Below are 115343 nucleotides of genomic sequence, written 5' to 3' on the forward strand. Positions count from 1 at the left end.
TTGTATATTATACCACAAAATAGGAGAGCCTGCATTCTTCTATAAAATTTTCTTTTTTTACCATCAAAAAATCAGGAACAAGTCCTGATTTTAGTGTTCTGCACTGGTAAAATCATAAAAGAAGGCATTGAGTTTTTCAACCAGCTCAAGCGATGAGAGACTACTTGTACAAATAAATGGTTTTTTCTTTAATTCAGGCATCATAAAGTTGGCCACCACCACATCTGCATCCGAAGCTTCAATATCATCTACTGTCAGATTGTACTTGATCATCTGCGTAAATTCAAAGTTATCCGTACAGTAGAAATCAAGGAAATCGATCATGGATTTGGCATGGTGATCGTCAAAACGACTGATAATCAAGACCTTAATGGACTTCCGACGGCGCAATAACTGCGGTAAGAGACGTTCCCAGTGAGTATAGACCGTATAGATCATGTGCTTGATGATCTCATCATTCAGATCATGCTTCATGGTCTTCATATAAGTGATGATATGCTCCTTCAAATCATCATAGAAGGCTGGGAAGATGCTCATGAAATCTTCGTTGGTATTGGTCTTGGTATCAAACAAGAGAAACTCAGAGAATAATTCCTTCCGATCGAGATGAGACGTGTTATGGACATGCATCAACATCTCATCAAGATTTTCAATGTCTAAATCATAGGTATAGCATAGATCCTTGAACATATCTTTGATGAGTCTAGTCGATTCTTTGGCATAAGGATCCGTTTCTGCAGCTTCGATCAAGCTTTCTGGACTGAAATAGAAATTCTCTTGAATAAAGATAATAAAGAACTGTTCCAGCACTTTTTCATTCAACTCGACACCCAACTGCAAGCTAAAGTAGCGCAACATCTCCTCGACATTGGTCACCCCTTGATACTGGTCCTTATACACATCATAGTTCGTTGGCATGTCGATGAAGTAACCTTGCTTAATCCGTGACAAGTAGACTGTCAAGAGAACTTTATAAGACCTGAGTACAGAGAAGGTCAATGGATAGCCATAGAGCTTGAAGAAGAAGGTGATCAAATCGGTCACGGCCTCTTCCTTAAATTCTGGGAAAGGCCACTCCATATAGTAATAACGTTCCGCAAAATACTGGGCATAGAAGAAACGAACATCCACTTCATCCCCGACAAGATTCAAGGGTTTCAAATCAATCTTTACATTGTATTTTGTTTGAAGCTTCTGATTAATCGTCCGAATCAAGCGGTAGAAAGACTGGTAACTCAGATCAAACTTTCTGCAAATATATTCATTGGAAACATCCTTGTGGAAGAAGAGGTATTCAATCAAGGCGAAGGCTTGTGATTCTTTAAAAAAGTGATGGTAAATCACCTCAAGCCCAACCGAATCCTCATAACTGATCTTGATCCCATTGGTAGAGGATTCAATTAAAAAGTCATCAAATGTACTACGAAGATTAGACAAATCTTCTTTTAACGAACGTTCTGTACAATCCAAACGCTTGGCCAACTCTTTCAAGTGGAACCATCTTTTTTCCTTAATCAAGATTTCCAACAATTGCAATTGACGTCTTTGTTTTTTCGATAAGAGCAGTCTCATCTTTCCCTACCTAATTTCATATTTTCTTTCAAAATCACTTATATTTTAACACATTTCATAGCACTTGTTGACTTTTTTCCAGCATTTTTCAAAAAAATGTACAAAAAAGACTCCAAGGCCCATATAGGCGCTAGAGTCTAAGATTTATTAATGATGCCAAATTCTTCTTTTTTCTTCTGTTCCTTAGCAGCACGATGGTTATCATAAAGATTCACCAAGAATTTTACAATTTCTTTTCCAATCGAATAGACTGGAATCGCGACGACCATTCCGATAATTCCGTAAATATTACTTGAGAGCAATAAGAGAACCATAATGGTAATCGGGTGAACCTTCATCACGCCTCCAACGATACGCGGATAAAGAATATTGCCATCGATCTGCTGGATAATCAACATGTAAATGACTGCTTTGATCATCATATCCATATCGGTAAAAGCATAAGTGATGATCATCGGAATCAAACCGATGGTTGGTCCTACATAGGGAATCAAGTTAGCCAGCCCAGAAAAGATGGCAAAGACCAAAGCGTACTTCAATCCAATAAAACTATAGCCAATGTAGGCTAGTGTCCCAATGATCAAGGCATCGATTGAAATACCACTAATATAGCGGGAGACCGTTTCATTCAAACTAATCAAGAGGCTTGAGATATGGAGTTTGTCATTGCGTAAAATGGTCCGCTCTAGCATGGGCAATAACTTCTTCCCATCGATCAAGAAATAAACCAAGAAGACGGGGGTCATGATCAAAATAAAGACCGTATTGACAATGGTGTTAACCACACTTCCCAAACTGTTGGTCACACTATTTAAGAGATTTTGTAGGATATCCATATAAGAGAGATTCAACTGTTGAATCGTAGATTGGATATTTACATTCTGGAACAAAGGATTGGCCGAAAGTTTTCGAACCAAACTTTGGACTTCCCAGTATAGTCCTTGAGTTGAATTAATCAAGCTGGTTAACTGATTGATTAAGATTGGGAGCAGATAAAAGATCCCTAGACCAATGATCCCAAACAATAGTACTAAGGTGATCAAAATCCCAAACACACGCTTGATTTTTAAGTGTTTTTCTAACAATTCAACAATCGGGTTGGTGATATAGTATAAAAAACCTGCAATTAAAAATGGTAAGAGGATGGTATTCAGAACAGATACAAATGGAGAAATTAAAGTCCCCATTGATTTCCAAATATAGAAAATCACCGTCAATAATAAAATTTCACATGTCCAGAATAACAATTTACTATTTCGAAACATTCCTTACCTCCTGTTTTCTATTCTACCATATTTTATGATAGAATAAAGGAGATTTTAATCAAAAGGATGAAGTTATGAATAATTTGATTGAACTACAAGACGTCAATTTGATCCGCAATGGAAAAGCCCTTTTAAAAGAGATTAACTGGCAAGTGAAAGAAAATGAATGCTGGGCGATTTTAGGCCTCAATGGAGCAGGAAAATCGACCCTCCTCAAACTGTTGATGTCTGAATACTGGGCTAGTTCAGGACAGGTTACGGTCCTTGGAACTCGCTTTGGAGAAGGTGGGATTCCTGAGTTACGGAAGCGTATTGGGATCGTTAGCTCCTTTATTTCAGAAAGACTACCAGAACATCTTTTGACAGAACAAATTGTCCTAACCGGTCAATACAAGAGTAGTATTTTATATGCTGCATACGGGGAGGAAGAACTAAACTGGGCACGGGATATGCTGACTTCGATTGGAGCTAGCTCTTTGATCGGTCGCAAATACCGGGAGCTCTCCCAGGGAGAAAAGCAGACGGTCCTCATTGCACGAAGCCTCATGGACCAGCCAGATCTGATCATCTTTGACGAAGCTTCAAGTGGATTGGATCTCTTTGCCAGAGAAAAGCTCCTCCGTCAGATCCATCACATCAAACAACTGGATCACGCGCCAACCATGATCTACGTCACCCACCATGCAGAAGAAATTACAAAAGATATGACCCATGTGCTCCTGCTCAAACATGGCCAAGTGGTCGAACAAGGGCCAAAGGAAAACATCCTAACTCCTCATGTCCTTAGCCAGTTTTACGAAGCACCAGTATCCCTTATTGATCTAGGCGATGAGCGACTCTTTGTCAAACCAGAAATCGCACACTGAAAAGAAAATGAATAAAGCAAAAAGAGAGTGGGACAGAAATCGGTCATTCGTTAGAATTCGATCTCGTCGTCCCACCTCCGCACAGTTGAGTAGGGCTGTAAAAGCTGATGAAATCAGCGTAGTAGAGCCCACTCAACCACTGCGTCTTGATCGACAATCCAAAAATAATTGAGAGGCTAGGACTTTTGTCCCAGCCTCTTTTACTCTTATCTCAACGATTCCGTGCATACTCGATTAAATCGTATGGAAGAGTGTTGGCACTTTCTCTTAGGGAGTAGCTTTCTAATTCATTGACATTTTGACGCATGCGACGCGCTTGCTTGGCGGTAATCAGGTATTGCGCTTCGTATTCAAAAATAATCTTACGCTCCAAATAATAGCCTCTCAACATTTCATCGATATTATTTGGTTTTACCCGGTTAATAACCCGCTCCACAAAGGCTCCACTAGTAATAATAGCCGTCTCTCTCAGACGAGATTCTTGCAGGTAAGAGATCAAACTGCTCCGATAAACCCCTTTGAGGTCTTCCAAACTTTCAATGATGATTTCCGTATTGGCCAAATAAAGGGCCGCAATCTGGTCATAATCAATGGCTTCTAACTTTCTATCTTCTCGGTTCCACCAAGTTCGAAAGCCAGAACCTAGTGTTAGGATTTCATGGACCAGCAAACGCAAGATGCGGAAAGAAACCAAGAGGTAGTATGTTAGACGAGACGAAAGGTTGCGATTGACCCGTTGCTCCATATTACGAAGATAGCGTTGGTAGACACGGTAGCCCCGCTCGCGCATCTTTCCTTCTTCGTAGGCTTGTTCCAAGCCGTCACTTTCAATACTCAAAATCAAGAGCTTCAGCTGTTCCCAGTCCTTTTGAATGAGCTTATTTTCTTGGCTTAGAATCAAATTTTCAATCCGACCATGATAGTTATCAATCGCCGCATACAAGGGCCCCTTGTGCTTACTATTCTTTAGGTCTGCTTCTAATTCCATGACGACATCATTTAAAATCGCGATCTGCATCAGGTAGTTATTGGTTTCTTCCTTATCTTCTGATAATTTTGGAAGCACCACTAAGCCAGCAATAAAGCTGACAAGGGTAACTCCTGCCACTAAAAAGAGTAGGACGGGGTATTCTTTTTCGATTTTGGTTGGAATCAAAAGGATCGTCGCAATCGAAACTGTTCCCTTCACACCCGAAAAGGTCAGCAATAAGGCATCTTTCAGATAATTTCTCAATGATTTTTTTAGTCGAACCGTTCGGAACCAATAAAAGAGGTAAACCATGACAAAACGAATTAAAAAGAGCAAGGTAGTCAAAAGAAAGACAGAAAGAACTAAAAGAAGATTGTTGTAAATGGGACTACTTAAGATGGGCTTGGCGATCATTTCTAGTTCCATTCCCAAAATCACAAAGACCGACCCATTTAAGATAAAGTTGACCGTATTCCAGACGGTATGGCTCACAGTATCCACCCGGGCTTCAAGAAGGGTAATGTGCTTAAAGCGACTAGCTTTTAGGATCCCTGACACGACCACAGCGATGATACCAGACACATGGAGTTCTTCTGCTAAGAAAAAAGTCAATAACGGGAGACTCAATTCTAATAACAATTCACTGGCAATATCACTAGCGCGAACACTCAAGAGTAAGGTTTGCAGCCAACGGTTCACAAAGGCCGTCAAGATCCCTACTGCAAATCCTCCTATAATGGAGATTCCTAAGGAAATCCCTGCCTCTCCAAGGGAGAAACTTCCGGTCGCAAGGGCTGCCAAGGCCACTCGAAAGGCAACTAGACCTGAGGCATCATTTAATAACCCTTCTCCTTTTAAGATATTCGAAACCCGCTTTGGAAAGGTAAAGCGCTCAGACAGGGAAGCAAAGGCTACTAAGTCTGTTGGACCTAGAGCTGCCCCTACAGCCATACAGGCTGCTAAAGGAAGGCTCAGCCACAAGGAGTGAGCTGCCCACCCCAAACTAATGGTTGAGATAAAAATCACTGGAAAAATCAAATAAAGAATAATACGCCAGTGCTTTAAGACAGAGGTAATATCTGCTTCTTCCGCCTCTCGAAATAACAGAGGGCCAATGACCAAGGCCAGAAAGAGCTCTGTATCCAGATGAAAATTTTCTTCTGGGACAAAGAGGGCCCAAACGATCCCTAGTAAGATTTGAATCAAAGGCAGAGGAAGGCTCGGCACAAGTTTATTGGTGACATTTGAGACGATCAAGATCATCGAGAAGATCACTGCATAAAGGAGTAATTCCATCTTCCTCCCTCCCTAGCGTCCTTGGCAGCAAGTCTCAAATTGCTGTTTTAACTCCGCAATCTTTTGGTCTGTCTTGGTTACATCCTTGTGCTCAATCTTCTTTTGGCACCGTTCCATCTCAAGCGCAACCAATTTCTTTTTTATTTTGAGCATCTTTTTGGTCATATGGGCTTCATCATAAAAACCGATTGCACGCTCGTGAATGGTTGATTCAACAAAATGGTGTCTCAATCCTTCAATTTTATTTTTTAAATATTCTTTATCCATGACGATAACTTTCTAATTTTTCAATCATGACCAAAAACGGTGGTTGGTTCACTTGATTCAGTGTCCGGTAGATGGTCGCGGTGTAATCTTTTTGAGGGAGCTGACTGACAAAATCTAGCACTGCATCACGCTCGATGTCTCCTCCCTCATGACCATAATAAATCATAATAGCCATTCGACCACCTTTTTCTAGGCGAGCACAGATTTTTTCCATCGCTTCAATAGTGGTAGCTGGAAGAGTAATCACCGATTTATCCGCAGATGGCAGATACCCCAGATTGAAAATAGCTGCTTTGAGGGTCTCCACATATTGGTCCACATGCTGGTGACCATCCAAAATCAACCGGACATGCTGAAGTCCCAACTTTTCCAATCTTTCTTGGGTATTTACAAGGGCCTGTTCTTGAATATCAAAGGCATAGACCTGGCCTGCTAGTTTGGCTAAAAAGGCCGTATCATGTCCATTTCCCATGGTGGCATCTACCACGACATCTTCTTTGGTGATGACTTCTGCTAAAAATTGATGGGCCATTTCAAGCGGTCGTAACATCAGCACTCTCCTTTTCTTCTAGCTTACATCCTTGGGTACTTCCACGACGACGCATTTCAATTTCAATAGCGTTTAGGACTTCCCATTTGTTGAGGCTCCACATAGGGCCAATCAACATATCCCGTGGTGCGTCCCCTGTAATCCGATGGATGACGATATGTTTGGGGATAATCTCCAACTGGTCACAGATGACCTTGACATATTCTTCCTGGCTCATGAGTTGGAGGCGCCCTTCATGATAGTCTCGTTGCATGCGTGTATTGGTCATCAAATGCAAGAGATGCAACTTGATGCCATCAATTTCATTATCGGTCACACAACGGCGAACATTTTCCACCATCATCTCATGTGTTTCCCCTGGAAGGCCATTGATCAAATGAGATACGATCTCAGCCTTAGGCACCTGTTGGCGAATCCGCTTGACTGTTTCAACGTAGAGGTCATAACTATGGGCCCGATTGATTAATTGAGACGTCGCTTCATAAGTCGTCTGAAGCCCCAGCTCAATCGTCACATGCATGCGCTCGGTCAGCTCTGCTAGATAGGCCAAGGTATCATCTGGTAAACAATCCGGACGCGTACCGATGTTGATTCCTACTACTCCTGGTTCATTGATGGCCTGCTCATAACGCTCTCGAATGACGTCCACCTTATCATGGGTATTGGTGAAATTTTGAAAATAGACCAGGTACTTCTTCACATCCGGCCATTTCCGATGCATAAAATCAATCTCTTTGTAAAATTGTTCTCGAATCGGAGCTTCTGGGGCCACAATGGCATCTCCTGAACCTGAGACCGTGCAAAAAGTACAGCCACCATGGGCGACTGTTCCGTCTCGATTGGGACAATCAAAGCCTGCATCAATAGGGACTTTAAAGGTCTTTTCTCCAAATAAGGTTCGATAATAATCATTCAAGGTATTGTAGGATTTCATACCCTTCATTATAGCAAAAAAAGAGTCGAACTCAAAACACGAGTCCAACTCCTAGTTGTTAGTTATTTTTGCTTCCCTGTAAAGCGCCATTGAAACCGCAAGCGATCGTACAAGGGGTACTCAAATTGCAAGACAGCAAGGCCCAAAATCATACTGCCGAGAACGTCTGAAGGATAGTGGACCCCGACATAAATACGGGAGACCACAATGGTCACAATTCCCAGAACCAGCAAGCCTTGAAGACAATAGCGGGCAGTTTTATGTTTTAAATGCTGGTAGATAATAATGATTAAGCTTCCCAAAACAAGGGTAGACGCCAGTGAATGACCACTTGGAAAAGAAAAGCCTTTTTCCTCTACTAGATGAAGAATACTTGGTCTCGGTCTCTGGTAGATATTCTTCAGAAGAAGAACCAAAAGACCGGTCAATACCAGATTGCTCCCCAGAAAGAGGGCTTCGCTGTACCATTTCTTACAGGCAAAGACAGCTAGCAAAAGACCCACCCAGATGACAATGATCTTGGTATCCATGACATGGGTTACCTTGGTAAAGAAGGCTGTCAGTGGTGCAGGCAGATCGCCTCGAATAGTAGATTGAAGAGCGCTATCAAAACCAGTTAATTGTTGCGGGTAGAAACGAATCACATACCCGAGAATGACAAAAATGAGAAGGGCGAAGCTTGCCTTCGCCCAATGTTGTTGTTTATTTTTCATATTTTTTCAAAATCGGTTGCAAAAGAGTGTAGATCAATCCAAATGCGATGGCCCAAATCACTCCTTCGATCAGGTTAAACGGTGCAACCATTGCGGCTAAATAGTGGACAAGCCCTAGTGTTTTCGAAATATCATAGTTCATAAAGCGAGCATACAAAGGGATTGCATAGACATAGTTCACCAATACCATCGTGATACTCAAGCTGATCGTTCCGACAATCGTTGCCAGGACAAATCGGCCATGGGTCCGTTCCTTGTTCCAAATCCATGCAAAAGCAAGGACAAAAACAAGAATTCCAATGATATTGATTGGTAGTCCGATCAAGGTCTCAAGCCCCTTATTATTAAGAGCTAATTTAAGAACAGATCGGATCAAGGTCACCCAAACAGCACTTTTAAAATCCAACAAGACCAAAGCCAACAAAATGGCGATGATACTCAAATCAATTTTGAAGAAATCTATCAAGAAAGAAAATTGATAGAACATCAAAATAAAAGATAATGCGGATAAAACAGCCACTAGGGTCAGTTTACGTGTATTTGTCATAACAGGTTCCTCCAATTTTTTAAAAATTAGAGAAGCTGGAAAGACGTCTACCCCATCATTCTACTCTAAACTATTTAAACAAAGCTTAAACTAGTGAACATTCTAGTCACTTTAGCTGGTCTCCATTGAAAAATACCGCTAGTCAATCATAGCACCTAACGTTTTATTCCTATGCATCAGCTCTAAACAGATCAGAATAGCTGTCAGTCTATTCGTCTCTCGTCTTCTCCCATCCAGACTATACTGTCGGTTGTGGAGTCACACCACATCAGCTTGCGCTCGCGGACTTCTTTTAGAGTATGGAAATGGAGATTTTTCTTTTAAACGATACGACAAGCTGTAGGCATAACTTCTTGTTAAGCAAAGCTTGGCAACAAAGTATAAAAGGAAAAAAACATTTCCTAGTAAAAGTCACCGCCGGTCGGGAATCTCACCCTGCCCTGAAGACTTCTTAATCATAACAAAAAAAACTTGCCAAGGCAAGTTTTTGTAACTTGATAGATTACACCGTTCGTCTTTTAATTTTTCGTTCTTATTTGAGCTTGTCATGCTCATAACGATGGCTCAACTCCAGCCCTTTGAATCCCTGCTGGCGGAGCGCCTCATAAACAATCATGCAGACGGTATTGGAGACATTTAAACTACGAACATGCTCGTCATTCATCGGAATGCGAATAGTCTTCTCCTCGTGCTGGCGCATAAAATCTTCCGGCAATCCTTTGTCCTCGCGTCCAAACAAGAAATAATGGGATTTCCCATCCTGATAAGAAACGTCCGAATAAGTCTGATTTGCAAACTTAGACACCAAGTGCACCTGACCGTCACGCGCTGCTTCCATAAACTCTTCTAAGCTATCATAGAAACGGACATCCAGCTTGTCCCAGTAATCGAGTCCTGCTCGCTTCATCTTGCGATCATCGATCGGAAAAGCCATGGGACGAATAATATGTAAGGGGGAATTGGTTGCCGCACAAGTCCGTGCAATATTGCCCGTATTTTGTGGAATCTGAGGTTGGAACAAGACGATGTGGTTTTGAGCTGCTGACTCTTGGTAGTCTAGTTCTTCAATATTCATACTCGATCTCTTTCTGATAAAAAAATAGCCACACTGCCCGGAGTCAAGCTCAGCAAACAGCGTGGTTACAGCTTCATTAACTTAACTCACAACAGGTTTGAGGTAAATCAACGAAGGTACTTTCTAAGTATAACACTTTTGAAGCTCCTGTCAATAGTTTTTTTAGATTTTTTTAAGAAACTTTACCAAAGTTTTCAATCCCTCCTCGTTCTACTCTTTTGACCATTTTTCCTACTTGTTCTTAGCTTCTCAAAATTCCACCAGAAAATCCTTAAAAAAGATGAATTTTTCTTGAAAATAGAGTATGATAGAAACATACTCTGGAGGTATTCTATGAAAATTATTGTTGTTGGTGGAGGAAAGGTCGGAACGGCCCTTTGTCGTTCTCTCGTTGCTGAAAACCACGATGTTATTTTGATCGAAAAAGACGAATCCGTTCTTAACCATATTACCAAACGGTTTGATATCATTGGAATTTTAGGAAATGGGGCAAACTTCAAGATCTTGGAGCAAGCAGATGTTGAAGACTGCGACATCTTCATTTCCATGACCGAGTACGACGAAGTGAACATGGTCTCTGCTGTTTTGGCTAAAAAAATGGGAGCCAAAGAGACTATCGTTCGGGTGCGGAATCCGGAATATTCCAATTCCTACTTCAAGGAAAAAAATATCTTGGGCTTCTCCCTAGTTGTCAATCCTGAATTGCTGACAGCTCGCTATATTGCCAATATCATTGACTTCCCAAATGCCCTTTCTGTGGAGCATTTTGCCAATGGCCGAGTTGCCTTGATGGAATTTAAAATCAAGCCAGATAGCAATCTCTGCAATATGAGTCTATCCCAATTCCGGAAGAAATACGGAAATGTCATTGTTTGTGCAATCGAGCGTGGCAACGAACTCACCATTCCAAACGGAGACTTTGTCTTGCAACCTCAAGACAAGATTTTCGTAACAGGTAATCGGATCGAGGTCGTTCTCTTCCACAACAATGTTCGCCCTCAGGTCATTAAGAGCATGATGATCATTGGTGCTGGGAAAATTGCCTACTACCTACTCAATATTCTTCAAGATGTGCGTCGCAAGATCGATCTCAAGGTCTTAGAGGTCAATCGCGAACGGGCGGAATTCTTTAGCCAAGAATTTCCTGACCTCTATGTCGTCCATGGAGACGGAACCGCTAAAGACATTCTTTTAGAAGAGAGTGCCAACAACTTCGATGCTGTGGCCACTTTGACAGGAGTCGATGAAGAAAATATCATCACCTCCATGTTCTTGAATTCCGTCGGAGTCAAAAAGAACATTACCAAGGTCAACCGAACCAGTCTGTTGGAGATCATTGGCGATCAGGATATGACCAGTATCGTCACACCAAAGCGCATCGCCGTGGATACCATTATGCACTTTATTCGCGGGCGCTACAATGCACAGTTCTCAAACCTAGAAGCCTTGCACCATGTCGCAAACGGCCGAATTGAAACCTTGCAGTTCCAAATTAAGGAAGACAATAAACTAACCCAATATCCCCTCTCTGAATTGAAATTGAAAAAAGGCGTCTTGATCGCCGCCATTATTCGAGATGGTAAGGCTATTTTCCCTAATGGAGATGACCGTTTAATGGTAGGAGATCGGATTGTCGTGACCACTTTGATTCAAAATGTCACTAAAATCTACGATTTAGTTGAGAGGTAAGTCTGATGAATAGAAGCATGATTCGTTACCTCTTGTCCAAGCTCCTCTTAATCGAGGCAGCTCTCCTGATTGTTCCTTTAGTGGTCGCTGCAATCTATCAGGAACCTGCCAAGGTCTTTGTCTCTATTGGGGCAACCATGGCCATCTTACTTGGGCTGGGGCTACTTGGTAGTTTTCACAAACCAAAGGACTTTCACATTTATGCTAAAGAAGGAGTCCTGATTGTAGCCCTCTGTTGGATCCTCTGGTCCTTCTTTGGCGCCCTTCCCTTTGTCTTTTCGGGACAAATCCCCAACATTATCGACGCCTTCTTTGAAGTCAGCTCTGGCTTTACAACAACAGGAGCAACGATATTAGATGATGTGGGTGTCCTAAGCCACTCTCTTCTCTTTTGGCGCAGTTTCACCCACTTGATTGGTGGGATGGGAGTATTGGTCTTTGCCCTTGCCATTATGGACAATAACAAGAACAGCCACCTCGAAGTCATGAAGGCGGAAGTTCCTGGTCCAGTTTTTGGGAAGGTCGTTTCCAAATTAAAAAACACAGCTCAAATTCTCTACTTCTTGTACTTGGGCTTGTTCTTCCTCTTTGTGGTTCTTTATTTCCTTGCCGGCATGCCCCTTTATGATAGTTTTGTCATCGCCATGGGGACGGCTGGCACTGGGGGCTTTACCGTTTTTAACGACGGAATTTCCCACTACAATAGTAGTTTGATCACCTATTTGGTCAGTATCGGGGTTTTAGTCTTCGGGGTTAACTTTAACCTCTACTACTTCCTCATGATTCGAAAATTCAAGGCCTTCTTTAAAGACGAGGAATTGCGGACCTATATTACGATCGTCCTCGTGTCCAGTGTATTGATCGCTTACAATGTCCTTCATCTCTATGCCAATGTCGCTAAGAGTTTTGAGATTTCCTTCTTCCAAGTTTCCAATATCATCACCACTACCGGTTTTGGTTATGGAACGACAGAAAAATGGCCTCTCTTTTCTCAGTTCATCCTCTTGATGCTGATGGTGGTCGGTGGGTCTGCTGGCTCGACCGCTGGGGGGCTAAAAGTCATTCGGTGCTTGACCTTATGGCGAATCGCAAAAAATCAGGTTCTTTCGACCTTGTCTCCAAATCGAGTTTTGACCTTGCATGTCAACGATACGGTATTGGATAAAGATACCCAGCATCAGATCCTCAAGTACTTTACAATATACAGTTTTATTACGATCGGCTTACTCTTTGTAGTGAGTCTAGACAATAATAGCTTCATGACGGTTGTCAGTGCTGTCTTTAGTTGTTTCAACAATATTGGACCTATGATTGGTACGGGTCAAACCTTCTCCATCTTTAGTCCGATTTCAAAACTGTTACTTTCCTTAGCCATGATTGCCGGACGGCTTGAAATCTATCCAATGATTCTGCTCTTCCTTCCTAAAACATGGTCTAAACGCTGATAAAACGAGAGTGTTATAAAAAAATGAGGCTGGGACAAAAGTCCTAGCCTCTTAATTGTTTTTGGATTTTCGAGCAAGACGCAGTGGTTGAGTGGGCTCTACTACGCTGATTTCATCAGCTTTTACAGCCCTACTCAACTGTGCGGAGGTGGGACAACGAAATCGAATTCTAACGAATTACCGATTTCTGTCCCACTCTCATTTCTGTTTATTTGTGATCGTCCTATTTTGATTCTTCATTTCGTCTCAGACTAAAGTGGTCTGGCAGAGGGTCTGGTCCCGCTTGGGTACCCGGATGGCATCGCAAGATTCTCGCAACCCCCATCAAAACACCTTTCACACCAAAGCGTTCAATCGCTTGGATCATATAATTGGAACAGGTCGGTTGAAAGCGACAAGAAGGTGGAAATATGGGAGAGATCCATTTTTGATAGCCTCTGACCATAGCAATCAGGATTTTTTTCATGATTTTTTAGATTTAGTCACTGCTAGATTGTGCAACTGGCTAACTTCTTTTTTGTTCAAGCGACGGTATTCACCCGGACGAAGTCCTGAGACATCTAGGTTTCCAAACTGGGTTCGGGAGAGTTTGTCCACTAAAAGTCCTACAGCTTCAAACATCTTTTTGACCTGGTGGTTGCGCCCTTCATGAATGGTCAACTGAACCACTGAACGGTTCTTTTCAACATCCACTTTTAAGATCTCGTAAGTCGCTGGCTTGGTTTTCTTGCCATCAATGGTCACCCCTCGTGTTAAGGGACGCAAATTTTCCTTATTGGCAATCCCTTTGACACGCGCCACATAGACCTTATCAATCTCATTACGTGGGTGAATCATCTCATCTGTAAAATCACCATCATTGGTCAAAATCAAGACACCAGATGTATCCCAGTCCAAACGTCCCACTGGGTAGATACGCTCTGGCACTTGAGATAAAAGGTCAACGACTGTTGTCCGCCCTTTATCATCAGATACACTAGAGATGACGCCACGTGGCTTATTTAAAAGATAGTAGACCTTTTCTTCGTTGTAGATTGGAGTGCCTTCTACTTCAACCTGATCACCGGTCTTAATAATAGTCGCTAATTCACGCACAACTTGGCCATTTACTGTAACCAAGCCTTGCTTGATCAGTTCTTCGGCCTTGCGACGACTAGCCACGCCTGCATGGGCAATATATTTGTTAATTCTCATCTAGTTCCTCTGTTCTCTCTGAAAATAATTGACCTTCCTCTGGATCAATGTCCACTTCCTCAACCTTTGGTAATTCCTCCAAATGATTGATTCCCATATAATCCAAAAAATACTCCGTCGTGACATACAAATTGGGACGCCCGAGGACTTCTTTTTTCCCATCCTCTCGGATCAGATCAAATGACAGTAGTTTGGTAATGGCACCGCTGGAATTGACACCCCGAATATCATCGACCTCCACACGGGTGATTGGTTGCTTATAAGCAATGATTGATAAGGTTTCGAGGGCAGCCCGAGACAAACTTTGATTCATGGGCGTTCTAGAATAGTCTCGTAAAACTGAAGCGTAGTCTGCCTTTGTCACCAATTTATAACGGGAAGCTGTCTCCATCAAACACAGACTGGTATCTGTGTCCTCCTGGTATTTTTTGCTTAATTTTTCTAAACTTTGCACCACACCTGTCGGAGGTAAAGAGAGAAGGTCTGCGATTTGTCTGGCAGTAATTCCTTCTTCACCTGCTACAAATAAGAGTGCTTCAATTTCAGCTAATTTGCTCATGTTCAATCCTATTTAAGTAAATTTCTCCAAAAGCCCTATCCTGGATCACCGTTACTTCTTGAATCTTGATCAATTCAAGGGTTGCAAGAAATAGAGTAATGACCTCTTGGAGATCCGTTGCTTCTAGAAACAAGTCCTGCAAGAGAACTTGTGAGCGATCGTGGAATCGGTGACGCAGCTGGTCCATCAGATCCTCAATCTTGTATTCATCCTTTACAATGGTCGTATGGTTCTGACGGAATTCTTCTTTTTTCTTGGTCAATAGTTTTGAGAAAGCCAAGAAAAGATCCACCGTTGTACGATCGTGAAGCAATTCCGTATCGTCGTAGACCAATTCCATCTTGGGTTTTGAATAATAAAGGGCGCGCTCCTCGTGCTGTGAGGCCATCAACTCTCCTAATTGCTTGTAAGTACGGTACTCTTCCAATTGAGAAAGGAGGTCCTGCTCGAGATCCTCTGCTTCATCCATCTCCTCTGCAACCTTAGGAAGAAGTCTTCGACTCTTGATCAAGGTTAGTTGACTAGCCATCAGCATGTATTCCCCTGCTACCTCTAGTTTCATAGCCTGGAGAGTCGCCAGATAAGCCAGATACTGTTCGATCACCTCAATCAAGGGGACCTCATAAATATCCATCTGGTATTTAGAGACCAAGTGGAGCAAGAGGTCCAAAGGCCCTTCAAAATCTTTAATTTTAATATCCATTATTTATATTTTTCTAATGTCACCATGGTTTTTAGGCCCAATTCACGCGCAATACTAAAGAGATCCACACCGAGTTCACGTTGTTTCAAAATATATTGCTCACGAATCGATTGCGCCGAAAGGTCTTGATTCCCTTTTTCGATCAAGAAGGCTTCTAATTGTCGAAATCCCCACTGACGGGAGTAGCATTTTCCTTTATTATCAAAGAGATAAATACCATCTAGGAAGAGTTGCAATTCATCCAGTAACGGCTCTGGAACCTTTAAAACCCGTTTTTGGCCATCTTTGCCCACTCGAATGACGTGAAAGTCCAGCTGAATATCTTCGACCTTGACTTGGAGGATCTCACTTGGCAACAAGCCCATCTCCAGAATCAACAAGGCCATCAAGCGTCCCTGAGGGTTGGTTGATTCTTCCCAAAAATGGGTCAAATCCAACAATTCCCGATCATGGGTCTTGGCCGGTTGAATTTTAGGCAATACCAAACGATGGTATTCAGAAATAAAGCGTTCTTGATACAAATAATATAAAAATTGGTTGACGGCAGATAATTTTCGTTTTTGAACCGCCGGTTTAAAATCTTTAATCGAAGCTTGGTAAATTCTCAAATTTGTCGGTGTCACTTTTCCATGGATCGACTCAATAAACTGGTCCAAATCATAGAAATAGGCTGACTGAGAATTTTCACTTAGTTCTTTTTGATCAATAAAACTTGCAATAAATTCTTTCATTTTGGAATCATCTCGTATTCATTTGAAAAATCATGCATTAGCGAATTGATGGCTTTAAGAATCGATTTCCGTGTAATAATCCCTTGGAAATACCCTTCTTCATCCACCACTGATAAGAAGGAGTCATCCACCAACTTGTGAAGGACTTCTGTCAAATTGAAGTCTAAGCCGATGACCCCGACCCCTTTTTTTGCAACGTCTACGATATCCATCGAAGCAAAAGTCTCCTCAGGAATCTCGTGTTTCAATTGATAAGATAGAATATCCGTTAGGGAGATCGTCCCCACAAACTTGCGTTCATCCGTCACTACCGGAATACGACTATAGCTAATCTGGCTCAACAGCAAGACTGCATGGTCTACATTGTGGTTATCAATCAAGACCGCTAAATTTTTGGCTGGAGTTAAGAACGTCTCTTCCTGCGCCAGCAAGAAACGTTCAAATTCCTTTGCTATCATCTGCTAAACTCCTTTGTCAATTCAGGATACAACTCATGATCTCGCGTATAATACTCTACCTTGAAGTTCGAATCAGTTATCTCTATCTTAGCATACAAACACTCTCGAATCAGACCGCGTGGCTGACTGATCGATCCAGGATTCACAAAGAGGGTTCTTCCTTCCTTCCAAGCATCTGGGATATGAAGGTGGCCGTAAAGACAGATATCTGCTTCCTCCTCTTGAGCCCACAGATCCAATTTTTGAAAACTAAAATTGATCTGGAAGAGATGCCCATGGGTCTGGATGATTCGTGTTGGCCCTAGTTGGGTCACCAAGCGTTCTGGATAGCCATCATAAAAATCCATGTTTCCTTGGACAACGTGAATCCCTTCCCAGACAGGATCATCACTTTTTAGTTCAGAATCCCCATTGTGAAAGATTCCATCGACCTTGCCTAGATATTTTTCTTTAATTGCTTCAACAATGGAGCGGTCTCCATGCGAGTCACTCATCACGATGATTGTTTGCTTTGCCATGATGGAAATACCTCCAATAACTTTTTAACAGCTAAAGCACGATGCGATTGTGTATTTTTTTCTTCAAGTGTTAATTCAGCGGCAGCACGGCCCGTTTCCCCAACTAAGAAGAGTGGATCATAGCCAAACCCATTTTCTCCTTTAGGCTCAAAATTAATATACCCTGGCCAATCAGCTTCCACCACTAGGCTTTCCTTGCCTGGTCTTGCAACCACCAAGGTCGTATGGAACTGGGCTGAACGGTCTTTCAAGTCAAAAACCATAGCCAATTCGTGCAACAATTTCGCATTATTCTCTGCATCTGTCGCACCAACTCCCGCAAAGCGAGCGGACCAAACTCCTGGTAAGCCTCCCAAGATATCTACCTTCAAACCTGAATCATCCGCTAAGACTGTTTTCCCAGTTAGCTCTGCGATGGTTTCAGCTTTTAGGCGGGCATTCTCCTCAAAGGTCATCCCTGTTTCTTCGACTTCTGGAAGCTCTGGATACTGATTGAGGTTTTCCACTTCAAAGCCTAGCTTTTCAAACATATTGCGGAATTCTTTGGTTTTTCCCTCATTTCGAGTCGCAATGAGAATCGTATCTTTGACCTTGTCTTGACCCAAGAAGGCTTCCAAATCCAGCCCATCACTTGGCAAATGCAAATAGAGCAATTTCCCTTTTTCAACCAAGAGCAAGGCTCCTTGACGCTGTACGATCTCAAAAGCTCTTCCCTTGACTTCATTCAAGATTTCAGTCAAAAAGGTTAGGAAACGAAAGGCTGAACCATAGCGCATCACCGATAGATTAAGCGGAAATCCTTCAGGATCCTTGGCAAAGAGAAGTTCCAGCTGGTCTAACAGAGTGGAAGCTTCCGCAGGAACTTGACTAAATTGATTGTAGTCTGCATCTTCTCCCCATTGGGCAATATACCAATCTTGGGAATCTTTGTATTCAAATAGTTTGTCACTCATAAATTTACATGCTCCACATTCACTGAACGTTCTAGCCATTTTTCGGCAATCGCTGCAAAGCTATTGGCATTTGCAGTGGTATAAAAGCGGTGGGTCTGCTCTAAGAGTTCGCGGCTCTTATTGAGCTCAAAATAGTTTAATAAGACGGAAATATCCCGAACACACTCCGCTCCACTATCAATCAATTTGACATCCGGTCCCATCACATTTTGAATAATCGGTTTTAACAGGGGATAATGGGTACATCCCAAGACCAAGGTATCAACCTTTCCAACTAGTGGTTTTAGGGTTTCGTAAACCACCTTTTTGGTCACACTGGATGCCAACTCGTTGGATTCCACTAAAGGAACAAACTTGGGACAAGCTAAACTGGTGACTTTCATATCTGGTGCCAGACTTTGAATCTTCTCTTTATAAATTCCAGAAGAAACTGTCATCGGTGTCCCAATGACCCCAATTTTTTGATGGGTCGTTGATTTAATGGCTGCAGAAGCTCCGGGCAAGATCACTCCCAAAACAGGAATATCAAGTTTTTCCTTTACTTCTTCCCAAACCACTGCCGTCGCTGTATTACAAGCTAAAACAATCATCTTGACATTTTTGGTCAGAAGGAAGTTCACCATCTGCCAAGTATACTCGCGAATTTGGTCTGCTGGTCTAGGACCATAAGGTGCACGTGCTGAATCTCCAATATAGACGACATCTTCGTGAGGAAGCTGACGGAGCAATTCGCGGACAACAGTCAAGCCCCCTACTCCAGAATCTAAAAAACCAATCGGTCGGTTATCCATATCTCTTCCTTCCAAAAGGAGGGACTAAGAAATTCCTCCAAGCCCCTCTCATTTATTATCGTGAGATTGCCCCACTCTTATTTTTTCTTGTTTTTCGCCATTGCTGATTTTTGTTGGGTCACAATTTGGCGATAGACTTGTTGAACTTTTGCTTCGCTTGGACGTTGGCCACTCGCACCTAAAAGTGTGCGGACTGCTTCAACATTCAAACGTGGATTTGATGCAAATTCTTTTTCAAATTGACGACGAAGCAAGAACATTCCTGCAACCATCCCACCAAAGAAAGCCAAAATAATCAACAAAATTCCTAAAAAGAGATTCATACAATTTTCTCCGATCCATTATTTTTACATAACTATCATTATATCAGACAATCGCTTATTTTTCAATGTCAAAGCCGTAGAGTGTCGCAAGATAATCTTCTGGTTTTTCTGCTCGACGAATCAAACGGGCCTGCCCATCTTCTTGAAGCAAAACTTCTGCAGAACGCAATTTGGCATTGTACTGATACCCCATTGAAAATCCATGGGCTCCGGTATCATGGATCACGAGCAAATCTCCAATCTCCGTCACTGGTAATTCACGTTGTTTAGCAAATTTATCGTTATTTTCACAGAGACTTCCCACAACATCGACCACTTCAGTCGGTCCATCTGGACGATCCATATTGGTAATATGGTGATAAGCACCGTACATAGCCGGTCTAAGAAGGTTCACAGCTGAAGCATCGACACCCACATAGGCCCGGTAGGTTTTCTTTTTATGCGTCACTCTGGTTACCAAAAGACCGTGTGAAGCTAGCATAAAGCGACCAAGTTCGGTATAGATTTTCACATGGCCAAGTCCTGCCGGTTTGAGAATCTCATCAAAAACGCGGTGCACGCCTTCCCCAATAATGGCAATATCATTTGGTTCTTGCTCTGGCTTGTAATTGACCCCAACTCCACCAGAGAGGTTGATGAAGCCCAAATGGACACCTGTTTTCTCGACGACTTCCACTGCCAATTCAAAAAGTTGACGCGCTAGCTCTGGATAGTAATCGTTGGATACTGTATTAGAAGCTAACAAGGCGTGAATGCCAAACTCTTCCACACCCAGTTCTTTCAACTCGATAAAGGCTTGAATCAATTGCTCCTTGGTCATTCCAAACTTGGCTTCTTCCGGATTGTCCATAATATCGGTTCCCAGTTCAAAGACTCCACCAGGATTATAGCGACATGAAATAACCTTGGGGATGCTGGTCACAGATTTCAAGAAAGCAATGTCTTCATAGGCATCCAGATTGATGGTTGCCCCTAATTCACGAGCATAGACAAATTCATCGGCTGGCGTGTTGTTAGAAGAAAACATGATCTCTTTTCCACTAAAACCAAGTTTATCTGCCATTAACAATTCGACGTAGCTGGCAGTGTCAACTCCACAGCCCTCTTCTTGCAAAATTTTTAGGATCGATGGGTTCGGAGTCGCCTTAATGGCAAAGTATTCTTTAAAACCTTCATTCCAAGCAAAAGCTTGATGGAGGGCACGAGCCGTTTCACGAATTCCTGCTTCATCATAGAGATGGAAAGGGGTCGGAAATTCTTGGGTCAAGCTTTCTAATTGTTCACGGGTTACAAAAGGTGTTTTCATAAGCGCTCATTTCTATTCTTTAGTCACTATTAGTATAGCACAAGTCGAAAGACAAAAAAAGCCGAGGCAACTGCCCCAGCTCAATTTCTCTTTGATTAGTCGTTTCTTCCGAAGATACGAAGAAGGCTGATAAAGAGGTTGATAAAATCAAGATAAAGTTCCAAAGCCATCGCTACTGCCCAACCTGTAGCAGGTTGACCATTTGTTTGATCATAGACATAGCGAATCTTTTGGTTATCCCAAGCTGTCAATCCTGCAAAGAGGAAGACAGAGATAATACTCAAGATATAGTCCATTCCAGAACTTCTCAAGAACATGTTCACAACAGAAGCGATAATCACACCGATCAAGACTCCCATCAAGGCACGTCCCATACCTGAAAGGTCTTTTTTCACGACGCGTCCGATAGCTCCCATGACAATAAACATCAAGGCACTGACCAAGAAAGCCTTATAGACAGTCGCTTGCATGTAGCGAGCAATGATAAAGCTCAAGGTAAAGCCATTCAAAGCTGAGTAGATCAAGAAGATCGGAAGAGCAGACGGGCTATTTTTAACAGCCTTCCCACTTGCAACAAAGACCAAGATCAATTCTACAACCACTGCTGCATAGTAAACCATTGGTGCTGTTGTCAAGATTTGAACGAAGAAATCTTGAAAGACTGTCATCATAAGACCAGACACAAGGGCTGAAATCCCTACACCGATCCCCACTAATGAGTAGATTTTGTTATAAAAAGCATTCAATCCACTTTGTTCTTGGATTACTGAATCATTATACATATAAACAAGTTCCTTTCAAATTTGTTTACTACGATTTTAACATTTTTCGATGAAAAAATCTCTTTTTGGCCATCTTTTTACGCCAAGGTTCTGAAGCTTCCTTAACAGCCCAGTATTTATCCACCATCGTCACCACAAAAGATTCTTTGTAGCGAGGCGGGGCAAGAGTAGCTCCCCACATGTGTTTAATAATAATGTCTTCTTCCTTGGCATTGAGATCTGTGATCTTTCGCGCATTTCTTACGGCAATGCGGGGATGGATCCAGGCGTGACTCTTGGTAAACTTGGTCTCGCGCCAATCATAGTAAAAGAGGTCATGCAAGAGGCCACCCCGAGCCGTACTTTTGGCATCCCAACCAAATTTTTTAGCCAGTTTATAACTGGTATAGCTAACATGAATGGAATGTTCCAAACGATTGGAATGAATATGGTGGGGAATGTCGGCTAATTTTTGAACCTTAGGATGCTGGATCAGATGGCCTACATAGGTCATGTATTCTTTGTCACGATGATATTGCATAAGATAACCACCTTTCGTTGATAAGCTCTCCCAATAAGATCTCCATCAACTTCTTCTTACAGGTTAAGTATACTTCTTTTTCTCAAAATTTCCTTAAAGAAAACATCAAAATTCCTGCTGCCACTGCAACATTTAAACTCTCTGCCCGACCTGGCATGGGAATATGAACCAGCTGGTCTGCTTGTGCCGCCATTTCCTGGCTGATGCCATTTCCTTCATTGCCCATCACCAGGATAAACTGATCGGTCTGAGAAAGCTGACGGTAGTCAATGGAAGCTTCTGAAAGCGTCGTTGCGAGAACTGCTAGATGAGATTGCGCAGCTCGCTCCAATAGTTCTTCTCGATCCAGTTTCCAGATAGGAATATGGAAATGACTGCCCTGCATGGATCGAAGGGTCTTGAGACTGTATAGATCAGCGGAGGCTTTCGATAGCATGACACCATCAAAGCCTGCTGCATCTGCTGTTCGAATCATAGTCCCAACATTGCCAGGATCCTGTACATCCTCCAAATAGAGGAAGCGCCCTTGTAGCTGATCCGGAAGCTCTGGCTGCTCTAGAAGAATCTCTGCGACAATCCCTTGAGGAGTCTTCGAATCTGCCAAGAGGCTTAAAATCTCCGGAGTCACGATAGTGACTTTTTGGATGTCCTCCACCCGGTCTAAATAGGCTTCTAAAACAAAGACCTGCCGAATCTTCGCATGATTTTCTACTGCCTCTTCAAACAGATGCCAGCCTTCAATGAGATAAGAATCTGTCCGGTATTTTTTTTGATGTAATTTTTTAGCATTTTTGATTACATTATTGGATTTAGACGTTATAATATTCATAGAACTATTATAGCACAAAGAAAAAGAAGAAATCATGCCTCAGATAGATTTCTTCGAGTCAAGGAGGTCGCACATGCAAAAGGTAAAAATGATTGCCCAAGGACGGGTTCAAGGGGTTGGCTTTCGCTGGGGAGTGTACAGTCTTGCTTTAGAGATTGGTGGGATTACTGGCCGTGTCTGGAATAATGACGACGGAACGGTTGGCATTCTGGCCCAGGCAGAGTCTAGTAGCCAAATGGCCAAATTCATCCAAGAAATTCGTAAAGGTCCTACACCTTTTGCACATGTGACTTATTTAGATGTTACGCTCGCAAACTTTGAAAACTATACAGACTTCAAAATTGCAAATTAAGACTAGAGAACTATTGTGTATTTTCAAAAAAAACAGTAGAATAGAAAGGTAACATTTTAAAAAAGAAGGAACTATTTGTGAAAAAAAATAAACTTGCATTACTTGCATCGATGGGACTAGCTTCGCTTGTCTTCTTGTCAGGATGCGTGAGTGTCGATCGGAAAACTGGAAATCCGACTGGATTGATCTGGAATCTTCTTGGCCGTCCGATGGGCGAAGCCATCAAATTCTTTGCCAACAACCTTGGCTTGGGCTTTGGGATCGGGATTATTATCGTCACCTTGATCGTGCGGTTAATCATCTTGCCACTTGGTTTGTACCAATCATGGAAGGCAACCTACCAATCTGAAAAGATGAACTACTTAAAACCTATCCTTGGGCCAATCCAAGAGCGCATGAAGAATGCTAGCACACAAGAAGAAAAGCTATTGGCGCAACAGGAGTTAATGGCCGCTCAACGTGAAAATGGTGTTAGCATGTTTGGTGGAGTTGGGTGTTTACCACTCTTGATCCAAATGCCATTCTTCTCAGCTCTCTTCTTTGCAGCTCAACACACCAAAGGGGTAGCAGATAGTAGCTTCCTTGGCATTGCTCTTGGAAAACCAAGCTTGCTCTTGACGGCTATCGTTGCGGTTCTTTACTATATCCAAAGTATGCTCTCTCTTCATGGAATTGAAGATGAAACCCAAAAGGAAAGCATGCGCAAAGCATCACTGATGAGTCCGATTATGATCGGTGTCTTCTCATTGATCTCTTCAGCCGGAGTGACTCTTTACTGGGTAGTCGGTGGGGTGATCCAAATTATCCAACAATTTGTCATCAACTACTTGATTCGTCCAAATCTTCGCAAACGGGTCGCTGAGGAATACAAAAACAATCCTCCAAAAGCGACTAGTCACCGCGTGAAAAAAGATGTCACACCCACTGCAACGACACAAATCCAACACAAACCAAAAAACAACCGCAATGCAGGAAAACAACGTAACAGAAAGTAGTACAAACTACTAAATTCTAGCGAAATAAAGCAGCACTTGAACCTAAGATTCAAGTGCTTTTTTGATTGTCAACGAAGAATTTTCACCCTCACAAGGGAATTAAGAGCACAAAAAAACAGGCCCTCTAGGAGAGCCTGCTTTTATATTTACGCTGTTTTTTCTACATTCAAAATTTTCACTTGGTAGCTTCCAGCTGGTGTTTCAACAGTGACAACGTCACCTGTCTTCTTACCAATCAAAGCATGACCGATTGGGCTTTCGTTAGAGATCTTTCCTGCGAAGGCATCTGCCCCTGCTGAACCGACGATGCTGTATACTTCTTCATCTGTTTCGCCAACTTCTTGAACTGTAACGGTTTTTCCGATCGCTACTTCGTCTACTGCAACAGCGTCACTATCGACGATTTCCGCATAACGGATTTTTGTTTCCAAGCTAGAGATTTGACCTTCCACAAAAGCTTGTTCATCTTTTGCTGCTTCGTACTCAGAGTTTTCTGAGAGGTCACCATACGAACGAGCGATCTTAATCCGTTCCACCACTTCAGGTCGACGGACCAATTTCAATTCTTCTAATTCTTGTTCCAATTTTTCTTTTTCTGCTAGGGTCATTGGGTATGTTTTTTCTGCCATTATTCTTCTCTTTCTATTATTTGAATGAAAAAGCTGTGGACGCGCCACATGCTTTTTCTAGTTTGAACTTGCTTGTGTCAATTTACTATTGACGTGTTCTTCAACATTTTTATTGTGTTCTTCGTATGTCTTAGCGAAGAAAACTTCACCATTTTCGACATTTGCGACAAAATACAAGTAATCGGTCTTACTTGGGTTCACCGCCGCTTCGATCGCTGATACTCCAGGGTTATCCACTGGGCCAGGCATCAAGCCGGTATTCTTATAAATATTATAAGGTGAATCCAGCTCTGTATTGATCGTTGCATCTTCTTTTAAGGTCGTCTTTTGACCAAGTTTCCCTTCTGCATAAAGAATTGCAATATTACTTTGCAAAGGCATGTCTTGGTTCAAACGGTTATAGAAGACACTCGCGATATCTTTGCGGTCCTGATCCGTCGCCCCTTCTTTTTCAACCAAGGAAGCAAGAGTCAATACTTCGTTTACATTGATGTTCTTGCTCTCAAGTGTTTCATAGTATGGGCTTAAGTTTTGATCCATTGCCGCAAGCATCTGATCGATCATTTCTTTCACTGTGGTATCTTTCCCATAGTTATAAGTTGCTGGGAAGAGATAACCTTCTAAACGGTAACGAACACCAGAATCCTTACTTGGCAGATTCGCCAAGAGCTTAGGATATTTGGCCACCATCTTCTCAATAAAGGCATCGTCTTGGACAGCCTTCAAGAAATCTTCTTTCTTAAATGGAGTCTTGCCTGCCTTCTTAGTGGAGACATCGGTGGTGATAGCCGTCGCAATCTGATCGATCGTATAGCCTTCTGGAATCGTGACCTTTCCAAGAACTGGAGCCTGAGGAGTTTTGGTTCCCTCTTCTTGCAGTTTTTGGATGATGGTTTCTAGATCCATGCTCTTTTGCAAATTGAAATAACCGGATTTGAAATTGCTATAGTTCTTGAACTTGGTATAGTAGTTAAAGAACTGACCATTTTTCACGAGTCCTTTTTTCTCAAGGATCGCGCCAATCTCACGATTACTTGAACCTGCTGGAATCTCAACCGTTACGAATTCTGTTGCATTTTTATCCATCGGCTTGACAGCTGAATGGATATAGGTCACAGCAAAGATCCCTGTAGCCACGATCACAATCAGCAAAAGGCTGACCACTGTCCGCACAATTCGTTTAGCGATTTTATTTTGTTTCTTTTGTTTTTGTTGGCGCTGGTTACGAGAAGAGCGCGATAAGCTTTCCTCTACCGGTTCCTGACTTGGTTCTTTTTTAGCAGGCTTTGTAAGCTCACTCTTTTCTTCCACAGCAGGAGTCGCCTTTACCGGCTCCACTGGTTCTTCTTTGGGAGCCAACGCAGATTCTTCTACTTTTGGAGGTGGTGTTGCTTCTTCCTCCTCTTTCAGTGAAGAAGGGGTTTCAATGCTTCGATCAGGTAGATCATACTCTTTTTCGATCTTTAGAAGTTGCTCATTGGCCTCTTCTAAGTCTCTGAGGATCTGCTCTTTGAAGCTTAATAACTTCTCACTGTCTTGTGATTTATCAGTCAAATAATTGACCTCCCTCATCATAATCCTTAATATTATATCTTAAAAGATTTAGAAAAGCAATACAAATCACCCTTCTTCTTCAAAATACCTATTTAATCAAGGTTTTCGTTTTCCCAGACCAGATTGTACCAAACTTCACCCGCATATTGGGATTCTGAAAGACCTTCATTAGTAAATCCTTGCTTTTCGTAATAAGGAATCAAATAATCATGACAGGTCAAATTGATCCCTTGACGGCCATCCTTAATCGCAATCTCTTTCATTGCCTCAAGCAAGAGGGTTCCAACCCCTAGCCCTCGGGCTTCTTTAGCAATGGATAGACTCGTAATGGAAATATAGCCCTGTTCTAACTGACTTAGATCTTCAACCTCTGAAAAAGAGGAATCGATCAAATAGCGCTCCGGTCTAACAGGGCCTTCTAAATAGCCTAAAATCTGACCCTGGCACTCTGCTACAAGAAATGTCGTTTGAATCTTTTCGATGTGATCTTTTAAAATCTCACGCGCAATCGCTTCTTCTTCTGAGAAATTCTCAAGCTCAATACGCTCGATGGCATCCAAATCCTGCAGCTCTGCCTGTCTAATGTGAATCTTTTCTTTCATCATTTACCCCTTCTATCGTTCCCAAACCATATGGACACCTCGATCAGACTCAGCTTCATCTCGAAATCCTTGCTGGGAAAAATAAGATAGTAAGTCTTCTGGGCAATCGATCCAAATGGCTTCCTTTTCCTTTTGAACAGCTAGATCCTTTAAAGCAGCGATCAAAATCGAACCATATCCCTGAGCTTGAAAGGCTGGTCTAACTGCCAATCGCAATACGATGAGGTCCCCCTTTACATGCTGATCTTCTGTCGCTAACAAGTAAGCCACAGCATCCCCCGCCTGCTCTGCAAGCAAAGAAATGGCTTCCTTCGAACCTAGCGCTTCCTCAAGAGTGGCCCTGTGCTCCTTTCCTTCATTGCCATGAAGTTCTTCTTCTAGTAACAGCAGCTGTTCTTGATCAGCTGGGGTGATTGATCGAATCATCATCCTGCTTTCCTCATCTCATACTCCTTCATTGGACAGATAAATTTGAGTCTGGAATCAATCGATTCCAGACTCAATCATCTCTTATTGTACACTATGTGTCAAACTAGATAATAAACGCTCAAATGAGTATTCATAGGTTTGAATATCTCCTGCTCCCATAAAGACATAGACTGCATTATCATGGTCAAGAAGAGGAGAAACATTCTCAGCTGTAATAATCGCTGAGCGTTTGACAATTTTTGCTTCCAAATCTTCAACTTTCACATCGCCGTGATCGACTTCCCGTGCAGAACCATAGATCTGTGCCAAGTAAACAGCATCTGCTTGATTCAACGCTTCAGCAAATTCATCCAACAAGGCAATGGTCCGTGTAAAGGTATGTGGTTGGAAAATGGCCACAATCTCTTTACTTGGGTATTTTTGACGGGCCGCATCCAAGGTTGCAATAATTTCCGTTGGATGGTGCGCAAAGTCATCGATGATCACTGTTCCATTGACTACTTTTTCAGTAAAGCGACGTTTCACTCCAGCAAAGGTCTTCAAATGCTCGCGGACTAAATCTAAATCAAATCCTGCAATGTAAAGCAAACCAATGACTGCTGTAGCATTCATGATGTTGTGACGACCAAATGTTGGGATATGGAATTGCCCCAAATCTTCTCCACGGAAATGAACGTTGAAGGTTGAACCTGTCGTTGAGCGAAGCAAGTTGCTTGCCACAAAATCGTTCGTCTCCTTATCAAAACCATAGTAATAAATTGGTGCTGATGAGGTAATCCGACGCAATTCTTTGTCTTCTCCGTAGATGAAGAGGCCCTTACTGATTTGTTTGGCATAATCGTTAAAAGCATTAAAGACATCTTCCAAGCTCGTGAAATAGTCTGGATGGTCGAAGTCAATATTGGTGATGATGCTGTATTCAGGATGGTAAGGCATAAAGTGGCGTTCATACTCATCTGATTCAAAGACAAAGTATTTGGCTGCTGCAGAGCCACGACCTGTCCCGTCACCAATCAAATAACTGGTGTCAGTGATATTTGATAAGACGTGAGAAAGCATCCCTGTTGTCGAGGTTTTTCCGTGTGCTCCGGCAACCCCCATGCTGACGAAGTCACGCATAAATTCACCAAGGAATTCATGGTAGCGTTTATAAGTTAGGCCATGCTCATCTGCATAAGCAATTTCCACATTGTTATCTGGACGGAAAGCATTCCCGGCAATGAGGATCTTGTCGCCTTCCAAATTTTTCACATCAAATGGATAAATTTGAATTCCTACTTGTTCCAAGCCACGTTGCGTAAAGTAATACTTCTCAACATCTGACCCTTGAACCGTATGTCCCATTTGGTGAAGCATGAGGGCTAAAGCACTCATCCCTGCTCCTTTAATTCCAATAAAATGGTATGTATTAGACATGTTTTCTCCTTATTCTTGATCTAGATGGGTTAAATCCAATTCTTGTTTGATTGGCTGTGGTTTCAACTTGTGCTGATCTTTATTGTATATTTGGCTAGTCTTTAAGAAATCATAATTGTTTTTCTTTTCAGTCGGTTCTGCCACTTCTGGTTCTCCTGCAGATTCGAACTCTGCAAGGATCAACTGATCTTGTCGTAATCGTTTGCTATATTTCAATAATTCACCCGGATTTTCCTTTTGGAAGGGAGCCGTTGGCTGACCAGGTTTTCGTTCAGAAATAAATGGTTTTTTCCGTTTACTTGTAGTAGCTGCTGGATCCGTTGTCAGATAGGGAGCTGTGCGTTTCTTTTTCAGATCTTCACGAGCGCGCTCTCTCGCTTTCTCTGCATAACGATTGGCTGGGCTTTTTTTATCAATCGGCTCTTTAAAATCAGGTTTTCTTACTGGCCGTCTTTTCGGTAGGGGCTCTTCTAATGGTTGGTGGTAAGGATGCTTAGGTTTGGTATTTTCAGCAATCGGTTGCCATTCCAAATAATTTTTATCCACATAGTCGCCTGTAATGTTACTAATCAAGTCTGTTTCATCATACAGGTTCATGTGGGGCATCTCTGTTAACATCAACTCATTATCCCCTACTTGAGGAAAATATTTTTCTGTCATGCTTTCTTCCTTTCGACACTCCATTAATTATAAACTATTCACAGAATTTTTCAAGCTATTCTGACTGAATTCCAAGAATCTCACGAATTTCCTCAACCGATAAACTAGATCGTGTTTCCGTTCCGTCTAAAATCGTTGAGACCAAGTGTCTTTTGGAAGCTTGTAGTTCTTGGATTTTTTCTTCGATCGTACCACGAGTAATCATGCGGTAAACTTCAACATTTTGTTCCTGTCCCATTCGATGGGCACGTCCAATAGCCTGGTCTTCCACTGCAGGATTCCACCACAAATCGACTAAGATGACCGTATCGGCACCAGTGAGGTTCAATCCAACCCCTCCAGCCTTCAGAGAAATGAGAAAAGCATGGCGCTCACCTGCATTAAAAGCATTGGTCATTTCTTGTCGATCTTTAGCGGGAGTAGAACCTGTGATTTTAAAGGAGGTCATGCCAAGCTGGTCAATCTCCTGCTCTAGGATATCCAGCATGCCTCTAAATTGAGAGAAGATCAAAACCCGGTGTTCGCCATCCTTGATTTGACCCAAAAGATCTCGAAGGCTCTCCAATTTCCCACTATCTCCCTGATAGTCTTCCATAAAGAGGGCGGGGGTATCACAGATTTGGCGAAGGCGCATGAGACCCGAGAGAATTTCCACCTTACTCCGATTTAGTTCTTCCTCGCTAGAGCTTCGAACCCGATCTTGAATTTGTTTTAATTGAGCCAAATAGATCGTTTTTTGGCTTTCATCCAACTCATTGTGGTAGGTTGTTTCAATCAAGTCCGGTAATTCTTGGAGCACTTCATCTTTTTTCCGTCTCATGACAAAAGGTTTGACAAATCGTGCAATGGTCTCAGGACTCAATTTTTGAAATTCTCTTTTAGCTGGGAAGAGCCCTGGAAGGACAATTTGGAAAATGGACCAGAGTTCACCCACATGATTTTCAATCGGTGTCCCAGATAGGGCAAACACATGCGGAACCTCAAAGCCACGTAAGTGTTGGGCAATCTTGGTTTGGGCATTTTTCATGACCTGGGCTTCATCTAGAATCAAGTACTCATACTGATTCTTCTGGTATTCCTCCACATCTTGACGAAAAGACGCGTAACTAGTGATAACTACCTGTGGATTGGTTGCGATGAGTTCATCTCGGTGCTGCTTGAGACCATAGACGACTGCCACTTCCATCTGAGGAGCGAATTTTGAAAATTCTTGTTTCCAATTGTAGATGAGACTAGATGGAGCTAGAATCAAGATTTTAGTTTCTTTTTTTGCGACACTGGTCAAGAAGGAAATAGTCTGCAGGGTTTTCCCAAGCCCCATATCATCCGCTAAAATACCACCAAAACCATAATGATTTAACATGGAGAACCATTTAACCCCTGTTTCTTGGTAATCCCTTAGGGTCGCTTGGATTGTCATCTGAGGGAGTTGGAAGTCTTCTGGATGAGTCAAATCATGAGCTAAATTTCGAAAGTCTTCTGAAAAATGAACATTGTCTTGATCTGCCAACAAATCAGATAGCTGATAAGCGGCAATCCGGCGGGCTTGTAGTTTCCCACCCTTGCTCATTTTCGCCCGCAGATCTGCTAAGGCTCGACTGATCTTCTTGGTTTCTTCATCAAAGACAAGAACTTTCCCTGTATGGCTGACAAAATAGTCTTTTTGCCCTACTAGAGCTTTGAGGACCTGGTCCACTTCGGCTGGATCCACACTTTCAAAGTCAAAACCGATCTCCAGTAGACTGCCATTGGTTTTAACATCAATTTTTGGACGCTCCACTTGATAAAGATCTAAAAGGCTATCAGAGAGGGTAACCTCTCCTAAGGCTTCAAAAGTCGGGATCTGTTGGTGAAAGAATGGATAGATTTGCTCACTTGATAAAGGACTTCTTTGGGAAGAAAAATCATCCGTAAAACCTGCTGCTAGCATGGTTGAAAAGACTTCTTGCTCCTTATCGAAATCACTAGAATAAGGAAGATTGAGAAGTTCCTCACGCGTGGTCACCACACGATCCTGGTATTGAAAGACAACATCCAGTAATACAGTCTGATCCTGTGCTAGATCAAAATGAAATTCCGGAGTGAAATCGTGGATTAAAAAGCTGGTCGGGGCTGTTATTTGTCCCAGTTTTTTGAACTCTTTTAGACTATAGGAAAGTTTGGTCTGATCCGTTGGATCAAAATGCAGGCGTTTTTTGCGATCCTGATCCATTGGAAGATCTTGGATGGCCTTCCATAGGGTTCGCTGTTGGGGCGTCAGGTGATAGAAGACACCATTTCGAAACAGGTAAACAGCCGACTCGACAACCTTCACTTGTGGCTCCGTAATGATCAATTCGTAAAAATCACCATGGTCTTCCACCTGAAAATGAAAGAGATCTTCCTCCCCATGGACATCCTGAAAATAGACTTCAGAAAAATCATACAAGCTGTATTGCAAGAGGAAAGAATCCAAATTCATCAGTAATTCTACAGCTTCTTCAAAGAGAGTCGGTGGAAAATAAAGATGGCGCCCAGCATTGGGAAAGAAATCTTGCTCTTTCGAGCCACTATCTGTGACCAAGCCTTGTAGGAAATTGATCACATCCTGACTAGGCCCATCAAATTCTAAATAAGAAATGGGTTCATAGTAACTTTTGCCAATTGCAAAGTGGCCTTCTTTTTGAAGGGTCTGCAAAAAAGCTAGCACATCTCTGATCACATAAGAACGCTCGTCTGGCAAGCGACGAATGCGAAGGGTCCACAAGAATTGACCAGAGTATTCATCCTCCTGCCCGACTGCTGATAAGACATAGCGAGTTTCTTTCTTTTCGATTTTTGGAAGGACCTGGTCTAAAAACAAACTTCCAAAAGAGACCTTCTCCTGCGTTTCTTCAGTCGCCGTGGCGTCTTCTTCAAGACTTGCAAGAGCTGCTTTCCCACTGTCATCATTCTTCAAAAAAGCTTCCACAGCTGCTAGATGCGTACAGAATTTTTTCTTTTGAAAGAAAGCACAGCTACAAAAAACGGCATCGTCGTCCAAACTGTACCGCAAGCTTTCTTCTTCCACCCGAAAATACAGGTATTTTTCTTTTACTTCCTGAAGGGAAACTTTCCCAGCTTCATAGAGAAGGCTCCCTTGTGAACGAACCTTCCCAGGAATTAATTTTGCCATGTTTACCACCTTAGATTAATCCCTTTATTATACCATATTTAAGATAAAATTAGAAAAGATAATTTTACTATTAAAAGGATTTTAACTTACTTTTAGAAAAAAACTGAGACAGTCTTGTCCCAGCTTTTCACCTGATTTCGTAATAGAGTTACCTCAATCAGCTATCCATGATTTTTCTCTTTTAACCGTCTGAGCGAACAATAGACAGAATAGCTAAATAGAGAGGAGAAAGATCCCGATAGCCCACAAAAAATACGACCTATTTTTTAATAAATCCCCAACAATAGGATCAAGAGCTCCAAGCTTACGATCGAACCGAGAAACAAGAGATACAGATAGATTTTAAATAATAAGTACACAAACCTAAAGCTCTCATGATCTTCATGAGTTTACTCTTCTCAACCTTAAAAAAAGCTAAGGAATAAAGCATATCCGGACTATGATACTACGCATCTGACTATCCTCCACTTCATTTTACCAGCTTATTAAAAAAAGCAACGCTTATGCGCTACTTTTAGTTGTTTTCATAGTTGGAAGAATGAGCATTTTATCATTTGAAATATCCTTCTCCACTTTGATCCATTTGTCTCGTATTCCCTACTTCCGTTTTCGCGCAATCAAATGGATCGGAGTGCCTTCAAAGACAAAGGCCTTGCGAATTTGGTTTTCTAAGAAACGAAGGTATGAGAAGTGCATCAGTTCTTCTTCGTTAACAAAGACCACAAAAGTTGGCGGCTTGGTTGCCACTTGTGTCGCATAGAAGATCTTGAGGCGTTTTCCTTTATCTGTCGGTGTTGGATTGATAGCAATCGCATCCATAATCACATCGTTCAAGACAGCTGAAGGAATCCGTGTATTTTGACTTTCGCTAATCTGTTTGATCATCTCTGGCAACTTGTGCAAGCGTTGTTTGGTAAGAGCAGAGACAAAGACAATCGGCGCATAAGAAAGGTATTGGAATTGATCGCGAATGTCATCCTCCCACTGCTTCATGGTATGGTTGTCTTTTTCAATGGTATCCCATTTGTTGACAACAATGATCATGCCTTTCCCAGCTTCATGAGCAAAGCCAGCGATCCGCTTGTCATACTCCCGAATCCCTTCTTCGGCATTAATGACCATCAAAACCACATCCGAACGGTCGATGGCACGCATGGCACGCATGACAGAATATTTCTCAGTGTTTTCATAGATTTTACCAGATTTGCGCATACCAGCTGTATCGATCATGGTAAATTCTTGGCCATCTGCATCGGTAAAATGGGTATCGATGGCATCCCGTGTAGTTCCAGCAACAGGGCTTGCGATGACCCGGTCTTCTCCAAGGATCGCATTGATCAAGCTTGATTTTCCAACGTTTGGGCGACCAATCAAGCTAAATTTGATGATATCTGGATTTTCTTCTTCTGTATCATTCGGAAGATTTTCGATGATGGCATCGAGCACATCCCCAGTTCCGATCCCGTGGACAGAGGATACCGGTAGTGGCTCACCCAGTCCCAAGGCATAAAAGTCATAGATATCATTGCGCATCTCTGGGTTATCCACCTTGTTGACTGCAAGAATGACCGGTTTATGGGTCTTATACAAGATACGAGTGACATATTCATCCGCATCCGTGATCCCTTCTTTTCCAGAAACAACAAAGACGATCACATCTGCTTCGTCCATGGCAATTTCTGCCTGATGCTTGATTTGCTCCATAAATGGGGCATCTACGTCATCAATCCCCCCTGTATCAATGATACTAAATTTTCGATTTAACCACTCAGCTGTTGCATAAATGCGGTCACGAGTGACTCCTTCTACATCCTCAACGATGGAAATCCGCTCACCGGCAATCCGGTTAAAGAGTGTAGATTTTCCGACATTGGGACGGCCTACAATCGCAATAGTTGGTAGGGCCATGATTTCCTCTTTTCTAATGAAAGGCGAGATTTCGGTTCAAGAACGCCTCTCTTCATTTCATAATAGTTTGTGTTTTTCTAGTAGTTTTTTGGTCTCTTCTTGTTCAGGTTGACCAAATTGAGCTGCAAGGCGCTCGCTCCAGCTATCTGTTGCACGCGCTCCAGCATAATCTGCCTGAACCTTGTCATAGGCAGTCACAACTGATAGGTCTTGTTCTTGGTATTCTTCTTCAAAAGCAACCTGCTCCAATGGCAAACGTGGTTTCACTGCATGCTGCTGATTAGGTACTCCGAGAGCAATCCCAAAAACAGGATAGGTATAGTCTGGCAGACGGAAGAGTTCTGCGACTTCTTCTGAACAGTAGCGCAACATGCCGATAATCACTCCACCATAGCCGAGACTTTCAGCTGCCAATAGCGTATTTTGAGCTGCTAGAGCCGCATCCACTGAGGTGATCAGTAAGTTGTCCACCCCTTCAGGATGGAAATCCTGCTCATGAAGTTTGACAGCTTTTTCAGCACGGTTTAAATCCCCAACAAAGAGGAGAAAGACGGCTGATTGGCGAATTGCTTCTTGAGGAAGCAAGTCGTATAGAGCTTCTTTCTTTTCCTTGCTTTTGACCACAATCACAGAATAAGACTGAAAGTTTTTCCAACTTGATGCCATCTGCCCAGCTGATAAAATTTCCTTGAGGTCAGCTTCTTTGATGGCTTCTTCCTTAAAACGGCGAACAGAAAAATGAGATTTCATTAAACGGATGGTTTCATTCATCGACGATTGACTCCTTCCAGATGGATTTCCTTGGCTAAAAATTTCACGCGCTCCATGACCCGTTTGGCCTGCCAGGTTTCATCTCCATTGCGCGAAGCCGCAAAATGACGTTCCAACTCTTCAAAATTAAAGTTAGAAGTAAAGAAGGTTGGGAGATTTTCCTGCATTCGGTGCTGCAAAATCACCTGTAAGATTTCATCTCGCACCCAGGCTGACATCTGTTCCGCACCGATATCATCGAGAATTAAAATTTCGGCTTTTTTCACCTGATCGACGGTTTCTTTGACCAAGCCTGAACTGATGGCATTTTTGACATCGATCGCAAAACTTGGGAAATGAAGTAGGGTAGTAGAGGCCTGACGTTTTTCGGATAAATCATGAGCCAAGGCTGCCATCATGTAGCTCTTTCCTACTCCAAAATCACCATAGAGGTAGATCCCCTTTTGATATTCCGGATAGTTGGCTACAAAATTGGCTAATTCTTCAAAGGCCTCAAATCGTCCCTTATCATCGAGCTCTACCTTGGCTAGACTCGCTTCTTTCAAGGTTGAAGGGAGATTGATCAAGTTGAGACGTTGGTTGATCGCAGCTCGTTTTTGGGCTTCGATTAACTCTGGCGTTTCCTCATAAGCGACATCTGCATAGCCTTCATTCATGGTGAGGATGGGCTTATAACCTTTGGCAATATAATCCGGATCTCCCAATAAGAAACGGTTGCGTTCACTAATGTATTGATTAAATTTTGAAATACTCCGTCGAATTTCTTGTTCAGACAAAGACTGGTCCTTGATAAAGGCAGCAACTTCTTGGTCTGCCAAGATCTGTGCGACCAAATCCTCATAGTTAAATTGACGCGCACGGTTCATGTGAGACATAGTTTGACCTACACTTTCCATCTACTCACCTCCTTGATTCAGTTTTTCTAACAGGCGTTGTTTCTCTTTAGCAAGATCCACCTTTTCTGCTTGACTGGTTTGATTTTGATAGTTTGGTTGGCTCCACTTGGGAACATTGCTGTTCTTGCCCTTGGCTGATGTAGGACTCGTCCCCTTGTTTCCTTGAGCCTTAGCTTGTTCCTGGCGTTCTCGAACTTTTAAAATCGCTAGTTCTGCACTGTTGACCCCTTGATAAGAAAAATCATTTCCTACCTTCAAAGCATACTTTTCATTGAGATTAGCAGACTGGGTCTTGTTAAAGGTCAACAATAAGATAATATTGATCACCTCATCTAGTAAGCCTAGATCAGCTAACTTGGATAAAGTCTTGCGTTCGCTCTGCGTAATGGTCGCATTGCGTGCCTTCTTAATCTCCGCTAGAAATTGTAGGCTGGATTTTGCCTTAGCTTCTCTCAGAATGGTTTCTTCCTGACGGCTATAGGACATGCGGGGTTGCTCTTGGTTGGCCTGAGCCAACTTTTGCTTCATTCTCTTTGGAGAGACAATCCGGTCTACAGCCGTTTCTTTTGCTAGGAGATAGGTTTCATACCAGGTCCATTGTTGCTCTTCTGCGATGGCAAAGAGAGCTAGGGTTGCTTCTCCTTCATCCGCAAAACGAAGTCCATCACGCACCATCATTCGCTTAAACATCTCCATATCGAACTGCTGTTTCTTACTTGGAAGAACGGTCGTCTCCCCAGCATCTATTCCAAAGACTTGCGAGAAGGAAACTTGCCGTCTAGTCCCTAAAGAGCGTACTGGGAGCAGATCTTCCACGGCCTTTTCCCCAATCTTTTTTTCAAGCAAGCGTTTGAAAACAGCATTCGAAAAAAATTCTCCTGCCTCAAGAGGAGCATGTAACTGAATGGTGATCCCAACTTCTTCCTCATAGAGATCGATCAACCCCATGGCAATTAACCGGTCAAAAGCCAGTAGCAACTGTGGAAATCCTATATTCAAATGATTGAGGATTTGAGCCAGTAAATATTGTTTTTCACCCTGATCATAAGAGGCCAGCAGATAACGATAAACCGTTACCGTTTCCATCTCCAAAATAGGCAGGTAATACTGCTCCAATGCAGCCCCTGCCGGTGGAAGAAGATTATTTTTTAAAAATGCGAAAGGCGTATTGGGCTTCATCTATTTTTCCTTTTTCTTCTTGGTTCCCTTCGTAATTTGTTTCAAGAGGGTTTCTAACTCACCGACATCCTTGAAACTCCGGTAAACACTAGCAAAACGGACATAGGTGATCTCATCTAGATCTGCTAACTCATCCATGACCAACGAACCAATATATTCACTGTTGATTTCATTATCACTTTGGCTGCGAACCTTTTGCTCGATCCGGTTTACAATTTCTTCGATTTCGTCACTAGAAACAGGCCGTTTTTGAGCTGAGCGGATAATACCATTAAAGATTTTATCACGAGAAAATTGCTCGCGTGTCCCATCCTTTTTGACAACCACTAGGGTCCGCTCTTCCACTCGTTCGTAGGTAGTAAAGCGATAATGGCATTCTTCGCATTCCCTGCGACGACGGATGGTGTTCCCATCTTCAGCTTGTCGACTATCCACCACACTAGACTTACTTCCACCACATTTTGGACAACGCATTTGCTACCTCCTTAAACTGTTTTAACACTTCATTTTACCATAAATTGAATCGTAAAGAAAGCAGAAGAACAGGAGAATCCCCTATGCTTGCTCCTCATTGATCCATAAAAAAGAGTCGAAGGACGATTGAATAAAAACGTTTTCCTTTCGACTCTCCATTTATATTAAAGTGATAATTCAGCTTCTAAGCCATAGTGATCACTGACATGGGGTTTGTTTTGATCATCAAAAATGACATGTAGACGCTGGATGTCCCATTCTGGACTTGCAAAGACGTAATCGATTCGCAATGGAACTTGATTATCCGTCCAGCCATCGATTCCAGGACCTACAGTATAAGTCCCCTTTGTTTCTTTAGCTTCGATAAAGCTGTCTTGAAGCTTAAGGGAACTGGATAGAATCGTCTCATACCCTTCTTGACCGGCAGGATTATTGAAATCACCAGCTAGAATAAAGGGTTTGCCTACTTGGCTGAAGTAGTTCTCAATGCGTGGCCACTCAAATTGGAAACCTTTGTCCCACCAAGAAAGATGGACGCTGGCAACAGCAATCTCTTTGCCATCTACACTTGTATGGGCAACGGCTACTCGACGAGTATGGTAGTCCGTTGGATCATCCATATTGGATACCAAAATCTCATCCGCCTTCAAGGGTTGACGCGAAAGAACGGCCACACCCTCATTGAGGTGATCATAGCCAATATGGTTATAAGCCCAAGTCCAATAATAGTGGAGTCCTTGAGCAGCTAACTCTTCTACCAATACGCGAACAAAGTGATCTTTGTGAATGGCTACAGATGATGGCAAGGCTTGATAATACTCATCTGTTTCGACTGCTTCTGAGCCCATTTCTTGATTGACCTCTTGGAAACAGATCACATCATATTGCGCTTCCAAAATTTGTTCCTTGAGGGTTTCAAATTTTTGCTGAGCATTCTCTTCCATCCAACTATGGGAATTTAATGTTAAAAATTTCATCCCCTGATTTCTCCTTCTCTCCAAATCAAGAAACGGCAAGAGGCCGGGTGCACTGCCCCAACCTCATTTTCTTTGCCGATGTCTTTTATAATTCTACTGTTGCAACTGGCGCATTTGCTGCCAATTTACCAGTATGTTCGACATTAACGGATTTAATCGCATCTGCATTTGTGAAGACAACAATTGTTGAAGTTTCACGACCAGCTTCACGGATCGCATCAAGGTCTGCTTCTACCAAGAGGTCTCCAGCAGCCACTGTTTGACCTTCAGAAACTTTAACCTCAAATGGTTTTCCTTCAAGACTAACAGTATCTAGACCGATGTGAACCAAGACTTCCAAACCATTATCTGTTACCAAACCAAGGGCATGTTTGGTTGGGAAGACACTAGTAACTTTACCAGCAACTGGTGAAACGATGTGGCCATTTTCAGGCTCAACTGCAAATCCGTCTCCCATCATTTTTTGTGAGAATACAGGATCTTTCACATCTTCGATGTTGATCACTTCACCATCTGCAACAGAGTGAACTTCATCAGTTACCCCTTTAAAGGTTGCTTCAGCCTTTTGAACTGCTGTCATTTGGCTAGGAAGTGTTTCAGGAATGACTTCACCTGAATCAAGAACGTCTTGGATATCAGATTTCAATACGTCAGCTTTAGGTCCGTAGATGGCTTGGACCCCTTGTCCTTTCATGACAAGACCCATAGCGCCTTCAGCTTTCCATTGTTCTTCTGTTCCGACTTTTTCAGCGTCCTTAACGGTTACACGAAGACGAGTCATACATGCGTCAACGTCTACGATATTGGCACGTCCACCAAGAAGGTTGATGATGTTAATGACTTGTGAGCTTGCTGAGCTTGTAGCAGCACCTGCTGCTGCACCATCTCCTGCAGGGGCATCATCATTTTGTTCATAGTTACCGTTACGTCCTGGAGTCGCATAATTGAATTTCTTAATCATGAAGTTGGCAATGAAGTACATGATAAATCCAAAGAGGACTGTTACCCATACAAAGTTAAAGATATCTAATGCCAAACCAGCGTTGATGGCCATTGGGGTACGTGTCAAGAATTCGATTGAACCGAATGAGTGAACTCGAAGGTTAACCAAGTCAGCCATTGCAAAGGCAGCCCCTTGAACAAGAGCATAGATGATGTACAATGGTGTAGCAATAAACATGAACATGTATTCAATTGGTTCTGTTACACCTGTCAAGAATGTTGCAAGGGCAGTTGCAAAAAGCATCCCTTTGTATTTTTCTTTTTTATCTGGATCCACATTGCGGTAGATAGCAACCACAATCCCCATCAAAATACCAAATGATCCGATCATTTGACCAACTTTGAAACGAGCTGGTGTGTAAGCATGAAGCAAGTGTTGGTATTGGCTAGGATCAGCTTTCTTCAAGTTAACAAGGTCTGTTACCCAAGCCAACCAAAGTGGATCTTGTCCAAATACAGTTGTTCCTTTGGCAGCACCTGTAAGAACTTGGTAGCTACCACCCAATTGAGTATAGTTGATTGGAATGGTCAACATGTGGTGAAGACCAAATGGCAAGAGAAGACGTTCCAAGGTACCAAACAAGAATGGTGCCAATACTGGAGCTGTTGATTGTGAGTTGGCGATCCAAACACCAAATCCATTAATTCCTGATTGAACTACTGGCCACAAGGCTGACAGAACCAAGGCTGTTAGAGCTGAACGAACGATAACAACGAATGGTACAAAGCGTTTCCCGTTGAAGAAAGAAAGTGCTTCTGGAAGTTTACGGTAGTTGTAGTATTTATTGAAGGCAGTTGCTCCAACGAAACCTGAGATAATCCCTACAAATACCCCCATATTAAGGGCTGGTGCTTCAAGAACGCTGATGAAATAGTCCGCAACTTTAATCGATCCACCAAAGATTGTGTGAACCGTTGCAGATTTATCAGCTAACATTGCAGATGTCACTCCGAAAACTGCACCGGTAATACGGTTAATCAAGATGAAAGAGAGACCAGCTGCAAAGGCACCCCCTGCACGTTCTTTGGCCCAGCTACCACCGATAGCAAGGGCAAAGAGGATGTGAAGGTTTCCGATAACCCCCCAACCGATTTGTTCGAGAATTCCACCTGTAATAACAAGTGGAGATAAATTCGGGTTGATCATAGGGATTGATTTCCCGATTGAAATCATCAACCCAGCCGCTGGCATGACAGCGATAACGACCATCAAGGCCTTACCGAACTTCTGCCAGAATTCAAAGCTAAATAAACTTTTGAATGATCCTTTGTTCATCATTCAACCTCCTTATATTGTTTAAGGCTTTGTTTTAAGAAAACGTTTGCGCTTAATTTGTTTCTAGTATACCATATTTTAAAAATTTGTAAAGCCTTACATTCATTTTTTTCTCCAAATTTTATCATTTTTTATCTTTTTTAAGCCAAATTCTTTTTAAAACTCATTCTTTTTCGACGCAAACGTTTCCCTTGAAGTGTAAAAACATTCGAACCCTCTAAGGGTTCGAATGTTTTATTCTAATGCGTCTTGCATGGCGTAGCCAATCCCACGAACGGTCTTAATATAGCTTTTTTGACCTGGTAGATCAATTTTCCCACGAATATACCGGATATAGACGTCAACAATATTAGTCTCACCTGTACTCTCGTACTTCCAGACACTCTCCAATAACTGATCTCGTGTCACCACTCCTTTGCTTCCCATCAGGGTCGCCAAGAGGTCGTATTCTCTGCGGGTCAAACTAATCATGTCTTTCCCACGATAGACGGTATGGTGTTCCACATCAATGCGCAAATTGCGGTATGACGTTGGGATTTTCATCTGGCTACAATGTTGGTCAATATAATCACGTCCTCTAAAAATGGCTGTGATCTTATCTACCAAATCGCTGATAATAAAGGGTTTGACCATATAGGAAACGGCAAAGCGCTGAATACTCTCTTTGTGCTCAGCAATTTTTTCGCGGCTATCCAAAACAATCAAAACAGAAGCTGGGCGAATCTGACTGATTTCCTCTGCGAATGTTTCACCAGACATATCTGACAGATCGTAATTAAACAAGATCAGATCATATTTGGTCGCAGCAATCAAGGCCAGACCCGCTTTTCCATCCTCGTCCACATCAACTTGATACCCCTCTTTTTGAAGTTCCAAATCAATGAAGCGAGCGATTTGCTTCTCATTTTCTACTAGTAGAACTCGTTTGACCATAGAGCAAGATTATTTTTCGTCGTACCAAGAATAGTGGAAGGTACCTTCTTTGTCTTTACGTTGGTATGTATGAGCACCAAAGTAGTCACGTTGTGCTTGGATCAAGTTCGCTGGAAGATCCGCTGAACGATAGCTATCGAAGTAAGTGATGGCTGCTGAGAAGGTTGGTACAGGTACACCTGCTTGAACAGCAAGAGCTACAATGTCACGAACTGATTGTTGGTACTTAGCAGTGACATCCAAGAAGTACTCATCCAATAGAAGGTTAGCAAGATCTGCATCGCGGTTGTAAGCATCTGTGATCTTTTGCAAGAAACGAGAACGGATGATACATCCATCGCGCCAGATAGATGCGATGTCCGCAAATGGTAAGTTCCAGTTGTTTTCTTTAGAAGCAACACGCAATTGCGCAAAACCTTGTGCGTAAGAGATGATTTTTGAGAAGTAAAGGGCTTGACGAATTTTTTCGATCAACTCAGCCTTGTCTCCTTCAAATTTGAATGCAGCTGGTTTTGGAAGAACCTTGCTAGCGTGTACACGTTCTTCTTTGTAGGCAGAGATGTAACGAGCAAATACTGACTCAGTGATGAGTGACAATGGTACACCAAGGTCAAGCGCTGATTGGCTAGTCCATTTACCAGTTCCTTTGTTTCCTGCAGCGTCCAAGATGTAGTCTACGATTGGTCCATCTTGACCTTCATCGTCTTTGCGTTTCAAGATATCAGCTGTGATTTCAATCAAGTAGCTGTCCAACTCACCCTTGTTCCATTCAGTGAAGATTTCAGCCATGTCTTCTGCAGAAAGGCCAAGCAAGTGTTGCATGAGGTCATAGCTTTCTGCGATCAATTGCATATCCCCGTACTCGATCCCGTTGTGGACCATTTTCACGTAGTGACCAGCTCCATCAGGACCGATGTAAGTCACACATGGTTTTCCATCTTCAGGCGCTTTTGCAGAGATTTCTTCAAGAACGTCAGCTACCAAGTCATATGCTTCTTTTTGTCCACCAGGCATGATAGAAGGACCTTCAAGGGCACCTTTTTCCCCACCAGATACACCAGTACCAATAAAGTTGATTCCTGAGTTCGCCAATTCTTCATTACGACGGATGGTATCTTTATAGAAAGTATTTCCTCCATCGATCAAGATATCACCTTTATCCAAGTGTGGAAGAAGGGCTTGGATGGTTGCGTCTGTACCAGGTCCTGCTTGAACCATGAGCATGATACGACGTGGTTTTTCGATAGAGTTTACGAAGCTTTCGATATCATAGCTTGGCACAAAGTTTTTATCAGGATGGCAAGCAATCACATCTTCTGTTTTTTCTTTACTACGGTTAAAAATGGCAACTGTGTAGCCACGAGATTCGATATTAAGGGCAAGGTTACGACCCATTACGGCCATACCAACAACACCAAAGTTTGCTTTAGTCATGTGACACTCCTCTTTATAGTTTGCCTTTATTCTACCATTTTTCCTCCTCAAAAGAAAGCAGAAAATAGCTTCCCACCTTCTCTAAGAGGGAGAAGATCATGCAAGTTATTTGATCTTAAAAACAAAAGTGCCCGAGAAACAGTTCTCAGACACTTTCTTAAGAATGGTATTAATCTTCTTTAGAAGCTAACTCCTCTGCTTCAATGACCGGTTGTTCTCCTTCTTTGAGTTTGTTGACCGTCATATTAACTCCAAGGGCTCCTGCTAGTAATTGACGAATATCAAATCCAGCTCCTTGAGAGACTTGGTCGATACTTTGCATAATATCTCCCACCATCTTAGAAGCATTGCCTTCCCCGTACATGGTGATCTTATCAACCTTGGTTAATGGTTCTGCGACAGCACGCGCAATTTCAGGCAACTTGTCAACGACCATTTCAGTAATGGCTGCTTCTTGCATTTTCTTCATCGCTTCGGCCTTTTGGTCCAAACCTTTGGCTTCGGCTTCCAGTTTCAAGCGAATGGCTTCAGCCTCGGCACGACCTTTGGCTTCAATAGCTTCGGCCTCTTGCAATTGGGCAAATTTCTCAGCTTCGGCTTGAGCTTTTCGAGCTTCGGCTTCTTTTTGTGTTTCGAAGAGTTCTGCTTCCGCCTTGCGTTGGCGTTCAATCAATTCTGCTTCTGCAGCTTGTTGACGCGCATATTTTTCAGCTTCAGCTTGTTTGCGGATGTTGGCATCCAATTCTTGCTCACGAACCTTAACTTCGCGCTCTTTGACTTCCGCTTCTTTTTCCTGTTTCATGATATTGGCTTCGGCTGCCACGCGCTCTTGTTCACGACGTTGCACTTCTGCCTCAATCCCTTTAGCGGCATCTGCTTTTGCTTGGGCAATATCTGCTTCTTGCTTGAGGGCTGCTTGTTTGAGTTTTAATTCGTTTTGTTTTTGCGCGATTTCAAGATCGGCAGCGACGCGTTTGTCGTTAGCCAATTTATCTTGTTCTGCTTCGACTTCCTTGCGTTCGCGTTCTGCTTTGGCTTTGGCAATCAAGGCATCTTTCTTAATGGTTTCAACATTTTCAATCCCGAGGTTATCGATGACTCCCCCTTCATCAGAGAAGGATTGAACCGTAAAGGCGATGACTTCTAGACCCATTTTAGCCAAGTCTGGCGCTACGTTGTCTTGCACTTTTGAGGCAAACTCTTGACGGTCATTGACCATCTTACGGAGCTCCATCTGACCGATCACTTCCCGCAGATTTCCTTCCAAAACATCTTGGACAGAGTTGGAAATATCTGTCGTATTCCAGTTCAAGAAGTTTTCTGCAGCCCGGGCAATCATTTCATCGGTTGTACCAATTTTTAATTTAACAGCTGCATCGGCACGGACGTTAATGAAGTCCAATGTTGGGACTGCTTCTGACGTCCGAACATCTGTCGAGAATTGCTCAATATCAAGATAAGAGCGTTGTTCGACAAAGGGAATCATAAAGCCAGCTTTCCCACGCAAGTGACGTTGTTTCCGAAGACCGGTAATGACCACGACTTCGTTGGGTTTAGCGTTGACATACCCTTTGACCAACAAGATCAATACAAGAATGGCTACGATTACAAAAGTAATCAACCAACCTGGAATAAATAAAGTATCCATACTTTTTCTCCTTTTTAGAGGTCTCCCCTCTGTTGTTTATTAATCCTAGTATATCAAAAGAAGGCCTTTCCTCAAAGAAAAGACCTGTATTTATGTCTAAATTTATCAAATGCAATCTCTAGCTTATTCTTCGTCAAACAAGCCATTTAGACCAGCGAAAGGACTGTTTTCTTCTTTCTTGATCGCTTGAGCGGCTTGGTATTCTTCTTCGGATAGGATTTTCCAATCATTGCCTTCGATAAAACCTTGTCCAGCCTCTTCTTCTGGAGTAAGAACCTTGAGGGGAATATTGAGCAGGATATTATCCGCTACACTCTCACTCAGGTCAATCTTCCCACCTTCGATTGGAAGGATCAAGTCTTCCTCTAGGGCCTCGATATCTGCGTCAGACTGTACATCCTCCGCAAACACCTCTGTTACAGGATAGCTCTCTTGAAGCTCGACAGGCTCCATGCTTCGGCTAGATGCCAAAACGATGGTGTAGCTCAACTGGTAATCCAAGATATAGAGGCCTGTATCATAGGCTACTCGTCCTGTCGCTGTCACATTCTTTAAATCAAGAATTTCTGGATTACGCTTTTGCAATTCCTTGAGCAAATCCAACTCTTGATCAAAAGCTAGTCCTTCAGGATTTTTACGGATTTCTTGTGTAAATAGGTTCATTCTTTTGTCCTCAAATCTTCTAGATACTACTAGTATATCATGAAGCTGCCCCTCAACCAAGAAGTCTCCTCAAAAATTTGTTATAATCATGAAAAAGATACAGTAACTAGGCCAATTGGTGTTGTACACAAGGTCCCACCATCTCTTGGACAAAAGAGGGTCACTGGCTAGGGCATTGAGCAATGTTAGATAGAGGAGAATTCATGAAAGAAATCGGAGCAGTTTTTCGGCAAATACGTGAAAGTCGTCACATCTCTTTAGAGGAAGCTACGGGTGGCGAATTTTCGCGCTCTATGCTGTCGCGATTTGAAAGAGGAGAAAATGACCTGACCACGCAACGGTTTTTTCAGGCCCTTCAACAGATCAAAACCAGCCTCAGTGAGTTTTCTCATCTAGCTGGAATCGATCAGCACTCTTTTATTCCCAAATTGTTGAAAGAGCACTATGAAAACATGAGCTTGGAACACGACCAAGCCTTGTACCAAACTTACCAGCTAGCCTATCAGAAACATCACAAAAAAGAAGACCTCTTAGCCAGCATTATTCTCAAGGCCCAAATGCTTGGCTTCTATCCTGAGGTGGAGCTCACCGCTAGCCAAGAGGAACTGGATTTCCTCCATGATTATCTCTTCTCTGTCATGATCTGGGGAAATTTTGAATTGAACCTGTTCTCTCTGACCTCTCCACTTTTCTCTAGTCGCCTCTATCGACAATACACAGAGGAGTTGGTCCAAAGGGAGGATTTCAAGCTTCTCCTAGATTCCTCTCGTCCTGCCCTTAACTCTATTTTTCTTAATGGCTTCTTTCTGGCCATTAGTTCAAATGAATTTGAAGATGCAACCTATTTTGATCAGTTGATCAAGGACCACTTTTACTCCGAAAATGAAGCCTACCATCGGACGGTTTATCTCTACGCCAAAGGAGAATTTCTCTATCGAAAGGGAGAAAAAGAAATCGGTCTTGAAAAGATGGAACAGGCCATCCAGGTTCTCTCTATTCTGGATTGTAAGGACAGTGCCAACTACTACAAACAGGGCCTGCAAGAACTGATCAATAAATCCTAAAAACTCACAGATCTACTCTGTGAGTTTTTGTTGAAAATATGCAACATTAATTTTTTCTTGCTTTTTAGGTTTACAATAGGACTATCAAGTAAAGAAAGAAGGTTTTTCCCATGATGACCAAACTAAAAAACCACTTCCTCCGCTTTCTTCTCTCACATACTAGCGTCTATCTGAAGGATCAGAAGCTAGCTCTTTCAGAAGAGGAAAAATTGGAGCTCTTCAAACAGATCGTTCGATCCATCAAACAAGTCCTACCCACTAATCACGTGAAGGAGGAAAGCTTATGAAACTCTTAGTCCGTAATAAAATTTTTGCCTTACTCAGCCTTTCTCGCTTTTTGAATACTCTCGGTGCTGCCATCTACAATCTGGTCTTTGTGGTCTTTGCTGCCAGCATGCCACAGCCGAGCCTAGCAGTTGGAATTGCTAATCTCATTGTATTTATTCCTAGCCTCTTTACCATTTTTGTCGGGATGAAGGCTGACCGTACGAAGAAAAAAGCTAACTGGTTGATCCGCATTGGCTATCTTCAAGCCATCCTCTTCATCCTTATTGCTCTCATGACCAAGATTCCGGGTTACCTAGCCTTTTCGATTGTTTGCTTTTTAAACATTGTTTCAGATTGTTTGAGCGATTATCGCGGGGGCCTACAACTCCCCATCATGAAAAAGAACATCTCTAGCGAGGATTTGATGGAGGCCTATTCCTTCAACCAACTACTTAGTATGGTCTGTTCGATTTCTGGACAAGCTCTAGGAGTTTGGCTGCTAGCTATCAGCCATCAAAATTTTGCCCTGGTCGCTTCGATCAATGCAGTGACTTTTCTCCTGTCTTCTACCTGTCTCTTGATTAGAAAAAAGCAGCTGACACATGATCCCGTCATTGAGCCCAAAAGTAAGAATTCTTTGGTACACGAATGCCAAGAGATGTACCAGAACGCCAAAAGTATTTTTGCAGATGAGGAGGTCCACCACTTTGGCAAGTTGCTCTTCTCATTGGTTCTCATCAATGCCTTAGGGGGATCCATCTCTGGCATCTACAATTTGCAACTGCTTCACTCCCCCTTCTTTCAGTTGAGCTTTAGCCAATCGCTCTTGATTTTAGAGGCAGTGACTATTTTAAGCATGGTCTGGGCTAGCCTGACACCCCATGACTATTTTTCCAAGCAATCGCTCCACCATATCCTCCTGTGGATCGCAGGTGGGCTGACCCTGCTTGGTCTCACAAATATCCTGATGCACTGGGACATTCTTTCCCTTCTACTCATCACTTTCCTTGGTTATCTTGTAGCAAAAATCAACCCAAAAGTTTCCAGCCTTTTAATGAGCAAATTACCCGCTGAAAAATTAGCTTCTACCTCTAGCTTTTTGGGACTGATGGTCAGCTTTGCCATGCCACTTGGGACAGCTCTCTTTTCTAGTCTAGCTATCTGGAGCCTTTCCCTAGCGTGGGGGATCTTTGCCATCCTTGGTTTCACTACCCTCCTCATATCTAGGAAATAAAAAATCCACCGTTTGGTGGATTGAGCTTGAGGACAAAGTCATCTTAAAAACTTTCCTTAGGTGAGGACGGACGTCAGCGAACTTCGAAGAAGTTCCATGACTAATTATTGAGCCTAAGGTCTCAATAATTCCGAGTGCCTGAAACTAAATAGCTTCAGGCACTTTTCTCACGGCGGAAAGTTTCAATAGATGAGTTAATAATTCTAAAGAATAAATTTCTTTTATTTGTATAGAATTTATTAGATTTATAAAGAAAAACAGTTTTCCCACACTCTCAATCCTGCTAATGATGGATTTACTTTACATATTTCTTAATCTTTCAACCCGCTCAGCAATGGGTGGGTGGGTATAAAAGAGTTTTTGCAAACCGGATTCTTTTTTTGGATCGTTGATAAAAAGAGCACTGCTCGCATCATCGACATGTCGTTGCATTGGTTCGCTATTGTCTAGTTTTAACAAAGCATTGATCATCCCTTGAGGATTCCGCGTCAATTCAACACTTGAAGCGTCTGCTAGGAACTCCCGTTGACGAGAGATGGCTAACTGGACCAAGGTCGCTGCTAATGGCGCTAAAACGATGGCAAGCAAGGAAAGGATCAACATAACAATCTCCAAACCACCGCTACCTTCTCGATCATCGTCCCGGCTACGACCACCGCCCCACCACATCATCCGGCCACCAATGCTAGAAAGCATGGTGATGGCACTGGCAAGGGCCACTGCAATCGTAGAGATGCGGATATCGTAATTGCGAATATGGCTGACTTCGTGTCCGATGACTCCCTCCAATTCCTCACGGTTCATCACAGCCAGAAGACCTGTCGTTGCTGCAACAGCAGCATTTTGAGGATTAGACCCTGTCGCAAATGCATTCATAGAAGGATCATCTACAATATAGACCCGAGGCATGGGGATCTGGGCTACCATAGCCATATCTTGTACAATATGGTAGAGTTGAGGGGCTTGCTCTTCCGTTACCTCACGCGCCCCATTCATCCGCATGACAACTTCGGTGGATTGAAAAATCATGCTAAAGGCATAGATTCCACCAATAATCAAAGCTAGGATGACGCCACCAAGGGAGGAGCCTAACCAGAGGTAACCAACGGCTGCTCCGATAAGAGCTAAGAGTATGAAAAAAGCAATAAGGAGAATCCAAGTTCTCCTTTTATTGCTTGCAATTTGGTCAAAGAGCATATTAGTCTCCTAATCCGCTAAAGTCCACCTTTGGTACTGCTTTTTCTTCTTCAGGCACTTGAAGAAATTCAGCTTGTCTGAAGCCGAACATTCCAGCAATTACGTTTGTTGGGAAAGTTTCCAACTTGACATTGTAATTGCTTGTGACACTATTGTACAATTGACGAGCATAAGAAATTTTGTTTTCTGTGTTGGTCAATTCTTCTTGCAATTGCATGAAGTTGGTGTTGGCTTTCAAGTCTGGGTAATTTTCAGCCACCGCAAAGATTCCTGCTACTTGGCGTGAAAGAGCATCACTGGCTGCCATTGCTTCTGCAGGTGAAGAAGCTTGCGCCACTTGTTGGCGAAGTTGAGTCACTTTTGCTAGTGTATCTCCTTCGTACTTGGCATAGCCTTTAACGGTTTCGATCAAGTTTGGAATCAAGTCATTCCGACGTTTCAATTGCACATCAATTTGACTCCATGCTTCACGAGTTTGCATGCGGCTTTTCACCAAACCGTTGTAAACTCCTACTACAATCAACACAAGGACCACAATGATCCCAAGAATAATCCAAATCATTTTATTGAATTCCTTTCATTTCTTTCTACCAGTATATCAAATTTCCCTTATTTTGTGGTAAAATAAAAGCATGAAACCAGAAGAATTTTATGCCCGTTTAGCCGAACTCGGCTTCCCATTAACTGACCGTCAAAAAGAGCAATACGAACGCTATTTTGAGCTCCTCGTGGAATGGAATGAAAAGATTAATCTCACTGCCATCACCGAAAAAGACGAAGTCTATCTCAAGCATTTTTATGATTCTATCGCACCCATTTTACAAGGTTTGATCGAAAGCCACCCCATCCGTCTCTTGGATATCGGCGCGGGTGCTGGCTTTCCGAGTCTACCAATGAAGATCCTATTCCCTGAGCTAGATGTAACCATTATTGATTCCCTCAATAAGCGGATCAATTTTCTCCACTTGCTGGCTGAAGAGTTGGGCTTGAGCGGAGTTCATTTCTACCATGGACGTGCGGAGGACTTTGCACAAGATAAGGCCTTTCGTGCCCAATTTGATATCGTAACCGCCCGCGCGGTTGCCCGCATGCAGGTCCTCTCTGAACTGACCATTCCTTACCTGAAAGTAGGGGGACGTCTTCTTGCTCTTAAGGCCAGCAATGCTCCAGAAGAGTTGGAAGAAGCCAAAAACGCCCTCAACCTGCTCTTTAGCAAGGTTGAAGACAATTTACAATATGAATTGCCAAATGGCGATCCACGCTATATCACTGTAGTCGAAAAGAAAAAAGAAACACCCAATAAATACCCAAGAAAAGCAGGCATGCCCAATAAGCGTCCATTGTAGTAAGATACAAAGGGCTAAGCGGATAAAGTCAAAATAGGGAATTCGACGCAGAATCCAAAAGATTCTAGGAGGATTCATCTTTTTGACACAATCCGCAGCCCGTGTTCATTTCAGTAAGATACAAAGGGCCAAGCGGATAACGTCAAATAAGAGGCTGGGACAAAAGTCCTAGCCCTCTCAATTATTTTTGGATTGTCAAGCAAGACGCAGTGGTTGAGTGGGCTCTACTACGCTGATTTCATCAGCTTTTACAGCCCTACTCAACTGTGCGGAGGTGGGACGACGAAATCGAATTCTAACGAATTACCGATTTCTGCCCCACTCTCTTTTTTATTTTTGTTTCAATTCTGTTCGCAGGGCTTCTTGTTGCTCTTTTGTCAGATGAACCCCCTTACTTGCAACAATCTGACTAGAGACTTTGTTGGCAAAACTTAAGGCTTGTGTCATATCTAAACCTTCTAAACGAGCTGCAATAAAAGCGCCTACGTGGCTATCTCCAGCACCTACTGTATCGACGACTTCTGTTGGAAAACCGTCTGCCTCATACCAGTTGCCATCATAGGCAACCGCTCCTTTTTCACCCAAGGTGACAATGACCAATTGTCCCGTTCTCTGATACAAGTGTTCGATGGCTGGCTGGATCTCTCTGCACCCTGAAAAAGCCAGTGCTTCAGCCTCATTAACATGGAGAATTGGATGCAGATCATAAATTGCTTCCAGTCGTTCCTTTGGAATCAAGAGTCCGCGTGGCCCAGGTGCGAAAATCACCTGGCCTTCTAGTTGCGAAATAGACTGGACCAATGCAAGACCGGTTGGCTCCTCGACTTCAAGGCCACACAAGTAGATGTAATCAAACCGATCTGTCTCGATCTCTTTTAGCCACTCCGCTTGGAAGCTATACTCCACTCCGTGGTCCGATAAGAAGGTCCGCTCACCATCAGACTCTACAAAGCAGTAACAGCAACCATTGGCCCCTTCTAATGAGATGCTAGAGGAAATTCCTAATTGTTTCAACTCTCTCCGAATAAAATCACCATACATCCCAGAACCAACTGGCGAGACAAACTGGTAGGGTTGCGACAAAAAATGAAGGATATTAACGACATTAAAGGCACAACCTCCCACAGACCATTGCTGGTGATCAATATGGGCATCTCCTTCACGACTTGGCAAACGATCCAAGTAGATCATCACATCACAAACTGTAGAACCAATAATTAACGCAGCTGTCATCTTTTTCTCCTTACTTTGCCTTCTATTATACCAGAGGAAACATAAAAAACAACCAACCCCTTGTGGAGTGGTTGCTTCTCTTTTTAATCACGATAAACGGGTTGAGGGCCAAAGGTTTGTGAAACCGGCATGATTTCAATCCGATTGACATTGACATGCTTGGGCTGTTGGATCAACCAAGCTACGGTGTTAGCAATGTCTTCAGGCTGAATGGCATGGGCATCACGATAGAGGGCTTCTACCCGTTTTTCGTCTCCTTTAAAGCGAACAGAAGAGAACTCTGTCCCTTCACAAAGACCGGGTTCAATATTGCTGACACGAATCTTTTTGCCAGCTAGATCCGCCCGAAGATTGAGGGAGAATTGCTTGACAAAAGCCTTGGATGCCCCGTAAACATTGGCCCCTGGATAAGGCACAGTTCCTGCGGTAGAGCCCAAATTGATAATATAGCCATCATTTCGTTCCACCATCTGGGGCAAGATTTTCCTTGTCAGATAGGTCAAACCGACAATATTGGTCTGAATCATGGTCAGCCAGTCTGCGACCTCTGCTTCATAAGCTGGGGCGAGGCCTAGAGCCAAGCCAGCATTATTGACCAAAACATCCACTCTCTCCCAATCTTTTGGCAAACTGGCAAGTGCATGATCTACCTGAGAAAGATCCGTCACATCCATTTGCAGGGGATAAAAGGCTTCTCCCAACTCTTCTTGAAGGGCCTGTAATTTATCGATGCGTCTAGCTGACCCGATCACACGGTATCCATCTGCTACTAAGCGACGGCAAATCGCTTGACCAAAGCCAGCTGAAGCTCCTGTTACTAAAATCGTTTCTGACATGTCATTACCTCCATGGATTGTAAAAACGTCCCTGATTGACAAAGATCAGGACAATACTCAAGACCAGAACAGCTAAGGCTGATAGAATCATCCCATAATCTTTCATTTCCATGGCTTGATGAGAATACCAGGTCCGCTTTTTATTTTTACCAAAGCGACGCAGTTCCATAGCTGTAGAAATACTGTCAATTCGTTCAAGTGAGCTAAAGATTAAGGGGGAGATAATTTGCAAATTGCCTTTGATCCGCTGGATCAGCTTGGCCTTTTTGGACAACTCCACCCCTCTGGCTTCCTGAGACAATTTAATCGTTTGATATTCTTCTTGTACGTCAGGAATGTAACGCAGAGTCAAGCTGACAGAATAGGCAATCTTGTAAGATACGCCAATTTGGTTGAGGCTTGAAGCAAACTGACTAGGATGGGTCGTCATCAAAAAAATCAAGGCTAGAGGTATGGTACAGACATACTTAAGAGCTAGATTAAAAAGATAAAAGAGTTCCTGCGAGGTGATACTATAGGAGCCCCACCCCTTCATCAGTACTGTCTTTGCCCCGTAGATCTCTACACCATACTGGGGGGCAAAGAGATAGACCATGACAACATTTAACAGTGCAAAAACAAAAGCAAATGCAAGTACAAATGAAATATCTCGAAATCGAATACGAGCTGTAGAGAATAAAAGCAAGGCGCCCACACCAATTCCTAGAAGGAGCCGGGTATCATAACTCAACATGGCCGCAAGAGATACAAAAAGAAGAAAGAGTAACTTACTCGCACCTGAAAGGCGATGAAGAAAACTCGTCCCCTCATGGTAGCCGACTAATCGATGCTTCATGATCTACTCCTTTCTGTTGCATATAAAACTGCGTTAGCGCCAAGGGATCCATTCCTAATCGATTGGCTAAGGCAAAAATCGAAGTCTCTTTGAGATTAGCCTCTTGTAAAATATCCGGATGAGTGAACAGCTCTGCAGGTGAGAGATCAGCTAGAATTTGTCCGTCTGATACCACAAGTGCACGATCAGAATAATCCAACATCAGTTGCATATCATGGGTAATCATGACAATGGTATGGCCTTTTTCTTGCAAGCTATCTAGAAATTCCATGATGTCAGTGTAATTGCGTTGGTCCTGACCTGCTGTCGGCTCGTCCAAGACCAAAATTTCTGGTCCTAAAACTAGTATAGAGGCGATGGTCACCCGTTTCTTTTGCCCATATGAGAGGGCAGAAATCGGCCATTTACGAAACTCATAGAGACCACAAGTTTTCAGTGCTTGATAGACACGCTCCTTAATATCTTCTTCCGATATCCCCCGCAAGCGCAAACCTAGAGCGACTTCATCAAAAATCATATTGGTCGAAATCATTTGATTGGGGTTTTGCAGGACATAGCCGACTCGCTCAGCCCGTTCCTTGACACTCTCCTGCTTGATATCTTCGCCTCTAGAGGTGTATTGCCCTTCTGTGGTAATGAATCCACAGATGGCTTTCGCAAGAGTTGATTTCCCTGCCCCATTCTTCCCAACAATCGCTAAGCGCTGCCCTTTCGGAATCGTGAGTGATATATCTTTTAAGATCGGATGATTTTCTTGATAAGCAAAGGAAATCTGCTCCAACTTCAATAGTTCTTCTGCTTCACCAGTTTTAGTAAAGGTCGCTTCTGGAATCACACAATTTACATCATCCAGTTGGATATCGTCCAAACGATCCAGATGCTCCAATTGATTGATATCCTGTCCAAGCTGGCGAAGAGTTGTTAAATAGAGGGGTTCTCGAATCCCATTTTCAGCCAGCAGTGTCGTCCTCAACAACTCATCTGGGCTCCCATTAAAGAGAACTTGACCTTGATTGATCAAGATAACCCGATCGACAGGACGGTAGAGTACATCCTCTAAACGGTGTTCGATAATAATGGTGGTCGTCCCCTGTTCTTCATGAATCTGATCAATCAGATCAATAATATCCTGACCCGACTTGGGATCTAGATTAGCCAGTGGTTCATCAAAAAGGAGGATCGGACTTTCGTCAATCAGAACACCTGCTAAGCTCACTCGCTGTTTTTGCCCACCGGACAAATCTTGTGGCCGATGATCCAAGAGCTTCATCAAATCCAAGCGTTCTGCCCAACTCTGCACACGCTCTTTCATCGTTCCCAGATCCACCATGTCATTTTCAAGAGCAAAAGCCAAGTCTTCTGCGACACTCAAACCAATAAATTGGCCATCTGTATCTTGCAAAACCGTACTAACCAAGTGAGATTTCTCATAAATACTGAGATCAAAGGCTTCTTTCCCCTGAATGAGGAATTGCCCACTACTGGTTCCCTTATAGATATTAGGGATAATCCCATTTAAGCACTGGCCAATGGTTGACTTACCAGAACCAGACGGCCCAACAATCAGAACCTTTTCCCCCTTATAAATGGTTAAGTTGAGATTTTTCAAGGTTGGTTCAGACTGTGCCTTGTATTGGAAGGAAAAATCCTTCAGTTCAATCATTGCTTCTTTCATTTAGTTTGCCTTTTCCCAAAAGAGCGCAAATTGGATGGCTAACTCTGCGATTCGATCCTTGCTATCTAAATCCTCATGACTAGATAAGGTTCGGATATCCCATTTTTCTTCCGAGAGGTGGTCAGCTGCGTAGAAGAAATGGCAGAGCTCAAAGCCCCTATAAGCTGCTAGGGCTGCCACTGCCGAACATTCCATATCCACACAGATGGCTCCCGCTTCCTTTCGTCGCTTCATCTTGTCGATGGTTTCCCGGTAGGGTGCATCTGTCGTCCACACTTTTCCTGACTGATAAGAAACCTTGTGACTGTCCAGAAAGGCTTGGAAGAGAGGGAGGGGTTTCTTGTTTACTTCCACTTCATCACTAGCCGGAAGATAGTGGTAACTAGTCCCCTCGTCGCGAAGAGTAGCTGTTGGAATGATAATGGAGGTTGCTTCGATATCACGGTCTAAAACCCCACATGTTCCAAAGAGCACCAGTTTTTCCATCCCAAATTGAATCAAATCCTCTATAATCCCCACACAGGAAGCAGCCCCAACTGGTGCATTAAAGGCACCAATCTGTTGGTCTCCAATAGTGATCCCATAGACCAGGACTTCAAAATTGGCCATGGAGGTTCTTGCAATGACCTCATGGTCATAATTCTCAAGGAGGCGCGCAAAAGTTACTCTTGAAAAGCAAGAGATGACTACTTTGGGAAATCCTTCAATTGGTTGGTGTAAGTCTTGTGGATTGATAATCGCCTGTCGATTGGCATCAAATTCTTCTAACAGCATTTCGTGCACCTCTTTCATTCTACTTCTAGGCCCCTATTATACCATAATTAGCCTAGTCATTGGTTTTTGATCAAAGGAAGAGCATAAAAAAAGAACTGCTCCCAGACGTTAGATTTTTCGGATCAAACGTTGGAAGGACAGTTCCCTACGATATTGTTACTTGTTTTCCAACTGCGCTAATTCTAGCAAGCGCTCTTTGGACAATTTTTTGATTTCAATTTGACTAGCATCTAGCAGCTGGTATTCATCTGGCTCTAGCGCTTCTATAAGGTTCTTCAGAGCAAGAGACCCAATTGGATGGTAATTTTCTGGCTTATCCGGATCTCCATCTATCGCTACCAATAGCACCCGCCAATCAATGATACCTGCTAAGCCCACAATTTCTACATATTCTGCAGGAACATGTGGCACGCTTGGCAAGACCGTATCCGTATCTTCTGTCAAGCTATAGCTGGCTAAGAAGGCTCCTGTCTCCTCCTGTTGATAAAAACGGACTTGACTGAAATATGCTGCACTATATTGAATCTTCTTGATAAAGGCAGAGTAGGCTTCTAGTGGATGGACATGGTTCAAGACTTCCTGCACTGTATCCCGATCCAAATAGACTGGATGAGCGAAGCCTTGTACTTCAAACTCTTTTAGATCTTTTTCCTTGGTCACATTACCCAGCGTTTCTAGGATAATGACTTCATAATCAAAATGGAAAATAGAATCTGGAGTATAGCTCACGCCGTCGCTGGCCACAATCTCCGTTCCTAATACTTCTCCTAGGCGACTAAGCCATCGAAGGGCCAACTGCCAATCTTCTTCTATCGCAAAAGAGGGCACCTGAATCTGATAAGACTCTTCCTCATCAAAATAGCGTAACTGCAGAGGAAGACCGCTCTTACCAAATACGATACAGTTCAAGCCTTCAAAATCATTTAAGGGACGATGAAGGGTAGCAGGATCATAGTTGTAGGTTGTCAACCCTTCTACCAATTTAAGAACTTCCTGTGCTGCGAGTACTTTCTGATAGCCAAATAAGCTCTTTTTATTTTTGATTGAAAACACGATACTCATTTGTTTTCTCCTTTGTGAAATCGCTTACCTAAAGTATAGCACAATTTTCAATCAATTTCCATATAAAAACAGCCTGAGCTTTCAGACTGTTTGTTTCCATTATGCAGGTGCTCCATCAAGCGTCTCACCGATAAGGGCCAAACGCTCAGCAACCTCTGCTTGTGACAAGTTGTGTTCTTCTACATAGCGATTGCGAGGGTGAACCCGGCACTCATGTGAGCAACCACGGAGGTACTTGTCCTCGTTTTCTTCTGAAGTCAAGATGCGACGGTTACAGAAAGGATTTCCACAGTTGACATAGCGTTCACATGGCGTTCCATCAAACCAGTCTTTGCCGACAACGCTTGGATCGACATGGTTGACGTCGACTGCAATCCGCTCGTCAAAGACGTACATTTTCCCATCCCACAGTTCGCCTTGAACTTCTGGGTCTTTCCCGTAAGTGGCGATTCCGCCATGCAATTGACCAACATCTTTGTAGCCTTCACGCACCATCCAACCCGAGAATTTCTCACAACGGACTCCACCAGTACAGTAGACGACAACGCGTTTGTCCATGAATTTTTCCTTGTTATCACGGACCCATTGTGGCAATTCACGGAAGTTGCGGATGTCTGGACGAATAGCCCCACGGAAGTGACCAAGATCGTACTCGTAGTCATTCCGAGTATCAAGGACAACGGTATCCTCGTCGAGAAGAGCTTCTTTAAACTCTTTTGGAGACAAGTAAGCACCTGTCGTTTCAAGGGGATTGATGTCGTTATCGAAATTATCATCTTCTAAACCAAGGTGGACAATCTCTTTCTTATAACGTACAAACATCTTCTTGAAAGCTTGCTCTTCTTCCTCATCAATCTTGAACCAGAGGTCTTCCATACCTGGAAGGCTGTGAACGTAGTCCATGTATTTTTGCGTTGTTTCGTAGTCACCAGAAACGGTTCCGTTGATCCCTTCGTCAGCGACTAGGATACGACCTTTAAGGCCGATTGATTTACAGAAGGCCAAATGATCAGCCGCAAATTGTTCTGCATTTTCAATGGGGGTATAGAGGTAGTAGAGTAATACGCGAATAGGTTTTGCCATAATATTCTCTTTTCTAAGATTAAATTATCAGAATTTTTCATTCAGCTATACCAGTATACTCTCCCAAGAAAACGAATGCAATTTATTTGACTGAAAAATAAAAGCCTGGTTTCCCAGACTTTTATACGACGAAACCAGGGTTCCAACTTCCTACTCTTCCTTTTCCATCTGATCCAGATAGGCTTCATAGCGTTTTTTCTCAACTTTTGCAAGAAGCATTACAAGGGTATTCACTCCCCATACAATTGGAAGATTCAGTAAAAAGGTAATTGGAAGTACTAGTAAGAATTTTGAATGGAAGGGATTAGACTGATAAACAGCTAGGTTTAATTGAAAATTTTGAGCCCAGATGAACAAGGAGAGAATAGAGGTTACTGCTACAATTCCCGTCACATTTAGATAACTATAACTAATAAATTTCACACCCAATCGTTGACAACGAACAGAGTAATACAATCCTGAGACGATGAGTAAGGCTACCACCTTGATTGGACTCAGCACCACCTTAGATGTAAAAATGGATCCTACACTAAAAACAGTTAAGGCAAGGAAAAGAAAACAGCTGTCTCAGCACCAGCCTTATTAGCTAAGCCTTCTTCTCGTTCATCTATGATTTGTTTGTTCAGCAATTGTAATCTCATCTCTTCCTCCTTATTCTTCATCCTCTAACTCTGCCTCGATCTTCTCTTGTTTTTTCCGATTGATAAGAGCAAGTGGTTTTTCAAGCAGATCTGTCAGGATGGCAAAGACGAGAATTTCTAATAAAATTTTGACCAGATACTTGGGACTCAAGATAAAGCTCATTGCTTCTCGCTTTCCAATCACATCCATAGCTGTCACAAGCACAGCAAAGAATAGACCTGACCCAAGGCGACTCAACCAGCTATCTTTTTCTAACATATCTCGAACATCAATCCCTGAACTGATCCTTCTCACAAAGGCATAGGCTCCCATGGCAATCAGAAGGAACATCTCAGGGAGATAAGCGACTAGGTCTAAGTCCAGGATACTGGATTTCACAAAGGCAGATAGGGCAATAAAGCAGGTCATGCCAAGGACAAGTTCTCCTGCGATTTTTCCATCAAGTAGCATGGTCCGTTCATCTTTTACAATTGGTTCTTTCTTTTGTTTCATATGTTTCCTCTTTCTATTATTAAAACTGTTACTCCCAGAACAGTTGATCCAGCGTCTTATCCAAGGTCTTACAGATGGCAAGGCAGAGACTGAGGGTTGGGTTATACTTTCCCGCCTCAATCAGACCGATGGTCTGGCGCGTCACTCCAATGGCATCTGCAAGATCCCCCTGGGTCATATCATGCTCGACCCGGGCCATTTTTAATTTGAGATTTTTCGCCACAGGCTTTTCCTTTCTTGTTTTTATAGCTTTATTATACACTATATTTTCTATTTTGCAATATATATATGACATTTTGTAAAAAATATTTTTTACAAAACAAAAAAGAGGCTGGGACAAAAATCCTAGCCTCTCAATTATTTTTGGATTGTCGAGCAAGACACAGTGGTTGAGTGGACTCTACTACGCTGATTTCATCAGCTTTTACAGCCCTACTCAACTGTGCGGAGGTGGGACGACGAAATCGAATTCTAACGAATTACCGATTTCTGTCCCACTCTCTTATCTTCTGTACATTTAATCTTTGGTCAAACTTCCATCTTTTGTTTGAGTACGTGCATAAGCAATCAAGAGAAGAGAACCTGCAACAGCTACTGTTAAAGCATTAAATGAACCGGCAACAACACCTTGTAGGAAGACTTTATTGGCACTTTCCTTGTAGATCAAGACATCTCCAACTGGAGCAATCAAGCCCCAGATCACAAGGTTGGATACGATTTGAACGACGTTAAAGACAATTAATTCTTTCTTTGTCACTTCCCCTTTGAATTCACCGATTTGTTTGCGGAAAAAACCAACAAAGAGTCCAAACAAACCACTTGAAATGATCCAAGTCCACCAAAGACCACCTGACATAGCGTCCTTAATGGCATGACCAATCAAGCCGATTAAGAAGCCAACAATTGGGCCAAAGACTACACTAAAGAGAGCTTGAAGGGCATATTGCAACTGAATGCTCGTATTCGGTGCAGGTGCAGGGATTTGCAACATAGCAATCACGACAAAGAGGGCTGCTCCAACCCCAATAGCTACAACATCTTTAATTGAAAATAATGATTTCTGTTTCATTTTGATATCTCCTATTAATTTTCCATTTTTCTAATCTCGATATGCCAAGAAGCCCCAACTCCTACATTATAGGCCTTGGCAAAGGATCCCTGGTTGATGGCAAGACCAACACGATAAAGGGAATTGATATAAAGGATTGGCTGTCCAATTCGCACATCGGCGAAAGACTTACCGTAGGTTACTTGGTTTTGGTAAACCAGCATGTCATTGTTATAGATGGTTACTTCAAAACGTTCCCCAAATTCGGGTGACAAATGATTGAACTCTTCCCGAGTAATGGAAGTCCAAAGAGAACCAAAGCGCACATCTAGGATGTCAACCGCACCTTTAACAAGATTGTCCTCAAGAACCGTCTCAACCACTGGGATTTCCACAATATGTTCGACACTGAGTTCTGGTCCGACGTCTTCAAAACTAATATGACCACTGGCCAACTTAGCTCCGGTATAGGCGTAGACATCACGGCCATGGAAGGTATAAGAAAACTCTGTATTGGCTCGACGATTCTTCACCTCTGAAATCTCACGGATAGCAACAATCCCTACATGTTTCTTGATAAAAGAGAGAGTGCCATTATCCGGAGTGACAATGTATTGATTTTTCGCCGTTTTAGCTACCACACTCTTTCGTTTGGAACCGACCCCCGGATCGACCACCGAAACAAAGGTCGTCCCTTCTGGCCAGTAATCTACTGTCTGAAAGAGACGGTAACTCCCTTCAAAGATATTGTAGGGGGTAATATCATGAGTTAAGTGGTGAATTTTAAGGGTTGGTGATTCTTCTAAAGCAACCCCAATCATAGCTGATACTGCTCCATCCACCAAACCAAAGTCTGACTGAAGAACTAGTAAATTATTGTGCATCTTTATCTCCTTTTTTGACCAATAATGGAAGAAGGAAGTTCGATAGTCCCCATCCTAATCCAGCACCCAGTATGACCGTGAGGACAAACCAAGTGATGGTCGCTAGATCTGGTGATACCATCACCCGATTGACATAGTCTATCGATTTACCACGATCCAGTAACGACATGCGGTAACTGGCTGGATAGAACCACATCATAAGAATGGGCCCTGTTGTCGCAAAGGCAAAAATAACAAAAGACAAGGCATTTCGTAAATTCGAGCGAAAACGACCACTTGAGGCGACCATCTCCGCAAAACTTCCGGCGATCAAGGCTGGAATAAAGGCACCTGCACCATGACGCGAAAAGAGAAAGAAGGATCCGATCACGCAGCCAACTATAAAGATAGATCCAACTCCTTTTATTTTTTCTAGATAATAGCGGTAGATCGTCCCGCCAAACAGGGCTGAAAAGGCAGGAGCATAAAACATATTTCCTTGATGATCGACCAGATTTCCAACTAAGACCCCCAGTCCAATCGCAAGAAAATAGAGGAAAGTGAAGGCTCCAACTTGTTTTATTTGATTCACATTTATTCTATTCATTGGATACTGATCCTAACGGTGGCTAATTTTCTTCGAAAGGAAGTCCCCGATAAATTGGACCAGAACGATCAGAATCAGGATCAATAAGGTCGCCACAAAGATGACATCATTGTTAAACATGTTTTTCCCGTAGTTGATGGCCAAGGTTCCTAATCCTCCAGCACCAACGGCACCTGCCATGGCGGTTTCTCCAATCAAGGAAATGATGGTCACCGTTGTTACACGGATCAAATCAGGAAGCCCTTCACGCAGGTAGACACCAACAATATCCCAGAAGGTTGCCCCACTTGCTTGTGCTGCTTCAATCACGCCTCCATCCAACTCGGACAAGACTACTTGGACTTGGCGGGCAAAGAATGGAAAGACAGCCAAAGACAGCGGAACAAGGGCTGCTGTAGGACCAATGGTATTTTTCAAGAGCAAGTAGGTCAAGGGATTAATAAAGGCCAACAAGATAATGAAAGGAATGGCGCGGAACAAGGAAGTAATCTTATCCAAAATTTGGAAAACGATTCTATTTTCGATGACACCACCTGGACGGGTCAAGACTAACAAAAGTCCTGTCACCAAACCTAAAAATCCACCAATAATGAAGGAAATAACGGTCATGTAAAGAGTCAAGTAAATAGCGGTTCCCCATCCATACTGGCCAGACCACCCTAATTTATAGACATTTGGTAAATATGTTTGAATTAACTGGATCATGCTTTTCTCCCATCTTTCACAATAGTCACGGAAACTCCTGCATTTTCTAACTCAGCTTTGGCCGTTTCCAGATTTTGATTTTCACCTGATAAGATGACCACCAACTCTCCAACAGGCGTGTTATCAAGGATCTCGATGTTCCCAAATAAAATGTTGGCAGATACTTGGTACTGCTTGTAAATATCATTGATGATGGCTGTATCTGTCACAGAACCTGCATACTTGAGATGCGCCAACATCGAATCATCAGGCAAGTTCTTAACAATCGCTTGTTGATTGATTTTTACCATGGCTTCATCGATTCCTGTTGCAACCGTGATAAAGTCTTGCGTCAAAGCATTTTTCGGATTCGAGAAGATATCTAAAACAGACCCTTCTTCAATCAGCTCGCCATTTTGCATGACAGCTACCCGGTTGGCAATATCTTTGACAATTTGCATCTCATGGGTGATCAAGACAATGGTTAAGCCAAGTTTTTTGTTTAACTCTTGCAACAAAGCTAGAATTTGTTTGGTCGTCTTTGGATCCAAGGCTGAAGTTGACTCATCTGAGATCAAAATTTTTGGATCGTTGGCAAGGGCACGCGCAATCGCTACCCGCTGCTTTTGACCACCAGACAATTGTGCTGGGTAATTCTCTGCACGGTCAGCTAGACCAACCAATTCCAACAATTTCGCCACTTTCTCATTCTTTTGTTCTTTGTTCAATTTAGAATGTTTAAGAGCGAAGGCAACATTTTCTGCGACAGTCATTTGAGCCATCAAGTTGAAGTGTTGGAAGATCATCCCGATATCCCGACGTTTCTCTCTTAGGGCAGCTGGTTTCAAAGTTACTTGATTTTGGTAGATCACATCTCCATCCACAGTGATGGTTCCGGTGCTAGGCACTTGCAAGAGATTGATCACCCGAACCAAGGTCGATTTTCCGGCTCCGGAATATCCCACAATCCCGTAGATATCGCCTTCATTGATCTGAATGGTCACATCTTTGACAGCTTGAATCTGACGTTTCTTTTGCTGGAAGGTCACATCAATGTGGTCCAGCTGAATCATTGCTTTACTCATAACTTGCTATTAACTCCTTTATCAATTCAATATGGGTGTAATAATCGGCGATTTTCACATTTTCATCGCCCCCATGGTCCCGGCTATTGGCATTCCCAATTCCAAAGGCTGCCATCGGCACCTGCAAAGCCTCAAATACCGTATGCATGGGCCCTGTTCCCGCTGTTGTTGGAAGAACAGAAACTCCTTCTCTATAGAAGTCTTTGGCCAGCCGAATGACATTTAAAATCGATGGGGCACTCATATCACTTCGGTAACTCATTTCACCGAGAGTATAGACCAATTCGACCTGATCATAGCCATTTTTCCTCAATTGCTGCTTGATCTTTTCTAAGACATCCTTGGGATCCAGTCCAGGAACCAAACGCACCTCCATCTTGGCACGTGCCTCTGCCGGAAGAATCGTTTTAACACCTTGGCCTTGGTAACCAGAGCCAAAACCTTCAATATTCAGGGCTGGTTCAAAATAGAAACGGCGCAGGAATTCTTTTCGGTCTTCCTTCAAGATTGGGAGGGTTAGACCATAGGTTTCCGCAACATCTTCTGGCCCTTTGTTGGCATATTGCTCGATCAAAGCTAGCTCGCGTTCATTGGGTTCTTGGATCTGATCATAAATCCCATCCACTAAGATTCGGCCTTCTTTGTCACGAAGACTGGCGATGGCATTTAACAAATACCAAGAAGCAGAATCTACCACACCGCCATAGCTAGAATGAATATCCACTTCTGCACTCTTCACCACCATATCAAAGGTGACGATCCCTTTGCTACCACCGGAAATTTCCAACTGACCCTGATTATTTCGGGTACCTTGTTCCCAGACTAGGAGGTCTGCCCCACGCAAGTGTTTCTTGTGTTTGGCCAAGTATTTATCCAAGTCAGTCGATGCAGACTCCTCTGCCCCTTCGATGATAAAGGTGATATTGACTGGCAAATCGCCACTTTCACGAATGTATTTTCGAAGAGCTGTGAGACGAGCTGTGATATGCCCCTTGTCATCATCAACCCCTCGACCGTACATGGTTCCATAATGAACAGATAAGGTGAAGGGATCTCCCGTCCAAGGTTGATCTCCATCAGCTGGTACCGTATCATAGTGGTTATAAAAAATGATGGTTTTGGCTTCAGGATTTGGCGAGAAAAATTTGGCAATCACAAAAGGGGCTGTATAGCTATCATCCACTTCGACTTTGGCTCCTGCAGCTGTAAAAATTTCTCCCAAATAGTTGGCTACTTCCTTGAGACCAACTTGTTGGGCAAAGATGGATTTTTTTGAAATCAAGGTTCGCAACACTTCAAAATAATGTTGTGCGACCTCATCATTTTCAAATTTACGGATTTGTTCCGCTTCTGTTGCAAAAGGCATGCATTCCTCCTAATACACGATAAGAGGTAGAGAATTGCTTCTCCACCTCCTTCATACACTTGAGATCAAATCTTAGAAGACTGGTTGGTCCATTCCTTCTGAAGATTCTTCGATCACTTTCTTCACATTGTCTTTGTGATAGGCTTTGATGATTTCTTTGATTGCTTTTGCTTTATCAGATTTTTCCCAATCTTTCTTAGCAGCGATCACGTTGTACCATTGTTTTGAGTTGTTGTCTTTCTTTTCAACATAGATAGCTTTTTTGAAATCAACGCCTGCTTCACGAACGAAGGTATTGTTGATGACTGCAGCATCTACTGATGGAAGAGCAGATGGTGTTTGTGAAGCATCCAATTCAGAAATCTTCAAATCTTTTGAATTTTCTTTGATGTTTGACACGTTTGCCAATTGACCATCTTTGGTATCCAATTTAATCAAACCAGCTGATTGCAAGACATACAAGGCACGGCTTTCATTTGTTGGGTCATTTGGTACAGCGATTGTTCCACCTTTAGGAATTTCTTTAATTGAAGTGTATTTGTTTTTACCGTTTTCTGTACCAGAGTAAAGACGGATTGGAGCGATGTACGTATCTGCTACTGCAACAAGGGCATTGTCGTTTTTAGAGTTCCAGTTATCAAGGAAGTTGTAGTGTTGGAAAGCATTGATATCCACGCTACCATCTTTTACAGCCACGTTTGGTTGTGAGTAGTCTGTAAATTGAGTGAATTCCAATTTGATTCCTGTTTTAGCGTCATCCAAGTTCTTTTGAACTTGATCCCAACGAGCTTTTTCAGTGTCGCTCAAAGTCATGACACCTACTTTTACAGTTGTTTCACCATCTTTGCTAGATGATTTTGAAGAACCACATGCTGCAAGAGCAAATGTTGCAATAGCTGCAAGAGCTGTTAAACCAAGAATTTTTTTCAATTTCATTTTGAAGTCTCCTTTATTTAAATATTATTCTTTAATATCTTTTGCTTCTGGTAGATAAACTCCACCAAAGTATTTTTTAGACAGTTTTTCAAGGGTTCCATTGTCATAGAGTTCCTTGATACGTTTGTTGACAAATTTTTGAAGGTCTTTATCTTCTTTTGCAATAATTGGATACACATAAGGTTGTTGGTCGCTTGGAAGCTCGATAACCTTCAAGTTGTCATAGCCTTGATCACGAATGATAGTATCTACTGAGATCCGTTCGAAGATCTTGTAATCTGTACGACCATCCGCTAAATTAGCCATGATGGTTTGAATGGTTCCATCTGTGTATTGCAAGTCAGTTGGATTATCTGAATGTTTTTTATTGAAATCTTCTAATTGTTTAGCAGTAGATGTTCCTTGAACAACTTCTGTTTTCTTGCCACCAATGTCATCCAAAGATTTAATAGAAGAATCTTTTGGTACGACCAATACTAATGGATTGCGAGCATATGGATTTGGATAGAGGTATTTTTCTTCCCGCTCTTTTGAGTAACTAATATTGTTGGCACCGATTTGGAAACGGTCACTATCTAAGCCAGCAAAGACGGAAGACCACTCTGTTTTGTTAAAGTTTACTTCATATTTGTCTGAACCTTTGAAGATTTCACGCAAAACTTCGATTTCATAACCGGTTAGCTTGCCGTCTTTTTCTTCGTAAGAGAAGGGTTTGGTTGTTCCAACAGTCCCAACTTCAATGGTTTTCTTCCCACTGGCTGATTTACCAGATGAACATGCTACTAAAGCACTGGTTGCAAGGACTGCAACTAATCCTAAAGCAGAATACTTAATCACTTTTTTTAGATTCATAGGATCTCCTTATTCGTTTCAGGCACATAAAACGCCATTTTAAAAGTATTTTTTAATTTTATCAAAAAAGCATTTACTTGCCTAATATATATTTTTTATGGAGGTGATAGTTTTTCTTTATCACACTTCTTGGGCCTTAAAATACCGCAATAAAGCTTGCGCATTTTCAACATAATAGGGAACCGATACCTCAAAGGCTGCATCATCGATGGTCATGTGATCATGATGAAGGTCTGGCGCATCCGGTTCTCCGTTTGAACCGATAAAGGCAAAGACTCCAGGAATTCGCTCTTGGTAAAAGGCAAAGTCTTCTCCAGCTGTAGAAGGATTCGCTGGGATCACTTCAGCCAAACCTTGTGAAGCTTCCCAAACTACCTGCGTCAATTCCTCATCGTTAAAGGTAACGGGAGGTGTCACACCCCACTCAAAAGCCACATCCACTTCCAGACTTTCTGCAATGTGTCGAATGATGGAAATAAAATGTGCCTTCAAGTCTCTTTGCACACTCGGATTAAAGGAGCGAATGGTTCCTTCAAAATAGCCTGATTTAGGAAGTACATTCCAGGTTGAGCCCACATCCAGGTGCGTAATGGACAAAACAGCTGTTTCAAAAGGAGAAACGGTCCGTGAAATTAATAATTGTAAGTTCTGAACCATGGTTGTGACGGCCGTTACCGTATCAATTCCTAAATCTGGTCTTGCGGCATGACTACTAACCCCTGTCACGGTAACCTTGAATTTCTCAACCCCTGCCATCATGGCTCCAGCATTCAAGGCAAGTTGCCCTGCTTTTAGCTGGGGAATGTTGTGAAAACCAATAATTCCTTGAACATCCTCCAACAGTCCTGTTGCCAAAACATCAGAAGCACCTTCTGAGATTTCTTCTGCTGGTTGAAAGATCAAGCGTATGGTTCCTTCAAGCTGATCTTCTTTTTCCTTGAGAAGAGCTGCTGCTCCTAGAAGACTGGTTTGATGAAAATCATGACCACAGGCATGCATGACGCCTGGATTCTGACTTTGGTAGGGCAGATTCGTTTGTTCCAAAATTGGAAGGGCATCGATATCTGCTCGAAGTGCCACTACCGGTTGGCCGGAGCCAATTTCTGCAATCAGACCAGTTTTTAATCCACTCTCTAAAATACGAATCCCCAACTCTTCTAAACGCTCTTTTAGAAAGGCGGTTGTCTGGTATTCTTGACCAGACAATTCTGGGTGTTGGTGGATATAGTGGCGAATCTCTGCTAACTCTTCATAAGAAAAAGACACAAGCCTTCATCTCCTTTCAAACTTAAAATTATTTTATCACTAATAGGTGTTTCCGTCTAATTCTTGTTTCTTGGGTTTTGATATAGTTTCAAACTATAGACAAAAACACTCCTAGATTCCTATCCTAGGAGTGCCAACTTCAGCATTAAGAAAGATTTCCCTCGAATTTTTCCATAAAGCTATCACTATTGTAGGCTTTTTCTACTTCCCATTTGCCATCTTTCTTAACAAAGGTCAACTGGTAGTCGTACCGATCCGGCGTCGTCAAGGGACGATCTGCAAGAGAAGCCATCATTTCCTCTCTATAGGCTTTATTTTGAGCCTGATTCGCCTCGATGATACCTGGATAGTCTTTTCGATGTTCTTGATAGAAGGTCTGCATGTGGTTTAAAATCGTCTTTTCCATGCTGACTGTCTCAGGATTCAAGCTAATAACTACCTTGTCTGGGAAGTATTGTTTGACCTTATAGGTTAATTTCGCGCGCTTAGCATTTTCCTTTTCATAAGCATCGATAAACTGGTTCACTTCTTCTTCAGAGAATTGGTAATCATGTAGTTTACGAGTAAAGTCAGCCGCAAATTTCGCACGGAAATCACTGGCTTCCTTTTTCAAATCAGTTCCCAAAACAAAAGCGTCATCCTTTTTGACCTTTCGTTGGCCACTGAAGTAAACTTGATTGATGTATTCATCTGCTAGAAGGGTGGAAGCTTCCACCTTGTCCTCATACTGAGAAGAATCCACCGCAAATTTTAGAGGTTTCGTTTTTTTATCAGAGCTATAGGTTTTTCGTTCATACTGCACTTCGTATTTTTTGCCTTTTTCGACCGGAAAGACGATATAGCCGGTTAATTTTTTATCCTGGGCCAACTGATCACTCTTGAGCAATTGGAAGGCTTCCGTTTGGTCATAAATTCCTGACTGCAATTTGACCTTGTTATTCTCCGCATCGTAGATGGTGATATCTGAATCTGACACGTTGATAGATTCTTTGGAAACATTCTTAAATTCTAATTGAAGGGCCAAATAAGTGCCGTCTTCTGAGTCATTGAGGACAGGCGGTTTGATGTATTGCCCTCCTTTTAGGCTCAGCTCTACTTGACCGTCAGATGCTGAGCTTTTCGCCGCTTTTTCCGTCTTTGATTGCTGCGAATTTGTCTTTTGACCAGTGGTGCCACAAGCTACTAGACTCAAAGTCGCCACAGCAAATAGGGTCCATTTAAAAATTTTTTTCATTCTCATCTCCTAAAAAAAGTTTTGTTCTATTTTAACATCTTTTTCTATCTATGTATACGCTATATAGTGATAACTCTTCCCTGTCATAAAAAGGCTAAGACCTTCGTCTCAACCTTTTTACTAAAATATGATTGGTTTTGATTTTACAAGATGCCTTTTTCTTTTTGAATCATGAAATCCTTGAGGGAAATCAAGAGAACTGCAAGGAGGATCATGGCCATCCCAATCACATCAACCATAAAAAAATGCTCCTTCATAATGACAAAGGCAAAGAAAACTGCCGAAACAGGCTCAAAGGACGCCAGCAAGCTTCCTTTAACGGCTCCTACCAAAGAGGTTCCTTTCAGAAAGGCTGTATAGGCAAAAATCGTCCCAATCACCACCAAGCCAAAAAGGGCCATCCAGGTATCGAGTCTGTAGTTTCCAGAAGAAGAAAGAAGACCACTAAAAGGGAGCATTAGGATTCCTGGAATAGTCATCCCAACTCCAATCACCAGCATACTTCCCCATTTTTGAATTAAGTTCAGAGGTAGAATGATGTAAAGGGCATAGGCAAATGCTGACACCACTCCCCAAGCCAAACCTTTGGGATTGATGGCCAATTGATTGAGTTGACCATGGGTTGCTATTAAGAATGTGCCACCAATCGCTAGAAGCATCGAAAACACTTCTGCTAGTGTAGGGGCCACCTTATCCATGATACAGGTATAGGCTAAAATTCCCACTGGACAGAGATACTGTAACACCGTAGCAGTCCCAGCATTGGTTTCAGCAATCGCCTCTAAATAGGTCAACTGAGTCAATAACAATCCTAAAAAGGCAAAAATAAGAAGGGGAAGGTAGGAAGATTTATCTTTGGCAAAGGCCAAAAACTTCTCCTTATCTGCAACGTAGGAAAGAAGAATAAGGACAATTCCAGAAAAAAGCAAACGGAGATTTGTTAACTCAATAGCCGAAAATCCATGAACCATTAAATATTGCCCGCTAACTCCGGATAGTCCCCAAGCGATCCCGGCGATCAAGGTCATGAGTGTTCCTTTCATCGTCTTTGACATAGTCCCCTCCTAAATCTGTTCCTTACTTTTATTGTATCATAAAAGGCCGAAACGAAACGTTTCAGCCTCATATATTTCATATAAATTTATTCGCTTATTCAGGTTGAACCAAAATCTTGATTTGAGATTTATCTTGTGTTAATTCAATAAATCCTTCTTCAACGATATTTTCCAATTTAATTTTCTTGGTAACCAATTTTTCAGCAGAGAAGTAGCCTTGTTCCATCAATTCCAATACTTTAGGGAAAATATGACGGTAGGCAATAATTCCTTTGAGAGATTTTTCTTGGATAGCGAATTCATTTGGATTGATGCTAGCTTCACGTTCCCAGATAGATACGACCATACATTCCCCAGCTTTATGAACAGCTGCAAGGGCTTGACCTAAAACAACTGGAACTCCAGTCACTTCATAAGAAACATCTGCTCCACCACCTGTCAAGCGATGGATGGCTTCGACGATTGTTTCTCCTTCTTCTGGGCGAACAACGATTGCTCCCAATTCTTCCGCTTTCGCTTGGCGTTCAGGAGATAATTCAACCGCATAGATTTTTGATGCTCCTGCTGCACGAAGGGCTTCAACAATCAAAAGACCGATTGGACCCAAGCCAAAGATAACGGCTGTATCCCCAGTTTTCAATGCAGATTGACGAACGGCATAAACAGCCACAGCTGCAGGTTCTGTAAGCGCAGCTTGTTCATAGCTCAAGCCATCTGGAATCACATGGACAATGTCACCGTCAAGGACACAATATTTGGCAAAACCACCATCTGCAGCAAGGCCGACAAAGTTCAAGTTTGGATCAAGGTTATAGTCACCGATTAGGTTATGTTTTGCCAAAATTGGTTCAATCGTCACGCGATCCCCAACTTTGACACGAGTCACATCACTTCCGACTTCTACAATTTCACCAGAGAATTCATGTCCCAAAGTAACCGGTGCTTTTTGACCAGAATACACATGTTCTTCAGTTGGGATGAAGATCGGTCCATCCAAATATTCATGCAAGTCCGTCCCACAGATCCCTGTGAACTTAACTGCCACTTTTACTTGATGTGGTTGTACTTCAGGTACTTCCACTTCTTCGATACGAACGTCTTTTGCTGCATGCCAGCGAGCTGCTTTCATAGTAGCCATATGATGATCTCCTTGTTTTCACCTTTTTTGTTTTCTTTTCAGGAAACTTTATATTTAAAATTGTAAACGTTTTCCTTTTGTTTGTCAAGGAAAAACTGAAGATGAAAAAGAGCAGCCCTTTGACTGCTCCTTCTTATTTCTTCTTGATCCGAGAAGATTCCAATCTCCACCCAACAATCCAACCAAGGACAAGGAGATAATTTTCAAGCGCACCAATCCCATTGACCGGCAGATGATAGTGAAAATAACTGAAGAGATGATTAGTACCGATCCCAAGCCCACCAATGATCAAGGCCACTAGTACCGTCCGAAGATAAAACCAATCGTATTTGAGATTGACGGCAATCAAGATCACAAGGACTGCCATATTCCAAATCCCAATCTCCCGTTGCCAACCGACAGAAATACCATATCCCGAATGACTTCCCATATAGGATGGAAAGAATAGCTGGAAGATAATCGCTCCAGTCATGGCGATGATAACCAGGACAAATAAGACTCTTAAAAATTTGTTCATGTAACTCCTCCTAATGCCAGTTGATATGTAATGGTCTTTCCTATTCTAACACAATTTTATGGATAGTAAAAACCAACCTCTCGGCTGGTTTTTTCTCTATTACTCTTCTTTCAACTTCGCCAATTCTTGAGCAAGTAACTTGAGGGCTACTTGTGGGTTGGCTTGACCTTTGGTTGCTTTCATGAGGAAGCCTGTAAAGGCCTTGTCCGCATTCCGTTTCCCTGACTTGAAGTCAGCTACGGCTGCTTCATTGTCTGCAAAGACTTGGTGGATGATTGGTATCAAGACTTCAGGATCTGAAATCTGTACCAGACCAGCTTTTTCGACGTATTCACGCGCGCCGCCACCGTTTTTCGCCAAGTGAACGAAGACTTTCTTGGCAATCTTAGATGAAATGGTTCCATCTTCGATAATGGCAATCATTTCAACCAAGTTTTCTGGTGTCAATTGGATTTCTTCCAGCGTTTTGCCTTCTGCGTTCAAGAATTGTGCGACTTCACCTTGGAGCCAGTTAGACACTTGTTTGGCATCGCCACCAAGGGCTACAGCTGCTTCAAAGAAGTCAGAAGTGACTTTCGTCGCTGTCAATTGGTTGGCATCATAGTCAGACAAGCCAAGCTCTGCCACATAGCGAGCCCGACGGTCTTTTGGAAACTCTGGCAACTCCGTACGCATTTCCTCAATCCACTCATCTGAGATTTCAAAGAGTGGTAGGTCTGGTTCTGGGAAGTAACGATAGTCCGCTGCCCCTTCTTTAACACGCATAAGAATGGTACTCTTATTAGCTTCATCATAACGGCGTGTTTCTTGACGAATGACCCCACCTGAACGCAAGATTTTCGCTTGGCGCTCCACTTCGTATTCAAGACCTTTACGGACGTTTGAGAAGGAGTTCAAGTTTTTCAACTCCGTCTTGGTACCAAATTCCTCTTGGCCGTATGGGCGAAGGGAAATGTTGGCATCCACCCGCATCGATCCTTCTTCCATCTTGACGTCTGAAATACCAGTGTATTGGATAACTTCTTTGAGGGCTGTCAAATAGGCGTAGGCTTCTTCAGGAGAACGCATATCTGCTTCAGAAACGATTTCGATCAACGGCACTCCCTGACGGTTGAGGTCTACATAAGAGAAACCGTCTGTTCCGTGGGTGTTCTTACCAGCATCTTCTTCCAAGTGGGCCCGTTCAATCCCGATTTTCTTCGTTGAGCCGTCTTCCAATTGCACTTCAATCCAACCGTTGTAACCGATTGGCTCGTCAAATTGCGAAATTTGGTAGGCCTTTGGATTATCAGGGTAGAAATAGTTCTTCCGGTCAAAGTGCATGTGCTGATGGATATCCATATTCAGCGCCAAAGCAGCCTTGATCCCAGCATCCACAACACCCTTGTTCAAGACAGGAAGCACCCCTGGGAAAGACCAGTCAATCACATTGGTATTGGCATTTTGCTCGTTCCCAAAGTGGGCAGAGGTTGGTGAGAAAATTTTTGAGTTTGTATTCAATTCAACGTGGACTTCAAGTCCGATGACTGTTTCAAAGTTCATTAATTGTCACCTCCGAAAATAAGGGGTTGTTGCTTGTGGTAATCCGTCGTAGCTTCAAAGGCAGCTGCAGCTTGGTAGATGGTTTCTTCAGAATACTTGGGACCAATCAACTGCAAACCAACTGGAAGACCTTGCGCAAAACCTGCAGGAATCGAAATTCCTGGAAGACCTGCCAAGTTGACTGGAATGGTCAAGAGGTCAGCCAAGTACATGGCAACCGGATCATGGTTGAGCGAATCCAAATCAAAGGCTACGCTTGGAGCTGTTGGACCAAGGATGAGGTCGTAATTCGCAAAGACTTTTTCGAAGTCTTGGATAATGAGGGTACGAACTTGACCGGCTTTCTTGTAGTAAGCATCGTAGTAACCAGATGACAAACTAAAGGTACCCAGCATGATCCGGCGTTTGACCTCATCACCGAAACCTTGGCTACGAGTGTTCACGTAGATATCATCCAAGTTCTTGGCATCTTCCGCACGGAAACCATAGCGAATGCCATCGAAACGTTGCAAGTTTGAAGAAGCTTCAGATGAAGCGATGATGTAGTAAACGGCAACCCCGTATTTAGAATGAGGCAAGCTAACTTCTTCGACAGTTGCTCCCAATTTTTCAAAGTGTTTGGCCGCATTAAGGATGGTTTCTTTGACTTCTGGGTCAATCCCTTCACCAAGGTATTCCTTAGGAAGGGCAATCTTCATGCCTTTAATGTCTTGACCAATCTTAGAAGTAAAGTCTGCTACACGAACAGGTGCAGATGTTGAATCCTTGGCATCTTCGCTGGCAATGACATTAAGCAAGAGGGCATTTTCTTTAACGGTTGGAGCGAAAGGTCCAATTTGGTCGAGTGAGCTACCAAAAGCAATGAGACCAAAACGGGAAACTGTTCCATAAGTAGGTTTGAGACCAACAATCCCGTTAAAAGCAGCTGGCTGGCGGATAGAACCACCTGTATCTGAACCAAGGGACAAACGGACTTGTCCTGAAGCGACAGAAGCTGCTGAACCACTAGAAGATCCACCAGGCACCTTGCTGTGGTCCCAAGCATTCTTGGTTGGTCCATAGTATGAAGTTTCACCTGATCCACCCATGGCAAATTCATCCATGTTGGTCTTCCCGATGACAATCATATCTTTAGCTTTGGCATTGGCAACAGCTGTCGCATCAAAGATTGGCTCGTAGTTATAGAGTATTTTTGAAGCCGCAGTGGTCAAGATGCCATCTGTTGAGATATTGTCTTTGACAGCAAGTGGAATCCCTGACAAGAGGTTGTCTGCATCGATTCCTTTTTCATCAATAGCCTTGGCTTGTGCAAGGGCCGCTTCTTCGGCCACCGTTACAAAGGCGTTAACTGCTTCTTCACGCGCCTTGATGTCTTCAAGAGTCGCTTGTGTCAATTCGGTTGCTGAAATTTCCTTAGAGACAAGGAGGTCGTGCAACTCTTCAATGGTTTTATGGTTGAATGACATTAGGCATCTCCTCCATCTTCTAGGATAGCTGGTACCTTGATGTAATAGTTATCTTTTTCAGGTACATTTTTAAACAAGCGGTCACGGTCCGTCCCTTTTTCAGCAACATCCGGACGCAATACGGTTTTACGATCCGCCATGGTCGTTGTTGGGGCAACACCTGTTGTGTCCACTTCTTCCAACAATTCCACCATGTCGACAATTTTCGATAAGGTTGTCGCAAACTCAGCTGTCTCTTCTGGAGAGAATTTCAATTTTGAAAGATTGGCAACGTGGGTTACCTCTTCTTGCGTAATTTTCATCTTGCTTCCTTTCGTGAAATGATGATTATTCAATACCCTCTATTTTACCATAATTTAGCCCAATTTGCTTGCCTTAGAAAAAATCTGTAGGACTTTTTTGTCGCTACAGATTCTTCTTTTTATATTTTCTTTTCGCCGAATTGCCCCATCTCCATTAGAGTCTCTTTCCAGACTTCCTGGACCTTAGAAGTGAGGTAAGAAGAGGCTAAGTCATAAGAAGCCTGATGAAATGGAGCGAGGTCGCTTTCAAAGAGCTGCACCAGCTTGTCTGCCAACTCTTTCACCAATTGTTCTTCTGGCACTGTCTCGCTATAAGGTACCAAAAAGCCATTTTCACCCTCTTTTATAAAAGTCGGATTGCCATAACGGGCATCAAAGCCCAGCAAGGCCAAACCTGCTCCAGCCGCCTCCATCAAAGTCAAACCAAAGGTCTCCCACTGAGAAGTGGTGAGGTAGGCTTGGTAGCAAGGATAGATCTGCTGAAGATCCGCATGACCGCGTAGGTGAATATAATCTTGCGCTGCAAGCTCCTGAATCAGGTGTCGCAAATTATCCGCTTCGCCACCCTTTCCATAAATATCAAACTGAAGGGTTGGGAGTTGTTCATGAGCTTGGGCCACTACTCGAATGGCCAAATCGATGCGTTTTCTTGGATCCAAACGGGAAGCTGTGAGCACACTAAAGGGAGGTCTGTCTCCTAGTGATTCCGTCAATTCTTCTAGATGCCCAACCGGAATGCTATAGATTGGAATTCCTTGGCATCCTTGTTTAGCAAGTGTCTGCTCCAAGACTTCTTTTTGAAGATCCGTTGCCGTGATGAAATAATCGAAGCGTTTAGCATACTTGAACACATAATAATATTCATAATTGAGATGGCCATTTTCAAATTCATGCTCCGAATGAAACACCATGGCGAGCTTTGAAGGAGCAGGTTTCTCCAACAAAGGGCGAGCAAAATCCATGCGCGAAGCCCGGTCAAGCAGAATCAGATCTTCTTCTTTTAGCGACAGCTGCGACAAAAAACGTCTCATCACTTCTGTATGGTTGGTCAAAATCTCAGACCCCAGTTTATAGAGCCAGCGTCCACCTAACCTCGATTCTTCAAAAGCGATAGTCCCATCTTGATGGTGATAGGTCCGTCTGAAAACACTACCATACTGAAAATACTCTGTGACAAGTTTACAAGCTCCATAATACTCTCGCTTGATTCTATTTCCAGCCAAAAGATAGTCTACATAGCGGACACAGTTTGGATGATAGGGATCCAGATGAAAGGTCAGGGCGTTTCCATCCGCAAATTGGTAGCGAATGGCTCTTTCCGTTTTTTCAACAACATCCAGACGCGTCAGTTGAAACTCCATTTGCAAGGCCCCTACCGTCTTTTGAGGGACCGTAGTCTGTTGATCCGTAAAAGCTAAATGGGCAAAAAGCAGTTCCTCATCCCGGTGCCCCAATGAGAGGTAATAGGCCAATTTTTCTGGAGTGGGCCAAGTGGTAAAGACAAACTTCGCTGCTACTCCTAGCCCCCGGAGCATCTTTGCCCGAGAAGCTTGTGCAACATCGACCCCATTGGGTTCAAATCCCACTAATAGATTAAAGGTATAAATGGTCATGCTGTACCTCCCTCTAATCGCTTAAACAGCTCTTCCAAAGCTTCTTTTTCAGGTAATTTCAAGATTCGTGCTTGCTCTCTTACCAATTCTTTATAGGTTTCTGGATGCTGGAGCAAGGTATCTAGTTGCTGTTCCATTTCTTCGACTGTATCTGTGATCGTGCTCAAGTCTTTATAGGTTTCCTGATGCACCGTACTCTTCAAACCAAATAAGACTTGCCCATTTTCAAGAGCATGAAGACTACTACTCCATACTTCTTCTCCCTGGTTGCAATCCAGATAAATAGAGCAGCTGGATAACAAGTCCTCATATTTGTCCAGCGAAATCCCTGGATAGAGGCGCACATTGGAGCGAGTCGCTAAGTCTGTTAATTTCGGCCCCATAGCCGTCAAAGCAGCAATGTGAAAGGTGACTTGTGGGAATTGATGGACCAGGCTAGATAGGCCTTCGACCTCTTGAGAAGCCGTCATGACCAGGGCTTCTGGTTGAAAACTTTCCTGCTCCACATCTACCAGCCCTGACAAGACTGTGATTCCGGCTTTTTTCTCCCTCAACAGACCATCTTCTACCAATAAAATCTGACTGACTTGTTCTTTGATCTCGTCTAAATCATGCGCATTACTGGCACAGTAAGCGAGTCTTTCCTTTGGTATCTCTTTCACAACATCTAGTAATGACTTGTCCAGCAAAAGAATAGCTTCATCTTCCGGCAAGACTTGTTCTAGGACAGCTCTTCGCAGCTCTTCCTTATTGGCATACAGGCGATCCCGTCCCTTAGGAGTTTGAAGCAAAAAGGTTCCTTGTGAGACAAAGTGAAGCAAAATTTCTTCTTGTTGACGGTTCAAATAGATGTCTAAATATGGTTGGCCAGCTTCCGTAAGGAGACTCTGTTTGCTTCTCCAGCCATAGCGGTTGTAGACATCAATGGATACGATCTCTTCTCCCTGACCAAACCATTCCACTCTGTCAACTGTTCGAGACAAGATATCCTCTCGCAAAACCACGTTGGCACGACGTTCCTCACCATCAAAAAGATAGGTTGTGATCCCTAGTGTCCAACATTCCCATAATTCTGGAACTGCTAGATCATTGAAAAATAAAGGTTTTCCAATTTTTGATGCTGGGTCTTTTTGGGTAAAAAAGGTCGCAAGACTCTCTGTCTGTTGGTCCAAATCTGTTTCCAGATTGGTCACAAATACTCGGTAGGGCTGGCTAAGTTTGTTCAAGTATTTTTGCAAACGATCCAGCTCTCTGGTCTGCTCTGATGCAATAATGAACATGCTGATCCTTTCTCATCAATAAGGGGTTAGTCCATCGTTTCAATAAAACGGAGGTTGGTCACCACGCGCTCATAGGTTTCTGTCCCTTGCAAGCCTGCTTCCTCTAATTTTTCAAGGGCCCGTTTCAAGCGCGTTTTGTAGATATAGCGATGCCAAGTCAAATCATAGCCCAACATCCCCAGTAGAGCCAACTTCTCCTGCTTAGCTTCCATCTCATCGACGACTCGCTTTTCTGTCCAAACCTGGGACAGAGTATCTGCACGGCCCACGCGATACCAATAAATACATTTCTCCGTATGAACCACCCGATGGGCCTTTAAGAAGAGCTTGTACATGAGGAAGTTGTCCTCGACATTTTTTCCGACCGGAAAACGAAGCCCTTCAAATAAGCTACGCTTATAGAGCTTCATCATGGCGCAAGCCCAGGCCATATCTCTGGTCTCCTGGATGGCATCGTGGTCCATGATCTCGCGTCCCTCATAAAGAGTCTCTGAATAATCGTCGTCTGTTACCTTGATCAAGTATTTGCTACTACTGTCATCATAGAGGTTATAGTTGGCTACGGAAACATCCGCATCATACTTCTTCAGTTGACGATAGAGCACTTCTACATAATCCTCCGTCACCCAGTCATCTGGATCGATAAAGGTGAGGTAATCACCAGTCGCTAGCTCAATCCCTGTATTCCGAGCAGCAGATAAGCCCCCATTTTCTTGGCGAACGTAGCGGATGCGCGCATCCTTCCTAAAAAAATCTTTACAGATCTCTTCTGACTGGTCTGGCGAACCATCATTGACCAGGATAATTTCCAAATGAGGGTAGGTCTGATGGATAACCGTTTCCAAACATTGTCTCAAATAAGCTTCTACATTATAGATGGGAATGATGATACTCACTACTTCATTTGTTTCCATGCTTCTTCTCATTTCTCTTTAAATAATCGCGAATCGCTGCCACCATCTCCTGCACCTGATCATCCGCAAACACTTGGTTCACACCATTCTCTACATGATTGGTTCCTTCAAAAGAGAAAATCGGTAAGCCCAATTGCTGGATCCTTTGCGTCATCTGATCGACCTCATCATATGGATTGATATCCAGATAAAAATCCAATTTTTCTAGGACCTTTCGACTGGTCAAGGGATCAAAAGAGGGATAAAGAAAGAGGTTGGGGTAGCGTTCCAATTGCACCAAGTTAAAACCAAAATGGCTATGGGCAAGAACATGAATCGCTACGTCTGGCAACTCTTTTAGCAACGTCTCCAACTCGTGGATATCTGCTGTATGGGTATAAATGGCAGCATGATAAGGAAATTCTCCCACTAGGTCTTGATAGGTTTGCTTCAAAATCGGTTTTCGAAGCAAAATTTCCTCCCAAGAGAGGGCATAGTAAAACCACCATTGTTCCCGAAAACGATTGAAGCGTTTGGAGGTCCATGGTTTATTATGAGAGGTGTAGTGAATGACCGCCGGAATCCCTTGAAAGGCATCATACCAGTCTAGATCTCCATAGAGGTACTGATCCTTATCAGATCCTACTTGTAGATTATAAGTCCAAGGTAATGGAAACCACGCATCTTTGAAATACAAATTCAAAATGCCCTGATCTCCATAGACCTGTTGATGATGCTTGCGAGTAAGATCAAAAAGTGCATCTGTCACTTGGTGTTCTTGCCACCAAGTCTTATCAATCACCAAAAGTCCAGCATTAAATCCATCTGTCGTCGTTGGCTTATCGACCACTGCCCCCAGTCCATAACCTTTTAGATCAATATCAAACAAAGGCGATAAATCCTGTGTAAAGATCATGTCACAATCCAGATAGAGGATCCGCTCTTCCTCCACCATCTCTGGAATAGCATAACGGAAATAGGTCGCATAGTGAATATGGTCACTTGGAAGCGAAAAGGACTGGAATTGCTCAGGAGACATCCGACAATTGATCACCTCTGAATCCAACTGGCGCAAGCGCTGATTCATGATGGCAAACCACTCTGTTGGTAGATCTTCATTTAAGACATAAATTTTCAACTGGTCCTGATGGGCACACAATGACTTCATAGCGGTTTCCAACTTTTCCATATAAGATAGATTGGCTGAAAACACGACAGCTTTTTTACTCATAACTTCCCCTTTTTTCTTTCATTAGAATACCATTTTCAAGAGAGGAAAACAATTTCTAGGCCCGAAAAAGAGGCCTAGACAAATGTCTATGACCTCTTTTACAATCTTTTCTTATTTAGTATCTAATACAGCTAGTGCGCTGTCTACCAAGCTTGCCCCTAAGACATGCTTGAAATGATTCAAGGCAAACTGGTGATTTTCAGGAGTGAGTGACGCCACTGCAGGTTCCACGACTTCGATCTGGTAGCCGAGATTGTAGGCATCAACCGCTGTATGGAGGACACAGATATCAGTCAAGACCCCAGTCAAAATAACGGTATCTACATGGCGTTCCCGCAGGCGGATATCTAGATCCGTTCCTGAAAAAGCAGAATAATGACGTTTGTCCATCCAAAAGACGCGTGGATCCGCTTTGTGCTCCCGATAAAAATCTGCTAAAGGGCCGTACAAATCCCGTCCGCTAGTCCCAATGATATTATGAGGTGGGAAGAGCTTGCTTTCAGGATGAAATGAATCCTCTACATCATGCGCATCAATGGCAAAAAAGACATAGGCTCCTTGGTCAAAGGCCAATTGGGTCACCTGAGCAATGGTCTCAGAAATGGCTTGTGCAGGAGCACCTGCCGTAAGTTTACCATCATCTGCTACGAAATCGACAGTGTAGTCAATTGAAATCAAGGCTTTAGTCATTAGTAATCTCTTTTCTTAATTTCCTCAAAGATATCTGGAATCAACACTTTGAGATAGGTTCCCTTCATTCCAAGAGAACGGCTTTCAATAATACCAGCTGACTCCAATTTCCGGAGTGCATTGACAATCACAGAGCGGGTAATGCCAATCCGATCCGCGATGATAGAAGCAGTCAACTGTCCCTCATTTCCTTTCAATTCACTAAGGATGGCAGAAACAGCCCGCAATTCAGAGTAAGACAAGGTATTGACAGCCATATTCACCGCTGTCCGACGACGAATATTCTTCTCGTCTTCCTCGCGTTGGTAGTTCAACATTTGAATCCCTACCACGGTACTCGCAATCTCAACCAAGATCAAATCATCATCCGCAAACTGTTTATCATTGCGCCAAATGATCAAGGAACCCAACCGAATCCCAGAAACATGGATCGGCGCAATGGTCGTCAAGCCATCAGGAAATTCAGACTTGGTTTCGACCGGAAAGATACTCAAATCATGGTCCACATCTAAATTAGCTTCTGTATCGTAGACCAAACTAGCTGCCTTGGCATAATCTTCTGGTAATTTTTTATTTTGAAAGAAAGCTTCTACCCGGTCATTGTTGGTCTTGTAACGCATGAAATAACCAAGAAGGGTTCCCTTGCTATTAATGATACAGGCATTACAGTGGATAATATCCGCTAATTGCTGGGCAATATCATTATAAGGCATCTCGAACTGCAACTGTTCATCAGTCCGTTTCAAGATGGATGTAATTTTACGTGTCTTTTCTAATAAGTTTGCCATAATAAACCTCGCATATAGTCAGCTCAAGTATATCATATAAGTGTGGGAATTTCAATCAAATTATCTGAAAATTATTTATTTTTTCTACAATTATGCGCAATTCAGAAAAATGTCGTTTCGATGACATGGATTTTATAAAATGAATCAAAAAAAAGATTGAAGACTTTCCTCTTCAATCCTTTATCTAATTAACGTTTGTATTGCTTCAAGAAACGAGTCATTTTTTCTTGAATTTGAGCTAACTCATCGACACGTGGAAGGTAAACGATCCGGAAGTGATCTGGATCTTTCCAGTTAAAGCCGCGGCCATGAACCAAGAGAATCTTTTCTTGCTTCAAAAATTCTAAAACAAATTGTTCATCATCATCCACGCGGTACATGTCCCGATCAATCTTAGGGAAGATATAGAGACCAGCCTTTGGCTTAACAGCTGAGAGGCCTGGAATATCATTAATAGCTTTGTAGATAAAGTTGCGTTGTTCGTAGATTCGACCACCTGGAAGCAAGAGTTCATCCACGGATTGGTAACCTCCAAGAGAGGTTTGCACAACTTGTTGAGACAAGACATTTGAACAAAGACGCATATTGGACAACATGTTCAAGCCTTCGATATAGCCCTTCACATGGTGCTTGGGTCCGGATAGAACCATCCAACCAACACGGAAACCGGCAATCCGGTGAGATTTTGACAAGCCATTCATACTCACACAGAAGAGATCAGGCGCTAAACTTGCAATAGCCGTGTGTTTTTCCCCATCCATGACCAAGCGATCGTAAATTTCATCCGCAAAGATGATCAAGTTATTTTGACGAGCGATCTCTACAATCTCAAGTAGGATCTCATCTGGATAGAGGGCACCTGTTGGGTTATTCGGGTTGATGACAACGATAGCCTTAGTGTTTGAGGTGATTTTCGACTTGATATCCTCAATATCTGGATACCAGTTTGCTTCTTCATCACAAAGATAGTGAACCGCATTCCCACCGGCTAGGCTGACGGCTGCTGTCCAAAGAGGATAGTCCGGCATAGGAACCAAGACTTCATCGCCATTGTCGAGCAGTCCTTGCATGGACATGACGATCAGCTCACTCACTCCATTTCCAAGGTAAATATCATCAATATCCACATTTGGAATTTTTTTCAACTGGCAGTACTGCATGATTGCCTTGCGGGCTGAAAAGATCCCTTTTGAATCCGAATAGCCTTCACTATCACGCGCATTCATGATCAAATCATGGATAACTTCATCTGGAGCTGTAAAACCAAATTCAGCAGGATTCCCTGTATTCAAACGAAGAATTTTTTCTCCATTTGCTCGCATGCGCATGGCTTCTTCCAAGACTGGACCACGAATATCGTAAGCGACATGTTCGAGTTTGCTTGATTTATTATATTCCTTCATATTCTGCCTCGATTCACGAAATTATCTCTATTATACCACTAGTTCAAATAGAGTACAAATTGAGGACTTTATAAATTCTGCAAAAATATACCAGAAAAGTGAGACTTTACCTTTACATTCTAGCTTAAAAGGAATAAAATATAAGTGTATAAAGAATAGAAGAACTTCTGTTCTATCCATGTTTTCAAGCTATAAGGAGGTAGGGTTATGTCTCAAAAATACGAAAACATTATGGTCGCTGTCGACGGTTCTCATGAAGCAGAATTAGCCTTTGAAAAAGGGGTTAACGTTTCTCTTCGCAACGGCTCTAAATTGACTATTGCCCACGTCATCGATACCCGTGCCCTTCAAAGCGTCTCAACTTTTGATGCTGAGGTCTATGAAGAATTGCAAGACGAAGCCAATGAATTGCTCAAGGGCTACAAGGAACGTGCTGAAAAAGTCGGGGTTCAAAATGTTGCGACTGTTGTAGAAATGGGAAATCCAAAGGTCCTCTTAGCTAATGATATCCCAAGTAAAGAAGGGGTTGACCTCATTATGGTCGGGGCTACCGGACTTAATGCCTTCGAACGGTTAATGGTCGGATCCTCCTCAGAATATATCCTTCGCCACGCCAAAGTAGACTTACTAGTGGTACGTGATAAGGATAAAACCATGTAAGAAAGAAAAAGTTTGGAACAAAGGTTCCAAACTTTTTTAGTTGTCTTTTTTTGCTTCTTTTTGTTTTGCATGTTTTTCGTAGGCCTTGAGCTGGCGATCGAGTTCTTTTTTGATGGCTGGTTCTGGGGCGTATTTTTCTTCCCAATCATCTGGCTTCAGAATTTTGTGAGTTACTGGATCAAAGTGCGCCTTTCCATCTGGGAAAATCTTGCCCATATTGGCCCGGTGAACAATCTCGAAGATCTCTTCAGGATCGACCCCCATTAGTACAAAGCTACCATAAGTCAGATAGAGGGTATCAATTAAGGCATCAACCTGCCCTACCATGGAGATCTCAGCTGTATGCTTACTCCGAACCTTATCTGCAGCCTTATCCAAGGCTTCGTGAAGAGCTGCTACCGAGCGGTCAAATTCTTCCTCACTTGTGCTAGCTGCTCGGACAAATTCTACCAACTCCTCTTGCTTGAACATGGTTCGATAAAGGGCATCTTGAGGCTGCCAAACAACTGGTTTCTCCTGGGTTTCCCCATCCATCACACCATGGAAGGTTTTGACCTTATTGAAGTGATCATCCTTAGAAAGAAAGAGTTCTTTCTCTGAGAGAATACCAAAGTGTTGCAGGGCCTTTTGAATGCCATCCTTGCCATTACTGGTCGTGGTATGCTTGGCAATCGCTTTGACGCTGGTCGTCCCATTTCCCATCGCAATAGACAAGCCAACACCTGACAGCATCTCTAAGTCATTATCAGAATCTCCAAAAGCCATCACCTCATCAATGTCAAAGCCAAATTCCTGACCAACGATGCGGATCCCTTCTAGTTTGGAAATGCCTGAGTTGAGGACGTCTGCTGCAAAAGGACTAGACCGTGTGAATTTCAGATCCGGAAACTCTTTTTCTATTTTTGCAGTCTCTTCTGGGCTCGATAAGATCAACACTTGATAAATTGGTTCTTGTGCTAGTGCATAGAGGGTGTCCTGATCTTGTGGGACGACCTTGCTGACCACTTTGTTAAATCCTCGACTGACTGTACGGGCCATTTTGCGGGGCACAAAGCGACTGGACCAAGTTGAAATAGGACTCATCCCAAAACTCATGATCCGAGAACCAAATACCCCATCCTTGGTACCAAGAGCGATCTCCTTACGGTGTTCTCGAGCATAGTCAATCAGCTGGTGCAGGCTCTTTTTGTCGATCGGGCTGGTAAACAGCACGCGGTCCTTGGTCAAAATATACTGACCATTATAGGTCACTGCAAAATCAAAACCATAGCGTTCCATAAACGGTTTGACAAAGGCCGGTCCTCGCCCTGTCGCAAGGCCAACATAGATCCCTTCTTCCTTTAAAGACTGAATGGCTTTTTCTGTTGATTTGAGGACCGCTCGACTATCATTCACCAAGGTTCCATCGATATCAAAAAAGACTGCTTTTATTTCCATGTCTACTGTTTCTTTCTTTTTATGATAAAATAAATTATATCACATATTCCAAGGAGCTTCACATGTTTAAGAAAATTTTAGCACTACATACCGGAGGGACCATTTCGATGGCGGCAGATGACTCTGGGGCAGTGATTACCAATGAAGTCAATCCCATGACCCAAGTTACTTCACCAATTGAAGGGATTGCAGTCACCTCAGAGGACTTCTTCAACCTTCCCAGCCCTCAAATGACTCCTCGTCACATGTTAGCCCTGTATCAAAAAATCAAAGAGGAAGCTCACAACTATGATGGCATCGTTATTACCCACGGGACAGATACGCTGGAAGAAACGGCTTATTTTTTGGATACCATGGAGTTACCAGAGATCGGTGTGGTCATTACAGGAGCTATGCGAAGCTCCAACGAGCTAGGAAGCGATGGCGTCTATAATTTTCTGACAGCCCTTCGAGTGGCGTCCGATCCAAAAGCACGCGATAAAGGCGTCTTAGTCGTCATGAACGATGAAATTCATGCGGCTAAGTACGTCACCAAAACCCACACCACCAATGTCAGCACCTTCCAGACACCAACCCACGGCCCACTAGGTTTGGTCATGAAAAAGGAAATCCTCTTCTTTAAAACTGCTGAGCCAAGGGTGCGCTTTGATCTCGATACCATCGATGGTTTTGTTCCGATCATTGCTACCTATGCAGGGATGAAAACCGATCTGCTGGACATGCTGGATCTTTCAAAGCTCGATGGCCTCATTATCGAAGCCTTTGGAGCAGGAAACATCCCTAAAGAAACGGCACATAAACTCCAAGAATTCATGGATGCAGGTCTCCCAATCGCTTTAGTATCCCGTTGCTTCAATGGAATCGCTGAACCCGTCTACGCATATGAAGGAGGAGGCGTCCAACTCCATCAAGCAGGTGTCTTTTTCATCAAAGAATTAAACGCCCCCAAAGCGCGCATCAAACTCCTCATCGCCCTCAATGCTGGCCTAAAAGGACAAGAACTCAAAGACTATATCGAAGGGTAGTATAAGATACAAAGGGCGTAGCGGATACAGTCAAAATAGGGAATTCGACGCAGAATCATTAGATTCTAGGAGGATTCATCTTTTTGACACAATCCGCAGCCCGTGTTCAGTTAATAAGATACAAAGCCCGTAAAATGCAATCTCAAAGGGAGTAGAGTGGAATCCAAAGAATTTCCACTCTACTCCCTTTTTTCCGTTTAGTCTAAATGTTCTTTCTTTTCTAAGTAAAGCGAGAGCAAATGCCAATCGGGGTGTTCGCGCCAATTTGGTGTAGCTACGATCTGGCTAGCAACTTTCCTTGCTTCTTCCAGAATGGGATAATCTTCTACCAAATCAGCCACTTGAAACTCTGGGATCCCCGATTGACGGGTTCCAAAGATTTCACCTGAACCTCGCATTTTCAAATCTTCTTCCGCTAGCACAAACCCATTGGTCGTCTCTGTCATAATTTTCATGCGCTGCTTGCCACTATCTGTCTTAGGATTGGCTACTAGAATAGCATAGGATTGCTTGTTTCCCCGACCAACCCGGCCTCGTAGCTGGTGAAGCTGGCTAAGACCAAACCTATCTGCATCCATAATGACCATAACGGTTGCATTGGGTACGTTGACTCCTACTTCAATAACGGTCGTAGACACCAAAACATCGACTTGGTGCTCTTTAAAGGCCTGCATGATGGCATCTTTTTCTTCACTTTTCATCTTCCCGTGAAGCAGAGAAACGCGTGCTCGCTGCCCAAAGAAGGTCTCTAGCTCTTCTTGGAGGGCAAGGGCGTTTTTCAAATCTAGCGCCTCTGACTCCTCAATCAATGGAGAAATAAAGTAGGCTTGAGAACCTTTGCCAAGTTCTTTGACTAACCAGTCGAGGACCACTTCTAACTGCTCATGCTTGACCCAACGTGTGATGATTTCCTTGCGTCCCGCAGGCATCTGATCAATGATGGACACATCCATATCTCCAAAGGCTGTAATAGCCAAGGTCCGGGGAATAGGGGTAGCCGTCATCATCAGGACGTCTGGATTTTGTCCTTTTTCTCGAAGAATACGACGTTGGGAAACCCCAAAGCGATGCTGTTCATCAATAATGACCAAACCAAGATCTTGGTAGTGAACTCCCTCTTGAATCAAGGCATGTGTCCCCACAATCAATTGGGCTTTTCCTGAGGCGATCTCTTCTAAGACTTCTCGTTTCTCAGCCGCCTTTAATCCTCCTGTTAGAAGGGCAATTGGCAAATCTGGAAAAAGATTTTGCAAGCTTTCCTTGTGCTGCTCTGCCAAAATCTCCGTTGGAACCATCAAGGCAGCTTGCTTACCAGCGCTTAAGGCTGCATACATGGCAAGACCGGCCACGACTGTCTTCCCGCTTCCCACATCCCCTTGTAAGAGGCGGTTCATATGATAAGGTGAGGCCATATCTGTCAAGATTTCATTCAAGCTGTTTTCTTGAGCTTGCGTTAGCTCAAAAGGAAGCTGTTTTTTTCGTTCTGCTAATTTTTCTGGATTCCAGGCCAAGGAAATCCCTTGGCTGGCATCGTGATTTTCTTCTTTTAGCACTTGGAGTTGCAGCTGGAAAAAGAGGAGCTCTTCAAATTTTACCCGGCGAAGAGCTTGCTTGTACTCTGTCAGATCCTTAGGAAAATGCATAGCTTGCACTGCTTGGGAACGAGACATAAGTTGATAACGCTCTCGTAAGATTTGGGGGACGTTCTCTTCTAAAAGCTGGTCCAAGCCCTGGTCGAATGCTATTTTGATCAATTTCACCAGGCTGTTTTGGCTGACTCCTTGCGTCACTCGATAGACCGGCTGCAAATCATCTTCCACTTGAGCCAGGAGTTTCATCCCTGTCAAACTGCCTTTGGCCTTGTCCCATTTTCCAAAAATCGCCACTGTCTGCTGAACCTCAATTTTGTCTGCTAGATAGGGTTGGTTGAAAAAATTAACCGCAATGACTTGGTCTCCCTGTTTGATTGAAAAACGCAAGCGATTTCGTTTGTAGCCATAATATTGGACATTGGCTGGTGTTGCTACCACCCCAGAGATGACGGCTTTTTCACCATCTTCCAACTCTAAAACATTGCGCGTTTTGAAGTCTTCATAGCGAAAAGGGAAATACAAGAGCAGATCTTCTAAGGTTTCAATCCCTAACTTTTTAAATTTTTCCGCCGATTTTGGACCGACTCCAGGCAGTACGGATAAGGGTTGGTGTAGATTCATTTCTCCTCCTTTCTTTTATAAAAAAGCAGGTCCATCCGGGAAAATCCCACCTGCTTCTTCTTATTCTTCACCTGTATAGTCACGAGGAATCCGATCACTCAAGAGACAGACCACTTCATAATTAATGGTACCACGGTAATCTGCAACCTCTGTTGCCGTGATTTCTTTCTCGCCCTCTCGTCCAATCAGGGTAACCTTGGTCCCCAGAGGCAATTCTTCAGGAAGGCGAACCGTTATCTGGTCCATCGAAACGCGACCAACAATGGGACAATAGTCCCCCTTAATCAGCACATGGAAATTTTGCATCTCTCGTATCCAACCATCCGCATAGCCGATAGGAATCGTCCCGATCCATTGGGATTCTCCCGTCGTATAGGTTGCCCCGTAGCCAATATCTTGACCAGCTTCCAACTGTTTCACATGAACTAATTCGCTCACCAAACTCAAGGCTGGCTTAATTTCATAAGGCAAGACTAACACAGAACCACTCGGATTCAAGCCATACATGACATCTCCCAAGCGCACAGCCGTGAAAATCGTATCCGCATGCCACAAAGAGGTAGCCGAATTACTAGCATGGACAATGGGAGGAAGGGTTTCAAGAGCAGCCAATACTTCTTTGAAAAACTGGTATTGCGCTTGGAATTTTCGATCATCTGCTTCATCTGCTGTCGCAAAATGAGTAAAAATCCCTTCAATTTCAGCTCCAGCTGCTAAGAGGAGACGTTCAGCCTCTTTGATCTCTTCGATCCTTCGGAATCCAATCCGCCCCATTCCAGAATCCACCTTGATATGGACCTTCAATCCTGAAAGATCTGCTTCTTGTCCAAGCAATTGATCCAACCAAGCAAGACTCGCCACTGTTAAGCGGATGTCATGCTCTTTGGCTAGATTCACTGTTTCACTTGGCACAACTCCCAAAATCAAAATAGGGTGTTGCAAGCCTTCTTCACGGATTTCGAGGGCTTCATCCATATTGGAAACACAAAAACCATCTACCTGAGGCGCCAATTTTTTGGTCACCGCAACGACCCCATGACCATAGGCGTTGGCCTTGACGACTGCATATTTCAAGGCTTGACTCGGAATATGGTCACTGACTTGTTGCACATTAAAGGCAATGGCATCCAAATCGACTCTAGCAACAGTTGGTCTATGTTTACTTGCTTTCATTTTCTTCCTCCAAAATGACACTGGTCGACACTAGGTCTCCTTTGTGACTGATCGAAATCCATACCTTCCCAGAAAAAGGAGACTTGGAAAAATAGGGGGCTCCGTGGGCATCATTTAAAATTTCTAACTCTTGAAAGCCAACCGGTCCAATCCCTGTTCCCATTGCCTTCGAAAAGGCTTCTTTGGCGGACCATCGGCCCGTTAAATATTCCATTTTCCGTTTTCCAGACAACTCCTCAAAACGCTCTCGCTCAGCCTCAGTTAAGACTTTTTCAGCGAATCGGGTATTCTTCTGATAGGCTTTTTCAATCGCAGCGATCGATTCGATATCGATGCCATGTCCTTTGATCATCTTGTTTTATCCTTATTTGTTGTCTCAGTATCGTTTTACTGACAAAAGAGAAGGGGCTAAAGAATCACTCCTTCCGCCCCTGCCTGTTACTTATTCATAGTTGCAATTTCTTTGACCAAGGCCTGTGTTTTTTCCCAACCCAGGCAAGGGTCTGTGATGGATTGACCATAAACCACTGGTTCATTTTGACGGCCATCTTCTAGATAGGATTCAATCATGAAACCACGAACTAAAGTTGCCAAATCCTTGTTCCAAACACGGTTCATCATGGTTTCTCTCACGATTCGTACTTGCTCTTCGAATTGTTTGCCAGAATTGTCATGGTTGGTATCCACCAGGATGAAGGGATGTTGCAAGCCCATTTCGCTATAGCGTTTTGCTGCCGCTAGCAAATCTTCATAATGGTAATTTGGAATATTCTTACCAGTTGCATCCAATCCTCCGCGAAGGATCGCATGGGCCAAAGGATTTCCTGATGTTTCCACTGCTTGGGCATTGAACAAGAAATTTTGTGGATGTTGGGCCGCATAAATCGCATTAAACATGACGGAAAGATTTCCTGATGTTGGATTCTTCATGCCTGTTGGAGCAGAGATTCCACTTGATACAAAGCGGTGCTCCTGGTCTTCAACTGAACGCGCTCCAATGGCATGATAAGAAATCAAATCTTCAACATAAGGAAGACTGCCTGGATAAAGCAATTCATCTGCAGTCGTCAAACCAGTTTCTGTAATCACACGGTAGTGAAGATGCCGAACAGCTTTTAAACCATCCACAAAGCTTGGTGCCGCCTGTGTATCTGGTTGGTGCATCAAGCCTTTGTAACCATCCCCATTGGTCCGAGGCTTAGCCGTATAGACCCGCATCACAATAAAAATCTGATCTTTCACTTGCTCTTGCAGATCTGCCAAGCGACGGGCATACTCCATCACCGCTTCTTCATTATCAGAAGAACAAGGCCCAATCACAAGAAGGATCCGTTGGTCTTCTCCTTTGATAATCGCCTCCAACTCCCGGTCACGTGCTTCTTTACGCTCCAAGGCTGAACCTTCCAAACGGTACAGCGAAGTGATCTCTTGCTCATCAATCTTATTGCTCTTCCTAACGAATACCATACGGCCTCCTTCTGCTACCTAGACCCTTCCTCACTACGTTTAAGAGGAGATCTTAACCTTTACGTCCGTGGCAGTTTTTAAATTTCTTACCTGAACCACAAGGGCACAAATCATTGCGTTTCACTTGTGACAAATCAATTTCTGCTGGAATATCTTGTTGTTGGGCTGCAATATTGCGAGTAGCAGTTGTTGAAATGCTGTGTTCTGTACGTGGACGTTCTTGTTCGTGAATTTGGGCTTTCATCATGAGACGAGTGACATCAAATTCAATTGATCCAATCATATCGTTAAACATACGGAAACTTTCTGATTGGTATTCCACCACTGGGTTATTTTGCGCATACCCACGAAGTCCAACTGCATTTCGCAATTGATCCAAAGCATCGATGTGGTCTGTCCACTTGCTATCCACCACTCGAAGAATCAATACTTTTTGGAACTCTTGCACAGACTCTTCGTCACGCAATTTTGCTACTTGACTAGCATAGATTTCTTCTGCCCGTCCATACAAGTAGTCGATGACTTCCTTGTCTGATTTTCCTTCAATATCACTTTCAGAAATCGTATCTTCCGGAACCAAATTGTATTTGGCAAAGTTTAGAATCGCTTCGATGCGTTCTTCCTTGCTTGAGTGGCTAGCACCTTCGACAATCCGTTTGATAGTCCGTTTAATCATAGCCATGATTTCAGGAGCCAAGTCGCGGTTAGCTGTGATCACGTCATAGCGTTCTGCATAGATGATCTCCCGTTGTTCCCGCATCACGTCATCGTATTGAAGGACTTGCTTACGGGTATCGTAGTTGTTTCCTTCAACCCGTTTTTGTGCTCCCTCTACTTGGCGGGTAAACATGTTTGAACGGATCACCGATTCTTCTTCACTCAACTTGAAGCGGTCGAGCACTGCTTTGATCCGTTCTGAACCAAAACGACGCATCAACTCATCTTCAAGAGACAAGTAGAATTGAGATTCACCTGGATCCCCTTGACGTCCGGAACGTCCACGAAGCTGGTTGTCGATCCGACGACTTTCGTGACGTTCGGTCCCGATGACACAAAGGCCACCGAGTTCGCGAACCCCTTCACCGAGCTTGATATCGGTACCACGTCCGGCCATGTTGGTCGCGATGGTAACGGCACCACATTGACCGGCATTCATAATGATTTGCGCTTCTTTGTAGTGGTTTTTCGCATTCAAGACTTCGTGAGGAACACCTGCTTGCACCAACAATTGAGAAAGGTAATCACTGGTTTCAACGGCAACAGTACCAACAAGGACTGGTTGCCCTTTTTCGTGACGAGACTTGACATCTTCCACAACAGCCTTGAATTTTGATTTCAAGCTTGGGTAGAGAAGGTCTGGATGGTCAATACGGGCAATCGGACGGTTGGTTGGAATTGGAATCACGCGAATGTTATAAATTTCACGGAATTCTTCTTCTTCGGTTTTCCCTGTCCCTGTCATCCCTGACAACTTCTTGTACATACGGAAGAGGTTTTGGTAAGTAATCGATGCAGATGTTTTGGTTTCTTCTTGAACTGGAACACCTTCTTTAGCTTCGATCGCTTGGTGAAGCCCATCAGAATAACGACGACCTTCCATGGTCCGACCAGTAAATTGGTCGACGATCAAGATTTCTTGATCTTCGCTGACCACATAGTCGATATCCAAAATCATGATGTAGTTGGCACGAAGGGCATTATCGATAAAGTGGGTCAAGGCTACGTTTTCAATATCGTACAAGTTTTCAAGATTAAAGTAGCTTTCTGCCTTATCAATCCCTGAATCAGACAAACCGATGGTTTTAGATGGGACATCGATAATGTAATCGTCCTCTGTCAAGGTCTTCACATAAGCATCCGCCATGTGATAGAGCTGGCTCGTATCAGAAGCTGTCTGACCAGAAACGATCAACGGAGTACGAGCTTCGTCAATCAAAATCGAGTCTACCTCATCGACCAAGGCGTAGTTCAATGGACGTTGAACCATGTTTTCAGCACGAACAACCATGTTGTCACGCAGATAGTCAAACCCGATCTCTGAGTTGGTTGAGTAAGTAATATCACAGAGGTAAGCTTCTTTTTTCTCAGCTGGAGATTTTGCTGCCAGGTTGATCCCTACTGAAAGGCCAAGCCATGAGTACAATTCCCCCATCTCTGTTGCATCCCGCTCTGTCAGGTATTCATTGACGGTAACAACGTGTACCCCTTTACCAGACAAGGCATTCAAGTATACAGGCATGGTTGCTGTCAGGGTTTTTCCTTCCCCTGTACGCATCTCTGGAACGTCACCATGGTGAAGAACGATCCCCCCCATGACCTGAACCTTGTATGGGAACAAACCAAGGACCCGTTTTGCAGCTTCACGAACAACTGCAAAAGCCTCGTACAAGAGATCATCCAAAGACTCACCATCTTGATAGCGTTGCTTAAACTCAACTGTTTTCGCTTTTAATTCGTCATCCGTCAAAGCTGCCATTTGGTCTTCATAAGAAAAGACCTTGTCAGCCATTTTTTCAAGGCGTTTGATTTCGCCTCGATCATTTTCAATAATTGTTTTTACTAAATTTGCCATTTTTTTCCTTACTTTGATTTTTTCAAAATCTAAAATGTTCTTTTTATTCTAGCATTTTTTTAACATTTTTTCAAGATCAAGGCTGTATCTTACAAGACTTTCGAGTGGTTTTTTTCGTGTGAGAAAATCCAAAAGATGCCTGCTCAAGCAGACATCTTTTCTATATGCGATAGTTATTCAGACAAATGGTAAGAATAGCTTGCCACAACCACTTCTTCATGCCAACGAAGTGCGTACTTCAATTTCAAACTCATTTGGTTATGGAGAATATTTTGCCAATGTTTTTTAGGGATGAATTGAGGGACTAAGACTGTGACAGTATTCCCTTTTTCTTTAGCTTCCTCAGCTACTTTAGAGACAAATTCAACTGTTGGTTGAATAATATCCCGGTAGCTCGTCATGACATTTTCAAAGCGAATATGAGGGAAATAGTGCTTAAATTCTTCTGCCACCTCTGCATCTTTAACCTTGGTTTCTTCTGTTGAGACGTGCATGGCTATGACGTCATTTCCTAGGCTATTGGCATAACTCATCGCTCCCACACTTACCTGAGTGACATTTCCGACAAGGACAATCACGGTATTGCCCGCATAATTTGTCTTTTCGATCTTACCTCCCAAGCGCAATTGAGCCGCAACTTTATCATAGTGATTGCGGATACTCAAGAACATCCAAAGCAAAAGACCAATAATAGGGAAGAAGGGCCAGATTTCACGCAGACGGAACAGCAAGAGGATCAAGACAATACCATAACAGATGGCTGCCCCGAGGATATTGGCAAGCGAATACTTGAGAAAGCCTTTTTGATATTGGCGTTTCCAGTGGATCACCATCCCTGTTTGAGAAAGGGCAAAAGGAATGAAGACCCCAATGGTATAAAGCGGAATCAAACTTTCTGTTTGCCCATCAAAGATCAAGAGTAAGACGATGGCACCAATGGCCAAAGTCAAAATCCCATTGGAATAGCCCAGACGATCCCCTTTTTCCATATACATGTGTGGCATGTATTTATTTTTAGCCATGTTAAAGGCCAACATTGGAAAGGCTGAGAACCCCGTATTCGCCGCAACTGCCAGGATCAAGGCTGTTGATAATTGGAAAACGTAGAAGAAGGCTTGTCCGACCGGAGAATTTCCTAAGATAGCTTGGGCCATTTGAGCTAGAGTTGTTACCCCTTTTGCTGGTACGACACCCACCCAGTAATTGAGGAAGGTAATCCCTGCAAACATGATCCCCAAAATCAAAGCCATGATGGTCAAGGTAGAGGCTGCATTCTTTGCTTTTGGTTTCTTAAAGAAAGGAACCGAATTGGAGATGGCTTCAACACCTGTTAGTGAAGCTGATCCACTCGTAAAGGCCCGCAACAAGAGAATGACACTAACCCCTGAAATGGTTTGACCCACATGAGCAGTCGCGTTATAGGCCAATTGACCAGTCAAAATTTGGATCACACCATAGCCGATCAAGGCAATGGTACTGACAATGAAAAGGTAGACCGGAATCATCAAGGATGTTGCCGATTCGCGCAATCCCCTCAGGTTCATCAGCATCAAGATCAAGACCAACAAAATGGAAATGTGAAGATTATAAGGATGAAGAGAGGGGATCGCTGACGTGATGGCATCTGCACCGGAAGAAACAGATACTGCTACTGTCAGCATGTAGTCGACCAAGAGACTGCCACCAGCGATCAACCCCGCTTTCGGAGACAAATTCTCCGTAGTCACCATGTAGGCCCCTCCCCCTTGAGGATAGGCATGAATGACCTGGCGATAAGAAATCGTTAAACTGGCTAGGAGAACTAGAACCACAATCCCAATTGGAATGGACCACCAAATGGCTCCTGCTGATACGGTCATCAAGACCAGGATAACTTGCTCTGGACCATAGGCAATAGAAGAAAGTGCGTCACTAGAGAGCATGGCCAAGGCCTGCATTTTCCCTAACAGCCCTCCTTCACCTTCTGCACCAGATTTCAACGGACGGCCAATAAACCATTTTTTCAATGTTGAAAACATAAAAAACTCCTTGAAAAAAAGATCATGAGGCCGGGAATTCCCTGCCTCTTTTCATAAAACAGGGGTTATTCTACTCCTTTTTTTCAAGACTGTCAACCGAAATTGTGGAATTTTCATAAAGTTTTCATTCTTCCCTTCCACCTCCCATAGATAGGACCGTTTCTTTTCAATTTTTTCTAAGCAAAAAACGAGGCTGGGACAAAAATCCTAGCCTCTCAATTATTTTTGGATTGTCGAGCAAGACGCAGTGGTTGAGTGGGCTCTAGTACGCTGATTTCATCAGCTTTTACAGCCCTACTCAACTGTGCGGAGGTGGGACGACGAAATCGAATTCTAACGAATTACCGATTTCTGTCCCACTCTCACTTTTTTATTTCGGTTGATTTTCTACATAAGAAGCAATGACATCCGAAGTGTACTGGGCTGTACCAGCCCCAAACTTGTCGATATTTCCCTTGAATTCTGGATTATAGACATAGCCTTTGCCAATATGGCCAAAAACCTCTATAGAGCAGTCAAATCCATACGTTCGAATTGCGTCTAACAGTTTGGCTGCTTGATCTTGGTTTTCATTTGCTGATACGGGTAGACCATCTTTGAGATTTTGCGCCAAAGTTTGAAAAACTTGGTTGAAGGCTCTTGTTGCCTCATCTTCTCGACCTTTTTGGCGTTCAAGCGCTTGGTTCATGACTTCTTGGCCATACTTGTCTACCGCCTCTTGATGGTATTTTTGAGTATCTTGGTAGCTAAATCCAGTAAATTTTTCCTCAATTGTCATTTGTCTTTCTCCTTTTTGTTCTTGAATGGTTTTTTGCAAGGTGGAAATCAAGGTATCCAAACGTTTTCTTTCTTGAGTCAAATAATCTAACTGTTTGGTCAAATGGGGCAATAAGTTAGACTTTTCTTCGGCTAAGAGTTCTGCTATTTGGTCCAAGGAAAACCCTAGATACTTGTAATAGAGAATTACCTGTAAGCGTTCTAAATCTTCTTGGCTGTATGTTCGATAGCCATTTTTAGATTTCACAGGGACTAGAAGTCCTATCTTATCATAGTGGTGCAAGGTCTTGATAGAGACACCTGACAGCTCTGCAGCTTCTTTGATATGGAACATGATTTCCTCCTTACAAGGATAGTATAATCCCTCCCCTTAGGTCAGAGTCAAGACTTAACATAAAAATAGTTTTATTTCAGAAAAAAGGCTTGAGTAGTTCCATTGCGTTTTACTCAAACCCTTTGTTTTTATGGGTGACTCACAATCAATTCTAAACCTTGCCCTTCCAAAGTCCAAGATTCAACATCGCTTGGCAAGATAAAGTGACTTCCTTTTTGAATAGGATAATCCTTTCCATCTACAGTCAATATCCCTTCTCCAGTTAGGACGCTCAATAAGCTGTAATCAGCAGTCTTTTCAAAATTAGCTTTTCCAGTAAGTTCCCACTTATAAACCGTAAAGAAATCACTTGCAACCAAGGTCGTCATCCGAAGATCATCGATCACAACTGTATCTGGATGGCTATTAGCTGGCTCCCCAATATTCAACACATCAATTGATTTTTCTAGATGAAGCTCTCGCAAATTTCCTTGAGCATCCTTGCGGTCAAAATCATAAACCCGGTAGGTGGTATCACTCGACTGTTGGGTTTCAAGAATCAAGATTCCAGATCCAATTGCGTGCATGGTTCCACTTGGCACATAGAAGAAATCTCCAGCCTTGACTGGAACTTTTGTCAGCAAGGCATCCCAGTTTTTATCTTCGATTTGCTGGCGGAGTTCTTCTTTTGACTCGGCATTGTGTCCATAGATAATCTCTGATCCTTCGTCAGCCGCAATCACATACCAACACTCGGTTTTTCCAAGTTCTCCCTCATGCTCCATGGCATAGGTATCATCCGGGTGCACCTGTACACTAAGCCAGTCGTTAGCATCCAAAATCTTTGTTAATAAAGGAAAGACAGGCTCTTTACGATTGCCGAATAATTCTCGGTGCTCTTGATAGAGCTGATCCAATCCCATTCCTTCGTATGGACCATTGGCCACTTTAGAAACGCCATGCGGATGGGCCGAAATCGCCCAAAATTCACCGACATGGTCACTCGGAATGTCGTAACCAAATTCCTCTTTTAGACGTGTTCCTCCCCAAATTTTTTCCTGCATCACTGAATGTAAAAATAATGGTTGTACCATAATATCCTCCTCACATTTCATGTTTCTATTATACAAAAAAAAGAAAGCTTTTGAAAGCCCTTCCTGATCGTTTCCTTTCTCGCCAGAATCTTCATTTTTGTGTATAATGGAAAAGATGACACTAAAAGAAAATATTATCCAACTGGCACATTCTATTGGGATTTCAAAAATTGGATTTACAACTGCTGATGACTTTGCTTATTTGGAAAAATCGCTCCGCTTGGCCGTTGAGGAAGGACGGAATTCTGGATTCGAGCATAAGAATATTGAAGAGCGCATCCACCCCAAATTAAGTCTCTCCTCCGCAAAGACGATCATCTCAATCGCTGTCGCCTACCCCCACAAACTCAAGCAACAACCTCAAAAAACAGCCTATAAAAGAGGAAAATTCACGCCCAACAGCTGGGGATTAGACTACCATTATGTCCTTCAAGACAAGCTCAACCGCTTAGCTGCTGGAATTGAAGAAATGACGCAAGATTTTGAATACAAGGGCATGGTCGATACTGGAGCACTGGTTGATACGGCTGTCGCCCAACGAGCTGGAATTGGCTTTATCGGAAAAAATGGCTTAGTCATTTCAAAAGAATACGGTTCTTACATGTTTTTGGGGGAATTGATTACCAATCTCGAAATTGAACCAGATCATCCTGTCGACTATGGTTGTGGAGACTGTCGACGTTGTTTAGATGCATGCCCAACCTCCTGCCTAATCGGAGATGGCTCTATGAATGCAAAACGCTGTTTGTCTTTCCAAACTCAGGACAAGGGCATGATGGACCTAGAATTTCGCAAGAAAATTAAAACGGTCATCTATGGATGTGACATCTGTCAGATTAGCTGCCCTTATAACAAAGGGCTGGATAATCCCTTGGCAACAGAAATCGATCCTGATCTGGCTCATCCAGAGTTGATTCCTTTTCTCGAGCTGTCAAACGGACAATTTAAGGAAAAATTCGGGCATGTTGCTGGAAGCTGGCGAGGCAAGAATATCCTCCAGCGCAATGCCATTATCGCACTAGCCAATGCCAATGACCGCTCAGCCATCCCTAAACTCCTGAACATCATCGAGACCTCGCAAAATCAGATCCATATTGCAACGGCTATCTGGTCTTTAGGGCAACTGCTACGTGAAGTCACTCCAGACCTTGTTGAGCTCTTACGGAATATCAAACATCCGACTAATGCTATCATAGAAGAACGAACTGCTTTCTTTGAAAAATTCGGCATTCAAGCAATTTCACAACTACAATGAAAAAACACTAAGGTTACAACCTTAGTGTTTTTTTAGTTCCTTCAAGAAATACCAGCTCCCCATTTCTACATGGTTAAAGCTAATCTCGTTAGAGTAGACTTCCTTGTAGCCATTTTTGGTATAAAAATAGACATTTCCCTTCGTATTGGTATAAAAGGCTAGTTTTTCTCCTTTAACCTCCTCCAAGAAAGGCTCAATTCCTTCTGTCATAAAGCGACTGCCATAGCCCTGCCGTTGATGTTTAGGGGCGACTGCGAGAAGCATTAAATACCAATCAAAGTCTACATTTTGCTCCAATTCCTTATCCGTGTCCTCCATAAATTTAAAGTAGGCCAACATATTCTTCAAGGAAATAAACTTGAGCAAACCCAATCCCCCATTTAAGAGATAGGCTCGAAAAGGAATCGGTCCCTTTTGTAACAAGGCAACTGCATAAATTTCATCGTTCTTTTCTGCCACAAGGCAAATATGGTGCTTGAGAAAAACCTTTACCAAGATGCGCATCATGGCCTCAACAAAGGCAGGATACTGCTTGGGATCACGCACCAAATCTTTGATGACTTTTAAAAATAGATACTCCTCAAAAGCTGTACTGGCTACTCGAACCACCTGACCCAGATCTGCTTTTTTTGCTTTTCTGTACTTCATTTTCTCTCCTATTCTAAATCTACTTTCCAGTATACACTATCCTTCACTCTTACACAAAGGTCAATTTTTAGGAATTTGTTCATTCAAACCAGCAAAAAGAGTCCTCCCCAGACGAGTCCCAATCCCCAAGCGACGAGAACGTCCTTGGGATAATGAACCCCTCCAAGAACTCGGACAAGGGCTAATAGAAGAGATAGGAGCATCGAGCACATTCCAAACGGAAGCGACAACTGACAGACACACATAGAAATAATGGTCGCCGAAAATACATGTCGGCTAGGAAAGGAATGTCCGGATGAATTCTTTTCTAATAATGGTTGAATCTCCCACTTCTCATAAGGCCTCGGAACATTGACCCAATGACGAAAGAGGCTAAACAAGACAAAACCCGAAGCAGGGATCCAGATAAAAGGCCAGATTTCTCCCATTGAAGTTTTCTTTAAAAACAGCCAACAAAAGACCAGGCCGTAGATGCCTGGCATGGCGAACGTCAAGATTCGATTCGTCCTTTGAAGGACCTGCACACGATGTGGCTTTCTCGTAAAAGGCAGGGTTAGCCAACGATAAAATTTCGGATAATCTTGAAGATTGGGCTTCATGTTGGCACTCCTGTCTATCATCTCATTTTTGTACTACTAGTATACGCGATCCTAAGAAATCCTGTCAAGCCAGGCTTCTTTTTTATCCTTTCTTTCTTCTTTTTCACATTAGAAGCGATCTATTTTTGACGCTTTGTCATTTTTCTGTACCTAAGAATCGTCTTTCCCATCCCTTCTTCCAGCATAAAAAATAGGATAGAAGCACATAGAATTGCCTTCTATCCTATTATTTTACTTTACATTTCACAAGCCTTGTATCTTGATTTCATGCCACTTCTTCTGTGAATTGGCTATTGTAGAGGTCGGCATAGAAGCCATTTTGGCTCATGAGTTCTTGGTGGTTACCCTGCTCGATAATATTTCCATCTTTCATCACGAGAATCAGATCCGCATTACGGATAGTGGACAAGCGATGGGCAATGACAAAGGAAGTTCGGCCTTCCATGAGTTTGTCCATGGCTTTTTGAATCAACTCTTCTGTTCGGGTATCGACAGATGAGGTTGCTTCATCCAAGATGAGGAGCGGGGCATCCTTCAAGAGGGCACGCGCAATGGTCAAGAGTTGCTTTTGACCGACGGACAAGGTGACAGAATCATCTAGCACGGTGTCATAACCATTCGGCAAGGTCCGAATAAAGTGATGGACCCCAACCGCTCGGGTTGCCGCTTCGACTGCTTCATCTGAAATATCGGTTTGATTAAAGACTAAGTTTTCCCGAATGGTCCCTTCAAAGAGCCAGGTATCTTGCAAGACCATCGAAAAAGCATCATGAACTTCTTCGCGACTCATGGCCTTAGTATCCACACCATCGATGGTAATTTTACCAGCTTGAATGTCGTAAAAACGCATCAAGAGATTGACCATGGTGGTCTTACCTGCGCCTGTTGGACCAACAATGGCTACTTTTTGCCCAGGCTTCGCTTCAGCAGTAAAGTCATGGATAATGGTCTTGTCTGGTGAATAACCAAAACGAACATGCTCAAAGGTAACATGACCTTTTGGCGATTCCAATTGGCGAATTTTTTGGGATTCGTCTTCCATTTCTTCTTCGTCTAAGAATTCAAAGACACGCCCCAAAGCAGCACTGGCCGATTGCAATTGGGTAATTCCTTGGGCCATTTGACCAATTGGTTGGGTAAAGATGCGGACATAGGTCATAAAGGCCACAATGGTCCCGATGGTAATGTCCCCATTAATGGTGAGGACAGCCCCAACGATACAGACCATGACATATCCGAAATTCCCTACAAACTGCATCAAGGGCATCATGATCCCAGAGAAGAATTGGGATTTCCACATGCTATGGTACAAATCTTGATTGATGGTATCAAAATGATTTTTGGCTTGGTGACGGCCATTGTAGGAAATGACGATATTGTGGCCACTATAGATTTCTTCAACATAACCTGAAACTTTGGCAAGGTTGTCCTGTTGTTGCTTAAAGAGAGGCTGGCTCTTGACCATAATGATGCTGGAAAGAGCAAAACCTGCAAAGACGGACACAATCGCTGTCACCGCCAAGTGCCAGTCCGTCTTAAACATCATAAGGATGGAGCCAATCAATAAGACAATAGAAGAGACCATTTGAACCAAGCTTTGGTTAAAGGATTGGGTCATCAAATCCACGTCATTGGTCACACGAGACAAGGTATCTCCTTGTTCATGGCTATCAAAATATTGGAGGGGCACGCGATTGATCTTCTCAGCAATGGCATTGCGCAAGCGTTCTGCAAAGCGCTGAATCATGGTTGAGATAATGAAACTACTGCTGTAGGACACCAGTGCTCCAACTCCATAAAGGATGGCTAAGGTCAGGGCAATCGAAGTGATCTTATCAATATCAATGGCGCCTCCCATCCCTTTTGTAATGGTATCTGTAATTTCTTTTAACTTATCCGGTCCAATAACCGTGATTACACTCGATACGATCGAAAAGAGGATAGCAATTAGGAAAAATAGGTGGAAGCCCTTCAAATAGGGAGAAAGTTGGCTCCAAAGGGATGTTTTTTGTTTTGTCTTATGCATGTTCCAACTCCTCCTTAGACAATTGTGAATAGGCAATTTCTTGATAGACTTCATTGGTCGCAAGCAATTCTTTATGGGTGCCTTGACCGACGACCTTCCCTTGATCCAAGACCAAAATCAAATCCGCATCCATAATGGTCGAAATCCGTTGGGCAACGATCAATTTGGTCGTATCTGCCAGCTCTTCTTTCAGAGCTTGTCGCAGGATCCGATCCGTTTTGTAATCAAGGGCTGAGAAGGAATCATCAAAGATGAGGATCTCAGGCTTACGTGCAAGGGCACGCGCAATGGCCAAACGTTGACGTTGTCCTCCAGAGAAGTTGCTTCCTCCTTGCGCTACTTCTGTATCCAAGCCCTTCTCTTTTGTGGCAACAAACTCTTTGGCTTGGGCCAATTCAAGGGCTTTCCAGATGGCTTCATCCTCTAATTTTCCTTGACTACTTTCTCCAAATTCCATATTGGAGCGAATCGTGCCGCTAAAGAGCACTGCTTTTTGGGGAATGTAGCCGACTTTATTGTTCAATTCTTGGTGGCTATAGTCCTTGACATTCACCCCATCCACTAAGATCTTTCCTTCTGTCGCATCGTAAAAACGTGGAATTAAATTGACCAAAGTGGATTTACCAGAACCAGTTGATCCAATGAAGGCAACGGTTTGTCCTTTCTGAGCTGAGAAGGTCACGTGCTCAATCACAGCACGGGAAGTCCGTCCATAGCGGAAGGAAACATCTTGGAATTCTACACTTCCTTTTTCTCCAGACTCAGTCTTGGACTCAGATGGAAAATCAACAGACGGCTCTAGAGCCAAGACCTGATTAATCCGTTTTGCGGATACTAAGGCACGAGGCAGAATAATCAAGATGGCCACCATCATCATAAAGCCAATGACAACCTGCATGGCGTAAGAGGAGAAGGTGATCATATCGGAGAAGACCTTGGTCCGATCCGCTAATGCAGGACTGGTGAAGATCTTTGTAGGATCTTTTGGCATGGCGATATCATTGATCAAGTGCGCCCCAATCCAGTAGATAGCAAGGGTCAAACCACTTGATACCACTGTCATGACAGGGTTCATCAGAGACATCAAACGATAAACAAAGAGATTTAGACGGGTTAAGCCCTTGTTTTCCGTTTGGAATTTTTCATTTTGATACGCTTCTGCATTGTAGGCACGGACCACGCGCACCCCAGTCAAACTCTCCCGTGTCGTCGCATTCAAGGCATCGGTCAAACCCTGAACCTTTTGCTGGCACGGAAAGGCAATCAGAACAAGAACAGAGAGAAGAATCAAGACCATCAAGACCGCAATCCCAACAGACGTTGTCCAGGCACTGCTCTTCCCCCAAATCTTGGTCAGAGCCCAAATCGCCATAATGGGACCACGCGTCACAACTTGCATCCCCATGACAATCATGATTTGTAACTGGGTCAAATCATTGGTTGTACGAGTTAAGAGAGAGGGAACGGAGAATTTCTTGATCTCGGCATCAGAGTAATCCATCACTTGATGGAAAATCTCTCCTCTAAGTCGCGTCGTAAAGCTGGCAGCGACTCTTGAAGCCAAAAAGCCCACAAAAACTGCCATCAAAAAGCTTCCAAAAGAGAAGAGCAACATCTTGCTTCCCGGATCCATAATATCAGAAACCTTGGTCCCATCCTTAGCTAAGAGGGTCGTGATATCAGATAAGTATTCAGGAGTCTTTAAATCCATCCAAACAGCCAGACAGATAAAGACCGTACTAAGGGCAATCATGCCCCATTCTTTGGCGGTTAACCGCCGAAACATATTGATCATTCCTCGCTCCTTTTTTTCATATTCTCATAAAATTGATGCATGACCTTGAAAAAGATGGCCAATTCTTCTTCTGATACACCAGCCATCATCTTCTGGTCCACTTCCTCAAAGAATTGTTTCATGTCATTCAACTTATTTTTCACACTGTCTGTTAGGTAGACATACTTGGCCCGTTTATCGGTCGGACTAGCCTCTAAATAAATAAAGCCATTTTTCTCCATCCGCTTGATCAGGTTACTCGTCACGGATTTTGAGATATGAAGTTCCTGCTCAACATCCCGAATCAAGGTCACTTTTCCCTCTTTCTCACGATGAGATAAAAAGCTCAATACCTGACCTTGGGGTCCTGCGCTAAATTCAAGCCCTCTCTTCTTGGCCTCTCTTTCTACCATGAGGTGAATGAGATGGCCGATTTTTTTAAATTCTTGTAAAGGTTTGTCCATCATTTCCTCCAAATAGTTCTCTTAAGAACTTTAAAGTTACTATGAGAACTATTTTAACACAAAAAAGATCCCTGTCAAGAAAAAAGTTTCCATAAGAACTAAAAAAATGGAGCCGAATCGACTCCATCCTTCATCTTTAGATAATAATGCCTTCTAGATGATCCATTTCATGCTGACAGATCTGGGCTGGAAAACCTGTCAAATGAATTGTTTTTGCTTTCCAATTCACATCTCGATAGGTCACTGTAATCTCCTCATAACGAGTGGTCGGCCGACTCCCCATCAAGGACAAGCATCCTTCCTCTGTTTGGTAAGGCTTTTTCTTTTCAAGGAGAACCGGATTAAAGAGGACCAGATTTTCACTTCCCATTCGGATGATAATCGCCCGTTTTTTCACCCCGATCATATTAGCCGCTAAACCGACACACTCAAGGAGATGAGCATTTAAGGTGTCCTGCAAATCCAAAGCCAAAGTGCGATCCTCAGGTGTCGCTTCTTCTGACTTTTGACCCAAGAATAAGACATCTTTTACAATATTCTTTTTCATTCCTTCCTCACTTCTTGATAGATAGACGAAAGAAGAGAGTGGGACAGAAATCGGTAATTCGTTAGAATTCGATTTCGTCGTCCCACCTCCGCACAGTTGAGTAGGGCTGTAAAAGCTGATGAAATCAGCGTAGTAGAGGCCACTCAACCACTGCGTCTTGCTCGACAATCCAAAAATAATTGAGAGGCTAGGACTTTTGTCCCAGCCTCCTCGCTCTTGTTTCTAACCTCTAAGAGACAATTGCTGCTTATTTTTTAAGCTTTTCGCTCACTTGTTTTGCAAGAACAAAGTTCCCCAAGGTCGCTGAACCATTGCCAGCAACTGCAGGTGTCACAATATAATCTCTCACATCTGGTACAGGGAGGTAACCGTTCAAGAGGGCAGTAAATTTCGTGCGAACACGATCTAACATATGTTGTTGAGCCATGACTCCTCCTCCAAAGACAATGACGTCTGGGCGGAAGGTAACTGTCGCATTCACTGCTGCTTGTGCGATGTAGTAGGCTTGAATATCCCATACATTGCTGTTGAGTTCAATGTTTTCCCCACGAATACCTGTACGAGCTTCGAGACTAGGACCAGCCGCAAAGCCTTCCAAACAGCCATTGTGGAAAGGACAAACACCCTTGAATTCTTTTTCCACATCCATTGGGTGTTGAGCTACATAGTAGTGTCCCATTTCTGGGTGTCCAGCTCCCCCGATAAACTCACCACGTTGGATGACACCAGCTCCGATTCCTGTTCCGATTGTATAGTAAACCAAGTTTTCGATATGGCCACCCGCGTTATTGCGTGCGACCACTTCTCCATAGGCAGAGCTATTCACATCTGTCGTGAAATAGATTGGTACATTCAAGGCACGACGGAAAGCCCCAACGATATCTACATTGGCCCAATTTGGTTTTGGAGTCGTTGTGATGAAACCATAAGTGTTTGAATTTGGATCGATATCAATTGGTCCAAATGAACCAATCGAAAGCCCAACTAGATCCTCAAATTTTGAGAAAAATTCAATACACTTATCAATCGTCTCAATTGGCTTGGTTGTTGGAAATTGTACTTTTTCCACAACATTATAGTTTTCATCACCAACCGCACAAACAAATTTTGTACCGCCAGCTTCCAAACTTCCATATAATTTTGTCATGTTGGCTCCTTTTTTATTATGAAAAATATCCTGTATTTATTATAGCATATTTTGTAGTCAATCTTTTTCTCTTCTCTAAAGAAAAAACACACCTTTTTTGAGAAATAAAATTCAAGGACTGGAGATGATAGACCAGTCCTTGAGAACTTATTTTTCGATTAAGCTTTAACTTCGATGATTGCATCACCCTTCGCAACAGATCCAGTTGCAACAGGTGTGACAGAAGCAAAGTCAGCTGTGTTAGTGACGATCACCATAGTTGTGTCTTCAAGACCAGCTGCGGCAATTTTCGCTGCATCAAATGTACCAAGGACATCACCAGCTTTGACTTTATCGCCTTGAGCTACTTTTTGATCAAATCCTTCACCATTCATTGATACTGTATCAATCCCAACGTGGATCAAGATTTCAGCACCATTAGCAGTCTTCAAACCGTAAGCGTGACCAGTTGCGAAAGCAATGGTTACTTCAGCATCAGCTGGTGCATAGACAACGCCTTCAGTTGGTTTGATGGCAATTCCTTGTCCCATCGCTCCACTTGAGAAGACAGGATCATTCACATCAGCAAGTGCTACTGTACTACCAACGATAGGAGTTACAATCACTTCATCCGCAAGAGTTGCTTCAACTTCTTCAGAAGCAGCTGCTACTTCTTTGGCTTCTGCTTTTTCAGAAGTTTCTGCTGCTGCTACATTTCCTTCAGCCGCAAACACAGCTGCTGCTTTTGTCTTACCATAGAAGTAAGTCAATGCAAAGGCTACCGCAAAGGCAATCACTTCACACAAGAGGTAGAATGGGATAGATGTTGCATTGATTGAAAGGAATCCAAGGAAACCTGCTGATCCAAGTGAAACAGCAACTACTTGGAGAAGACCCGCAAAGAGGGCACCCACTGCTGAACCGATAAGGGCACAGAAGAATGGGAATTTGTATTTCAAGTTAACCCCGAAGAGGGCTGGTTCTGTAATACCAAGAAGGGCTGACACACCTGCAGAAGATGCAAGACCTTTAGTTTTTTCGCTCTTCGTCAAGAACAAGATGGCAAAAGTTGCAGCACCTTGCGCTACGTTGGCCATTGATGCAACGACGAAGATGAAATCTCCATGACCCGCACCTTTTTGCCAAGCTGAAAGCAATTGTGTTTCGATAGCTGGGAATGATTGGTGAAGACCTGTCATAACGATCAATGAGTAAGTTCCACCAAAGACTGTCATACCGATAAAGCTTGTTGTGTTATACAACCATACAATAGCGTCTGTGATTCCGTTTGACACCAAAAGCATCACTGGACCAACCACTGTAAAGGTAAGGAAACCAGTAATCATCACAGAAAGCAATGGAGTAAAGGTAAAGTCAACAGCTGATGGCAATTTCTTGTGGAAGAATTTTTCCAAATGTGCCAAGATCCAGATCGCTGCTAAGACAGGAATAACTTGGTAGGCATAGTTTGTTTGTGCTACATTGTAGCCAAAGATATCCCAGAATTTAGTAGCCCCACCAAGATCTGGTGTGGTCATGATCATACCGATCGCAGCACCCAAGAAGATGTTTGCTCCAAAGCGTTTGGCTGCAGAAATACCAACCAAAATTGGCAAGAACATAAATGGTGCAGCTGACATCAATTGGATCATAGCTGAAAGACCCTTGATAGCTGGGTACATTTCTTCTAATGATTTAGGTCCAAATAAACCAGCTGAAGTCAAGAAGTTCCGAAGGGCCATCAAGAGACCACCTGCAACCAAGGCAGGAATGATTGGAACGAAGATATCAGACAAGAGTTTAATCAAGGCCATCAATGGGTTGAATTTCTTATCTTTTGCAGCGATTTGTTTCAAATCGTCTGTTGATACTTCTTTCAAACCAGTAGCTTTAATTAGCTCTTCATAAACAAAGTTTACATCTCCAGGTCCGATGATCACTTGGTATTGACCATCTGATTTGAAGGTTCCTTTGACATCAGCATTGTTATCAAGTGCAGCTTGATCAACTTTGCTATCGTCTTTCAATACCAAACGTAGACGTGTCGCACAGTGTGCTGCCGCAACAAGGTTATCTTTACCGACTGCTTCGATAACCTCTTTGGCTACTTTATTGTAATCCATAAAGTAAATCTCCTTATTTTTTGTAATGTAAACGGTTAAATCGTTTCTACGTTTTTAATTGTACCACGTATTGAAAATATGTCAAGCGTTTTGCAGGATTTTTTTGAAACTTTTTTGGACTTTTTGACACCTTTTGACAGTATGAAACTATTTTCATTTTAAAACAGCCCTGTACCACGCTTCTTAGCGCTCTGAATCAGTCTTTTGTTTTCATTTTCTTTCATTTTTTCATAATTTTTCAACTTCTCCTCTTTTCTTCAGGCTGCAAAATAGATGTCAAACGTTTGACATTTTTTGCCATTTTTTTCATTTATCGCTTGCATTTTTAATAGGAAATCGGTACTATGGAAGTAAGAAAAAATTCGGAGGAATAAAATGGAATGGACAACTGAACGTCGTTACAGACGTTACGAAGACTGGACAGAAGAGGAAAAGCAAGCCATCCAAGATCATATGGCCAAATCTCCTTGGCATACACACTATCATGTTGAGCCAAAAGCTGGTCTCTTAAATGATCCTAACGGTTTTTCCTACTTTGATGGAAAATGGATCTTGTTTTACCAAAATTTCCCATTTGGTGCAGCCCATGGGTTAAAATCATGGGTACAAACAGAAAGTGAAGACTTGGTTCATTTCAAAGAAACTGGTGTAACGCTTCTTCCAGACACAGATCTGGATAGCCATGGAGCTTATTCCGGATCAGCCATGCAGTTTGGTGACAAACTATTCTTATTCTACACCGGAAATGTTCGTGATGCAGAATGGGTTCGTCATCCTTACCAAGTCGGTGCTTTGATGGATAAAGACGGCAAGATTGAAAAAATTGACAAAATCTTGATTGATCAACCGGCTGACTCTACGGATCACTTTCGTGACCCACAGATTTTTAATTTCAAAGGTCAATTCTACGCTATCGTTGGTGGTCAAGACCTTGAGAAGAAAGGATTCATCCGTCTCTATAAGGCTGTAGATAATGACTATTCCAACTGGGTTACAGTCGGTGACTTGGATTTTGCAAACGATCGGACAGCTTATATGATGGAATGTCCCAACCTAGTCTTTGTAGGAGACCAACCCGTTCTCCTATACTGCCCTCAAGGCTTAGATAAAGCCGTTCTCGATTATGACAATATCTATCCAAATATGTACAAGATTGGGGCAAGCTTTGACCCAGAAAAGGCCAAAATGGTTGATGTATCTGAATTGCATAATCTCGACTATGGTTTTGAAGCCTATGCCACTCAAGGATTTAATGCTCCCGATGGACGTGCCTATACTGTTAGCTGGCTAGGTCTTCCAGACGTTTCTTATCCAACGGATTCCTATGACTACCAAGGAGCTCTCTCACTGGTCAAAGAATTAACCATCAAAGATGGCAAGCTCTACCAATACCCAGTTGAAGCCATCAAAGACTTGCGCGCTGAGAGTGAGGAATTTGCCAACAAGGCACAAACCAAGAACTGCTATGAATTGGAATTGCAGTTTGAAAAGGATAGCCAGAACGAAATCGTCCTCTTTGCCGATGCAGAAGGGAAGGGCTTAGCTCTCACATTTGATCTGGCTAAAGGATTGGTCACAGTCGATCGAAGCCAGGCTGGTGAGCAATATGCCCAAGAATTCGGTGCGAGCCGTAGCTGCACAATCGCTAACCAAGCAACAACCGCTAATATTTTCATTGACAATTCGATTTTTGAAATCTTTATCAATAAAGGAGAAAAAGTATTTTCTGGTCGGGTCTACCCACATGCAGATCAAAATGGAATCTTGATCAAGTCTGGAACCCCTACTGGAACTTACTACGAACTTGATTATGGTCGCAAAGCTAACTGATGTCGCCAAACTCGCCGGTGTCAGCCCTACTACTGTCTCACGGGTTATCAATAAAAAAGGATACCTGTCTGAGAAAACGATTCAAAAAGTCCAAGAAGCCATGCGAGAATTAGGCTATAAACCTAACAATGTTGCTCGAAGCCTCCAAGGAAAATCAGCCAAGTTAGTCGGCTTGATCTTTCCCAACATCAGCAATGTTTTCTATGCTGAATTAATCGACAAACTAGAACACCAACTCTTCAAACATGGCTATAAAACCATCATCTGCAATAGTGAGCACGACTCCGAGAAAGAGCGCGAATATATTGAGATGTTGGAGGCTAACCAGGTAGATGGCATCATTTCAGGAAGTCATAATTTGGGCATTGAAGATTACAACCGGGTAACTGCTCCTATCATTGCTTTTGACCGCAACCTCTCCCCAGAAATTCCGGTTGTTTCTTCAGACAACTATGCTGGTGGAGTGCTAGCAGCAGAAACTTTAGTAAAAACCGGAGCCCGAAATATTATCATGATCACAGGTAATGACAACTCTAACTCCCCAACTGGCTTGCGTCATGCGGGGTTTGCATCGGTTCTACCTGAGTCCATGATCATTAATGTTTCCAGTGATTTCTCCCCTATTCGCAAAGAAATGGAAATCAAACAGATTTTAACCCACCACAAACCAGATGCCATTTTCGCCTCCGATGATTTGACGGCGATCTTGATCATGAAAGTCGCTAGAGAATTAGATATTCAGATTCCCCAGGATTTGAAAGTGATTGGTTATGATGGAACCCAGTTCATTGAGACCTATACACCTGAACTGACAACCATCCAACAACCCCTCGAAGACATTGCTATCCTCATGGTAGATCTTTTACTCCAAAAGATCGAAGGAAAAAAAGTAGCGACTACCGGTTATTTCTTGCCCGTTAGTCTCCACTCTGGAAAAAGTGTCTAAAACAACGATGCTGGGACAAAAGTCCTAGCCTCTCAATTATTTTTGGATTGTCGAGCAAGACGCAGTGGTTGAGTGGGCTCTACTACGCTGATTTCATCAGCTTTTACAGCCCTACTCAACTGTGCGGAGGTGGGACGACGAAATCGAATTCTAACGAATTACCGATTTCTGTCCCACTCTCATATTTTTTTACCAAAAAAAGAGCCAGTAGGCTCTTTTTACTTATTCTTCTGTCACAAATTGACTGAGGACACCGTTGACAAATCGTGAAGAGGTTTCATCTGAAAAGGCCTTGGCCAATTCCACCGCTTCATTGACTGCGACGATCTGTGGTGTATCAAACTCTGTCATTTCGTAAATTCCCAGACGAAGGATGTTTTTCTCTACCAAGGTCAAGCGCTCAACAGTCCAGCCGGTTTTCAAATGTTGACCGATTTGCTGGTCCAGTTGATCTTTGGATTGGTAGACACCCGTCACGAGATTCATGAGAAAGGCAGGAAGATCGACTTCTTTGTCTTCTGCTAGGTCCTTATCATGTAGATAAGCAAAACGACAAGCTTCAACAATGTCTCCATCGTATTCCAAGGCCATCAAGGCTTGGAAGGCGCGCTCACGCAAATCTCGACGTGATTCTAATAAAATTTCATCAGTCATTGAGGAAGTCCTCATTAAACAAATCTTTCAAGTCTGGTTTTGGAGATTTTTCCGTTGCGATACCAACAACGTGAATGTTGACAGCATCCAAGGTTACATCTGCCATATCATAAACTGCAGACTTGACCGCTTTTTGAATGGCTACAGCGACAGATGGTACAGCCACTCCGTATTCTAAATAGAGATAGATGTCTACTGAAACTTGACCATCTTCTTCTGTATGAAGGTAGACGCCACGTCCAAGTGAGCGTTTTAATAAGCTATCTGAAACACTCTTATTTTCAAGCGAATAGACACCCTCGACTTTTGCTGTCGCAATCGCAATAATTTTTTCTAATACACGTGGTGCAATAACGATGTCACCAAATTGTTCAGTTGCCATAGAAGTTCCTTTCTATTTGACACCCTGAGATGTCTCTTATGCACGAGAAACGTAAGTTCCTTCAGTAGTGTTAATGACCAATTTTTGTCCAGCTTCGATGAAGTCAGGAACGTTTACGACCAAACCTGTTTCCATTGTAGCAGGTTTACCAGAACCAGTCACTGTAGCACCTTTGATAGATGGTTGAGTTTCTGCAACAGTCAATTCAACAGTTGTAGGAACCGTTACACCGATGACTTCGCTTCCGTAGAATTGAATTTTTACTTCTGAGTTTTCAAGGATGTAAAGCAATTCTTGTTCTACATTCACAACTGGAATTTCATATTGGTCATATGTTTCAGTGTTCATGAAGTAGGCTGTATCATCCATTTTGTACAAGTATTGAGCTGGAACAGTTTCGATAATCGCTTGTTCAAATTTTTCTTCTGGACGGTAGCTTGTATCAAATGTTGAACCAGTACGGACATCACGCAATTTCATACGCATGATAGTGTTTCCTTTACCTGGCTTGTGGTGGCTAGCTTCCAAAACGCGGATCAATTTTCCATCAGCTGTTTCAAAAGTCATACCAGCTTTCAATTTACTTGCTTCGATCATGTTTTATTACCTCTTTTTTAAAAATAGATTACTCTTTATTGTAACACACTATTTGATTTTTCTCAAACAGCAATCTTTGCTTTTTAGGAAGGTTAGAAGGCGGAGAGAGATTGCAGGAACGAGTCCTTAGTATCTCTACATTTCCACCACCAGCTTCACTATTCCTTATTGGTCCACAGGCACAATGTTGCCATCCGCATCTTTGGTGACATGGACATATTTTCCATCTACTTCAATGTAGAAGGTATGTGGCTTGTCTGGAGCTGGAGAGGCTTGTTTTTGAAGGTCATTGCCAAGGGCTTGACCCAAGTTCATCCCCATGATCATGTTCATGCCATTGCCACCTTCATTTTTAGCGGCTGCCACCAGGGCCTCATTGCGGGCACGACGCTCTTCAATTTCGATGGTATTGTACTTCATCGCTGCCAATTCACTGTCCAGTTTATTAACCTTGGCCATACTGTCTGCATCGTAGCTCAAATCTTCGATGAGGACATTGGTTAATTCAATACCATATAATTCTGCCCAAGTTTTGTTGACTTCGCGTTTTGCGACTTCATTGAAGACGTCTTGGTCTGCATTGATATTGTAGATATCTGCCTTATTTTCAGCTGTATATTTTGAAATAGCAACTGCAATTTTTGGCGCTAAGTTTTGGCGCAAGGTTCCCTGAGCCACATCTTCCAAGGTAAACGGTTTGTCAGCAGCAATTTGGCGACTGACTGCACTGACGTAAAAGAGTACAGGATCTGCTACTTTAACATCATAGAGACCATAAAAACGAATGCTCAGAAGTTGTTGGTAACGGTCGCTAAAATACTCGACTGGATTTTGGGTGCCAAATTTATTTCCTGTAAAAGGTTGCATCCGCACAAAAATAATTTCTTGTTGGGTGACCACTTGACCACCAAATGAGAAGCGATTCTTGAACTGGTCCCAAGTCCCTTTAACGCCACCCTTTTCAAACAACCAGGCATTTTCACCAGCTTGCCATTCGTGGCTACCTGCTTCTAGAAGGTCTCCTAGAAAAGTTCCATTATTGACCAAGAGAGCAACATAGCCTTGAGGAACAATGACGACAGATCCATCTGTCAATAGCCCCGTATTTTGGTTGCTCTGACGAGAGCGTCCATCTGGATCTTTGGTCAAGAGCTGTCCCTTAATGGCCAAAGCTGTTGCCGGAACAGCTTCTGGCAAGGTAATAGCTTCCTTAAATTTACTATCTTGAAAACTTGAAATGCCCGCTGAAAGGGCTGCTTTAATAAATCCCATATATTCTCCTATCTGTAGAATTCAATTTCATCCACAACTTCGTAGACATCCAAGACCCAATCTTTTGGATTGTGTTTCAAGGACGCTTGGCAATATTCACACTTGTCGATTGAATCGATCGTCAGCGGCGCACCACAGTTCGGACAGTGATCACTTAAGACTTCAGAATTCTTAATGATCTCTGTCTGAGCCCCGTGTTCACGGAGGAAGACCATGCGGTATACTGTAAAGAGATCTTTGGTCGGATCCCCTTCGATCACACGACCCGATTCATCGTCTCGGATGTAATCTCTCATCGTCGAAGACAGAATAACTTCAATGCGGTCATTGCCTTCTGGATTTTCGATAAAGTCTTTGATCTTCGAATCTTCCACACACACGCGCTCTAGAACATTGGTTGTTTTGGCACGAATATGCTCTTGCAACTGCGTCAAGTGTTGCTCATAAAGACTCGTACTTTCTAAGTTCCGTACGGAATTCCAATCCTTTTCTGTCCAAGCAGACTGCAATTGAAGATAAACCAGCTTGACTTGCGACAAGAAGCGGTCTTCATCAAACATTGGATCCAGTTTACGGATGCGGCGAATCGCTTCATAGTTGTTCTCAATTGGTCGACCCGCCCGTTCTTCGGTTGTCCGTTTTGGACCACTATTTGAATAGGACGAATCATCACTCTCATTAGCCTCTTTTGCAATATTATAGACAAATCCAATCAATCCAATGATGGCGACAACTGCTACCGCCCCACCAGAGTCTGATCCAGAACTAGAACTGTAGCTACTGGATCCACCAGACCAGCTACTGCCACCAGACCAGCTACTTCCCCCTCCAGACCAGCTACTACCACCACCACCGCCAGAATGAATAGTGCTACTACCACCACTATGCGTATTGCCGACACCAGCATGAGCAGAAGGAGCAAATGCAAATAGAAGGGCTACTAG

Annotated in this window: 112 protein-coding genes and 1 riboswitch (1 of these 113 only partly in view); of the genes, 14 read left to right on the forward strand and 98 right to left on the reverse strand. The window is 43.0% G+C overall.

Annotated elements, in window-relative coordinates:
* Positions 1–90 precede the first annotated feature (90 nt).
* Together QM351_RS04985 and QM351_RS04990 are read right to left on the reverse strand one after the other, a co-directional pair.
* Positions 91–1572 (reverse strand): M protein trans-acting positive regulator PRD domain-containing protein, encoded by a 1482-nt coding sequence (locus QM351_RS04985; protein ID WP_414326801.1) that lies wholly within the window; start codon positions 1570–1572, stop codon positions 91–93.
* 137 nt (positions 1573–1709) lie between these two features.
* Positions 1710–2837 (reverse strand): AI-2E family transporter, encoded by a 1128-nt coding sequence (locus QM351_RS04990; protein ID WP_195424099.1) that lies wholly within the window; start codon positions 2835–2837, stop codon positions 1710–1712.
* Between the two features lie 74 nt (positions 2838–2911).
* Between QM351_RS04990 and QM351_RS04995 the strand changes: the two genes are divergently transcribed.
* Entirely contained in the window at positions 2912–3703 is a 792-nt protein-coding gene (locus QM351_RS04995; RefSeq protein WP_195424097.1) for an ABC transporter ATP-binding protein, read from the forward strand.
* A gap of 211 nt (positions 3704–3914) precedes the next feature.
* On the opposite strand, the gene QM351_RS05000 is transcribed toward QM351_RS04995, so the two are convergent.
* The 7 genes from QM351_RS05000 to trmL form a co-directional block, all read right to left on the reverse strand.
* Entirely contained in the window at positions 3915–5969 is a 2055-nt protein-coding gene (locus tag QM351_RS05000; protein ID WP_414326804.1) for a cation:proton antiporter, read from the reverse strand.
* 12 nt (positions 5970–5981) lie between these two features.
* The gene (locus QM351_RS05005; protein ID WP_414326806.1) at positions 5982–6236 is read right to left on the reverse strand and encodes a hypothetical protein; all 255 of its coding nucleotides are present in this window, start codon (positions 6234–6236) and stop codon (positions 5982–5984) included.
* Positions 6229–6786 (reverse strand): tRNA (mnm(5)s(2)U34)-methyltransferase, encoded by a 558-nt coding sequence (locus tag QM351_RS05010; RefSeq protein ID WP_049472293.1) that lies wholly within the window; start codon positions 6784–6786, stop codon positions 6229–6231. The genes QM351_RS05005 and QM351_RS05010 overlap by 8 nt, the downstream gene beginning before the upstream one ends.
* A complete protein-coding gene (locus QM351_RS05015) occupies positions 6770–7729 on the reverse strand; it encodes a TIGR01212 family radical SAM protein (protein ID WP_152902918.1) in 960 nt (319 codons plus the stop codon). Before QM351_RS05015 ends, QM351_RS05010 begins: the two co-directional genes overlap by 17 nt.
* 53 nt (positions 7730–7782) lie before the next feature.
* Entirely contained in the window at positions 7783–8433 is a 651-nt protein-coding gene (locus tag QM351_RS05020) for a phosphatase PAP2 family protein (RefSeq protein ID WP_049472289.1), read from the reverse strand.
* Positions 8423–8995 (reverse strand): ECF transporter S component, encoded by a 573-nt coding sequence (locus QM351_RS05025; protein WP_414326809.1) that lies wholly within the window; start codon positions 8993–8995, stop codon positions 8423–8425. The genes QM351_RS05020 and QM351_RS05025 overlap by 11 nt, the downstream gene beginning before the upstream one ends.
* 202 nt (positions 8996–9197) lie before the next feature.
* Positions 9198–9432: riboswitch (FMN riboswitch) on the reverse strand.
* 80 nt (positions 9433–9512) lie between these two features.
* Entirely contained in the window at positions 9513–10055 is a 543-nt protein-coding gene (gene trmL, locus QM351_RS05030) for a tRNA (uridine(34)/cytosine(34)/5-carboxymethylaminomethyluridine(34)-2'-O)-methyltransferase TrmL (protein ID WP_155198804.1), read from the reverse strand.
* A gap of 333 nt (positions 10056–10388) precedes the next feature.
* Here trmL and trkA point away from each other — a divergent pair, with 333 nt between their 5' ends.
* A complete protein-coding gene (gene trkA / locus QM351_RS05035; RefSeq protein WP_414326810.1) occupies positions 10389–11744 on the forward strand; it encodes a Trk system potassium transporter TrkA in 1356 nt (451 codons plus the stop codon).
* 5 nt (positions 11745–11749) lie between these two features.
* Positions 11750–13189, forward strand: coding sequence for a TrkH family potassium uptake protein (locus tag QM351_RS05040; RefSeq protein WP_414326812.1), 1440 nt, complete (start codon positions 11750–11752; stop codon positions 13187–13189).
* A gap of 223 nt (positions 13190–13412) precedes the next feature.
* On the opposite strand, the gene yidD is transcribed toward QM351_RS05040, so the two are convergent.
* From yidD to QM351_RS05110, 14 genes are all read right to left on the reverse strand, one after another.
* On the reverse strand, positions 13413–13655 hold the full coding sequence (gene yidD / locus QM351_RS05045) for a membrane protein insertion efficiency factor YidD (protein WP_013904013.1): 243 nt from the start codon (positions 13653–13655) through the stop codon (positions 13413–13415).
* Positions 13652–14383, reverse strand: a complete 732-nt coding sequence (locus tag QM351_RS05050) for a pseudouridine synthase (protein ID WP_257738960.1) — start codon at positions 14381–14383, stop codon at positions 13652–13654. The genes yidD and QM351_RS05050 overlap by 4 nt, the downstream gene beginning before the upstream one ends.
* Positions 14373–14942, reverse strand: coding sequence for an SMC-Scp complex subunit ScpB (gene scpB / locus QM351_RS05055; RefSeq protein WP_013904015.1), 570 nt, complete (start codon positions 14940–14942; stop codon positions 14373–14375). The genes QM351_RS05050 and scpB overlap by 11 nt, the downstream gene beginning before the upstream one ends.
* Positions 14926–15645, reverse strand: coding sequence for a segregation/condensation protein A (locus tag QM351_RS05060; RefSeq protein WP_013904016.1), 720 nt, complete (start codon positions 15643–15645; stop codon positions 14926–14928). Before QM351_RS05060 ends, scpB begins: the two co-directional genes overlap by 17 nt.
* Positions 15645–16376 (reverse strand): site-specific tyrosine recombinase XerD, encoded by a 732-nt coding sequence (gene xerD, locus QM351_RS05065; protein ID WP_013904017.1) that lies wholly within the window; start codon positions 16374–16376, stop codon positions 15645–15647. Before xerD ends, QM351_RS05060 begins: the two co-directional genes overlap by 1 nt.
* The gene (gene cbpB, locus QM351_RS05070; RefSeq protein WP_257738958.1) at positions 16373–16834 is read right to left on the reverse strand and encodes a cyclic-di-AMP-binding protein CbpB; all 462 of its coding nucleotides are present in this window, start codon (positions 16832–16834) and stop codon (positions 16373–16375) included. Before cbpB ends, xerD begins: the two co-directional genes overlap by 4 nt.
* On the reverse strand, positions 16831–17352 hold the full coding sequence (locus QM351_RS05075; RefSeq protein WP_049482898.1) for a metallophosphoesterase: 522 nt from the start codon (positions 17350–17352) through the stop codon (positions 16831–16833). Before QM351_RS05075 ends, cbpB begins: the two co-directional genes overlap by 4 nt.
* Entirely contained in the window at positions 17328–18305 is a 978-nt protein-coding gene (locus tag QM351_RS05080) for a nucleoside-triphosphate diphosphatase (protein ID WP_371605444.1), read from the reverse strand. Before QM351_RS05080 ends, QM351_RS05075 begins: the two co-directional genes overlap by 25 nt.
* A complete protein-coding gene (racE, locus tag QM351_RS05085; RefSeq protein WP_013904021.1) occupies positions 18302–19096 on the reverse strand; it encodes a glutamate racemase in 795 nt (264 codons plus the stop codon). Before racE ends, QM351_RS05080 begins: the two co-directional genes overlap by 4 nt.
* 77 nt (positions 19097–19173) lie before the next feature.
* A complete protein-coding gene (locus QM351_RS05090) occupies positions 19174–19419 on the reverse strand; it encodes a YneF family protein (protein ID WP_013904022.1) in 246 nt (81 codons plus the stop codon).
* 55 nt (positions 19420–19474) lie between these two features.
* Positions 19475–20725 (reverse strand): diaminopimelate decarboxylase, encoded by a 1251-nt coding sequence (locus QM351_RS05095; protein WP_414323108.1) that lies wholly within the window; start codon positions 20723–20725, stop codon positions 19475–19477.
* 95 nt (positions 20726–20820) lie between these two features.
* The gene (locus QM351_RS05100; RefSeq protein WP_003008369.1) at positions 20821–21507 is read right to left on the reverse strand and encodes a Bax inhibitor-1/YccA family protein; all 687 of its coding nucleotides are present in this window, start codon (positions 21505–21507) and stop codon (positions 20821–20823) included.
* 28 nt (positions 21508–21535) lie between these two features.
* The gene (locus tag QM351_RS05105; RefSeq protein WP_049482905.1) at positions 21536–22027 is read right to left on the reverse strand and encodes an HDIG domain-containing metalloprotein; all 492 of its coding nucleotides are present in this window, start codon (positions 22025–22027) and stop codon (positions 21536–21538) included.
* Between the two features lie 82 nt (positions 22028–22109).
* Positions 22110–22856 carry a TrmH family RNA methyltransferase gene (locus QM351_RS05110; RefSeq protein WP_049507107.1) on the reverse strand — a complete coding sequence of 249 codons (747 nt, stop codon included), beginning with the start codon at positions 22854–22856 and terminating at the stop codon, positions 22110–22112.
* Positions 22857–22929: 73 nt separating this feature from the next.
* On the opposite strand from QM351_RS05110, the gene QM351_RS05115 reads away from it, so the two are divergent.
* Positions 22930–23208 carry an acylphosphatase gene (locus QM351_RS05115; RefSeq protein WP_023918900.1) on the forward strand — a complete coding sequence of 93 codons (279 nt, stop codon included), beginning with the start codon at positions 22930–22932 and terminating at the stop codon, positions 23206–23208.
* Between the two features lie 77 nt (positions 23209–23285).
* On the forward strand, positions 23286–24203 hold the full coding sequence (yidC, locus tag QM351_RS05120; RefSeq protein WP_003008377.1) for a membrane protein insertase YidC: 918 nt from the start codon (positions 23286–23288) through the stop codon (positions 24201–24203).
* A gap of 146 nt (positions 24204–24349) precedes the next feature.
* On the opposite strand, the gene greA is transcribed toward yidC, so the two are convergent.
* The 18 genes from greA to QM351_RS05210 form a co-directional block, all read right to left on the reverse strand.
* Positions 24350–24832, reverse strand: a complete 483-nt coding sequence (gene greA, locus QM351_RS05125) for a transcription elongation factor GreA (RefSeq protein WP_003005389.1) — start codon at positions 24830–24832, stop codon at positions 24350–24352.
* Positions 24833–24889: 57 nt separating this feature from the next.
* Entirely contained in the window at positions 24890–26407 is a 1518-nt protein-coding gene (mltG, locus tag QM351_RS05130; RefSeq protein ID WP_195227442.1) for an endolytic transglycosylase MltG, read from the reverse strand.
* 71 nt (positions 26408–26478) lie between these two features.
* Positions 26479–26988, reverse strand: a complete 510-nt coding sequence (locus tag QM351_RS05135; protein ID WP_414327020.1) for a GNAT family N-acetyltransferase — start codon at positions 26986–26988, stop codon at positions 26479–26481.
* 12 nt (positions 26989–27000) lie between these two features.
* Entirely contained in the window at positions 27001–27417 is a 417-nt protein-coding gene (locus QM351_RS05140; RefSeq protein WP_414326816.1) for a GNAT family N-acetyltransferase, read from the reverse strand.
* An 81-nt stretch (positions 27418–27498) separates the two neighbouring features.
* Positions 27499–28833 (reverse strand): UDP-N-acetylmuramate--L-alanine ligase, encoded by a 1335-nt coding sequence (gene murC, locus QM351_RS05145; protein WP_024054775.1) that lies wholly within the window; start codon positions 28831–28833, stop codon positions 27499–27501.
* Between the two features lie 9 nt (positions 28834–28842).
* Positions 28843–29493 (reverse strand): cystathionine gamma-synthase, encoded by a 651-nt coding sequence (locus QM351_RS05150; RefSeq protein ID WP_070586997.1) that lies wholly within the window; start codon positions 29491–29493, stop codon positions 28843–28845.
* A gap of 55 nt (positions 29494–29548) precedes the next feature.
* Positions 29549–32647, reverse strand: coding sequence for a DEAD/DEAH box helicase (locus QM351_RS05155; RefSeq protein WP_223345054.1), 3099 nt, complete (start codon positions 32645–32647; stop codon positions 29549–29551).
* A gap of 597 nt (positions 32648–33244) precedes the next feature.
* On the reverse strand, positions 33245–34555 hold the full coding sequence (gene der / locus QM351_RS05160) for a ribosome biogenesis GTPase Der (RefSeq protein ID WP_031575509.1): 1311 nt from the start codon (positions 34553–34555) through the stop codon (positions 33245–33247).
* 57 nt (positions 34556–34612) lie between these two features.
* On the reverse strand, positions 34613–35326 hold the full coding sequence (locus QM351_RS05165; RefSeq protein WP_070466415.1) for a nitroreductase family protein: 714 nt from the start codon (positions 35324–35326) through the stop codon (positions 34613–34615).
* Entirely contained in the window at positions 35323–36222 is a 900-nt protein-coding gene (gene dnaI / locus QM351_RS05170; protein WP_003008404.1) for a primosomal protein DnaI, read from the reverse strand. Before dnaI ends, QM351_RS05165 begins: the two co-directional genes overlap by 4 nt.
* Positions 36223–37401, reverse strand: a complete 1179-nt coding sequence (locus QM351_RS05175; RefSeq protein WP_414326820.1) for a DNA helicase — start codon at positions 37399–37401, stop codon at positions 36223–36225. It lies immediately after the preceding gene.
* A complete protein-coding gene (gene nrdR / locus QM351_RS05180; RefSeq protein ID WP_003005476.1) occupies positions 37402–37875 on the reverse strand; it encodes a transcriptional regulator NrdR in 474 nt (157 codons plus the stop codon). It abuts the gene before it with no gap.
* Between the two features lie 164 nt (positions 37876–38039).
* Positions 38040–38852, reverse strand: a complete 813-nt coding sequence (locus tag QM351_RS05185; protein WP_049492433.1) for an endonuclease/exonuclease/phosphatase family protein — start codon at positions 38850–38852, stop codon at positions 38040–38042.
* Positions 38853–38937: 85 nt separating this feature from the next.
* Positions 38938–41133 carry a PTS transporter subunit IIBC gene (locus QM351_RS05190; protein WP_414326822.1) on the reverse strand — a complete coding sequence of 732 codons (2196 nt, stop codon included), beginning with the start codon at positions 41131–41133 and terminating at the stop codon, positions 38938–38940.
* A gap of 231 nt (positions 41134–41364) precedes the next feature.
* The gene (locus tag QM351_RS05195; protein ID WP_414326824.1) at positions 41365–42063 is read right to left on the reverse strand and encodes a response regulator transcription factor; all 699 of its coding nucleotides are present in this window, start codon (positions 42061–42063) and stop codon (positions 41365–41367) included.
* A 9-nt stretch (positions 42064–42072) separates the two neighbouring features.
* Positions 42073–43497, reverse strand: coding sequence for an NADP-dependent phosphogluconate dehydrogenase (gene gndA / locus QM351_RS05200; RefSeq protein ID WP_003008422.1), 1425 nt, complete (start codon positions 43495–43497; stop codon positions 42073–42075).
* A gap of 169 nt (positions 43498–43666) precedes the next feature.
* A complete protein-coding gene (locus tag QM351_RS05205; RefSeq protein WP_003017392.1) occupies positions 43667–45145 on the reverse strand; it encodes a flotillin family protein in 1479 nt (492 codons plus the stop codon).
* 123 nt (positions 45146–45268) lie between these two features.
* Positions 45269–45808 (reverse strand): YceD family protein, encoded by a 540-nt coding sequence (locus QM351_RS05210; RefSeq protein WP_003017358.1) that lies wholly within the window; start codon positions 45806–45808, stop codon positions 45269–45271.
* A 203-nt stretch (positions 45809–46011) separates the two neighbouring features.
* On the opposite strand from QM351_RS05210, the gene QM351_RS05215 reads away from it, so the two are divergent.
* The 3 genes from QM351_RS05215 to QM351_RS05225 all read left to right on the forward strand — a co-directional run bounded on the left by QM351_RS05215 (position 46012) and on the right by QM351_RS05225 (position 48373).
* On the forward strand, positions 46012–46872 hold the full coding sequence (locus QM351_RS05215) for a helix-turn-helix domain-containing protein (RefSeq protein WP_049472051.1): 861 nt from the start codon (positions 46012–46014) through the stop codon (positions 46870–46872).
* A gap of 110 nt (positions 46873–46982) precedes the next feature.
* Positions 46983–47159, forward strand: coding sequence for a hypothetical protein (locus QM351_RS05220; protein WP_021153728.1), 177 nt, complete (start codon positions 46983–46985; stop codon positions 47157–47159).
* The gene (locus QM351_RS05225; RefSeq protein WP_414326826.1) at positions 47156–48373 is read left to right on the forward strand and encodes a transporter; all 1218 of its coding nucleotides are present in this window, start codon (positions 47156–47158) and stop codon (positions 48371–48373) included. Before QM351_RS05220 ends, QM351_RS05225 begins: the two co-directional genes overlap by 4 nt.
* A gap of 300 nt (positions 48374–48673) precedes the next feature.
* Here the strand turns inward: QM351_RS05225 and htpX are convergent, their stop codons facing one another.
* Together htpX and QM351_RS05235 are read right to left on the reverse strand one after the other, a co-directional pair.
* Positions 48674–49570: a zinc metalloprotease HtpX gene (htpX, locus tag QM351_RS05230; protein ID WP_021153731.1), complete on the reverse strand. Its 897-nt coding sequence runs from the start codon at positions 49568–49570 to the stop codon at positions 48674–48676.
* 1 nt (position 49571) lies between these two features.
* Complete coding sequence (locus QM351_RS05235) at positions 49572–50132, reverse strand: LemA family protein (protein ID WP_023918932.1); 561 nt, start codon at positions 50130–50132, stop codon at positions 49572–49574.
* Between the two features lie 70 nt (positions 50133–50202).
* Between QM351_RS05235 and rsmG the strand changes: the two genes are divergently transcribed.
* Entirely contained in the window at positions 50203–50916 is a 714-nt protein-coding gene (rsmG, locus tag QM351_RS05240) for a 16S rRNA (guanine(527)-N(7))-methyltransferase RsmG (RefSeq protein WP_414326829.1), read from the forward strand.
* A gap of 330 nt (positions 50917–51246) precedes the next feature.
* Here the strand turns inward: rsmG and QM351_RS05245 are convergent, their stop codons facing one another.
* The 33 genes from QM351_RS05245 to QM351_RS05405 form a co-directional block, all read right to left on the reverse strand.
* The gene (locus QM351_RS05245; RefSeq protein ID WP_414326831.1) at positions 51247–52149 is read right to left on the reverse strand and encodes a carbohydrate kinase family protein; all 903 of its coding nucleotides are present in this window, start codon (positions 52147–52149) and stop codon (positions 51247–51249) included.
* An 83-nt stretch (positions 52150–52232) separates the two neighbouring features.
* Positions 52233–52985, reverse strand: a complete 753-nt coding sequence (locus QM351_RS05250; protein WP_287312465.1) for an SDR family oxidoreductase — start codon at positions 52983–52985, stop codon at positions 52233–52235.
* 4 nt (positions 52986–52989) lie between these two features.
* Entirely contained in the window at positions 52990–53820 is an 831-nt protein-coding gene (locus QM351_RS05255; RefSeq protein ID WP_227223963.1) for an energy-coupling factor transporter transmembrane component T family protein, read from the reverse strand.
* Positions 53792–55495 (reverse strand): ABC transporter ATP-binding protein, encoded by a 1704-nt coding sequence (locus QM351_RS05260; RefSeq protein WP_023918938.1) that lies wholly within the window; start codon positions 55493–55495, stop codon positions 53792–53794. Before QM351_RS05260 ends, QM351_RS05255 begins: the two co-directional genes overlap by 29 nt.
* A complete protein-coding gene (locus QM351_RS05265) occupies positions 55496–56269 on the reverse strand; it encodes a nucleoside phosphorylase (protein ID WP_414326834.1) in 774 nt (257 codons plus the stop codon).
* A 156-nt stretch (positions 56270–56425) separates the two neighbouring features.
* Positions 56426–57331, reverse strand: coding sequence for a DUF4299 family protein (locus QM351_RS05270; protein ID WP_414326836.1), 906 nt, complete (start codon positions 57329–57331; stop codon positions 56426–56428).
* Positions 57332–57430: 99 nt separating this feature from the next.
* Entirely contained in the window at positions 57431–58414 is a 984-nt protein-coding gene (locus tag QM351_RS05275; protein ID WP_214259964.1) for a rhodanese-related sulfurtransferase, read from the reverse strand.
* A 150-nt stretch (positions 58415–58564) separates the two neighbouring features.
* The gene (locus QM351_RS05280) at positions 58565–58915 is read right to left on the reverse strand and encodes a DUF6773 family protein (protein ID WP_414326838.1); all 351 of its coding nucleotides are present in this window, start codon (positions 58913–58915) and stop codon (positions 58565–58567) included.
* A 150-nt stretch (positions 58916–59065) separates the two neighbouring features.
* On the reverse strand, positions 59066–59548 hold the full coding sequence (locus QM351_RS05285; RefSeq protein WP_414326840.1) for a DUF6773 family protein: 483 nt from the start codon (positions 59546–59548) through the stop codon (positions 59066–59068).
* A 28-nt stretch (positions 59549–59576) separates the two neighbouring features.
* Complete coding sequence (locus tag QM351_RS05290; RefSeq protein ID WP_003005328.1) at positions 59577–59771, reverse strand: helix-turn-helix transcriptional regulator; 195 nt, start codon at positions 59769–59771, stop codon at positions 59577–59579.
* Positions 59772–60065: 294 nt separating this feature from the next.
* Positions 60066–60617, reverse strand: coding sequence for an ECF-type riboflavin transporter substrate-binding protein (locus QM351_RS05295; RefSeq protein WP_003008479.1), 552 nt, complete (start codon positions 60615–60617; stop codon positions 60066–60068).
* Positions 60618–60631: 14 nt separating this feature from the next.
* Positions 60632–61480 (reverse strand): S-adenosyl-l-methionine hydroxide adenosyltransferase family protein, encoded by an 849-nt coding sequence (locus tag QM351_RS05300; protein WP_070449864.1) that lies wholly within the window; start codon positions 61478–61480, stop codon positions 60632–60634.
* Entirely contained in the window at positions 61470–62066 is a 597-nt protein-coding gene (locus QM351_RS05305; protein ID WP_070449867.1) for an MptD family putative ECF transporter S component, read from the reverse strand. Before QM351_RS05305 ends, QM351_RS05300 begins: the two co-directional genes overlap by 11 nt.
* Before the next feature lie 12 nt (positions 62067–62078).
* Positions 62079–62771 (reverse strand): methionine ABC transporter permease, encoded by a 693-nt coding sequence (locus QM351_RS05310; protein ID WP_003008487.1) that lies wholly within the window; start codon positions 62769–62771, stop codon positions 62079–62081.
* Positions 62768–63835, reverse strand: coding sequence for a methionine ABC transporter ATP-binding protein (locus tag QM351_RS05315; RefSeq protein WP_414326843.1), 1068 nt, complete (start codon positions 63833–63835; stop codon positions 62768–62770). Before QM351_RS05315 ends, QM351_RS05310 begins: the two co-directional genes overlap by 4 nt.
* Positions 63828–65201, reverse strand: a complete 1374-nt coding sequence (locus QM351_RS05320; RefSeq protein ID WP_049506013.1) for a M20/M25/M40 family metallo-hydrolase — start codon at positions 65199–65201, stop codon at positions 63828–63830. The genes QM351_RS05315 and QM351_RS05320 overlap by 8 nt, the downstream gene beginning before the upstream one ends.
* A 72-nt stretch (positions 65202–65273) precedes the next feature.
* Positions 65274–66137 carry a MetQ/NlpA family ABC transporter substrate-binding protein gene (locus tag QM351_RS05325; protein ID WP_049492388.1) on the reverse strand — a complete coding sequence of 288 codons (864 nt, stop codon included), beginning with the start codon at positions 66135–66137 and terminating at the stop codon, positions 65274–65276.
* Positions 66138–66161: 24 nt separating this feature from the next.
* Positions 66162–66989 carry an amino acid ABC transporter substrate-binding protein gene (locus QM351_RS05330; RefSeq protein WP_118095487.1) on the reverse strand — a complete coding sequence of 276 codons (828 nt, stop codon included), beginning with the start codon at positions 66987–66989 and terminating at the stop codon, positions 66162–66164.
* Between the two features lie 120 nt (positions 66990–67109).
* A complete protein-coding gene (locus tag QM351_RS05335; RefSeq protein ID WP_414326846.1) occupies positions 67110–68255 on the reverse strand; it encodes an amidohydrolase in 1146 nt (381 codons plus the stop codon).
* A gap of 145 nt (positions 68256–68400) precedes the next feature.
* Positions 68401–69489, reverse strand: a complete 1089-nt coding sequence (locus QM351_RS05340; RefSeq protein WP_414326847.1) for a DUF4352 domain-containing protein — start codon at positions 69487–69489, stop codon at positions 68401–68403.
* 143 nt (positions 69490–69632) lie between these two features.
* Positions 69633–70544, reverse strand: coding sequence for a DMT family transporter (locus tag QM351_RS05345; protein ID WP_003013343.1), 912 nt, complete (start codon positions 70542–70544; stop codon positions 69633–69635).
* Positions 70545–70638: 94 nt separating this feature from the next.
* Positions 70639–71682, reverse strand: coding sequence for a 2,3-butanediol dehydrogenase (locus QM351_RS05350; RefSeq protein WP_070449886.1), 1044 nt, complete (start codon positions 71680–71682; stop codon positions 70639–70641).
* 133 nt (positions 71683–71815) lie between these two features.
* Complete coding sequence (locus QM351_RS05355; protein WP_414326850.1) at positions 71816–72199, reverse strand: hypothetical protein; 384 nt, start codon at positions 72197–72199, stop codon at positions 71816–71818.
* A gap of 99 nt (positions 72200–72298) precedes the next feature.
* Positions 72299–73741: an Asp-tRNA(Asn)/Glu-tRNA(Gln) amidotransferase subunit GatB gene (gene gatB, locus QM351_RS05360; RefSeq protein ID WP_003005611.1), complete on the reverse strand. Its 1443-nt coding sequence runs from the start codon at positions 73739–73741 to the stop codon at positions 72299–72301.
* The gene (gatA, locus tag QM351_RS05365; protein ID WP_414326852.1) at positions 73741–75207 is read right to left on the reverse strand and encodes an Asp-tRNA(Asn)/Glu-tRNA(Gln) amidotransferase subunit GatA; all 1467 of its coding nucleotides are present in this window, start codon (positions 75205–75207) and stop codon (positions 73741–73743) included. The genes gatB and gatA overlap by 1 nt, the downstream gene beginning before the upstream one ends.
* Complete coding sequence (gene gatC, locus QM351_RS05370; RefSeq protein ID WP_002884769.1) at positions 75207–75509, reverse strand: Asp-tRNA(Asn)/Glu-tRNA(Gln) amidotransferase subunit GatC; 303 nt, start codon at positions 75507–75509, stop codon at positions 75207–75209. The genes gatA and gatC overlap by 1 nt, the downstream gene beginning before the upstream one ends.
* A gap of 119 nt (positions 75510–75628) precedes the next feature.
* Positions 75629–77122 (reverse strand): glycosyltransferase, encoded by a 1494-nt coding sequence (locus QM351_RS05375; protein ID WP_414326854.1) that lies wholly within the window; start codon positions 77120–77122, stop codon positions 75629–75631.
* A complete protein-coding gene (locus QM351_RS05380) occupies positions 77119–78402 on the reverse strand; it encodes an accessory Sec system glycosyltransferase GtfB (RefSeq protein WP_347112793.1) in 1284 nt (427 codons plus the stop codon). Before QM351_RS05380 ends, QM351_RS05375 begins: the two co-directional genes overlap by 4 nt.
* A gap of 26 nt (positions 78403–78428) precedes the next feature.
* Positions 78429–79316 carry a glycosyltransferase family 2 protein gene (locus QM351_RS05385; protein WP_031572917.1) on the reverse strand — a complete coding sequence of 296 codons (888 nt, stop codon included), beginning with the start codon at positions 79314–79316 and terminating at the stop codon, positions 78429–78431.
* The gene (locus QM351_RS05390; protein WP_414326856.1) at positions 79303–80526 is read right to left on the reverse strand and encodes a glycosyltransferase; all 1224 of its coding nucleotides are present in this window, start codon (positions 80524–80526) and stop codon (positions 79303–79305) included. The genes QM351_RS05385 and QM351_RS05390 overlap by 14 nt, the downstream gene beginning before the upstream one ends.
* A 111-nt stretch (positions 80527–80637) precedes the next feature.
* Positions 80638–81216 carry a cysteine hydrolase family protein gene (locus tag QM351_RS05395; RefSeq protein WP_414326858.1) on the reverse strand — a complete coding sequence of 193 codons (579 nt, stop codon included), beginning with the start codon at positions 81214–81216 and terminating at the stop codon, positions 80638–80640.
* Positions 81216–82004, reverse strand: coding sequence for a GTP-sensing pleiotropic transcriptional regulator CodY (codY, locus tag QM351_RS05400; protein ID WP_024054997.1), 789 nt, complete (start codon positions 82002–82004; stop codon positions 81216–81218). Before codY ends, QM351_RS05395 begins: the two co-directional genes overlap by 1 nt.
* A 188-nt stretch (positions 82005–82192) precedes the next feature.
* A complete protein-coding gene (locus QM351_RS05405) occupies positions 82193–83407 on the reverse strand; it encodes a pyridoxal phosphate-dependent aminotransferase (protein ID WP_223325540.1) in 1215 nt (404 codons plus the stop codon).
* Positions 83408–83614: 207 nt separating this feature from the next.
* Between QM351_RS05405 and QM351_RS05410 the strand changes: the two genes are divergently transcribed.
* Positions 83615–84067: a universal stress protein gene (locus tag QM351_RS05410; protein WP_214260318.1), complete on the forward strand. Its 453-nt coding sequence runs from the start codon at positions 83615–83617 to the stop codon at positions 84065–84067.
* A 36-nt stretch (positions 84068–84103) separates the two neighbouring features.
* Here QM351_RS05410 and QM351_RS05415 read toward each other — a convergent pair whose 3' ends face one another.
* On the reverse strand, positions 84104–85504 hold the full coding sequence (locus tag QM351_RS05415) for a Cof-type HAD-IIB family hydrolase (protein ID WP_414326860.1): 1401 nt from the start codon (positions 85502–85504) through the stop codon (positions 84104–84106).
* A 62-nt stretch (positions 85505–85566) separates the two neighbouring features.
* Here QM351_RS05415 and QM351_RS05420 point away from each other — a divergent pair, with 62 nt between their 5' ends.
* Complete coding sequence (locus QM351_RS05420; protein WP_414326862.1) at positions 85567–86529, forward strand: asparaginase; 963 nt, start codon at positions 85567–85569, stop codon at positions 86527–86529.
* A gap of 197 nt (positions 86530–86726) precedes the next feature.
* On the opposite strand, the gene recG is transcribed toward QM351_RS05420, so the two are convergent.
* The 8 genes from recG to manA form a co-directional block, all read right to left on the reverse strand.
* Positions 86727–88742: an ATP-dependent DNA helicase RecG gene (recG, locus tag QM351_RS05425; protein ID WP_414326864.1), complete on the reverse strand. Its 2016-nt coding sequence runs from the start codon at positions 88740–88742 to the stop codon at positions 86727–86729.
* A 60-nt stretch (positions 88743–88802) separates the two neighbouring features.
* Positions 88803–89915 carry an alanine racemase gene (gene alr / locus QM351_RS05430; protein WP_414326866.1) on the reverse strand — a complete coding sequence of 371 codons (1113 nt, stop codon included), beginning with the start codon at positions 89913–89915 and terminating at the stop codon, positions 88803–88805.
* A complete protein-coding gene (acpS, locus tag QM351_RS05435; RefSeq protein WP_031572889.1) occupies positions 89902–90267 on the reverse strand; it encodes a holo-ACP synthase in 366 nt (121 codons plus the stop codon). The genes alr and acpS overlap by 14 nt, the downstream gene beginning before the upstream one ends.
* An 86-nt stretch (positions 90268–90353) precedes the next feature.
* On the reverse strand, positions 90354–91382 hold the full coding sequence (locus QM351_RS05440; protein WP_414326869.1) for a 3-deoxy-7-phosphoheptulonate synthase: 1029 nt from the start codon (positions 91380–91382) through the stop codon (positions 90354–90356).
* Between the two features lie 52 nt (positions 91383–91434).
* Positions 91435–93954: a preprotein translocase subunit SecA gene (gene secA, locus QM351_RS05445; protein WP_414326871.1), complete on the reverse strand. Its 2520-nt coding sequence runs from the start codon at positions 93952–93954 to the stop codon at positions 91435–91437.
* 173 nt (positions 93955–94127) lie between these two features.
* A complete protein-coding gene (locus QM351_RS05450; RefSeq protein ID WP_414326872.1) occupies positions 94128–95972 on the reverse strand; it encodes an APC family permease in 1845 nt (614 codons plus the stop codon).
* A gap of 370 nt (positions 95973–96342) precedes the next feature.
* Complete coding sequence (locus tag QM351_RS05455; RefSeq protein WP_414326874.1) at positions 96343–97083, reverse strand: MerR family transcriptional regulator; 741 nt, start codon at positions 97081–97083, stop codon at positions 96343–96345.
* A 128-nt stretch (positions 97084–97211) separates the two neighbouring features.
* The gene (manA, locus tag QM351_RS05460; RefSeq protein WP_414326876.1) at positions 97212–98156 is read right to left on the reverse strand and encodes a mannose-6-phosphate isomerase, class I; all 945 of its coding nucleotides are present in this window, start codon (positions 98154–98156) and stop codon (positions 97212–97214) included.
* 115 nt (positions 98157–98271) lie between these two features.
* Here manA and queG point away from each other — a divergent pair, with 115 nt between their 5' ends.
* Positions 98272–99411 (forward strand): tRNA epoxyqueuosine(34) reductase QueG, encoded by a 1140-nt coding sequence (gene queG, locus QM351_RS05465; RefSeq protein WP_254727356.1) that lies wholly within the window; start codon positions 98272–98274, stop codon positions 99409–99411.
* 21 nt (positions 99412–99432) lie between these two features.
* On the opposite strand, the gene QM351_RS05470 is transcribed toward queG, so the two are convergent.
* The 8 genes from QM351_RS05470 to QM351_RS05505 all read right to left on the reverse strand — a co-directional run bounded on the left by QM351_RS05470 (position 99433) and on the right by QM351_RS05505 (position 108718).
* The gene (locus QM351_RS05470; protein WP_414326879.1) at positions 99433–100059 is read right to left on the reverse strand and encodes a GNAT family N-acetyltransferase; all 627 of its coding nucleotides are present in this window, start codon (positions 100057–100059) and stop codon (positions 99433–99435) included.
* Between the two features lie 83 nt (positions 100060–100142).
* Positions 100143–100658, reverse strand: coding sequence for a phosphatase PAP2 family protein (locus QM351_RS05475; RefSeq protein ID WP_414326881.1), 516 nt, complete (start codon positions 100656–100658; stop codon positions 100143–100145).
* Between the two features lie 265 nt (positions 100659–100923).
* Entirely contained in the window at positions 100924–102684 is a 1761-nt protein-coding gene (locus QM351_RS05480; protein WP_024054810.1) for an ABC transporter ATP-binding protein, read from the reverse strand.
* Positions 102677–104479 (reverse strand): ABC transporter ATP-binding protein, encoded by a 1803-nt coding sequence (locus QM351_RS05485; protein WP_414326884.1) that lies wholly within the window; start codon positions 104477–104479, stop codon positions 102677–102679. Before QM351_RS05485 ends, QM351_RS05480 begins: the two co-directional genes overlap by 8 nt.
* Positions 104476–104922: a MarR family winged helix-turn-helix transcriptional regulator gene (locus tag QM351_RS05490; RefSeq protein WP_049474066.1), complete on the reverse strand. Its 447-nt coding sequence runs from the start codon at positions 104920–104922 to the stop codon at positions 104476–104478. Before QM351_RS05490 ends, QM351_RS05485 begins: the two co-directional genes overlap by 4 nt.
* Before the next feature lie 136 nt (positions 104923–105058).
* Positions 105059–105469, reverse strand: a complete 411-nt coding sequence (locus QM351_RS05495; RefSeq protein WP_049474067.1) for a peptide deformylase — start codon at positions 105467–105469, stop codon at positions 105059–105061.
* 247 nt (positions 105470–105716) lie between these two features.
* Positions 105717–106616 (reverse strand): fructokinase ScrK, encoded by a 900-nt coding sequence (gene scrK, locus QM351_RS05500; protein WP_414326887.1) that lies wholly within the window; start codon positions 106614–106616, stop codon positions 105717–105719.
* 158 nt (positions 106617–106774) lie between these two features.
* Complete coding sequence (locus QM351_RS05505) at positions 106775–108718, reverse strand: sucrose-specific PTS transporter subunit IIBC (RefSeq protein ID WP_201089881.1); 1944 nt, start codon at positions 108716–108718, stop codon at positions 106775–106777.
* Positions 108719–109093: 375 nt separating this feature from the next.
* On the opposite strand from QM351_RS05505, the gene QM351_RS05510 reads away from it, so the two are divergent.
* Both QM351_RS05510 and QM351_RS05515 read left to right on the forward strand, forming a co-directional pair.
* On the forward strand, positions 109094–110548 hold the full coding sequence (locus QM351_RS05510) for a sucrose-6-phosphate hydrolase (RefSeq protein WP_414326889.1): 1455 nt from the start codon (positions 109094–109096) through the stop codon (positions 110546–110548).
* Positions 110529–111494 carry a LacI family DNA-binding transcriptional regulator gene (locus tag QM351_RS05515; RefSeq protein WP_049471835.1) on the forward strand — a complete coding sequence of 322 codons (966 nt, stop codon included), beginning with the start codon at positions 110529–110531 and terminating at the stop codon, positions 111492–111494. Before QM351_RS05510 ends, QM351_RS05515 begins: the two co-directional genes overlap by 20 nt.
* Positions 111495–111716: 222 nt before the next feature.
* Here QM351_RS05515 and nusB read toward each other — a convergent pair whose 3' ends face one another.
* The 5 genes from nusB to QM351_RS05540 form a co-directional block, all read right to left on the reverse strand.
* Positions 111717–112148, reverse strand: coding sequence for a transcription antitermination factor NusB (gene nusB / locus QM351_RS05520; RefSeq protein WP_003008602.1), 432 nt, complete (start codon positions 112146–112148; stop codon positions 111717–111719).
* Positions 112141–112530 carry an Asp23/Gls24 family envelope stress response protein gene (locus QM351_RS05525; RefSeq protein WP_414326891.1) on the reverse strand — a complete coding sequence of 130 codons (390 nt, stop codon included), beginning with the start codon at positions 112528–112530 and terminating at the stop codon, positions 112141–112143. The genes nusB and QM351_RS05525 overlap by 8 nt, the downstream gene beginning before the upstream one ends.
* Before the next feature lie 36 nt (positions 112531–112566).
* On the reverse strand, positions 112567–113127 hold the full coding sequence (efp, locus tag QM351_RS05530; protein WP_003005479.1) for an elongation factor P: 561 nt from the start codon (positions 113125–113127) through the stop codon (positions 112567–112569).
* 165 nt (positions 113128–113292) lie between these two features.
* On the reverse strand, positions 113293–114399 hold the full coding sequence (locus QM351_RS05535) for an SPFH domain-containing protein (RefSeq protein WP_368403893.1): 1107 nt from the start codon (positions 114397–114399) through the stop codon (positions 113293–113295).
* 8 nt (positions 114400–114407) lie between these two features.
* A protein-coding gene (locus tag QM351_RS05540; protein WP_414326892.1) for a TIM44-like domain-containing protein crosses the window boundary here: on the reverse strand, positions 114408–115343 show its 3' portion. 33 nt of this gene lie beyond the right edge of the window; only the last 936 of its 969 coding nucleotides appear in the window; its start codon lies off the right edge, out of view; it ends in the stop codon at positions 114408–114410.

The organism is Streptococcus parasanguinis, assembly GCF_047465465.1.
Taxonomy (GTDB): domain Bacteria; phylum Bacillota; class Bacilli; order Lactobacillales; family Streptococcaceae; genus Streptococcus; species Streptococcus parasanguinis_AI.

Bases quoted from the DNA above. Each gene is read 5' to 3' on its own strand.
- QM351_RS04985 (WP_414326801.1), bottom strand. From the start codon at position 1,572: ATGAGACTGCTCTTATCGAAAAAACAAAGACGTCAATTGCAATTGTTG.
- QM351_RS04990 (WP_195424099.1), bottom strand. From the start codon at position 2,837: ATGTTTCGAAATAGTAAATTGTTATTCTGGACATGTGAAATTTTATTA.
- QM351_RS04995 (WP_195424097.1), top strand. From the start codon at position 2,912: ATGAATAATTTGATTGAACTACAAGACGTCAATTTGATCCGCAATGGA.
- QM351_RS05000 (WP_414326804.1), bottom strand. From the start codon at position 5,969: ATGGAATTACTCCTTTATGCAGTGATCTTCTCGATGATCTTGATCGTC.
- QM351_RS05005 (WP_414326806.1), bottom strand. From the start codon at position 6,236: ATGGATAAAGAATATTTAAAAAATAAAATTGAAGGATTGAGACACCAT.
- QM351_RS05010 (WP_049472293.1), bottom strand. From the start codon at position 6,786: ATGTTACGACCGCTTGAAATGGCCCATCAATTTTTAGCAGAAGTCATC.
- QM351_RS05015 (WP_152902918.1), bottom strand. From the start codon at position 7,729: ATGAAGGGTATGAAATCCTACAATACCTTGAATGATTATTATCGAACC.
- QM351_RS05020 (WP_049472289.1), bottom strand. From the start codon at position 8,433: ATGAAAAATAAACAACAACATTGGGCGAAGGCAAGCTTCGCCCTTCTC.
- trmL (WP_155198804.1), bottom strand. From the start codon at position 10,055: ATGAATATTGAAGAACTAGACTACCAAGAGTCAGCAGCTCAAAACCAC.
- trkA (WP_414326810.1), top strand. From the start codon at position 10,389: ATGAAAATTATTGTTGTTGGTGGAGGAAAGGTCGGAACGGCCCTTTGT.
- QM351_RS05040 (WP_414326812.1), top strand. From the start codon at position 11,750: ATGAATAGAAGCATGATTCGTTACCTCTTGTCCAAGCTCCTCTTAATC.
- yidD (WP_013904013.1), bottom strand. From the start codon at position 13,655: ATGAAAAAAATCCTGATTGCTATGGTCAGAGGCTATCAAAAATGGATC.
- QM351_RS05050 (WP_257738960.1), bottom strand. From the start codon at position 14,383: ATGAGAATTAACAAATATATTGCCCATGCAGGCGTGGCTAGTCGTCGC.
- scpB (WP_013904015.1), bottom strand. From the start codon at position 14,942: ATGAGCAAATTAGCTGAAATTGAAGCACTCTTATTTGTAGCAGGTGAA.
- QM351_RS05060 (WP_013904016.1), bottom strand. From the start codon at position 15,645: ATGGATATTAAAATTAAAGATTTTGAAGGGCCTTTGGACCTCTTGCTC.
- xerD (WP_013904017.1), bottom strand. From the start codon at position 16,376: ATGAAAGAATTTATTGCAAGTTTTATTGATCAAAAAGAACTAAGTGAA.
- cbpB (WP_257738958.1), bottom strand. From the start codon at position 16,834: ATGATAGCAAAGGAATTTGAACGTTTCTTGCTGGCGCAGGAAGAGACG.
- QM351_RS05075 (WP_049482898.1), bottom strand. From the start codon at position 17,352: ATGGCAAAGCAAACAATCATCGTGATGAGTGACTCGCATGGAGACCGC.
- QM351_RS05080 (WP_371605444.1), bottom strand. From the start codon at position 18,305: ATGAGTGACAAACTATTTGAATACAAAGATTCCCAAGATTGGTATATT.
- racE (WP_013904021.1), bottom strand. From the start codon at position 19,096: ATGGATAACCGACCGATTGGTTTTTTAGATTCTGGAGTAGGGGGCTTG.
- QM351_RS05090 (WP_013904022.1), bottom strand. From the start codon at position 19,419: ATGAATCTCTTTTTAGGAATTTTGTTGATTATTTTGGCTTTCTTTGGT.
- QM351_RS05095 (WP_414323108.1), bottom strand. From the start codon at position 20,725: ATGAAAACACCTTTTGTAACCCGTGAACAATTAGAAAGCTTGACCCAA.
- QM351_RS05100 (WP_003008369.1), bottom strand. From the start codon at position 21,507: ATGTATAATGATTCAGTAATCCAAGAACAAAGTGGATTGAATGCTTTT.
- QM351_RS05105 (WP_049482905.1), bottom strand. From the start codon at position 22,027: ATGCAATATCATCGTGACAAAGAATACATGACCTATGTAGGCCATCTG.
- QM351_RS05110 (WP_049507107.1), bottom strand. From the start codon at position 22,856: ATGAATATTATAACGTCTAAATCCAATAATGTAATCAAAAATGCTAAA.
- QM351_RS05115 (WP_023918900.1), top strand. From the start codon at position 22,930: ATGCAAAAGGTAAAAATGATTGCCCAAGGACGGGTTCAAGGGGTTGGC.
- greA (WP_003005389.1), bottom strand. From the start codon at position 24,832: ATGGCAGAAAAAACATACCCAATGACCCTAGCAGAAAAAGAAAAATTG.
- mltG (WP_195227442.1), bottom strand. From the start codon at position 26,407: ATGATGAGGGAGGTCAATTATTTGACTGATAAATCACAAGACAGTGAG.
- QM351_RS05135 (WP_414327020.1), bottom strand. From the start codon at position 26,988: ATGAAAGAAAAGATTCACATTAGACAGGCAGAGCTGCAGGATTTGGAT.
- QM351_RS05140 (WP_414326816.1), bottom strand. From the start codon at position 27,417: ATGATGATTCGATCAATCACCCCAGCTGATCAAGAACAGCTGCTGTTA.
- murC (WP_024054775.1), bottom strand. From the start codon at position 28,833: ATGTCTAATACATACCATTTTATTGGAATTAAAGGAGCAGGGATGAGT.
- QM351_RS05150 (WP_070586997.1), bottom strand. From the start codon at position 29,493: ATGACAGAAAAATATTTTCCTCAAGTAGGGGATAATGAGTTGATGTTA.
- QM351_RS05155 (WP_223345054.1), bottom strand. From the start codon at position 32,647: ATGGCAAAATTAATTCCTGGGAAGGTTCGTTCACAAGGGAGCCTTCTC.
- der (WP_031575509.1), bottom strand. From the start codon at position 34,555: ATGGCCCTACCAACTATTGCGATTGTAGGCCGTCCCAATGTCGGAAAA.
- QM351_RS05165 (WP_070466415.1), bottom strand. From the start codon at position 35,326: ATGAATGAAACCATCCGTTTAATGAAATCTCATTTTTCTGTTCGCCGT.
- dnaI (WP_003008404.1), bottom strand. From the start codon at position 36,222: ATGGAAAGTGTAGGTCAAACTATGTCTCACATGAACCGTGCGCGTCAA.
- QM351_RS05175 (WP_414326820.1), bottom strand. From the start codon at position 37,401: ATGAAGCCCAATACGCCTTTCGCATTTTTAAAAAATAATCTTCTTCCA.
- nrdR (WP_003005476.1), bottom strand. From the start codon at position 37,875: ATGCGTTGTCCAAAATGTGGTGGAAGTAAGTCTAGTGTGGTGGATAGT.
- QM351_RS05185 (WP_049492433.1), bottom strand. From the start codon at position 38,852: ATGAAATTTTTAACATTAAATTCCCATAGTTGGATGGAAGAGAATGCT.
- QM351_RS05190 (WP_414326822.1), bottom strand. From the start codon at position 41,133: ATGATGAACAAAGGATCATTCAAAAGTTTATTTAGCTTTGAATTCTGG.
- QM351_RS05195 (WP_414326824.1), bottom strand. From the start codon at position 42,063: ATGGTCAAACGAGTTCTACTAGTAGAAAATGAGAAGCAAATCGCTCGC.
- gndA (WP_003008422.1), bottom strand. From the start codon at position 43,497: ATGACTAAAGCAAACTTTGGTGTTGTTGGTATGGCCGTAATGGGTCGT.
- QM351_RS05205 (WP_003017392.1), bottom strand. From the start codon at position 45,145: ATGGATACTTTATTTATTCCAGGTTGGTTGATTACTTTTGTAATCGTA.
- QM351_RS05210 (WP_003017358.1), bottom strand. From the start codon at position 45,808: ATGAACCTATTTACACAAGAAATCCGTAAAAATCCTGAAGGACTAGCT.
- QM351_RS05215 (WP_049472051.1), top strand. From the start codon at position 46,012: ATGAAAGAAATCGGAGCAGTTTTTCGGCAAATACGTGAAAGTCGTCAC.
- QM351_RS05220 (WP_021153728.1), top strand. From the start codon at position 46,983: ATGATGACCAAACTAAAAAACCACTTCCTCCGCTTTCTTCTCTCACAT.
- QM351_RS05225 (WP_414326826.1), top strand. From the start codon at position 47,156: ATGAAACTCTTAGTCCGTAATAAAATTTTTGCCTTACTCAGCCTTTCT.
- htpX (WP_021153731.1), bottom strand. From the start codon at position 49,570: ATGCTCTTTGACCAAATTGCAAGCAATAAAAGGAGAACTTGGATTCTC.
- QM351_RS05235 (WP_023918932.1), bottom strand. From the start codon at position 50,132: ATGATTTGGATTATTCTTGGGATCATTGTGGTCCTTGTGTTGATTGTA.
- rsmG (WP_414326829.1), top strand. From the start codon at position 50,203: ATGAAACCAGAAGAATTTTATGCCCGTTTAGCCGAACTCGGCTTCCCA.
- QM351_RS05245 (WP_414326831.1), bottom strand. From the start codon at position 52,149: ATGACAGCTGCGTTAATTATTGGTTCTACAGTTTGTGATGTGATGATC.
- QM351_RS05250 (WP_287312465.1), bottom strand. From the start codon at position 52,985: ATGTCAGAAACGATTTTAGTAACAGGAGCTTCAGCTGGCTTTGGTCAA.
- QM351_RS05255 (WP_227223963.1), bottom strand. From the start codon at position 53,820: ATGAAGCATCGATTAGTCGGCTACCATGAGGGGACGAGTTTTCTTCAT.
- QM351_RS05260 (WP_023918938.1), bottom strand. From the start codon at position 55,495: ATGAAAGAAGCAATGATTGAACTGAAGGATTTTTCCTTCCAATACAAG.
- QM351_RS05265 (WP_414326834.1), bottom strand. From the start codon at position 56,269: ATGCTGTTAGAAGAATTTGATGCCAATCGACAGGCGATTATCAATCCA.
- QM351_RS05270 (WP_414326836.1), bottom strand. From the start codon at position 57,331: ATGAGTATCGTGTTTTCAATCAAAAATAAAAAGAGCTTATTTGGCTAT.
- QM351_RS05275 (WP_214259964.1), bottom strand. From the start codon at position 58,414: ATGGCAAAACCTATTCGCGTATTACTCTACTACCTCTATACCCCCATT.
- QM351_RS05285 (WP_414326840.1), bottom strand. From the start codon at position 59,548: ATGAAACAAAAGAAAGAACCAATTGTAAAAGATGAACGGACCATGCTA.
- QM351_RS05295 (WP_003008479.1), bottom strand. From the start codon at position 60,617: ATGAAACAGAAATCATTATTTTCAATTAAAGATGTTGTAGCTATTGGG.
- QM351_RS05300 (WP_070449864.1), bottom strand. From the start codon at position 61,480: ATGCACAATAATTTACTAGTTCTTCAGTCAGACTTTGGTTTGGTGGAT.
- QM351_RS05305 (WP_070449867.1), bottom strand. From the start codon at position 62,066: ATGAATAGAATAAATGTGAATCAAATAAAACAAGTTGGAGCCTTCACT.
- QM351_RS05310 (WP_003008487.1), bottom strand. From the start codon at position 62,771: ATGATCCAGTTAATTCAAACATATTTACCAAATGTCTATAAATTAGGG.
- QM351_RS05315 (WP_414326843.1), bottom strand. From the start codon at position 63,835: ATGAGTAAAGCAATGATTCAGCTGGACCACATTGATGTGACCTTCCAG.
- QM351_RS05320 (WP_049506013.1), bottom strand. From the start codon at position 65,201: ATGCCTTTTGCAACAGAAGCGGAACAAATCCGTAAATTTGAAAATGAT.
- QM351_RS05325 (WP_049492388.1), bottom strand. From the start codon at position 66,137: ATGAAATTGAAAAAAATTCTTGGTTTAACAGCTCTTGCAGCTATTGCA.
- QM351_RS05330 (WP_118095487.1), bottom strand. From the start codon at position 66,989: ATGAATCTAAAAAAAGTGATTAAGTATTCTGCTTTAGGATTAGTTGCA.
- QM351_RS05340 (WP_414326847.1), bottom strand. From the start codon at position 69,489: ATGAAAAAAATTTTTAAATGGACCCTATTTGCTGTGGCGACTTTGAGT.
- QM351_RS05345 (WP_003013343.1), bottom strand. From the start codon at position 70,544: ATGTCAAAGACGATGAAAGGAACACTCATGACCTTGATCGCCGGGATC.
- QM351_RS05350 (WP_070449886.1), bottom strand. From the start codon at position 71,682: ATGGCTACTATGAAAGCAGCTCGCTGGCATGCAGCAAAAGACGTTCGT.
- QM351_RS05355 (WP_414326850.1), bottom strand. From the start codon at position 72,199: ATGAACAAATTTTTAAGAGTCTTATTTGTCCTGGTTATCATCGCCATG.
- gatB (WP_003005611.1), bottom strand. From the start codon at position 73,741: ATGAACTTTGAAACAGTCATCGGACTTGAAGTCCACGTTGAATTGAAT.
- gatA (WP_414326852.1), bottom strand. From the start codon at position 75,207: ATGTCATTCAACCATAAAACCATTGAAGAGTTGCACGACCTCCTTGTC.
- gatC (WP_002884769.1), bottom strand. From the start codon at position 75,509: ATGAAAATTACGCAAGAAGAGGTAACCCACGTTGCCAATCTTTCAAAA.
- QM351_RS05375 (WP_414326854.1), bottom strand. From the start codon at position 77,122: ATGACCATTTATACCTTTAATCTATTAGTGGGATTTGAACCCAATGGG.
- QM351_RS05380 (WP_347112793.1), bottom strand. From the start codon at position 78,402: ATGTTCATTATTGCATCAGAGCAGACCAGAGAGCTGGATCGTTTGCAA.
- QM351_RS05385 (WP_031572917.1), bottom strand. From the start codon at position 79,316: ATGGAAACAAATGAAGTAGTGAGTATCATCATTCCCATCTATAATGTA.
- QM351_RS05390 (WP_414326856.1), bottom strand. From the start codon at position 80,526: ATGAGTAAAAAAGCTGTCGTGTTTTCAGCCAATCTATCTTATATGGAA.
- QM351_RS05395 (WP_414326858.1), bottom strand. From the start codon at position 81,216: ATGACTAAAGCCTTGATTTCAATTGACTACACTGTCGATTTCGTAGCA.
- codY (WP_024054997.1), bottom strand. From the start codon at position 82,004: ATGGCAAACTTATTAGAAAAGACACGTAAAATTACATCCATCTTGAAA.
- QM351_RS05405 (WP_223325540.1), bottom strand. From the start codon at position 83,407: ATGAAGGAATATAATAAATCAAGCAAACTCGAACATGTCGCTTACGAT.
- QM351_RS05410 (WP_214260318.1), top strand. From the start codon at position 83,615: ATGTCTCAAAAATACGAAAACATTATGGTCGCTGTCGACGGTTCTCAT.
- QM351_RS05415 (WP_414326860.1), bottom strand. From the start codon at position 85,504: ATGGAAATAAAAGCAGTCTTTTTTGATATCGATGGAACCTTGGTGAAT.
- QM351_RS05420 (WP_414326862.1), top strand. From the start codon at position 85,567: ATGTTTAAGAAAATTTTAGCACTACATACCGGAGGGACCATTTCGATG.
- recG (WP_414326864.1), bottom strand. From the start codon at position 88,742: ATGAATCTACACCAACCCTTATCCGTACTGCCTGGAGTCGGTCCAAAA.
- alr (WP_414326866.1), bottom strand. From the start codon at position 89,915: ATGAAAGCAAGTAAACATAGACCAACTGTTGCTAGAGTCGATTTGGAT.
- acpS (WP_031572889.1), bottom strand. From the start codon at position 90,267: ATGATCAAAGGACATGGCATCGATATCGAATCGATCGCTGCGATTGAA.
- QM351_RS05440 (WP_414326869.1), bottom strand. From the start codon at position 91,382: ATGGTATTCGTTAGGAAGAGCAATAAGATTGATGAGCAAGAGATCACT.
- secA (WP_414326871.1), bottom strand. From the start codon at position 93,954: ATGGCAAATTTAGTAAAAACAATTATTGAAAATGATCGAGGCGAAATC.
- QM351_RS05450 (WP_414326872.1), bottom strand. From the start codon at position 95,972: ATGTTTTCAACATTGAAAAAATGGTTTATTGGCCGTCCGTTGAAATCT.
- QM351_RS05455 (WP_414326874.1), bottom strand. From the start codon at position 97,083: ATGTTCCATATCAAAGAAGCTGCAGAGCTGTCAGGTGTCTCTATCAAG.
- manA (WP_414326876.1), bottom strand. From the start codon at position 98,156: ATGGTACAACCATTATTTTTACATTCAGTGATGCAGGAAAAAATTTGG.
- queG (WP_254727356.1), top strand. From the start codon at position 98,272: ATGACACTAAAAGAAAATATTATCCAACTGGCACATTCTATTGGGATT.
- QM351_RS05470 (WP_414326879.1), bottom strand. From the start codon at position 100,059: ATGAAGTACAGAAAAGCAAAAAAAGCAGATCTGGGTCAGGTGGTTCGA.
- QM351_RS05475 (WP_414326881.1), bottom strand. From the start codon at position 100,658: ATGAAGCCCAATCTTCAAGATTATCCGAAATTTTATCGTTGGCTAACC.
- QM351_RS05480 (WP_024054810.1), bottom strand. From the start codon at position 102,684: ATGCATAAGACAAAACAAAAAACATCCCTTTGGAGCCAACTTTCTCCC.
- QM351_RS05485 (WP_414326884.1), bottom strand. From the start codon at position 104,479: ATGATCAATATGTTTCGGCGGTTAACCGCCAAAGAATGGGGCATGATT.
- QM351_RS05490 (WP_049474066.1), bottom strand. From the start codon at position 104,922: ATGGACAAACCTTTACAAGAATTTAAAAAAATCGGCCATCTCATTCAC.
- QM351_RS05495 (WP_049474067.1), bottom strand. From the start codon at position 105,469: ATGAAAAAGAATATTGTAAAAGATGTCTTATTCTTGGGTCAAAAGTCA.
- scrK (WP_414326887.1), bottom strand. From the start codon at position 106,616: ATGACAAAATTATATGGAAGTTTGGAAGCTGGCGGTACAAAATTTGTT.
- QM351_RS05505 (WP_201089881.1), bottom strand. From the start codon at position 108,718: ATGGATTACAATAAAGTAGCCAAAGAGGTTATCGAAGCAGTCGGTAAA.
- QM351_RS05510 (WP_414326889.1), top strand. From the start codon at position 109,094: ATGGAATGGACAACTGAACGTCGTTACAGACGTTACGAAGACTGGACA.
- QM351_RS05515 (WP_049471835.1), top strand. From the start codon at position 110,529: ATGGTCGCAAAGCTAACTGATGTCGCCAAACTCGCCGGTGTCAGCCCT.
- nusB (WP_003008602.1), bottom strand. From the start codon at position 112,148: ATGACTGATGAAATTTTATTAGAATCACGTCGAGATTTGCGTGAGCGC.
- QM351_RS05525 (WP_414326891.1), bottom strand. From the start codon at position 112,530: ATGGCAACTGAACAATTTGGTGACATCGTTATTGCACCACGTGTATTA.
- efp (WP_003005479.1), bottom strand. From the start codon at position 113,127: ATGATCGAAGCAAGTAAATTGAAAGCTGGTATGACTTTTGAAACAGCT.
- QM351_RS05535 (WP_368403893.1), bottom strand. From the start codon at position 114,399: ATGGGATTTATTAAAGCAGCCCTTTCAGCGGGCATTTCAAGTTTTCAA.